The sequence below is a fragment of the Solirubrum puertoriconensis genome (genome assembly GCF_001483135.1).
GTDB classification, from domain to species: domain Bacteria; phylum Bacteroidota; class Bacteroidia; order Cytophagales; family Hymenobacteraceae; genus Solirubrum; species Solirubrum puertoriconensis.
Genome location: NZ_LNAL01000003.1, coordinates 509,466 through 622,543 on the forward strand (window position 1 = coordinate 509,466; position 113,078 = coordinate 622,543).

A 113,078-nucleotide genomic window follows, 5' to 3' on the forward strand; every position below is an offset into this window, starting at 1 on the left:
GGTGTGCAGCGGCACAAAGGCGTCGGCCACGTAGTGGTTCAGGTCGGCCGAGAGGGCAATGATGGCTGTGGTATCGCGCTGCTTAAAAGCTTCGGTTAGCTTCTCCTTGGTTTCGAGCACCACCCACGGCACCACGCCGTACTTCTTCAGCGTGTCGGCGGTGTACTTGGCTACGGCCTTGTCGTAGTCTTTCGGCATCATCCCGAAGGGGTTGTCGCCGAAGTGGTCCATGTCGATGAAGTGCTTGGTGGCCTCGGTGGGGTCGTCGTTGCGGCGCTCGTCGGGGGCGGTGCTCAGCTTTACCAGCTGCGGCATGTGGCGGTAGTAGAAGGCCTGCATGCTCGAGGGCAGCGCGTACACGGCTATCTGCGTGATGGTGCGGTGACCAAAAAAGCCCCAACCGGGCGACAACACCGGCACCAGCATGGCCAGCGCTAAGGAGAATAAAGCTTTTTTCATGGAAGAATGCCAAAAGGCGGGAAAAGGCCGATAAAGTTCGGGAAATTTTGGCGTAGATGCTTCGCAAACAGCGGCTAGGATGGTTGGTTTTGGCGCCTGCCGTAGCAGAGCATTGTCGGCAATGCTGGCGCAGCTCAGCTACTGGCTAGCAATTGGTTGCCCTAGGTGGCTACGTTTGGCCAGCGCAACAACAAGTACAAGGAATACTAGGTGCACCAAAAAGCGCGTAAGCCGTTGCTTCGCCAGAAGCTCAGCTGCAGCCCCGAAAATTTCGTTCTTGTACCATTACATCTGCCCCGCCACCCGCCTTGAACGAAATATCCAAAAAGAAGCCTTCGTACCGCATTAGCCAGCCGTTGCGCGAGTACTTGCACCTTTACGACCGCGAAACGCGCCTGCCCGTCACCTACGGCGATTTGCTGCGCTCCACGGGTTCGTTTCCGCTGCTCGACCGCCAAGGCACCGACACCCTCTGGGAAACCGTGCATTACGAGCCGCACACGTTGTTGGAGCTGAGCCAGGGCCTGACGCAGGTGTATGCGCTGTTGAAAACCGACGGCGACTTGTCATTTACGGAGCACCTAATTGCCGACCGCGTGGATTACTGCCGGTTTGGTAACTCCAATCCGTTTCGGGTGCGCATCGTCAACCAGTTCAACGATAACTACGACTACTTCTACGTGAAGCGGGCCGACGCCTCGCGCGTGTACGGGCTGGAGCTGGAGCACCTGTTGTCGCCCAACAGCATCAACTTTCTGGTGGCCGGTGACACGCTCATCGAGGAGCACATTGCCGGCATTCCGGGCGACGACTTTATTCGCACGCGCCTCGATCGGCCGCACCTCAACCAGGTGCGCATTGCCAAGGAGTTTGTGAAGTTCAACGAGCGGTGCTTTGCGCGCCTGCTCGGCGACATGCGCTCCTACAACTACGTTATCGACGTGACGCCCGACTTCGAGGACGAGCAATACCGCGTGCGGGCCATCGACTTCGACCAGCAGAGTTACGAGGGGCACAAGGCCATGTACCTGCCGCAGTACTTCCGCGACAACCGCCCCGTGGTGGAGCTGGTGCGGCAGCTACTTTCGCCCGAAACCATTCGGCAATACCAAACCGAGGAGCGCACTCTGATGGCCCGCCGCGCCCGCGCCGAGCGTTACCGCCTGAAAGACCTGGTTGATTGCATGCGGCAGGAGGAGCTTTCGCCGCCCGATAAAATTGCGCAGCTGAAAAAGGAGCTGAACTTACACCACCAAACCAGCGAATTTGACCGCTGCGACTCCGTGGGCGACGTGGTGCGCATGAACTTGCGCTTGGTGCTCGGCCGACCCAGGTCCGCCTAGGCGCCGGCATCAACTTCGGAGCACGGCACCGATCCGCACCTCAGATGAGCTTCAGCAAGCCGAGCTTAGTACCCCAAACCAATCAGAAACCCCAGCGACACCTCCGGCCCGCCCGGTCCGAAGAAGCGCACGAGGCTGCGCATTTCCTTGCTGGGGCGGCCGTAGGTGGCATAGTGGTAAGTGGCCGGGTCGCCGGTGAAGACCAAGCCGTATCCAAAGGTGCCCAGCATACCAAAGCGGCCGGGCTGCCAGCGCAAGCCCGTGCGCAAGTGCAGTACGCCGCTTGGCCGTAGCGAGTACTGAACTTCCTCGTCGTCGATGGCAAGCGTAACGTTGGCAAAGCGACCCGAACGCGCCAGATTGGCGCCAAAAAAGGGCGACACCCGTTTGGTAGGCTCGATGTAGTACCGCACACCCACGCCAATCTTACCACCAAGGCCAACGCCCAAACCCCCGTTTACCTCGAGGTTGGGCGACACCAGTTGGCTGTATTCGAAGCCCCAGCCGTAGGGCGCGCCCCAGCCCAGGCTCATACCTAGGGAGCTTGGCCGGTACAGCGGAGGGCGGCCCGCCGCCGCCGAAGCCGCAGGTGGCGGTAGCGGCCGCGCGGTCAGCCTGCTGGTGTCGGGCTTGGCGGCTAATTCCGATTGGGCCTGCAGCGGCAAAGTAGTGAATACGGCCAAGCTAAAAGCGGCCCCGATAGCACGAATAGTAGGTGTAATCATGGCCACAAAAATGCGCGAAAGCAGCCGAGGTTGGCTGCTTTCGCGGGCATTTTGGTAGCAAAAAGTTTAGCTGCCCTTTACGCTTTCGCTGGGGCTGTTTTGGCGTCGATCGAGCAGCTCGCCGAGCTTGGCGTAAATGAAGTCGGCGGCTAAGTCGCGCAGTTTGTCGGTAGGGCCTTTGAGCACCTCGCGGTACTCGTGGGCGCGGCCTTCGAGCAAAATGGTAACGAAGACGGTGCCCGAAGGCTTATCGGGAGTTTCGGAGGCGCCGGGGCCAAACAGGCCGGTAATGGCCACGCACACATCGGCGGGTAGTTGCTTATGTAAGCCCTCCACCATTTCGTTGGTGGTTTGCTGGCTTTCGGCCGAGTACTCCTCCAGGGTTTTTTTCTTGACACCCAGCAGGCGTTGCTTGGCCTCGCCGTGGTAGGTAACCACCGAGCCCAGCAGCACATTGCTTACGCCCTGGGCCGGTGCCAGCTGGGCAGCTACCCAGCCGCAGGTGCAGCTCTCGGCCAGCGCCAGCGTGAGCTTGTGTTGCAGGAATTTCTTAACGAGCGAGTCGACGTCGGGACTTTTCATAGCAGTAGGGGCGCGGCATGCTGCCTTACGCGTACAAACACGGCTGAGTTAATTTCAAGCCTGAGTTTTGAGCTCAAACCAGCCGTCGGGCCGCGCCCTACTTCAAGTTTACTCCTGCCGGTACACCACGCCTTGTTTCATTACAAAGCGTATGCGTTGCATGGTTTTGATGTCCTGCAACGGGTTGCCATCCACAGCTACCACATCGGCCAGCTTGCCGGGCTCGAGGCTGCCTAGGTTGGGCGTTTGGCCCAGGAGCTCGGCAGCATTGAGGGTGGCGGCACGCAAGGCCTCCAGCGTCGGCATGCCCGCCTCCACCATGTACTGAAACTCCATGGCGTTTACGCCGTGCCGGAACACCGAGGCATCGGTGCCAAAGGCAATTTTAACACCTGCTTTGTAAGCTTTGCCGAAGGTGCCCTGCAGCTTCGGCCCAATGGCCAGGGCTTTGGGCGTAACCAGCGGCGGGTAGTAGTTGGGGTACTTGGCGGCCGAGTCGGCTACGGATTTGCCGGCCGTAATAGTGGGCACGTACCACGTGCCGTACTTCTTCATCAGCTTAATGGTCTCGTCGTCCATCAGGGTGCCGTGCTCGATGCTCGTAACCCCGGCCCGGATGGCGCGCTTCATGCCCTCGGCGCCGTGGGCGTGGCAAGCCACGTTCAGGCCTAGGTCGCGGGCGGTTTCTACCACGGCCTTAATCTCCTCTTCGGTAAACTGCGGGGCCGAGCCATCTTTGGCTACCGACAGTACGCCGCCCGTGGAGGCAATTTTGATGAGGTCGGCGCCGCGTTTGTACTGCTCGCGCACGGCTTGGCGGCATTGATCGGGGCCGTTGGCCACGCCGTCGGCCGGGCCGGGTACGCCCATCAAATCGAGGCGGTAGCCGTTGGTGGGGTCCATGTGGCCGCCCGTGCCGCTGATGGCCTTGCCTACCGTAAAGATGCGCGGGCCAGCCACCTGCCCGCGGTTGATGGCGTTGCGCAACGAAATGTTGATGCCCGAGCCGCCTAGGTCGCGCACGGTGGTAAAGCCGGCCAGCAGGGTGGTGCGGGCGTGGGCCTCGGCCGAGTAGGCCACGTCGCCGGGGTTCTCGGTGAACTCCTTCAGAAAATTGTCCTTGCTGGTTTCGCCCTCCACGTGCACGTGGCAATCGATGAGGCCGGGCAGCACCGTGCGATTTTTCAGGTCGACGACCTTATCGGCCGCACCGCCGGGCGCAGCGTAGCCCGCTTGCACCGCCTGCACGCGGCCGTTTTCAATAACCAGCGTTTGCTCCGTAAGTAGCTTGCCGGCGCGTACATCGAGCAGGCGGCCGCAGTGCAGGTAAGTTTTTTGCGCGAAGGCGGCCGTGCTCAGGCCGAGCAGCAACGCCGTACTAAACAAGTGTTTGGCAGGAGTAGAAAGGGACATGGCGGAGGAAATTCGGTGAGTAGCCGCCCAAGGTAAGCTATCCACGGCATCGGATGAATGCGTATGTTAGGCGTGCCGAATATTCGGCAGCGTATCTAACCCGCAATCAGCCCCATGGCCACCTTAGAAGAATTTGAACAAGCTGCCCAACGTGCTCAGCAACTGCCCAAAAAGCCCGACAACATGACGCTGCTGAAGCTCTACGCTTTGTACAAGCAAGCTTCGGAAGGCGATGTAAGCGGCGACCGTCCGGGCGGGTTCGACTTCAAAGCCATTGCCAAGTACGACGCCTGGTCAAACCTCAACGGCAAAAGCCAGGACGAAGCCCGGCAGGAGTACGTTGACCTCGTAAACCACCTTTTTCAGCAAGCCTAAGCCGCCGCTTATAACTGCAAAGCCCGCCTTGGTGCAAACCAGGGCGGGCTTTGTTGCGGTTGCCAACAACGGCGGCACTACACTTTTTTGGGCGGCAAATCGAAGGCTACGGCGTTGTGCTCGAAATGACCCTTGTGCGAACCGTCGCAAAAGGGCTTGTTGCTCGAGAGGCCGCAGCGGCAGATGCTGACGAGGGTGCGGCCCTGCAGGCCGTACTCGTTGCCCTGGGCATCGACGATGATAAAGTCTTCGCCTTCGACGCGCAAAGAGCCGTTGTTGTTGACGGTGAGTTTCGTGGGCATGGTAAAGGGTGAGTGAGTTGAGGCGTTGAATGCCTAGGTAGTTGCTGATGAAGTGCCTAGGAGATAGGCAGAATTTTGGCCTGCAGCGGCTTACGCATTACGTAATCGTTCATCCAGTAGGGGCCAATCGGTATGTCCTCTTCGCGGTGCTGCTGAAAGCCCAAGTGTTCGTAGAAACCCAGAGCAGGGTTGTGGCGGTTTACGTTCAGTTCGAGCCACTCGCCGCCGGCCTCGCGGGCCGCGTCCTCCACGGCCGCCACGAGTTGCTGACCTAGGCGCCGACCTTGGTGCGAGGGCAGCACGTATAGCTTGTGTAGCTTAAACGTGCCCGGTTCGGTAGCCCGTTCGCTAAACGAAGCATAACCAGCTGGATGCCCCTCGCAGTGCAGCACCAGAAAGCGGTGGCCCTCGTCGGTCATCTGCCGCTCCAGCGAGGCCGGCGTGTAAATGACGCGGTACATGTACTCGATTTGCTCCCGCGAGATGATGAAGCGGTAAGTGGGTTCCCAAGTGGCTTCGGCCAGCTCAATTATGGTCGGAATATCGGCCAGCGTGGCGGGTTGTATAGCTACGGTAGCGGCTGCTGAATCGGGCATAAGGCGCAAAAAGGGCATAATTTCGCTAAAAAACGAACGTTTTACGGCTGCGGGCGCATGTTTGGCCCGAATTTTAGATAGTACGTACCTATGCCCAGGCTTTGGCCCAGGCCTTCATTAGCAACCTCACTCCTTCAATATGAAATCCACCGTTCTTTCAAGCCTGTTTGCTGCCTCGGTGCTTGCCTGCCTGGCGCCCGGTGCGTCGGCGCAAACGCGCCCGGCCGCTACGCCGCCCGCGTCGCAGTCGCAACAGAAGCCGCAGCCGCAGCAGGCCCCGACGCAAAAGCCCGCTACTCGGCCAGCTACCAGCTCCACGAGCTCCGAGGTGCGGCAGGCAGCTACGTCGGTTGAGCGCGACCTAGGCATTTTCCGCGACTGGGTAAACGACAAGATCGACCGCGCCGAAACCGGTGCCCGCCGCGACTTGCCGCGTGTGATGGACGAATTCGACTACCAGAGCAAGCGCATCGACAAGGCCGTGGATAGCCTCTCGGCACAAGGCAAGCGCGAGTACGGCAACCTCAAGAGCCGTTACCACAACTGGGAGTCCGAGCAGCGCCGCCTGCAAGAAGGCGCCAGCCAGCCCCGAACGGCGCAGCAAGCCCAAACAGAAATGCTGGGCGAAAACGTGAACCTGGCCGCGGCCCGCGCCACGGAAATGCACGACCTGTACGGCCGCTTTATCGACTACGTGCGCGTAAACCGCCGCGAGTGGGACGAGGAGGACTGGGCTGTGGCCAGCAACGTGCTCACCAAGCTCAACACCCGCTACGAGAAAGTGCGCGAGCAAATTCCGATGGAGGAGCGCCTGCGCATCCGCTCGTGGCAAGCCGAGTTCCGCACGCTCGAAAAGGCCAAGCAAACCAAGAAAGCCCTCGACGAATAATCCGGCTTTACGCCTAACCGCCAACGGGCGGCCCGAACCAACTGCTGGTTTGGGCCGCCCGTTGGCGGTTATGGCACCTAGGTGCTTGGGCTTAATGCAGCGGTTAGGCAGCCGATGTTTTCTCCATTCGCTGTGTCCGCTGCCGCAACCACCTCCAAGCAGTGGGCAGGCTGTAAAACATGCGCAACTCTATTTCTTCGCCAATGGCATTGGCTACGCCCGCGTTTTCAAACGACATAGTGGTAGCCGGGTCTATCACGTAGGCAAAGGCAAACATCCCGTTTTGCTTGGCCCGCGGCAGCCACTCAAACTGTATCCAGTCGACGGAATCGCCCCACTCGCCGGTGGAGCCGCGCTTGTCGTTTACGAGGCCCAACGGGTGCAGCTGCTCAATCCAAGGTAGGCTGGCTTCGGCCACCCGTATTACCAACTCGCCCGTAAGGTGGCCGTGCCAGCACACGTACAGCACGCGCTCAGCCGCGAAGTAGTTAAAGTCGGCCACAATAGCGCCGGAAGAATCTGTTACGCGGTGCACCAGCTCGGCGGTCGAGTGTGCTCTCGGGCCGCGCTGCTGAGGACTTAAGGGTTGCAGCATGTGACTTAAGTTACAATAATTTGCAACAGCCGCCAATGCGCAGCAACAACGCTAATCAGCTGATGGGTTTGCCTTACTTTTGTGCGCTCATTTCTGATTTCGCCCTCGCTCATGCACATCGCCATCGTTGGCAATATAGGTGCCGGTAAAACCACGCTCGCTCACAAGCTGGCCCACCACTTCAATTGGGAAGTGTTTCTGGAAGACGTCGACCACAATCCTTACCTCAAGGATTTTTACGACGACATGCCCCGCTGGGCCTTCCACCTGCAGGTGTATTTCCTCAACAGCCGCTTCCGCCAAACGCAGCGCATCAAAGAGATGAAGCAGCTTGGCAAAGGCGTAATCCAGGACCGCACCATTTACGAGGACGCCCACATCTTCGCGGCCAACCTGCACGAGTCGGGCATGATGATCGAGCGCGACTACCAGAACTACCTAGGGTTGTTCGAGTCGATGATCAGCATGGTCGACCCGCCCGATTTGCTGCTATATCTCAAGGCCGATTTGCCCAAGCTCATCCATCAGATTGAGAAGCGCGGCCGCGACTACGAGAACAACATGCGCATCGAATACCTACGCAACCTCAACGAGCATTACGAGCGTTGGATCAGCAACTACAAGGACGGCAAACTGCTGATTGTAGATGTAAGCCAGCTCGATTACGTAAGCCGCCCCGAAGACCTAGGCACCATCATCGAGCGAATCCAGGCCGACCTGTTCGGCTTGTTCTAAGAAGGTGCTGGTTGTCAGCTCACAATATTCGGGAGTAAAAACCGCGGGCCCGCATCCAAAGCTTTGGATGCGGGCCCGCGGTTTTCGATGGTATCCGAAGCCGAGCAACCGTTTCGCCGACTACTAAATTGGATTATCCTTCTTGCATAGCTTCGTTGAGGAAGTGCACTAGCGGTTGGGCGGCTTTCCAGGCGCTTAACACACGCTCGGGAAAATCAGGGCGAAGTACTTCTTTGTCGGGGAAGCTGCGCCACACGAAATAGCTTTTGAGCCGCAGCCACTCAATGTCAGGGTCGTTGCGGTCGTAGCCCTTTGGGGCGGTGCGTAGCGACTGGCTCATGTCGAGCCCCTTCGGAAACTCGCGCAGCAAACCTGGGTCTTGGCGGAGGGCATGAAAGGCATCGGCGTTGTAGTGAATTTCTTGCCGGATGCGGGCCAGCTGCTGCGGCTCGGGTTGCCAGCGGCCCGCGCCCACGTAGGTCTCGCCGCCGGGCTCGATGGCTACGAAAAAGCCCGCCCACGGCGACTGGCGTCCGTCGCGCTTCAGGCCTGCGCCCATGTGGCGTTTGTAGGGCTCGTCGCTTTGCTGAAACCGGTCGTTTTTGTTGATGCGGTACATCACATCGGAGGGCGAGAGCGGCAGCAGGGTCGGCTCCAACTGCTGGGCACGTGCCAGCAAATCGGTTACCAACGCCGTGAACACTTTACGGGCTTGCTGGTAATCGGCGCGATGCGCATCCATCCAAGGCTTGTTGTTGTTCTGGGCTAGCTGGCCCAAAAACTCAAGCAAAAAGGCTAGGTCCTTCAAGGCGTGGGAACAAAGGAGTAATGGAAAACGAAACAGCAAAGGTGCAGCCCCAAAACAAAACAGCCGCTTCGGCGGAAGCGGCTGTTGGTTGAGGAGGCTTAGCGCTTGCGTTGGGCTACTACGCCGGGGCCGTGCGAATCGTTGAGCGTCCAGTCATAAGGCACGTAGGCCACGGTAGCGGTGGGCTCGATTTGCGTTTTGGCGTAGCGGTTGATAAACTCAATCAGCTGTGCTTTGTCGCCGAAATCGACTGCAAACCAATCGAACAAGCTGGAGATTTGCACGCTGCCTGCTGCCAGTACGTTGCGCGCCGAGTCGTTGATGAAGCGGGCGGTTTGTTGCGTAAGCTGCGTATCAAGGCGGCCACCTTCGTAGGGCTCGGGCAGCAGCGTGGGCGACGAGGTTGCCGCGCAGTGCAGGGCAAAGTGGCGGCGCGGTTCGTTGGGCAACAGCTCGGGCAGGATTTCGCGCTCAATCTGCTTTAGGGTATACTGCTTCCCGCCTACGGTTACTTCGGGTGCATCCCACACCGAGCGGTAGCCGCCCACGCTCTTGATCTTGATGTCGCTGAGGCGCTCGACGGGGTAGTACTGAACGGCCAGGTACAGTGTGTAGGCATTGTAGGCGTTCAGCCAAAACGCGGCCTGATCGTAGCGGCTCCAGCTGGGCAGGGGCGGATGGCTGCTCAGGGTTTTGAGGTAAGCGAGCAGTTGCTCTTCCTCCTCGGCCAAGCCCTCGTAATCCACGCGGCCATCGGGCAGCACATGGCGCTTCAGCAACTCCTCGTAGGAATTTTGCGCGGCTTGTGGCGCCGGCTGGTTGGCTCGAGCCACAGTGCTCGTGAGCAGCACCAGCCAAAGCAGGAGCTGCCGAAAGAAATAGTTGTGCTGCATTAGGTGATGGTGGGGCGGGGCGGGCCCAACCGCTGCTGAAAACCTAAGCCTTGGGCTATTGGCTTTTCGGCAGACGAGTTGGATATCCAAAAGTACTCGGCGTGCAGTGCTTTATCAATATGAATTAACTTTTTCTGGGAAATATTTAATGGGTTAAAAGCCTAGAGGCGCGCAGCTTAGTTTGCTGCGGCCCTTGGCTTGCCGATGTTTATTTTCCGACCTAGCTAAGCAGGCGCTGCAGAGCCGTTCTGGTACAAAATACTGTCGCCGTTCGGCAGCGCCTAGGTGCTACCGAACGGCGACTGATGCAAGAGCAAGCGCAGCGCTGGGGTAGTGCTTAGTTGCGGTAACTGAGCACCTCAATGGCGTCGCCTACCCGCAGCAGGCCTTGTTCGGGGCCTACCGTGTTCAACCCAAACATTACGCTATTGTCTACCGTGCGGTATTGCGCCAGTGTGCGGAGCGGCTCGGGCGTGCGTTCGGCGGTTTGCTGGTCGGTGGTCGTGAGTACGCAGCGGCCGCAGGGGCGCACGCCCTCAAAATGGTTGCCGCCAATGCTGAAGTTGTGCCAAGTGTCTTCGGCGTAGGCCGCGGCGCCGCGCACTACTATGTTGGGCCGGAAGCGGTTCATGGGCACGGGTTGCGCCAAGCGTTGATTTAGGTCGTCGAGCGACGCCTGGCCGATAACCAGAAACGGGTACGCATCGGCGAAGCTTACCAGGCCGCGGGCATCTCCGCCATCGGGGGCACGCAGGGCCGCTTCGGGCATGTGCACCATGCGGCAGTTTAGGCCGAGGGCTTCCGAAAACCATTCGTCGTGTTCGCGCAGGCCCCGAAAGGCAAATACCATATCATCCCACACGGTTACGAACTGCGTGCCTTTGTGCTCGGCCTCGAAGGGTACCAGCAGCGGCTTCAGCTCGGGGCGCTCGATGTGCCGCACGATAAAGCCATTGTGGGCGTACTCGAGGTGCAGCAAGGCCATTTTGGGCAGGGTGCGCTGCGTCAGGAACTTGCCGCGTTCATCAACGAGCAGCCAGCGCCGGTCATGGCGCAGGCCCCGCGGCTCGATGGCCGCCTCGGACACGCGAAAACCACCTAGGGACTTGACGGGGTAGAGGTAAAGATCGGAAAGCGTAAGCAGGGCGCTAGTATCAGCCATAAGGCGAAGGTAAGGCTTGCGTGGCAGTCGGAAAGCAGGTAAACTGCATAGCCGGTGCCTAATAAACTGATATAGCCTATGTTGCCGCTCAGTACCCCCGCCATGGTTGCCGAGGCCGCCCCAACCGCGGTGGCCGCTTCGCCTTTAGTTGCCGAGCAGTGCCTAAACTGCGAGCAGCCTTTGGCCACCGGGCCGTTTTGCCCCAGCTGCGGCCAGCAGCGGCCGCATCGGCTAAGCACCGCCCACGTGCTGCACGAGCTGGTACACGTGTTTACGCATGCCGACAAAAGTATTTTTGGGTACGCCGGGCAGGTGCTACTGCACCCCGGCCGCGTGGTGGCCGATTACCTCCGCGGCCGGCGCAAGCACTACTTCAACCCGTTTCAGTTTCTGCTGATTATGGTGGGCCTGGTAACCACTGCAGGGTTGCTGCTGCACTTTTATGAGGGAACGGGAGCGGGCGTGGTGCAGTCTATGGCCAAGCACGGGGTATCGGCCGAGCGGTTGGCGCGCGTGAGCAAGTACTTTGCCTATATCAGCAAGTACCACAACGTGTGGTGGCTGTTGCTGCTGCTGCCGCTTTACTCGCTGGTTACGTGGGGTATGTACCGGCGGCGGCTCAACTTTGCCGAGGCCTTTTTTGTGCACGTGGTAATTGGCTCGGCCTTCCATGTGCTGCTGCTACTGGCCATGTTGCCTATTTTGTGGCTTACCAAGGGGCAGCCCGGCAACCAAGCCAGCTTGTTTCAGTCGGTGGTGGTGTGTGGCTACCTGGTTGCCATTGGCCGGCAGGCGCTTGGCCTGAGTTGGGGCGGGGCCTTTTGGCGGGCCGTGGCCGTGGTGGTATTGGGCATAGCCCTCAGTTGGCAGCTGAACGGCTTGGTATTCCGGTGGTATGTGTTTGGCTAATGTGCAGTCTGCCTAGGTGGCGCACCTGCTTAGTGCGGCAGCTTAGTGTAGGGGCTTCTTCTTAATTACGCCGCCGTGCGTGTCCTTGATGCTGTGCATCAGAATAAACGCTTGGTGGTCAATAGCCTCTACTTCGGCTTTGAGGCGCGTGAGCTCAAGGCGGGTAACGGCCGTGAACACGATATCGAGCGACTGACGCTGCACGCCGTTGGCGCTGTAGCCGGTGCGGCCGCTGTAAATGGTAACGCCGTGGCCTAGGTCTTCGGTGAGTACGCGCCGAATGGCTTCGCTGCGCTTTGAAATGATGGTGACGCCGGTGTATTCCTCCAAACCGTCGATCATGAAATCGACGGTTTTGGCGGCCGACAGATAGGCCAGAATGGAGTACATGGCGGCTTCGACGGACAGCAGCAGAGCCGCCACGCCGAAGATGAAAATGTTGATAACCAAAATAACGTCGCCGACGCTCATGGGGCTTTTGCGGCTGATGAACACCGACAAAATCTCGGTGCCATCGAGCACGCCGCCTCCTCGGATGGTCAGGCCGATACCAGCACCTAGGAAAAAACCCCCGAACACCGAAATAAGCAGCTTATCGTGGGTGAGTACTGGAAAGGAAACCAGCCACAGCACTACGGCCAGCCCGGTAATGGCCAGCATGGTTTTTACGGCCACTACGCGGTCGAGGTGAAAATACGCCAGGGCCACAAACGGCGCATTGATAATCAAAATCAGTACCGATAGTGGCACGCCCGTAACCTGCGCCGTTAGCAGCGAAATCCCCGTTACGCCGCCATCGATAAAGCCATTGGGCAGCAGAAAGCCTTTCAGACCTAGGGCCGCTGAGAAAATGCCTGTTACCACCAATGCGGTGTTGGTGAGCTGCCGCCGCAGCAGGCGCAACGCAAACTGCAGAATGGGGCCACCACCCTTGTAGCCGGGTGGCAAGCCTTGCGGGTATTTTTTGCGCAGAATACTCTGAACGATAAGTTGCTGGAACAACATGCAGGTATGGTTGTGGGGTTACACGGCGGTGCTCCGCAAAAGCGGAGCAACCAAGGCGGCTAATAAACAAAAACGGGCAACGGCGTTTGCCGTTGCCCGTAACTCGTAAGCAGCGTGCCTAGGTGCGCAGGAGCCTAGCGGCCCGAAGCACTGGGAGTGGCCGCCGCTTTGGTGCCCTGCTGGCCGGCCAGCTGTACGGCGCGGTACAGGTTGATAACCCCACCCGTGCTCGAAAGCTGCGCGAAATCGATGGTTTTCTTGTCGCCGGGCTTTTGCACCTTGGTGTGCACTGGCTCAGCCGATTGCATGATGATGCGCTTAAGGTCGGTGGCTGTAAGCTGCGGGTAATAGGCTTTCAGAACAGCCGCTACGCCCGAGGCCGTCGGCGCTGCCATGCTGGTGCCGCTTTCGTTGCCGTATTTGCTGCCGGGTAGCGTGGAGTAGATGTTTACGCCGGGTGCAAATACATCCACGCGCTTACCGTAATTACTGAATTCGGCCACCAGCTTGTCGTTGTTTTTGTTGGCCGAAGCGCCCACCGTCAGCAGGTTAGGATGAGCGGTTTTTCCGTCCTTCGCTACCGGCGAGGGAAAGTGCGTTACCACGTCGATGTTGTTCGACTCGTTGCCGGCGGCGTGCACCAGCAGCACGCCTTTCTGGCCGGCGTACTTGATGGCGTCGTCAACGGCTGGGCGCTGCGGCGAGTAGTACTTGCCAAAGCTCATGTTGATGATCTGCGCTCCGTTATCCACAGCGTAGCGAATGGCGTTGGCAATGTCCTTGTCGTGCTCGTCGCCGTTGGGCACCGCACGCAAGGTCATGATGCGTACCGGGGCATCGGCCACGCCCAAAATGCCCAGGTTGTTTTGGCGGTCGGCGGCGATGATGCCCGATACGTGCGTGCCGTGCGTGGGGTCGGGGCCCATCACATCGGGGTTGCCGTAGCCGCGCTCTTGCACATTGTCCTCGTTGTCCTGTACAATCTCAGCCCGTGGGTTAAACTTCAGGTTCAGCGAGTACTCCACGCGCTTTTTGGCTTCCGCCGAAGCATCGCGCATCTGTATTACCACCGATTCCATATCGGGCGCGCCCGATTGGATGAGGCTGCCGTAGAGCTGCTCGGTAATCTGCAAAATGGCCGGCTCTTTCGTGGGTGGGCGGCGCAGCACGGCCGTATCGAGGCGCTCTACGCCCAGCACTTGCTTTAGCTGGCCCGTAATGCCATCGAGCTGCTCGGCCAGGGGGCCTAGCTGCTGGTATTGCTCGGTGTCGTCTTTTACCTTCTTTTCGTAATCCTTCTTCACGCGCAGGTACAGGTCGTACTCGGCTTGTTTGGCTTTGGGTACGCTGGTGCGCGATTTGCCCTCGTACAGCGGCTGTAGCTTGGCCAGCAGGCGGGTTTCCTCGTAGGTGTCCACGTCCACGTTGCGGCCGTCCTTGCCGCCCAGGAAGTTCCAGCCGTGCACATCGTCGACGTAACCGTTCTGGTCGTCGTCCTTGCCGTTGCCGGCAATTTCCTTGCTGTTGCGCCACAGCACGCGCTTCAGGTCCTCGTGCGTGGTATCGATGCCCGCGTCAATCACGGCCACAATCACCGGCGAAGGCTGCCAGTTTTTCAGCAGCTCGGCGTAGGTGCGCTCCGTGCTGATGCCCATTACGCGGTCGGCTTTGGGGTCGAGGTGCGTCCATTGCTGCACCGGGGCGGCGGGCTTAGCTGCAGCGGGCGGGGTGCTTTGGGCAAAAGAGGCTGCGGGCTGCAACAGCAGCGTCAGACCTAGGGCCGATAACCAAGGACGGGAAGATAAGCTCATGCGAAAATTCGGTTGAATAGGGTGGGGCGCACCCGAATGCGCGGTAAGTTATGCCACCGACGGCAGCCGGGCCGCAACCGTTGCGGCAAAGTCGGGTTTTTATCCCGCCTACTTAAACCAATACCTTTACGCCCCTCGTTCCATTCGCTTTCCCGAATGCTCCTGACTCGCCTCCGCGCAGTTGCCGTAGCGCTGCTTTTGCCCCTAGGTGCTTTTGCCCAAGCACCCAAAACATATTCGTCGTCGGAAATCCTGCTGGGCCTGAAAAAGCTCAACGTGCTGGGCTCGGTGCTGTACATCGCCGCGCACCCCGACGACGAGAACACCCGCATGATTGCCTACCTCGCCAACGGTCGGCTCATGGAAACCGGCTACTTCAGCTGCACCCGCGGCGACGGCGGCCAGAACCTCATCGGCCCGGAGCTGCGCGAGGCCCTAGGTGTAATCCGGACGCAGGAGCTGCTGGCAGCCCGGCGCATCGATGGCGGGAAGCAATTCTTCTCGCGCGCCAACGATTTTGGCTTCAGCAAAACCGCCGAAGAAACCTTCACCATCTGGGATAAGGAGCAGGTGCTGGCCGATATGGTGTGGGTAATCCGGCAGCGCCGCCCCGATGTGCTCATCACCCGCTTTCCGCCCGATAGCCGCGCTGGCCACGGCCACCACACCGCCTCGGCCATGCTCGCCCTCGAAGCCTTTGATGCCGCCGGCGACCCAAAGCGCTTTCCGGAGCAGCTGCAATACGTGCAGCCCTGGCAGCCCAAGCGTTTGTTCTGGAACACCGGCTCGTTTTTCGTGAAGCCCGGTGAGGACATGAGCGGCTACCTGAAGGTGGATGCCGGTGGGTACAATGCGCTCCTAGGCCAGAGCTACGGCGAAATTGCCGCCCGCAGCCGCTCGCAGCACCAAAGCCAGGGCATGGGCGCCAGCGCCACCCGCGGTGAGGCTATTGAGTACCTGCAGCAGATGAAGGGGGAGAAAGTCAGCAAAGATCCATTTGAGGGCATTGATGTGACTTGGCGGCGCTTGCAAGGCAAACAATCGTTGGGCGGTTATAACATGGATAAGCTCACTAGCGAGGTTATTCGCAAATACGACCCGAACAATCCTGCCGCCTCAGTCGCCGGGTTGATAGAGATACGCGAGCTTCTTATGAAGCTAACTGGCGATGGAAGTGATGCGAAGGATAATCATTTGTTATGGGCCAAGTTGCAATCCGTCAATGATTTGATACGTGCCTGCTTGGGGTTGCATTTGGAGGTAACGGCTGCCGAGGCATCGGTCGTTCCAGGTCAGGTATTGCGCTTCAATGTTGAAGCAGTTAACCGCTCCGCAACTCCTATTGAAGTTCAATCTGTGCATATCGGACGTCTAAATGAGGCGAAATCAGACACTGTGTTGCGCAAATTACTGAGGGCCGAAGAAGCAATGCGCCTTCAGTTGAAGTATACAGTGCCAGTTACTTACACCGTCTCGCAGCCTTACTGGTTACGCCAACCTGGTACTACTGGCATGTACGTTGTTGCCGATCAGGTACAACGCGGTGACGCTGAAAACGGAGAAGCAGTAAATGTGGCGGTTAGTGTGAAAATGGGTAAGAACACTATTCCATTCTTGCTTTCCGCTCAATACAAGCGCACCGACCCCGTTTACGGTGAGCTGTACCGCCCGCTCACGGTGGTGCCGCCCGTAGCCGTAAACCTCATCGGCCACGCCTACGTGTTTGCCGAGAACCAGCCCAAAACGGTGCCGGTAACGCTAAAAGCCGGCCGCGCCAACGCCAAAGGCACGGTTGCCCTGCAGGTGCCGGCCGGTTGGAAAGTGGAGCCTGCCAGCATTCCGTTCGAGCTGAAAAACAAGGACGAGGAGCGCACGGTGGAGTTTCAGGTGCAGCCTACTGGCAATCAGGAAAGCGCCGGCCAACTGCGCGCCGTAGCTACCGTTGACGGGCAGCAATATTCGCGCGGCATCCAGAATATCAACTACACCCACATTCCGGCCCAAACGCTGTTCCCCGAAGCCGTTGCGCCGCTGGTAAAGCTTGAGCTGAAGCGCAAAGCCAACAACATCGGCTACCTCATGGGCGCCGGCGACGAAGTGCCCGATGCCCTGCGCCAGATTGGCTACTCGGTAACGCTGCTCAAGCCCGAGGATATATCGGCCCAAAGCCTGCGCCGCTTCGATGCGGTGGTGCTGGGGGTGCGCGCCTACAACACCGTGGAGCGCCTGCGTTACCTGCAGCCCGTGCTGCTCGACTACGTGGAGAAAGGCGGCAACTTGGTGGTGCAGTACGTGGTGAACCGCGGCACCGTGCTGCCCGAAATTGGCCCGTACCCGCTAAAGCTCTCCTCGGAGCGCGTAACCGTAGAAAACGCCCCGGTCAAGTTCCTGAAGCCCCAGCACCCACTGCTCAACGCCCCGAACAAGATTACCGAACGCGACTTTCAGGGCTGGGTGCAGGAGCAAGGCTTGTACTACCCCAGTTCCTGGGATGCCAAGTACCAAACCATCATCAGCAGCAACGACCCCGGCGAATCGGCCAAGGAAAGCGCCATCTTGGTGGCCGAGTACGGCAAAGGGCACTACATCTACACGGGGCTGTCGTTCTTCCGCGAGTTACCTGCGGGCGTGCCCGGCGCTTACCGCCTGTTCACCAATATGATTGAGCTAGGCAAGAAGTAGCCAAGCCGAATGCTGAGGCTATCCGAGCAGCTTTTGGCCATTCTTCCCGTTCTTCGTAGAGTTCCTAGTTCCTGCCATGCCGCATTCCACCCACTCGCACTCCGACAACAAACCTCCGCTGCTGCCCACGTGGCGCGCGTGGTACTTGTTGGTGCTGGGAGCATTGGCCGCCGAAATTGGGGTGTTTGTGTGGCTTAGCCGCTGGTTTGCAACGTGAGTGCGCTTGATTGGCTGGTGCTCACGGGCACCTTGGCATTTATTATCGGCTACGGTACGTGGCGCACGCGCACGGCCGGCTCCTCGCTCGATGGCTACCTGTTGGGCGGGCGGCAAACGCGGTGGTGGGGCGTGGGCCTCAGCATTATTGCCACGCAGGCATCGGCCATTACCTTTTTGAGCACGCCAGGGCAGGCCTTTGCCGATGGCATGCGCTTTATCCAGTTCTACTTCGGTCTGCCGGTGGCCATGGTGCTCATTGCCATTGTGGCGGTGCCTATTTACCATAGGCTGCGCGTATACACGGCCTACGAGTACCTGCAGCGGCGCTTCGATAAACGCACGCGTACGTTGGCGGCGGGGCTGTTTTTGCTGCAACGGGGGCTTAGCAACGGTCTTTCGCTGTATGCGCCGGCCTTGGTGCTGTCGGCCATTTTGGGCTGGAACACCACTGTTACGGTCTGTCTCCTAGGTGCTGCTATTATCGGCTACACCGTGAGCGGGGGCACCCGTGCCGTTACGGTAACGCAGCAGGGGCAAGTGGCGGTAATCTTCAGCGGAATGGCCATTGCGGGTTATTTGCTAGTGCATTACCTGCCGCCGCAAGTAGGCTTTGCCGATGCCATGCACGTGGCCGGGCGCATGGGCAAGCTCAACCTCGTCGACTTCAATTTTGATTGGCAGAACCGTTACAACTTCTGGACGGGCATGACGGGCGGCTTGTTCCTCGCCTTATCGTACTTCGGTACCGACCAAAGCCAAGTGCAGCGTTACCTGTCGGGCCAAAGCATCACGCAAAGTCGCCTTGGTTTGCTGATGAACGGGCTCATTAAGGTGCCCATGCAGTTCGGCATTCTGCTGATTGGCGTGCTGCTGTTCGTGTTTTACTTGTTTCAGCCAGCGCCGCTCACCTTCAACCGGCCGGTGTACGAGAAGGTGATGAGCAACCCGGCCCTCTCGGCCGAGGCACGCCAGCTCGAAAGCCAGCACACCGAGGTGCAAGCTGCTCAGCAAGAGGCCGCCACGGCTTTAGTAGCTGCTCGACAAGGCCAGGATGCGCAGCTGCAAGCCACCGCCCAGCAACGGCTCCAAACCACTCAAGCTGCGGCTAGCGGCCTACGGAAATCATGGGAAGCGCTGGTGAAACGAGCCGATCCGGCGGCCGATAGCAAGGATACCGATTACGTGTTCATCTCGTTTGTGCTGCGCTACTTGCCGCGCGGGTTGGTGGGGTTGTTGGTGGCTGTAGTGCTAAGCGCTGCCATGAGCAGTGCCGCCGGGGGACTGAATTCCCTAGGTTCAACCACCCTCATCGACTTGTACCGGCCTTTCACGCGCCGACAGCACTGCACCGAGGCGCACTTGGTGCGGGTTTCGCGCTGGGCCACGGTAGGGTGGGGCACACTGGGCGTAGGCTTCGCGCTGTTTGCCAGCCGCATGGAAAACCTCATTCAAGCCGTCAACATATTAGGGTCGTTGTTCTACGGTACCATCCTGGGCATTTTCGCGGTGGCGTTTTTTCAGAAGCACGTGCACGGCCGGGCCGTGTTTTGGGCAGCTGTTGTTACCCAAGTGGCTACGGTGTTGGCCTTTTGGCTGACGGACATTGCCTACCTGTGGTACAATATCCTGGGGTGCTTTGCTGTGATGCTGCTTGCCGAGCTACTGCAGAAGCTAATGCCCGAGCCCGTGGAGGCCATGCAGGAAAGCCTGGCCACCTAGGGCGTCCGCAACGACCTCGTCCTGACGAATATGGGCAACGATTGCGGCGACTGCGGCTCACGCCTTCGCCACCACGAACCGGGTATCGAAAATCCGTTCCGCAAAGCACCACGGGCGCGTATGTGGCATTGCACAACTCTAAACGCTTGCTCGTTACCGAATACTAACCAATAGCGCACCGCGGAACGGATTTTCACGCTACACTGCTTCCTAAACACACAACGGCCCGGCTGCTATTTGCAACCGGGCCGTTGTGTGTTTAGGAAGCAGTGTAGCTCCCGATTACAGCTTGCCAACTTTCTTGGCTTCCACAATCAGGTCTTCGTTCATCTTCACGTAGTCGGCGTTCTTGGCGTCGAGGGCCAGTTTGCGCGACTGCTCAGCGGAGGTTACGGCACCTTTGTAATCCTTCATTTTCATGCGGATTTTGGCCTCCGTGTGCACGTTCCAGAACTTCGGATCGTTGGCGTTGGCCTTCTGAATCCACTCCAGGGCCTGCTTCTGATCCTTGTTGTTGTCGAAGTAGTACACCGCGGCAGCGGCCAGGTCGTTGGCGCTGGGGTTGGCATTCTTCACTACCTTCTCGTCGATCTGGGCCATTACTTTGGGCTCCACGTCGGAGGTAACCTTGAACTTAGCACCCGTCAGCTCCCACTGCATATCCACGTTGGCGGTGGCAGGGGTAATGTCGGTGAAGTTGATGGTAAAGGTTTCAACCTTCGAGGGCACTTTGTAGGGCTTGATGGAGAAGCGCGCCACATCCTGGTCGTCCTTGAAGTTCTCCACATCGGCGCCGCGCTTGGTGTCCTTGTTCAGCACAACCAGCCACTCCGTTTTGTTCGGAATGGTGTAGATGCCGTACTCGCCGGCCGGCACCTTTTTGCCCTCCACCGTTACCTCGTCGGAAAACTTGATGGTGGTAGTTTGGTTGGCACCCGTGCGCCAGCGGCGGCCAAAGGGCACCAGCGTACCAAACACCGTCCGGCCTTTCGCGCTGGGGCGCGAGTAAGTAATGGTTACGTCGGTGAGGCCCACGCGCTGCTGCACGGTGCTTTTGGGGCTGGCAGCAGGGGTGCTGAGCTGAGCTTGAGCGGCCGGAGCCGAGAAAAGGATTGCGCCTGCCAGTGCGGTGCCCGCCAGTAGCGTAGTCCGGTTCTTTAGCAACATAGGAATGGGTAGAGAGGGTTGATTAGCTGCGGTAAAAGTACAGTTTTCGCGCAATGCGGCGCGTGCTTTTTGCTAATGCTGTTGGCCTAGGTGGTTTCAGGCCGAGTACACCCGGCCATCCACCAGCAAGCGGGCGAACGGGTCGTGGCGGTGCAAGAGGCGGTAAAACCTGAACAACGACTGCTCGGTGCGGTAGCCATATACCACAAACGACACCATGTTGCGCCCTAGGTTGCGGCCGCGGCTTACGCGGGCATCGGCATCGAGGCACTCGTAAAACAGGCGGCGCACGGTTTCAACGTCGAGGTAGTTTTCGTTGAAAGTGGCCGTGACGCGGGTTTGCATGGGCTTGGGTGCCAACCGAACTTACTTCAAGCCGATGCCTTTATCGGACAGCAACTGCAGCAGTGCGGCCTCGGTAGCTGGGGCTTGCAGGCGGCCTAGGTCGATGAGGTGCGTGGCTGGCGCGGTGGTGGTGAGCAGCAGCCAATTGTTGCGGCGTTGGGCTTCGCTGATGGTGTCCCAGCGCACTTCAAGCGGGTCGCTGTGCTGGCCGGTTACGGTTATGCGCTTCGGCTCGAACGTGTAATCAAGCGCCTCGTCGGCCAAGCCCGAGGCCTCGTAGCTTTTTCTGATTTGCCCTAGGTAGTACACCAGCCCCGCCGTAACTAGAGCCAGCACCAGCACCAAAGGCGGACCGTAGAACCAAGGTGTGGCGAGGTATTTCACGTTGCCCAGGGCAATAATGATACCCACCACTATAACTAACGGTACCGCGAAATACATCATCGACCGGTACGTGAGCGAGAAATAGAGCCGGCGGTACTCGGCAAATGGTACCCGTACTCCGGAAACAACAATCGGCTGCATGCGGCCAAGTTAGCCACAGGCAGCCGATTTGGGCTGATAATACACAGATGCTAATCTTAGGTCAGCTCAAACTGCAGCTTCAGCAGGTTGGCGTACAGGCCGTTCTCGTTTTCGCTTAGCTCTTCGTGCGAGCCTTGCTCAACGATGCGGCCGCCGTCGATAACCAGAATCTTATCGACCTTGCGGATGGTGCTGAGGCGGTGCGCGATGATGATGCTGGTGCGGTTCTGCATCAGCTCGTCCATGGCGGCTTGCACCAATTTTTCGCTTTCCGAGTCGAGGGCCGAGGTGGCTTCGTCGAGCAGCAGAATGGCCGGGTTTTTCAGAATAGCGCGGGCAATGGCAATGCGCTGGCGCTGCCCGCCCGAAAGCTTAATGCCACGTTCGCCCACTACGGTTTCGAGCCCCTCGGGGAACGACTGAATGAACTGCCAGGCGTTGGCGCGGCGGGCCGCGTCGATTACCTCCGCTTCGGCGGCATCGGGGCGGCCGTAGAGGATGTTTTCGCGAATGGTGCCGCCAAACAGCATCGTCTCTTGTGGCACGATGCCGATGTTGCGCCGCAGGTCGGTTAAGTCGATCTGATCCAGATCGTAGCCATCAATGCGGATTTGTCCGCCGCTGAGCTTGTAGAAGTGCATCAGCAATTGCACGATGGTGCTTTTGCCTGCTCCCGACGGGCCTACCAATGCCACCTTTTCACCGGCCTCGATGCTGAAGCTGATGTCCTTGAGCACGGCTAAATCGGGGCGCGTGGGGTAGCGGAACTGCACGTTAGCGTACTCAATGTCGCCGCGCAGCTGCACCGGCGCTACACCCGTCGGCTTGACGGTGTGTACCGGCTCCGACTGCTCATCCAGGATTTCCAGAATGCGCTCCGAGGCACCTAGGCTGCTCTGAATTTTGCCGTACATCTCACCTAAGCCTCCTACAGAAGCGCCGACAAACATGGTGTAGACGATGAACGATACCAAGTCTCCCATGGGTAGGTAGCGAGGATCGTTATGAGGCAGAGCCACATAGGTAGCCCCTCGCCAGAGCACCAGAAAGATGCCGCCGAAGATGGCTACGATGATAAACGACACGAAGCCCCCGCGGAACACGCTGGCTTTCAGGGCAGCCTGCACGGTGCGGTTGAGGCCGGCGCCGTAGCGGCTCACCTCGTGCTGCTCGCTCGTAAAGGCTTTCACCGAGTTGATGCCCTGCATCGTTTCCTCCACGATGATGTGGGTTTTGGCCAATTCATCCTGGGTTTGCTTCGAGAGCTTTCGGATGCTGCGCCCAAATAGAAAAGCCAGCAATACCAAGGGCGGGAACGTAGCCAGCATAAACAGCGATAGGCGCCACGATTCCCACATTATAAAGGCCACTGCGGCTAAAAGCGTCAGAATCTGCCGTACAAACTCTGCCAAAGTCAGCGTAAACGTGTCCTGAATGTTGGCTACGTCGGAAGTCAGGCGGGAGGTGATTTCGCCCACCCGGCGCTGCTCGAAAAACGGGATCGGCAGCGTAACGAGCTTCTGGTAGAGCGTGCGGCGAATGTCGCGCACCGAAAACTCGCTAACCCGCGAGAAAAAGTAGATGCGAAAAAAGGAAAAGACCCCTTGCAGCAGCACCACGCCAAACAGCACCAAGGCAATGCCGGTAATGGTTTTGGGCAGAAAGGCCGGCAGTGTATCGGTCTGGTGATTGGCGATGTTGACGAGGTAACCCAGCATTTTGGGCATTACCATCGTGGATACGCTACTGAACAGCAGCAACATTAGCCCCGCAATAAACGGGGCCTTGTAAGGCAGCACAAAACGGAAAATCCGCATGCCGCGCTTGAAGTTCTCTTTGGTAAGCTTGACTTTGGGTACTTCGGCATCTGCTGTACCGCTCGTGTTCAATCCGCTTCTGGCTGCCATATGGGTTCGGTCGGGGCGAGGCTACCGCGCTTCGGCAGTCTCTGCTTTCCAGACGTCTCTATTCAAACTTTACTTTACTCTTCTCTACCTGCAGCGTTGCGGAGTTGCCGAACGGAATGGGCACCTGCACCTGCACGGCCACGGGCTGGCCTTTGCGAGTGGCGGGTTTCCAGGCCGGCATCAGGCTTAGCACCCGCAGGGCTTCGGCGTCGCACTCGGGCGAGAGGCCTTGCACTACCTTAGGCTGGGTTAATTTGCCATCGGTGGCTACCACAAAGGTGGTGAGCACGTGGCCGCTGAGCTGCTTGCTGCGTGCTGCCTCGGGGTACTGCACTTGCTCTTGCACAAACTGACCTAGGGCCTTCTGGCCACCCGGAAACTGCGGCGCTACATCGGGGCGGTTGGCCGCTGGGCGCGCTTGCGCCTGCATGTGGCGCGGGCGCAACACCGTGGGCTGCTTAGCCGACGCCGCTGGGGTAGTTTGCGCCGAGGCGGTACAAGCTAGCAGCGAAAGGATGACAAGTAGGTGATATCTCACGGGCAAGGCAGAATGTAGCGCGAACCGCAGGGTTGGCAAAGGCAAGCTCCCGCATCGCGTATGGCTGAACGATAACGCTTTAACGATACCGATGCAGCAATACGCGAAGCGGGAGCCTCGCGCTGCGGGCGCAAAGGTACGCCCTAGCTAACCAATTCGCGGGCTATGGGGTTCACTGCCTCTTCAACCTCTGCTTTGCGCGAAATCAGCCACAGACCCACAAACGTGAGCAGGCCGTTGTAGATCAGTTTTTCGAAGCCGATTTCGTAGCCGCCAAACCACGCTGCCGAGTTCTTTACCAGCGCCCAGGTAATAATGGGCGACAGCACGCAGATGATGGGTACCCAGGTATCCTGCGGACGGCGGCGGGTATAGAGACCAAAGGCGTAAAGGCCCAGTAGGGGCCCGTAGGTGTAGCCCGCCGCATCGAACACGGCCGATACCACGTTCTGGTCGTTGAGGGCGCGGAAGATGAGAATAATCACGATCAGCACCACCGTAAAGGCTAAGTGCGCGGCCTGGCGCATGGTTTTCTGCTGCGCCTCGGGGTAACGGCTGATGTTGAGGAAATCGACGCAGAACGAGGTGGTAAGCGCCGTAAGGGCCGAGTCGGCCGAGGCGTAGGTTACGGCAATGATGCCGAGCACAAACACGACGCCCGCGAACAGCGAGAAGTGCGTGGTGGCCAAATACGGAAACACCTTGTCGGTGTCGAGGTTGCCTTTGACGTTGAGCAGGCTAGGAATCTGATCAAGGGCTATGCCCTTCACCTCGGCAAACTTAAACAGTAGCACCCCTAGGGAGAGGAACAGCAGGTTTACGAACACCAGCGTAAGCGTAAACCAGAACATGTTCTTCTGAGCATCGCGCAAGTTGCGGCAGCTCAGGTTCTTCTGCATCAGGTCCTGGTCGAGGCCCGTCATGGTGATGGTGATGAACATGCCGGCCGCGAACAGCTTCCAGAAGTACTTCTTGTCGTTAGCATCGGCGAAGAAGAACGTTTCGGATAGGGGCGATTCGCGCACGGTTTGCACCAGGCCCGCCCACCCTAGGTTCAGCTCGTGGCCAATGAGCCCGATACTGACAATTACGCACAGCAGCATGGCCAGCGTCTGGAAGGTGTCCGTCCAGAGAATGGTTTTGAGGCCACCGCGGAAGGTGTAGAGGTAGATCAGCAGAATGCTGACGGTAACGGTAACGGCGAAGGGCACGCCCATTTGCTCGAATACAATTACCTGCAGCACGCCCGCCACCAGAAACAAGCGGAAAGCTGCGCCAATTGCCCTGGAAAGCAAAAAGAAAAACGCCCCGGTTTTGTAGCTCCAAAACCCAAAGCGCTGCTCCAGATAGGTGTAAATACTGATGAGGTTGAGGCGGTAGTACAGCGGCAGCAGCACGGTGGCAATTACCGCGTAGCCGGCCACGTAGCCCAGCACCATGCCCATGTAGCTCCACTGGCCCGTAAGCACTTGCCCCGGCACCGAAACGAACGTAACGCCCGAAAGCGAGGTGCCAATCATGGCGAAGGCCACCATGTACCACGGTGCATTGCGGTTGGCTACGAAGAAGGAGGCGCTGGTGGCCTTGCGCGAGGTGAGCAAGGCAATGATGATGAGCACGACAAAGTAGCCGGCTATCAGACTCAGGACTAGGGAGGGCGACATAGGCGGGGAAATAGGATGTAAAGATAACGCTCCGGCGCATGTGTACTCGGTGCCGCTCGCAGGTGCCCAAACAAAAGCCCCAACCGCAAAACGGCCGGGGCTTTTGTTGGCAGCTTTACCAAGGCGTTGCGTCCTAGGTGGCTTACATCGCTTTTTGGTTGAGGTAGTTCTTCGCTAAGTCGTTCAGGCGAGTATCGGTGTCCTGCTCTTCTTCCAGCGACTTGCGCAGCAGCTGCGCCACCTGCGTGTGGCCCAGGCGGTCGGCGTAGTGGTGGGCGGTGCCGTAGCTGGCAATTTCGTAATGCTCAATCTTTTGCGAAGCGGCAATCAAGGCGGCATCCATTACCTCGTCGGTAGCCCGCTCCGACATGGTGGCCTGGCCTTCCTTGATTAGGCCTTTCATCGCCACGCAGGTGTGCCCGTCGAGGTCCACGTCGAGGTCTTTGGCAATGCGCTCGAGGCGCTCTACTTGGCGTTCGGTTTCGTGCAAATGCCGCTCGAAGCCCCGACGCAGGCGGCCGTCTTTTGCGGCTTCGGCCATTTGGGGCAGGGCTTCCACCAACTGCTTTTCGGCGCTGTAGAGGTCTTTTAACTGCATGACGAGCAAGTCGTCGAGCGTTTCTAGTTTATCGAACAACATAGGCGTAGGGGTTGGTAGCACTGTGCCTACGCACCACCTAGGAGCAGGTTGCCCTAGGGTATGGCTACTCCATTTCGGCGACGTTAAGCGGCTCGCCCGCAGCCGGCACGTGCAGCTCGGCACTCAGCCAACCTTCCGATACAATTTGCTCCAGTAAGCGCAGCGGTTCCGAAGCTGGTTCGTCGGAGAGGTCATAAGTACCATAGTGCATGGGTATCAGGTGCCCGGCTCGCAGCTGGTTGCTCACTTTGGCGGCCTCGTGAGGGTTCATGTGCGAGCGGTTCATCATAAAGGCCGGTTTGTAGGCCCCGATGGGCAGCAGCACAATGTCCAAGGGGCCAAATTGCTCCTCGATTTGGTAGAAATGCGGGCCCTCGGCCGAGTCGCCGCCGAAGTACAGCGTACGGCCCGTGGCAACTTCGCGCAGCAAAAACGAGCCCCAAAGCACGGTGTTCAGGTCGCCAATGCCGCGGCGGTGCCAGTGCGCAGCCGGTAGGTAAAACACCTCGATGGGCGCATCGGGCCCTAGGTCGAACTGCTGCCACCAGCCGGCCTCTTGCGTAGGGGGCAGCATGCCGGCCGTACGCTTCAGCAGCTTAGCCGCGCCGAGCGGGCCTAATACTTGCATTTTGGGGTTCTGCCGCGCCAGTAGCCGAATGGAGTCATCGTCGAGGTGGTCGCGGTGGCCGTGCGAGAGCAGCAGGTAGTTGATGCCAGTGAGGTCGGTAGGGGCGCAGGGCAGGGCGTGGCGGCGCTTTATCAGGGGCAAATCGAACAGTACCGGGTCGAACAGAAACGTGAGGCCGTTCCAGCACAGCCAGAACGATGCGTGGCCTAGCCAGATCAGCGTATCGGGTAGTCGCTGGCGAATCACTTCGGTGCAAGGCTGCACAGCGGGTGCCCAGGTGTCCTGTTTTTTCTCCTGGGCCTGCGGGTTTTTAGTCAGAAATTTCCAACGCAGCACATTCGAAAACGTGGGTTCGTAAAGTTCCTCGCCAACGTTGGTGAACTCGCGCCCGATCATCAGATTGCCTTCGTAGCGAGAGCGAATGATGCGCAGCTTCTCATTGCGGACGCGGTGGCTTGTAGGCATGGAGTAATTGTGGTTTAAGCAAGAAAATAATGCAATGCGCAGAACTGCTAATTGTATGTGAGGTGCAATCAACTACTTTAGGATCAGTATTACTTGTCAACCGCCTTAACTGTCGCTATACCGCCACTGCGTATGCAAGAAATTGTACCCCAAGAAGGTCAGGAGCCACAATCTGCACTAGCAACTTTAAGCGCCGAGCAAGTAGCCGACATACAGGCTTATTTCATGACGCAGGTACTCGGCTGGCTTACCGGCGCACTTACACTTTCGGGCGGTTTGGCTATGCTAGTAGCTGCCTCGCCCGAGCTGCAAGCGCTGTTGTTTGGTACGGCATGGGTGTTTGTAGGCGTGGTGGCAATATTGCTCATGGCAGGGTTGGTGGTAGCGCGCCGGGCGGCTGCAAGAAATACCATTACAACGATAACTGCTTTTGTGGCCTGCGTGTTGGCCGGCGGTTTGGCCCTCGGGGTGGTATTTCGGGAATACTCGGCGTATTCATTGGGCATAACCTTCTTTATCGCGTCGGGCGTAGCGGGCGCCATGATGCTGTACGGGTACTTTGCACGCATCAAAATGAGCACCTGGACGGGTACGCTGCTGGTGCTGCTGATTACGCTGGCGTTGGTCGCAGCTTCTAACCTAGTATGGCCGAACTTACTGGCTGCAGGCCTCAGCAGCTTTGCCGGCGTGCTGTTGTTTGTGCCGCTCATCGCCTACGATGCTCACAAGCTGAAAGGCAAAGCTTTTCTGGGGCTAGGCAACGAGGATACCGACCGCAAGGTGGCGGTTCGGAGTGCCTTTGGGTTGTATTTCAACTTGCTATGCTTGTTCCTGAGCTTGCTCAGCTTCACGGGAGTACACATCTGATCGGTATTCAGGCTTGCTAGGCAAGTATGTTGGCAAGCCCGGTCGGTGCGCTACACCGGCCGGGCTTGTCGTTTGGTTTAGCATCAGCTGAGGGCGCTGGCGGGTTCTGGCTCAGGTGCGTTGATATGTCGGCTCATTAGCCAGGCTACTCCGGCCAGGCACAGGGTAAACCACAGCCAAGGCAAGCGTAAATCAAGCGCCGAAAGGGCCGCAAATACCAACGTGGAGGCAAAGCTGGCCAGGCCCTGCACCGCTTGGTTCAGCCCAAAAATCTCGCCGCGGTCGGTGGAGGTGGTGCGCCGGGCAATCAGGCCTTCGAGTAATCCTTGGATCAGGGAAAGCGTGAAGCAGTCGAACACCACGATAAAGTACAAACCCACGCGCGAGCTGCCCACCAGCCCGTAGGCCAGCAGCACCGGTACACCTAGGGTAGCAAACCACTGAACGGCCCGGCGCTGGTTGATACGGTCGGCAATACGCCCGAAGAAAATGTAGTTGATGGCGATGCTGAGCGCCCCGAAAAACATAAAGAAGTACGAGATGGCGCGGGCATCCATGCGCAACTCGCCCAGGCTGATGTAGGGCACAAAGTAGTAGTAGCACCCTAGGCTGAGCGTGAGCAGGGCCTGGGTGGCTACCAATTGCAGCAGCCCCGGATGGGCTTGGTTTTTGATTTTGAGACGGTGCCACAACGACGGCAGGTGCAAGGCCTCGGCCACCGCGGCACCTAGGGCGCTGCGGCTTACGCCGGTGTGCTGCGCGTGCGGCTCGCGGATAATCAGGCTCAGGCCCACGTTCAGCAAAGCCAACGCCACGCCCAAGCCCACCACCACCTGCACTTGCCGGGCGGCTTCTACGTCGAACACCGTCAGCATCAGCCCCGAAGCCATGGGGCCGAGCACAAAACCCAGTGAGATGATAGCGCCCTCGAACCCCAGGTTGCGGAACAGGCGCTCGGGCGGGGAGAGGTCGGTAATGGCCGCGCGAACGGTGGCGTACATGCCATTGGTAAGCCCATCGGACACGCGGTTGGCGAAATACAAACCGGCCCGCACCGGCCACAGCAGGCAGTTGGCCGCCAGCGTACCTATGGCCGACAAAATGAGCACAGGCCGCCGGCCGTAGCCATCGGAGAGCTTGCCCAGCAGCGGCGCCGAAAACAACTGAATGCCCAGGAACAGTCCAATGCCCAACGACAGCCACAACTGCGGCCGCGGCAGCCCTCGCACAAATGCAGGCATAACCGGACCTAGGGCCGCACCCGCCACCACATCGATCAGGATAATGGCGTAGATGAGCAGTAAGCGGCGGTCGGGGCGGGGCATGGAATAGTTATAACGTGTCGAAAGTAAAGGCGTTGTGGGCAACCGCCGAGCCGCAAGTGGAGTAGGGTACAGTACCGGCGCTGCGTAAAACCATGCAGCCCAGGTGCTTCGTTCTTTTTCAGCCCAACCAAACCACTGTTCTATGTTGCATAGCTTTACGCCGCGGCTGCTAGCCGCACTTCTCGTGATTATGGCCGCTTGCGGCCGGCAGTCAGAAACTGTAGCACCCAGCCGATCGGCTACTTTGGTGCAGAATGCCACCGGCACGCTGGGCCTCGTAGGCGACGCCGCCGACGTAACGACCACCACCAGCGGCGGCACCGTGCTCATGGGCGGTGGCACCGATGTAGATGCGGCCATGCGCTGGATGGTAAGCAAATCATGGGGTGGCGACTTTTTGGTGCTGCGCGCTACCGGCACCAATGCTTACAACAGCTACATCTACGGGCTGGGCGGGGCTAATTCGGTGGAGACACTGCTGATCAACTCCCGCACTCTCGCCAACGACCCCGAAGTAGAGGCTAAAATCCGGGGCGCCGAAGCCGTGTTCATTGCCGGCGGCGACCAAGCCAACTACGTCAATTTCTGGAAGGATACCCGTGTCGAATCGGCCCTTAACTACCTGCGCAACACCAAGCAGGTGCCCATCGGCGGTACCTCGGCGGGCTGTGCCATACAGGGTAATTACTACTTCTCGGCCGTGGTGGGCACCATTACTAGCAGCGAGGCCCTGGCCAACCCCTATAACAGCAAGCTAACGCTCGGCCGCAACGATTTTCTGTCGAATCCTTACCTAGCCGCTACCATCACCGATACGCACTTCAACAACCCCGACCGGCGGGGCCGATTGCTGACGTTTATGGCGCGCATGAGCCAGGATGATGGTGTGCTGCCGCAGGGCATTGGGGTTGATGAGCAAACGGCCGTGTGCACCGAGCCCAACGGTACGGGCAAAGTGTTCGGGAGCGGTTATGCGTTCTTCTGCCGGCAAAACGGCAGCAGCTACACCCCCGAGCGTTGCCTCAGCGGCTCCTCGCTGGATTGGTACCGCTCGCGCCAAGCCGTGCGGGTGTATAAAGTGCCGGGCAACAGCACGGGCAGCAATACCTTCAGCCTGAGCAGTTGGGGCAGCGGTAGCGGTGGCAGTTGGCAGTATTACTACGCCGACCGCGGCGCGTTCGGGTTGTCGTACTGAAACGCGCCGTAACCGTTAGCTACAACCACCAAGCCGCCTAGGTGCATAACAACAGCGCCCGACCAGAGTAGTCGGGCGCTGTTGGTGCTACTGGGCTTTGCTGCCCAGCCAAGCCTTGCGGAACGCAAGTTGCTCGGGCGTGGGCTGCTGGCCGGCTTGCTCGGCCGGCACCACCTCCAGCGTGGGGTCGGCAGCCAGGGCAATTTGGGCGGTGCGCACCTGCCCCCGCGAGCGGTATTCCAGCGGCACAGTGTCGGTGGGTTCGTGCTTCTTCAGAATGGCAGCCAAGGCTTTTTCGTCTTTCAGCAGCTTGCCATCGAGCTTCAGCAGTTCATCGTCGCGGTCGAGGCCAGCTTGGTACAGCGGCGTACCCACCAGCGTGTTGTAGGTAATAAGGCAGCGGCCGTTCACAAAATCTATTTGGCCTGGCATGCCTAGGGCAGCCACATTGGGCTTGGCCTGCCGCACCACAACGCCAGCCGGGGCCAGCAGCGCGGCATAGTCGTGGGGCGTAGCGTTGTAGATGTGCTGGCGGAAAAACTGCCCGGCAAAAGCGGTATCCTTGCTCACCTCGCCCAAAATGCGCTGCAGATCGGGTACGGTATAGGGGCGTTCGGGTGCGTGGTTTTTTTGCGGTTTGCCGTGCTGCTGCCATACGGCGCGCATGTAAGTATCAAGGTCGGTGCGGTACTTCTGGCGCAGCAGCAAATCGAGGGCAAGGGCATTGGCTCCGCCCACGTAGTAGTACGACTGATACGTGTTGGCGCGGTTGCTGGGGTCGATGGATTTGGCGGCGTCGACAAACGGCGCCTGCTGGCTCATGTAAATGGCGCCGTAGCGCTTAGCGCCTGGTACTTCCATCGAGTTTATTAAACCCGTTAGGGCCTCCTGGGCATACTGCGCATCGGTGGTGTAGGCGCCCGAGCGGCGCAGCAGCAGCTCGCCGTAGTACTGCGTAAAGCCCTCGGCAAACCAGAGCATGTCGCTCATGTTGGCGCGGTCGAAGTCGAACGGCTCCAGGTCGCTGGGGCGAATGCGCTCCACGTTCCAGCTGTGCACAAACTCGTGCGACACGGTGCCTAGGTTATCGAGCATACCGGGGCCACCAAGGGGGCGCGAACTGGTAACCGAGGTGGAGTTGCGGTGCTCCATACCGTCGCCGCTGACCTGGGGCAAGTAGTTGGCTACAAAAGTGTAGCGACCAAAATCGAAGGTCGGCAGCTCGCCAAATACAGCTTGCGCCTCGCGCACCACGTTCTTGGTCAGGTCGGCGTAACGGTCGAGGTCGGCGTCGGAGCCGGCGTGCAGCACCTGCATTTCAATTTGCTGCCCGTTTACCTGCCAGGCGCGCGTTTTTTGGGCGCCCAGCGAAGTAGGCGAATCCATGAAGTACTGCAGGTGGGGCGCAAAGTAGCGGCCCGGTACTTTCTGGCCGTTTTCGTTTACCTCCTGCAGCTGCGTGGCCACTTTCCAATCGGCGGGCAGCTGCTCGAAGTTTACGTACACCGGGCGTTGCTCCAGTCCGCGGGCGTAGGCAAACGTGGCCGGAATGTTCAGGTGGGCGTGTTGGGCATCGATGCCCGCGTAGGTACCGTCGGTACGGTCGCCGTAGAGCGTGTAGCTAAAGCGCACGGTGCCATCGGGGCCCGGCGTTACTTCCCAGCCGTAGGGGTCGGAGTGCCGGGTGGGCAGCGGCTTGCCCTGGCCGTCGGTGGCCCGCACGTTGTACACGTTCTTAGCAAACTCGTGCAGGGCATAGCGGCCCGGCGAAGAGCGGGCCATGCGCACCTGCAGCGGCCGCCCAGCGGGTACTTTCTGAAAGGTAGCCACTACTTGCGCCTCGTGGTGCACGGCATTCGGAAACTGAATACTGTACTGCACCGGCGCTTCGGGGGCGGCGGTGCGGGGTGCGGTGTTTTGAGAAATCCCAACCAGCGGGGCCGAAAGCAAACCTAAGCCCAGTACAAACCGGGCAGCTGATGATAGAAGCATAGGTGGAAATAGGAGTGGCCCGAATGTACACCACCGCCGCCACAAGCCGCATATAGCATGCCGCTCAGGTACGCCCAGCGTATACGCTGGCCTCTACCAGGCCGCCCCGCCATTGCTGTTGCCACCTAGCGGCCAGGCCCAGCGTAGCCATAGCGGCGGTAATGTTGGGCAGGCGCCGCCCGCGCACTCCGGCCGTCAGCCCAAAAAAGAAATACATAAGCCAATGCAGCCAGCGTTGCCACCAGCGGCGGGGCGGGGCAAAATCGGCTACCAGCCACTGGGTACCGGCGTGCGTATGGCGGCGCAGGTGGTTCAGCAAGGCAGCTAGTTCAGCCTCCGGAAACAAATCGAACAAGAAAAAGGCCACTACTACATCGAACTGCTCGTTGGCGCGCAGGCTGGTTTCGGTGCCGTGCCGAAAGCTGATGCGCCGCCCTGCACTGTTGAGCTGCTCGCGCACCAGGGTTTGCGCCTGCTCCAGCATGTTGGCCGAAGCCTCGAGGTACAGCACCTCGGCCATGGGGCGCAGCGTAACTAAATCGGCCAGCACCTGGCCGGTGCCACCGCCAATAAACAGCACCCTAGGTGCGCCAGCGGGCAGGCCCTCGGCCAGGGCCTGTCGTTGGGCTTGCAGCAGTGTGTTGCCAAACGCCAGCTGCGCCAGCGGGTCGTAAAAGCGGGCTACACGGTCGAAGTTGGGCGTGGACACAGGCGGCAAGGCTGTTGATGCTGCAACTTACGTAAGCCAATTGGGGGCGGGCACATCCTAAGCCCAACGGTTTGCGTTTTTGCAGCATCCACCAACACTCATTCTGCATGACTGGCTTTCTCCGACGGCTGCTGGCCGGTGCTGCGCTGTTTGTGACCGAGTTTGCCCTCATCCTGATTATCGGCACGGTAGGGGTGGTGCTGTTCCTGTTGCTGGGCCGGCAGGTGCTGGGCGATGGGCAGCTCGATTTCGACGAGGGCGCGTTTGCGTGGTCGCACAGCTTTTTGGGCGAAAACAACCGCCGTTGGGTTAATTTCTTCACGTTTCTGGCGTCGCGCAACTTCATCATTGTAGCCGCGCTAGCCATAATCGGCTACTTTCTGCTTATTCGGCAACACCGCTGGTACTCGCTCAAGGTGCCTGTAGTAGCCCTAGGTAGTATCACCCTCAACTTGCTACTGAAGGAGTTTTACAACCGGCCCCGGCCCATGCTACCGCTTACGTCGGCATCGGGCCTGAGCTTCCCGAGCGGCCACGCCATGATTTCGGCTTCGTTTTACGGGTTGCTGATTTACCTTACCTGGCGCCACGTCCAGAACCGCTCGTTGCGTTGGTTGCTGGTGCTGCTGCTCACGGTGCTTATCCTGCTCATTGGCCTTACCAGGGTATACCTGCGCGTGCACTACGCCTCCGATGTGCTGGCTGGTTTTGCCGCCGGTGGGCTGTGGCTGCTGCTCGCCATACCGCTGCTCAACCGGCTTGAGCAGGTAATTAAGCGGCGCGTACGCACCGCCATGCCCGCCGATAGCGCCCTCAACGAGTAAAATTTGTGCCTGACAATCAGCCCCTAGGTAACATTGGGGTAAAAAAGTTTAAGCTGGTGCTTGACAACAACAGCAAGCTTGCTCTACTTTTGTATCACAATTCGCCGCTGCCTTACCAACAGCGGCTAGTTTTTGAAAGCTGCGGTTGTGGCGAAATTGGTAGACGCGCTGTCTTCAGGCGGCAGTTCCGAAAGGTGTGAGAGTTCGAGTCTCTCCGACCGCACAACAGAAAGCCGGTTCCGAAAGGGCCGGCTTTCTTGTTTTTAGTCCTTTGGGGTTGATGGTACCTAGGCAGCCACAAAACGCTAGGATTGTGCATCCGCTTGTGTCATGAACCGCCTCACGCAATTTCTGCTACGCCTTACCGGCCAGCTCACGGCCGAGTTGCTCGTGGTGGGCGGCGCTTTCATCGGCAGCTTTTTCGCGTTTGTGCTGCTTACACGGCTCGTGTTTGTGGCCGGCCCCGAGCAGTTCGACCAAGCCGCTTTCAATGTCTTCGATGAGTTGCGGGCCGGACTGCCCGGGCTTACGCCTTGGGTGCTGCGCATCACGTTTTTCGGCTCGGCGCTTTGGTTTGTGGTGGTAGCCTTGCTGCTGCCCGCTTGGTTGTGGTGGCGCAAGCACCGCCGCGAAGCCGTAGAGCTATTTGCCGCTATTGCCGGCGCCGCCTTGCTCAATCAGCTGCTCAAAACCACATTCGGGCGCGTGCGGCCGCTCACGGCTCTTATCTACCAGCCCGGCCTGAGCTTTCCGAGCGGCCACGCCATGATTGGCTTGGCCATGTACGGAATGCTGGCCTGGCAGCTGTGGCGCTACCGCCGCCACCCCGTATGGGCCGCCTTGCTGCTTTTGTGGGCGTTGGTAATTGGTCTTACGCGGGTGTACTTGCATGTGCACTACGCCACCGATGTACTGGCCGGTTTTGCCGCCGCCGTAGTGTGGGTGGTGCTAGTGCGTACGGCCGTGCGGCAGCGCCTGCGCCGCATGGGGCAGATAGACCAGACGTAAGCAAAGGCGACGACAGTTGCCCTGCTAATGATTGGCCAGGCCACAAATCACCTAGAGCTTCACCTTCACGCGCAGGGCCATTAGGCCTTTTACGCCTTGCAACTCTTCCAACTCAAATTCCTCTACCTCGGGCTCGAGCATGCTGCGGTCTTGCAGGTAATCGATGTATTCCTGGTATTCAGCGGCTTCGCGGGCTTGGGCGTACACCAGTGCTATGTAGCCCGGCTGCGTTAGCCGCTCGCCCGTACCCGCCACCGTAGCCTTATCGATGCGTTTTTTAATGATTTCGTAACGGATGTTGTAAGCACCATCCACGTCGAACTGGCGCTCATCGGTGCGGAAGCGGATGCTTAGCGCTTGGCTGTGGATAAGGATAAGCTGGGTGGTGTCGAGCGGAACGGGGAGGGTGGGCTTCAGGCGGTGCGTGAGGCGCGTAATCTCGCAGCTCACCAGCAACTGCCACAAGCGCAGGTTTTTAAGGAAAATCAGGTCGAAGGTTTTGTCGTGCACCAAGGAGGCGCCGATGTAGATATTGTACTCCACGCCATCGGTTTTGAAGCGCTGGAAGTAGTGCGGAAACATCTGCTGCGCCCGGCGATTCTCCTCGTCTAGGTAGTCGCTTACGGCATCGTTCAGCTGCGTAATGCTCTGCTCGAAGGCTTTGCGGCGCTTGTACAAAATGCCTAATTCAGGGTCGATATTCGACCAATAGTCGCTGATGACGGGCCGCAGCTCGGGGGTGTGCTGGGCCAGGTACTCGAACAGCGGCTCCACCTCGGTTTTCACCGATTCCAGAATGTTTACTTCGTCGCCCGAAAGGATGCCCTGGCGCAGGCGACGCAGGTTTTTGGTGACGTAAAATTTCAGCTCATCGAGGATGGGCAGCGCCTGGTACTCCGTGGCCTTTTTGAGCACGCGGTTGGCCAGCGTGAGGTGCTCCACTAGGTCGCCTTGAATGGCCTCGTTGCGGGCTGTGCTGGAGCCGCGCACATCGGAAGAGCCGTAGAGCGGGTACACATCGTGGAACACGATGGGCTCCATTTCGGCGTTTTTGTTGCCTTCGTCGAGCTTTTCGAGCAAGTTGATGGCCGCATCCGTAAAGCGCCACTCCAGGCTCGGGTGTATAGCGGTAAACTTCTCCTTGATGATGGACTGCACCCGCGTCTGGATTTCCTCGGCGTTGCGCTTTACAGCCACCGCAAACAGCGGCAAAAAGGCATTCACGTTGTCGAGGGCAAACTCATCCAGGTCGCCGGCTTTGGGCGAGCCTAGCTCCAGCAAGCCTACGGCATCGTCGCCGTAGGGCAGGAGCGCCAAAATGGCCGAGCGAATGCCGATGCTCAGGAGCTGCTCGCGCAAATCCTCCGGAATATCGGCGGTTTGCACATCCTCCAGCACCAGAGGCCGCCGCTGCTGCGTTACCTGGGCATAGATGCGCCGAAAGCCGGAGTTGGCATCCTGCCGCTGCAGCTGCTTCATCAGGAAGCTGTGGTTGATTTTGCGGCCGAAGTCGACAAAAGCTTTCTTTTTCTCGTCGTAGGCGGCAATGCCGAGCTGCAAAAACGGCCGCCCAAACAGTACCCGCAGCTTTTCTTGGATTTGCTCAAGGCGGTCGGAGGCTTGCAGCACGTCGCGCTCCAGCAAGTCGTACTTCAGCTCCGACAGGATTTCCTGATTTGTAACGTCGCTGAGGTGCAGCACGTTGAAACCTTCCAGGGCGAAGTTCTCGGGCGGTAGCAACTCGCGCCACAAGTCGATGTTGAAGGGGTTGCGTCGTAGCTGCTCCATCTGCTCCACCGACAGTTCGGGCCGCTGGCCCACCACCCGGATATCGAGGAAAGCCGAGTTGAACGACACGCTGTAGTGGCGGTAGAGGCCAATGTGGTAATCGGGTACCGTGAAGATGACGGCGCCGTTGATGTCGGGCAGATCGAAACCGTAGAGCTTTTCCAGAATTTGGGCGTACACCATGTGCACCATGTGGCGCTCCATGGTGGCCGTATCGATGTTGAGCGGCTGCTTTACGCGCTTATCGGGGGCGAGTAGCACCTCCGCAAACCTAGGGGTGTGGTAAAAGCTGTAGCGCTGGAAAGGCGGAATTGCTCCGCTGATTTCGATATCGAACGAAGCAGGCGGAAACACGGCCACCATGAGGGCCTGCACCAGCGTTTGGTGCGTATCGAGCACGCTTGGGTTGGTAATGGTGCCGCGCAGCTCGGGCACCCGCTCTACCTCGCGCACAATGCCGCGGGCCAGCAGCGCAATGCCGGGGTTGGCATCTTCGGTGCGGGCCTGCCACCACGCAATTATGGGTTCGAGGCTTAGGGTAGTCTGAAAAAAGAATATCGGCGCGGGGGCCGTAGTTACGTCGGAAGACTGAGGCATAGGGGAGGGCAACTGCCGGGTGGCAAACCGGGGCGGTTTGCGGTAGTACTAAGTACTATACGCAGTTGACGAGGCCCTGGACGTAGCCCCGCCCTCCTAGCGAGTCAGGGTTGTTTCGATGGGCGGGTTGCCGGGGCCACTTGTTGCCTCCACAAAGGTATTGTTGAGGTAAAAAGACTTCTGGGTGTTCTCGTAGCAGGTGCAGCAGCCATCGGCCTCAACCTTGCCGGTGAGGGTGATGCCGCCAATGAAGTAGCGCTTGCGCACCGGCGAGTTGCGCGCGGCCCCCGTAAGCAAAATGGCGTAGCGGTGCGAGTTGCGCGGCTCCGACGTACCTAGCTTACGCCCGAAGCGTTGCGTGAAGGGCTCGGTGTTGTCGATGACAACGGGCGTGAAAGCCGTGGCGCGCGTACGCGTTAAGCGTACGGTATCGGTTTTCTGCAGATTAAGCGAGTCACCGGGGCGGATGCTGTTGTAGCGCACCAACACAACGTTGGTCAGCTCGGCGGCTCTGAAACCGGTGCCGCCGGTCGAGTCGGCGCTAAACCGGAAGATGAGCGCATCGGTGCGGTAGTTTTGGCAGTCGCAGGCTACCGAACCGCAGCAGCCGGCAAAAAGGGCCGCACTCAGCAGCGGCAGCACAAACAGCAAAAGCAAACGACGAAGCATAGTGCGAAGGTAACGCACCCAAGCTACGGCTAGTACCTAGGGCCTGCGGAACATTGCCAGAAAGCAACAGGCCGCCCCTGGGTGGGGCGGCCTGGGCCAGAATATGGGAAGTGCGTTGCGGTGTTTACTCCTTCACGAACCGTCGGGTTTCGGTGTTGCCCTTGGTGCTGATTTTGTAGAGGTAGGTACCGCGGCCTAGGTCGGCGAGGTTTACATCAAGCGAGTGGGTGCCTTTGTCCTGCTTGCCATCAAAAAGGGTGCGCAGGGTTTTGCCGCGCTCATCGAGCAACTCCACCTTCACGTTGCCATCTTTCTTTACCTCGTATTCGAGGCGTTGCGAGCTGCTGGCCGGGTTGGGGTACAGGGCGGCGCGGCCGTTGCCAGTGTTGCGCTCGGCTTTGACTTGGGCGTTGGGGTTCATCAGCAAGAAGCGCGACGGACCAAAGAAATTTTGGCGGGTGCCGGGGCCGGTACCCCGCTTCTGCTGCCACTGCGCACGCTTTTGCTGCTGCTCGGGCGTGAGGTTTTTCTGCGACAGAGCTTTCAGGTCGGCGGCCCATTTCTCGCGCTGCGGCTTCACTTCTTCGGCCAAGCGGTTGATTTGCGCGTCGTACTTCTGCGCCAGGCGAGCTACGTTTTCCATCACGGCCTTGCGCTCGGTGCGCAGCTGCTGCAATTGCTGCTTTTGCGCATCGGTCAGCGGCACGCGCTGGCCTTTAGGCGTGCCCTCGGGGCGGAAGCTCTTGCGCAACGCCACTTGCCGCTCACCTAGGCTTTTCAGCTGGCCGCGGTAGGTTTCGAGCTGGGTTTTATCGGCGCCGCTCATTTGTGCATCCAGCTTTTGGCGCTGCTGACGCACCACGGGCATTACGTTTTCGCGCAGGTAGGCGCGCACTTCGGGGTTGCCTTTGCGCTGGCCGCCGCGGTGGCCGTGTTTGCCAAAGCCTTGAGTGTTTTGCTGAGTGCCGGGGGCCTGTGCCCAAGCCGTGCTAACAGCGGCAGTAGCGGGCAATAATGCGAACGAAAGAGCCAGCGCCTTCAGCCAAGAATTGGTTTTCATGCTTATGTGAGTAGGAGGGGTTGTTGCCTGTTTTCTGCTCTTATAGATGTTGGCGCAGGCCCGAAGTTTAAAGCTCAACCAAAAATTTCCTTTGCCAGCCGGGTTGGTCGGCAGTACCCTAGGTGTTTGCAGTGGCCACGGGCTTCGGGATAGGTGCCACAAAAGCTGCGGGTCCGCCGAGCCTAGGCTCGGCGGACCCGCTTTCAAATAGGCGGCAGTAGTGGCTTACTTAAAGGTGTCTTTCGTGTCCACAATCTTCACGGTGGTCACATTCAGCTTGTAATTGGCCACTTGCTCGTCTTCGGCTACTACCTCTTTGGGCAAGCCTTCGCGCACTACCTTGGCGTAGCTCATGGGCGAGGGCGTGTTGTTCTTGAGCACCTCGGCCAGGGGCTGGGCTTCGCTGTCGTCGGTTACGATGGTAACGTACATGTTCTGCGTTTGCCAGTGCTTCCGGATGGCCTTGTTTACGTCGTCGAGCGTGAGCTTGGCCAGTTGGCCGTCGAGCTCCTGCAGCCAGTTTTTGCGGCCGTAAAATTTGGAGTCGAGCAGGAAGCCGAGCTGCTTGGCCGGCGTCATGCCGTAGAGCTTGGTGTAGGAGCGCAGGAAGGTGCGCGTTAGCTCAAAATCTTCCTTGCTCATGCCGTTCTTCACCAGCCCATCCATTTCGCGCATGGCCAGCCGGAAGGCGAAGGGCGCGTGGCCCACTTTCAGGTCGCCGAGCTCGGTGGGGTACTGCTTGCGCAGGCCCTCGGCAATTTGCACCGGCCGAATCCAGATGCTGGCGTAGTTGGTGCGGCGGGCAGTGCCCGGTACGGGCAGCATGTTGTTGCCGCCGGCCTCGTACCACTCGATGTAACTGTAGTCGCCGTAGTTCATCGAGCGCGTGGTGCGGATCTTGTCGTAGAGCTTGCCGTAGCTTTTGCGGTGCTCCCCTAGGTAGGAGTTGGCTACCATCAGGGCGGCAAAGTCGTCTTTGGCGCGGGTAGTCTCGATGGGGAAGCCGGCGTACACCGCCGAACCTAGGGCGTCGGGCTTGGTCACGATTTCAACCTGCACGCCTTTGGGCTTGCTCACCTTGGGCACTGCGGGCTTGAGGCTAGCCGTGGGCAACGTTTCCATGTCCTTCTGCAACTGCTTGGCAAACGCCTCGGGGTAGTTGCCGGCCAGGCCGATGGTGAGGTTGTTTTTGCCGTAGGCTTTGGCGTAAAACTGCTTTACGTCATCGAGCGTGATGCTTTTTACGCCCGCCGAGTTGCCGCGCGTCATGTGCTGGTAGCGCGTGCCGCGGAACAACTGATCCTCCAGCGCAAACTTGCTGTAGTCTTCGTCGGAAGAGGCCCGGATTACCTGCTCCACGTAGTTCAGCTGGTTCGACTTCAGGCGGTTGAAATCGGCCTCGGTGAATGTGGGCGTCTGCATCAGGCCCTTCAGCACCGGGTAAAACTTATCGAGGTGGTCGCGGTGCACCTCGAAGGTGAAGGTGGTTACCTCCTTATCGGTGAAGGCGCCGTAGCGGGCCGCCATCGGGTACAGCAGGTCTTTGATATGCGTGGAGGTCAGCTCCTTGGTGCCGCCTTCGGTGAGCAGTTGAGCCGTGAGGTAAGCCAAGCCTTCTTTGCCTTTGGGGTCGGAGGCCGAGCCGTTGTTGAAGCGCAGCATCACGACCACTTTGGCCGAGTTGGGCTGGCGCAGTTCTACCACGTCGGCGGCCACGGCAGCGGGCTGAGCCAACGGAGCCGCCGCCAACAGCAGGAAGGCGGCCCGGATCAATATCTTTTTCATGTAGGAAGTCGAGGGAGGTGGTACGCGCCGTTGCCTAGTGTAGCGCGGGCTCTGTAGTCCGCGTCCGCCGGACGAATGCCGCTGGGCAACCTAGGTGCGCACAGTTGGTAATTTCTATTTGTGGGCTGCGGACTACAGAGTCCGCGCTACATTATTGCACGCCGCCCGAGGCGTTGGGGCCGATAGTGCCCACGGTGAGGTGCTCGGGCACGAAATACTTCTTGGCCACGGCCTGAATGTCGGCCGCGGTAACCTGGTCGTACAGCGCGCTAAAGCGGTTTATGGCTTGCGCATCGCCCGTCAGCCAGATAAACTGCGACATGGCATTGGCAATGTTATCGGGCGAGTCGAGGCTCATCAGGTTGCCGTATTTCAGCGCCGATTTGGTGTCGGCTAGCTTTTTGGCATCTACGGGCTTGGTTTTCATTTCCTCCAAAGCCTGCGTAATGCGCTGCTTCACGTACGGAATGTCGTCGGCCTTCACCACCGAGGTGCGCACGCTGATGAGCTGCGGGTCGCGAGTGAAGTTGGGCGAACCGCCCACAAAGCGCACTTTCTGCTCCTTTACCACCAGCTGTTGGTACAGCTCGGAGTTCTCGGCAAACAGCATGGTCATCAGCACATCCAAGGCGGGCAGCTCCTTGCTTTCGGCCGAGAAAGCAGGGCCTTTGTAGCTCAGGCTCAGGAAGGGCGGGAAATTGGGGTTTTGGATGTGCACGTAGCGCGTGCTCGTCTGCTCGGGCTCCTGGGCCATGTTGGGCACGTAGGAGCCGCGCTTCCAGTTGGCGAAATACTTTTGGGCCAGCTGGTTCACTTCGGCGGCCTTTACATCGCCCACCACCAGCAAGGTGGTGTACTCGGGGCGGTAAAACCGATCGAAAAACACCTTGGAGTACTCGTACTGGTTGGGCATGTCCACCACGTCTTTGAAGAAACCCATGGTGGTGTGCTCGTAGGTGTGCTTATCGAAAGCGGCGTCGGCTACCTTCTCGTTGAGCTGGGTGTAGAGCGAGGCCGAGTTCTTGGTGTATTCGCCCTTTACGGCCCCGGCTTCGGTTTTGAAGTCGTGCTCGGAGTACTTCAGGTTCTGGAAGCGGTCGGCCTCAACTTCGAACATCTTTTCCAGCATGCGGGCGTTGCCGGTCATGTGGTAAATGGTGCGGTCGAGCGAGGTATTGGCGTTGGCCGCGGCACCTAGGCTTTTCAGCACCTGGTCGTACTGCTCTTTGGTGTACTTCTCGGTGCCCCGGAACATTACGTGCTCGAAGAAGTGCGCAAAGCCCGTTTTGCCAGCCTCAACTTCGTCGCGCGAGCCGGCGCGCACTACCAGGAAGAACGAGGCCAGCCCCGGCGAGTCGTAAGGTACGGTAACCACCTTCAGGCCATTGGGCAGCTGTTGCTGATCGATGGGGTAGGGGAAGGCCGCCGTGGTGGCAGCCGCTGCCTGCTGCGCCTGCGCCGCGGGTGCGTTGGCCGCCAGAAGCGCCGCAGCCAAGCCGAGCGCCCAAAACGTATGTTTCATGCTAAAAAACGGGAATGTAAAAGGCAAAAACGCGCCGCCTCGTTGCCGGGGCGGCGCTCCAAAGAAACAGGTGGAGCAAAAACGTTGCAGCCCTAGGTGTAGCCGCACCTGGTGGAGTGAGGCAGCTGCGCCTTGGGGCTAGTGCCGGGCGCGGCGGCTTAGGGTGCTGTTATTTGATCGGCTACCTCATCGGCAGTAATGAATAGCCAGCGTTGGGGCGGCTTGCCCGGCAAGTGGTGCCGCACTTGCTCGCTGCGCCAGCTATAAGCTCGAAACACACCGAATACCTCGCGCGCTACCGGCGAGCCGCTGCCGGCATAGATTACCGCCCCGGCGGGTGCCGTTTGGCGGAAGGAATCGTCGGTGCGTGCTATTTGCGCCGGCAGTGTCAGGGTTTGTTTTGCTTTTGGCGCCACCAGAAAAAACACGCCCTCATTTGGGGTAGCGGTGCGCAGTAAGCCCGTGGCAAGCGGCTTGGGCCTGGCCAGCATGGGCACATCTTGCTTTAGCGAGTACTGATACACCTGCTGCCGCTCGTCGTTGTAGAGCGACTGATCGACTTCGGGCGCCTGAAACTCGTACGGGTGCGGGTAGGGGTATACCGTTCGCAGCGGTTCGGTTTGGTATTTGGCTACGGCATTGTTGCCTTCCGTCGACCACAAGGGGCCATCGGGGGAGCTAGTGGCAGCGGCTTGGGCCCACGCGGTGGTTTGGGTGCGCCAATACTGGCCCGCGCCGTAGCGGGGGTGGGGCTCGGTGCGCAACGGCACCCCATGAAACAGGATTTTCAGGTTGGCAGTGCTGTTGTTCCGGCACACGGCCTCGGCGTAGTACACCTCGCGCTGTGCGGGCGGGCCGCCATCTTTGGTCGAAAACGGCATGCGGCTGCGCACGGCCAGCAGCACCACATCGTAGCTGCCGCCGGCTTGGGTAATTACCTTATCGAACTCCAGCGGAAAGGCCGAGGGCACCACCATCAGCTTAGCCGGCTCCGTTTGCCGCGCCGACCTAGGTGCCGAGCCCGGCAACAGCAGTAAGGCAGCCAACGCACCTAGGGCAACGATTTTTTGCATGACGCCGGGCAAGTAGTGCTTGGGATACGATCTGATAATTAGATAATGGCGACCCGTGCCGTGCGAGGCTAAGCTAATAGCGCACTTGCCTAAAAGTACCCCGCAGGTGCACCGACACCGCCGGCGAGCCATCGGCCGGGAAGGTGGCATCTACCTGCCCATCCACAACCCGACCGGCGCGGTCGAGGGCCTCAATAGTGGCGGAGCCTTGCGGCTGGCCAAACGAGCGCGCCTCAAAACCGGTCGCGTTGCCGGTTTTCAGGTCGCCGCTGTCCCAGAGTTGCGCCTTGCTGCCGGTGCCGCGCACGCTTCCGCTCAGCTCGCCACGCAAGCCCGAGGCGAGTGGAATGCGCACCGGCATGTTGGCCACGTTTTCGGGCGTGAGCGGGAGGCGAAGTACCAGCCGCGAGCCTACCTGGCCGGGGAGCCCCACCCGAAAGCGCAGTGTTAGCTCCTCGTGCTGGCCCAGCAAATCGGGACCCGAAAAGGCCTCTACGCTATCGGGCACCCACGTTAGGCCGTTGGCCGTGGCCGTGAACGTAGCGCCGGAGTTGAGCACCAATGGGCTGGTGGTAGTAGGCACATCCACCGAAGGTGCATCGTCGTGCGGGTCGCCGGAGGGCGCGGGCAGGTTTTCGGCATCGGCTACGGGGCGGCCCACTTCGGTATCGGGCACAGCTGCTGGCGTAGCGGCCTGGGCAGCTGTTTGCTGGCTAGGCGCCGACTGGCAAGCAGCCAATGCCGCTACTAAAGTGCTCAGCAGGATTGTAGCGTAGGTTTTCACTGGATGGGCTTGTCGTGGGCTTCTCGAAAATTATTGTAGCCGATAGCCAGGGTGCATATTCAAGAGCTAAGCACCTAGGACTCTACCTTTTCGTAAAGGCCACGTCGAAGCGGCCATCGGTGAGCTGGAGATTATCCGACGGTACCTCGCCCATGCCTTTTACGCGCACCAATTTGCCGCTGAAACTGCCCGCAATGGTGCGTGTGGCCGCATCGTAGCGCGTAACGGTAAGGGTGCCGCCCTTAACCGAGGTATAGTAGTTCAGGGCGTCTTTGGTGCCCTTGGGGTAGTAAAACACCTTAACGAACTTCTCCACGCTCTGCACGCCCATCGGCAGGGTGGTGGGCAGCGTTGGAAACGATGCAGGCATAATCTCCACCATCACGTGGCTGCCGTCGGCCATGTCGCCGCCAAGGGTTAAGGCATTCATCATCAGAATGCATGTGTTGAAACCTGGCTTGCCCGTAAGTGCTTTGCCATTCACCTTAACGCTAAAGGTGTTGGTGGCGGCTGGCGGCTCTGCCCGAAAGCCGAATACCGTTAGCAGCAAGACCGGCGCTGCCACCCGGGCGAGTACAGATGCTTTCATAGTCGGAAGGGTTTTGGGAGTAAGAAGATGAGCCTAACGCGGGTAACGTGTATTGGCTGATCTGGCTTGCTGCCCACGGCGCCCGCACAGAGTCGGAATATTGTCAACAGCGAAATAGAATAGTTAATAACTGGTATATAATTCAGGTTGTATTGTAAAAATCGGACACAGTACTGCCGCTCCACACCCAGCGGCAACAGTGCGGTGCTTTTGAGTAGTGTATGTTGACGTTTATAGTCTGATGATAGGTACAGCTGTAATGTTTATTGCACCTAGGCAGCACAGTAGGCCATAGCATGACAAGAAAGCCTTGAAAGTGCCTCAACCACGTACTAGTTGAGCTTATCAAGCTGCTAATCATGCAAAAGCAACAGCCCGGGCCCCGCACGTTGCGGAACCCGGGCTGTTGTCTTATTTGCCGTGTGGCTACTACCTAACGCGTAGCACCTAGGGCTGGCTTAGTGATTGTGCGAGGCAGCTACCGGCGTGCTCGTTTCTTCTTCGAATAAGTCGTCGACCGGCTCACCTTGGTAGTTATCCACAAACTCGCCTTCCCAGCGGGCAATTACGGCCGTAGCCAAGCAGTTGCCCATCACGTTTACGGCGGTGCGGGCCATATCCATCAGGGCGTCGATGCCGAGGATGATGAACACCGGCCACGAGGGCAGGTTAAACGAAGCCACCGTAGCCAGCAGGATTACCAGCGAAGCGCGCGGCACACCGGCTACACCTTTAGAGGTGAGCATCAGCGTGAACACCATTACCAATTGCTGGCCTAGGGTTAGCTCGATGCCTGCGGCCTGGGCCACAAATACTGCGGCCAACGAGAGGTATAGCGTGGTGCCATCGAGGTTGAAGGAGTAACCCGTGGGCATAACGAAAGCCACGACGCGGCGCGGTACGCCGATGCTTTCCATGGCCTCCATGGCGCGGGGCAGCGCGGCCTCCGATGAGGTGGTAGCAAAAGCAATGCTTACCGGCTCGGCAATTGCCTGCACGAAGCGCTTGATCGGAATGCGTGCAATCAGGGCCATCGGCAGCAGAATCAGCACCACGAAAGCAATAAGCGCGACGTAGAGCGTCAGGAGGAGTTGCAGCGCGTTGAGCAGCGGCGCGAAGCCCATTTTGCCCACCGTGTAAGCAATGGCACCGCCCACACCTAGGGGAGCGAAGAACATTACTACGTTGGTGAACTTAAACATCACCTCCGACAGGCTCTCCGACCACTCCAGTATGGGTTTGCGGTGCTGCTCCTTCACCATAGCCAAGCCAATGGCGAAGATGATGGCAAACACCACCACTTGCAGCACTTGCCCTTCGGCTACCGATTTGGCAATGTTCTCTGGGAAGATGTGCAGAATAATGTCGGCCGTGGTTTGCTTCACGGTCTGTAGGGTCTCGGTTTCGGCGTTGCCAGCCTGGCTAATACCCACGCCAGCGCGCGAAAGGTTGATGGCCGCCAGGCCGATGAACAGCGCGAAGGTGGTGACTACCTCGAAGTAGATCAGGGCTTTGAGGCCCATGCGGCCAACCTTCTTGAGGTCGGAGTGGCCGGCAATACCTACCACCAGCGTGGCAAATACCAACGGAGCAATGATGGTTTTAACCAGGCGCAGGAATACATCGGACAGAACCTTGAGGCTTTGAGCCACATCTGGTCTGTCGGCACCTATTTCGGCGCCAACCAGCATGCTCACCACAATCCAAAAGGTGAGGGAGCGACGGGCCGAAGCCCAAACGATGATGGCCAGCAGGGCTACCCAGCGGGCGGCCATGGGTACGGCGGGTGGCAGGGCAACCACGCCGTAATGAGACAAGGCGGTGAGGAGGGCAGCCAGCAGCAGCAAGGCTACCGCCGGCACAGCAACGCGCGTAAGCTTCATAAACAGCAATAAGTCCAGTCTTCGGCTCGGATGGGGGTACCGAAGGTGGACAAAGATAGACGTTTGGGCGGCAGTCCGCTGATGTGCGTAGCAGGCTTAATTTGCACCCCCGCCCGAGTAGGGTCGTATTGCTCCGTTATGCTGCACTGGTCCATTAGCTCGCTCGAGCTGCCGCTTCGCTTCACCTGGAAGATTTCGCGCAACGCTTCCGACGCCAAAACCAACTTGCTGGTGCGAGTAGGCGAGGGCGCGCACACGGGCTGGGGCGAGGCTGCGCCCAACGTGCGCTACGCCGAAACCCCCGAGCTGCTGCTGGCGCAGTTTGCTGCCCTGCAGCAAGCCGGCCTAGGTAACGTGCAGCACCTCGACGACCTCACGGCCCTGCTCGATGCCGCTAATCCGGCCCACGCGCTGCGCTTCGCGGTGGAGTCGGCGTACGTGCACTACCAAGCCCGCAAGCAAGGGCTAAGCGTGCCCGCCCTGCTACAAGTGCCCACGCCCGCCGCGGCTGTGCCCACGGCGTTTACCTTGCCCATTATGGAGCCCGGCGCGGTGGCCGGCTTTGTGCAGGCGCAAGGCATGGCGCGCTTTCCGCTGCTGAAGGTGAAAGTAAATCAAGAGAGCGGCGCCGATTTACTCCGTGAGCTAACGCGGCTGCTTCCCGGCCACGCGCTATTGGTTGATGGCAACGAAGCCTGGCACGACGCCGACGGCCTGTTGCGCTTCGTGGAAGCCGTACGCGACTTACCAGGCCTGAATGTGCGCTTGCTCGAACAACCACTGCCCGCTACCTGCGCCGACGATTACCGCTACCTGCACAGCCGCAGCCCCTGGCCGCTCATTGCCGACGAATCGGTAACCGACGCGGCCGATTTTGCGGCCATTGCGCAGCAATTTCATGTTCTAAACATGAAATTGATGAAAGCCGGCGGCTACCACAACGGCGTGCGGTTACTACGGCAAGCCCAGGCGCACGGCCTGCGTACCATGATTGGCTGCATGGTTGAGACGAGCCTAGGTATTTGGTCGGCGCTGCAAGTAAGCGGCCTGGCCGAAGTGTGCGACCTAGACGGCTTCCTGATAGTGCGCAACGAGCCTTACGGCTTGGTGCACGAAACAAACGGGCACCTGGCTGCCCAGGCGCAGGTGCCCGAGTTGCCAGGTGCCCCGTTTGTGCCAAGCACCTAGGCAGCCGCCAATGCGGCTTACTTCACGTTGCGCAGTTGTTCGTCCAAGGCCTTTATCTGGCCATCAAGCTGGCTGGTATCGGGCAGTTTGGGGTGGCCTTGGCTCAGCAGCGTAATTTTCTGGTTGAGCAGCTGCAGCTTCTGGGCCATCAGATCTACGCGGCGGCCTAGGTCGGCAATACGTTGGTCGGCCTCGGCTGTGCTGGGCACTGCGCCTTGGTCAATGCTGCCGAACTTGGCATCGGCCGGGGCGGTTTCGCCCCGCGCGGCGGCAGCACTCTGCGGCGTGGCATACACAATGCTGCCATCGGAGCGCACGTAGTCGCCCTCTTTCAGGGTCGTGATTTTGCCGCCGGGCAGCTCAACAATGCCGCTTTTCACGTTTACCTTGGTGCCGTTGGGCAGGCGCACGTTCTGGCTCAGGCCGGTGGTTTGATTGCCGCTGCGCTTTACTACCGAGCCGTTTTGCATCACAAACTGGTCGGTATTTTGCAGCTCGCGCTGATTATCTTGCTGTGCAGCTTTGGTTTGTCCTGGCGCGTCTTGGGCCTGAGCGGCTGCGGCCGTGGTTAGCAGGGCGCCAAAAACGAGCAGGAAAGAAGTCAGCTGTTTCATAAAAAGGAGGAGTGTGGTCTGATTTGTGCTACTTCCGCACGCCCTCCATACGGGAACTGCCAAACAAAAGGTAGGTCAAGCAGCTTATGAAAAAATAATGGAACAATGTTGCTACATATAATGTATGTACATATATTTGCAACGCATTCCAAATAACGCATGAAGCTCGAAGACGAAATACAGCAGCGGGTGTTCAAGAGCCCCTACCAAAAAGCCTACTTAAACGTGGTTTTTACGGCAGGCTGGCTGCAACAACGCTTGGCTGCAGCCTTCAAGCCATATGGCATTACGCTGCCGCAGTACAACGTGCTGCGCATTTTGCGGGGCCAGCACCCCAAGCCCGCTACCGTGAACCTGCTCATCGAGCGCATGCTCGATAAAACCAGCAACGCCTCGCGCATTGTGGATAAGCTAGAGGCCAAAGGACTGGTAACGCGCCAGGTGTGCCCCAGTAACCGCCGCGCCGTGGATATCCGCATCACCGAGGCCGGGCTTGATTTGCTGCTGCGCACCGAGGAGCTGGCCAACGCCCAACACAGCGGGCTGGAGAACCTTAGCGGCGATGAGGCCGCGCAACTCAGCGACTTACTTGATAAAATTCGCAGCTAATACTGGGCTGCTCGCATTACAACCGTTCTCTCACTCTCTCTAAATCATGAAAAAAGTAATTCTGCCCCTGCTGCTCGTAGGCGCTCTGTTTACGGCTCCGGCCCACGCTCAGGAGAAATTCGGCGTTAAGAAAACCACTCCGGGCACCGCTAAGGCCAATAACAATGCCTACGCTGTGCAGCCGCAGCTGAGCACCCTAGGTTGGTTGGGCAAGAAAGTAGGCGGTCAGCACAACGGTACCGTAGCGCTGAAAGATGGCCAGGTGCTGGTGCGTGGCAACCAGGTAACGGGCGGCACTTTCACCTTCGATATGAACTCGATTAAGGTGGAAGACATTAAGGACGCCGACTACAACGGCAAACTGGTGGGCCACCTGAAGAACGACGACTTCTTCAGCTCGGAGAAGTACCCCACCGCCACTTTCGTAATCACGAACCTGAAGCCCCTGAAAGGCGATGCCAACGGCAACAACGCCCTGGTAACCGGCAACCTCACCATCAAAGGCAAAACCGGCGTGGTAAGCTTCCCGGCTAAAGTAGGCGTGAAGGACGGCGTGGCTTCGGCCTCGGGCGTGGCTACCGTCGACCGCACCAAGTACGACGTGAAGTACGGCTCGACCTTGTTCGGCGCTGCTGCCGACAAAGCCATCGACGACAATTTCACGCTGAGCTTCAATGTAATTGCTAAGCAACAAGCTCAATAATTGACCTCTTACTTAGGTAAGACCAAAAGCGAGAACGGCCCCACCTGCAGTGCAGGTGGGGCCGTTCTCGCTTTTGGCACCTAGAGTTTGTACCCTAGGTTAATTCTGGCCGCCACTGTTGCTAGGAGCAGGGCTAGTGGCAGGGGCAGCAGCGGGTGCGGCTTGGGGCTCGGCAGCAGGAGCCGCTGGCGTGGCAGCAGTGCTGTTGCGTAGTACTACGCGCAGCGGGGCCACGTTAGTTTCGCGCAACGGCAGGATGCCATGCACCGTTTCGCCCGGCTTAATTACTTTGTTGGTAAGGTCGTATGTGGCAAACTCGTTGCGCAGGTTCTTGTTGGCGCCGCTGGCACCCAGCATGTTGCCCACCGCTACCACAGGACCCCACGGAAACAGTGTACCACCAGTGGTTTGACCGGTCATGGGGTCAGTGGAACCGCCTACGCGACCAATTCCGAGCACGTAGAGCAGGTAAATGGCCACGCCCTGTTTCAGGTCGTTAGCGGCCTGCACCGACGGCACGGCCTGCACCGGACGGTCGCCGAAGTACAATTCCAAATCGCGCGAAAAGTTGATGTCGGCGCTGGTGTTGTTTTTCACGCTCACGGCCACCACTTGGTAGCCTTGCTTGCGCTCCTTCTTAACGTATTTTTTGTTGGGGCCGTTGGTAATCAGGGCGCTGTACTTGTAGCCGAACTCAACGGGGGCGTTGGCTGCGGCTACCGATTGGTACGTGGCAATGCGCGCCGGGCGAATGGGAGAATAGCTGCCCGCGCAGCTCGTTAGGCCCAGGAATGCACAACCGGTAAGGATACGGGTAATGTTTTTCTGCATAAAGGCTGCAAAAAGAAAGTGAAGATGGTAAGTGGGTTTAACTCAGCCTTCAAAGCTAAACTTCATTCCTCATCCGATCTTCATATAATCATACAATACTTAATTTATTATAACGAATATGGCTTAAGCGCAAGAGTGGGTTGACAGGCATGCTTTACAGCTGCGGCAGCTCTAGCTCTTTGGGCAGGGCGTAGCGCAACTGGCGGTGCTTCTCGTGCACCCGCAACGTCGTCAGTATTTCGTCGATTTCGGGCTTGTATTCCAGCCACAAATCTTCGTGGAGTTTGGGCACCAGCTTGGCCGTGCGCAGCAGCATGCGCACCGTGGCCACGTAAAACGATTGAAAATAACCGTCGAAAAATTGGCTGTACTCTTCCTGCACCAGTCGCAGGGTGTAAAGGCTCAGTTCCACCTCCAAGCGCTTGTCTTTGGTGATGCGCTTGGCCCGGGCAATTTCCTTTGCGGCCTTACCTAGGGCCCGCGAAAGGGCGCGGTTCATTACGCGGCCGTTGGCTTTTTGTAGCAGCTCGGCGATGCGCTCGGCGTGTTCGTCCTGCACGGTGCGCAGGTCTACCTCGGGCAATATTTCGTAGCGTAGCAAGTCGTACAGCTCGGCGTCGCGGCGCACGGCTTTCAGCAGCAGGTCTTCTTTTTCTTTATCGGAAAGCTGGCGCAGGGCACGCTTGAAGTCGGTGGAAGGAGCGGGCATTCTGAAAAGCAGTGAGCAGGTAAGTTAAAGCAGATTTATCAGGGGCTTCCTCAATAAAGGAAGGACCTTGTCACCGTGAACGGCTAAACGCCCTCCACGGTGACAAGGTCCTTCATCAGCCACAGGTAGCAGGCAGCAAAACTACTGCCCGCTGGTGCTGGTACCCGCAGCCGGGGCTTCCGGCTTCAGGTACATATCGAGGTAGTTCGTGATTTTGGTGTAGAGGTGCACGCGGTCTTTGCCGCCTACGTTGTGCGGGTGGCCGGGGTACACGAAATAGTCGAGCTGCACGCCTTTATCGACAGCCGTTTTGAGGTAAGCCTGGCTGTGCTGCCACACCACTACATCGTCGATGGTGCCGTGAATCATCAGCAGCGGCGCCTTCAGGTTCTCTACGTAATTCAGCAGGTTGGCTTTCTGATAGCCTTCGGGGTTTTCCTGCGGAGTGTCCATGTAGCGCTCGGTATACATCACCTCGTACAGGCGCCAATCGATAACGGGGCCGCCGGCCACGCCTACCTTAAAGGTGCCCTGCGGCGCGAGCGTGAGCATGGTCGTCGTCATAAAACCGCCGTAGCTCCAGCCGTGTACGCCAATGCGCTGGGCATCCACGTAGGGCAAGGACTTCAGGTAATCAACGCCCTTGAGCTGATCGGCCAGCTCTTGCGTGCCCAACTGCCGGTGCGTGGTCTGCTCGAAGGGTAAGCCGCGGTTGCCCGAGCCACGCGAATCGACGGTGAACACCACGTAGCCTTTCTCGGCCATCATCTGCATCCAGAGGTTGCCGCCGCCCAGCCACGAATCGGTTACGAGCTGCACGTGCGGGCCGCCGTACACGTAAATTACGGCCGGGTACTTCTTGTTCAGGTCGAAGTTGGGCGGCGTGATGATGCGGGCGTACAGATCGGTTTGCCCATCGGCGGCCTTAATCGAGAATACCTTGGTGGCACCTAGGCGGTAGTTGGCCAAGGGGTTGGGCGCATTCAGCAGCTGCAATTGGCTTTTGCCATCCTTGGTGCCCAGCACGGCAATGGTGCGCGGCGTAATTTGACTGCTGTACGAATCAAGTAAAAGCTCGCCCGAGGGGCTGAGCGTGCCGGTGTGAGTGCCCGCTCCGCTGCTGATGCGGCGCGGCTTGCCGCCACCTAGGGGCAGCGCGTAAAGCTGGCGCTGAATGGTACCCTCTTGGTTGCTGGCGAAGTAGATGGTTTTGCCTTTGCCATCGAAGCCGAGCACATCGGTAACCAGCCAGGGGCCTTTGGTGAGCTGGCGCAACTGCTTGCCCGCGGTGTTGTAGAGGTACAGGTGGTTGTAGCCGTCGCGCTGGCTTTGCCACACAAATTGGTCGGGCTGGCCCGGCACAAACTGCAGAGGGTGCTGCGGCTCCACGTACTCCTTGTCAGTTTCCTCGAACAAGGTTTTTACCAGCGCACCGGTAGCGGCATCGTACTGGCGCAGCCACATGTGGTTTTGCTCGCGGTTGAGCACAGCCACGTACACCGATTTCTCGTCGGGGCTCCAGCTGATGTTGGTGAGGTATTGCTCCTTCGGCTCGCCGGTTTGCAGAAATACGGTTTTGCCCGAAGCTACATCGTACACGCCCACGGTTACCTGGTGGCTTTTGTCGCCGGCCATTGGGTACTTAATGGGCTCGGCCTTGGCCGGCACTTCCGCGGTGTTAATCAGCGGGTAGTCCGTTACCATGGTCTGATCCATGCGGTAGTAGGCCAGCTTGTTGCCCTTGGGGCTCCAGAACGTGCCTTTGGTAATACCGAACTCGGAGCGGTGAGCGGCCTGGCCGTTCACAATGGCCGGGCTGCTTTCGGTGGTAACGGCTACGTTCTCCTTGCCGGCCTGGCTGATGAACAGGTTTTGCTCTTTGGTGTAGGCCACCCGCGTTTTCGTCGGGTCAAAGTCCACGTTGTCGGCGCCGGCCTGGTAGCCGAACAGCTTAGTGGCCTTGCCATCGGCGGTGGAGTAGCGGAACACCTCGCGGCTGGGCATCGCAACCAGGAAGGCGTCGGGGCTGGTCCACTGCACTTGCGGGAAGCCCATGGCTTTTACGGCCGGGGCACCTGCCGCCTGCAACGCCTGCCCTAGGTTGCCAAGCGTTACTACGGCCTGCAGGGTGCCGCCTACGCGGCCGCGCACCAGCTCGTCTTGCCCGTTTTCGGTTCGCACAAAGCTGTACTCGTCTTTCGAGCCGGGTATCCAGCCGAGTTGCCGCAGGTTGGCGGGGTTGAGGGTAGGGTTGCGGAAGGCGTCTTCGACGGTAAGGAGCTGTTGCTGCGCCAACGCGGGCGAGCCGGCCAGGGCCAGCAGTACAAGAGGCAGCGAAAGCTGCCGCAACGTGAAGTGCATAAGGGGCGAAAAGTGGGTGAGGGCCGAACGATTGTGCCGGGAAATTACGGCAGAATCAACAGATCTGACGCCCCACAAATTCCGGCTCAGCGGCAACTATACCACTCCGCAGGGTGTTATGCTGTACCGCCCGCCCAACCACAACCAACCACCTGAAGCTGTACCTTTACACCATGAACACTAAACCGCTGATTGCCCCGGAAGTGGATGTTTTGGTGCTGGAAGAAAGCACCGACTTGCGCGACCTTGTGGTATACAACGACGACGTAAATACCTTCGACCACGTCATTCAGACGCTTATCGATGTATGCGGCCACGAGCCTATGCAGGCTGAGCAATGCACACTACTGATTCATTATAAAGGCCAGTGCACGGTTAAGGTAGGCTCGTACGAAGAGCTGGAGCCCATGTGCACGGCCATTCACGACCGCGGCATTTCGGCCGACGTAGTATAAGCGTTGCCAGTTATCCGTTGTTGGTTGCCAAGGCCCTTGGTGGGTGGCTGGTACCGGACAACTGACAGCTGACAACCGACAACCAACCCGAATGGAATTTCCATCCAAACTGATCGAAAACGCGGTAGCGGAACTCTCGAAGCTGCCCGGCATCGGCCGCAAAACGGCTTTGCGCTTGGCGCTGCACCTGCTGAAAGCTGAAACGGAAACGACCAGCTCGTTGGCAGAGGCCTTGGCCAAAATGCGCTTCGATATTCGCTACTGCAACACCTGCTTTAACATCTCCGACACGGAGCAGTGCTCGATTTGCGCCAACCCGCTGCGCGATCATAGCACGGTGTGCGTTGTGTCGGACATTCGCGACGTAATTGCCATCGAAAACACCGGCCAGTACCAGGGCGTGTACCACGTGCTGGGGGGTGTCATCTCGCCCATCGAAGGCATCGGCCCGAGCGACTTGCACATTGAGCCGCTGATGAACCGCATGCAAGGGGAGGAGAGCGAGGTGAAGGAAGTCATCCTGGCCATCAGCCCCACCATGGAAGGCGACACCACGGCGTTTTACCTCACGCGCCGCCTGCGCGAGTTCCCTGAGGTGCACATCAGCTCTATTGCCCGCGGTATTCCGGTGGGCGGCGAGCTGGAGTACGCCGACGAGATTACCCTAGGTCGCTCGATTGTGGAGCGCCAACGGCAGGCGCGGTAAAGGCCGTACTGCCCCGATTCAACCGCCTTCGCTACGCAGCGAAGGCGGTTTTTATTTTGGGCGTTGGCAATTGCAGGGGCGGGTTGTGGCAAGCAGGATATTAAAGAATCAAAACCTAGCAGTTAAGAAATCTATAAGATGCGGCTCGTCCGTAGGTAGGGCATTAGCAAAGTCGCTAACTTTCGGTGTATTGCTTTCCCACCTGTGCCCGCTTACCCCAAGCTTTCCGTCGTCATCGTCAATTACAATGTCTGCTACTTTCTGGAGCAGACGCTGTTATCGGTGCGCCGTGCAGTCGAAAAGCTTGGTGAGCCGGTGGAGGTGTTTGTGGTCGATAACAATTCCGTCGACCGCTCGGTGGCCATGGTGCGGCAGCGCTTTCCGGAGGTCATCCTCATCGAAAACCAGGACAACCCCGGCTTCAGCAAGGCCAACAACCAAGCCCTGCGCCAAGCCAAGGGAGAGTACCTGCTGCTGCTGAACCCCGACACCGTGGTGGAGGAGGATACCTTCCGGGCCTGCTGCGAGTTCATGGACGCGCACCCCAAAGCCGGCGGCCTGGGGGTGAAAATGCTCGACGGGCAGGGCAAGTTTCTGCCCGAAAGCAAGCGCAGCCTGCCCACGCCTTGGATTGCCTTCTATAAAGTGTTCGGCCTGGCAGCGCTGTTTCCGAAGTCGCGCAAATTTGGCCGCTACCACCTAGGGTTTCTCGACAAAGACCAGACGCACGAGATAGAGGTGCTGAGCGGCGCTTTTATGCTAATGCGCAAAGCGGCGCTGGAGCAAGTAGGCCTGCTCGACGAAGACTACTTCATGTACGGCGAGGACATCGACCTCTCGTACCGGCTCACGCAGGGCGGCTGGAAGAATTACTACTACCCCGGCACCCGCATCATCCATTACAAGGGCGAAAGCACCAAGCGCACCTCCGTAAACTACGTGTTCGTGTTTTACCGGGCCATGGTCATTTTCGCCCAAAAGCACTTCGCGCCCAAGCAAGCCGGCGCGTTTTCGCTGCTGATCAACTTTGCCATTTGGCTGCGCGCCGGGGTGGCCCTATGTCGGCGCTTCTGGGATAAGGCCTGGCCCGTGCTGCTCGATGCGCTCATTATCCTGGGGGGCATGTACTTCCTGAAGGATTACTGGGAGCAGAACCACAAGTTTGTGCCCACACCGTACCCGCCGCAGTACATGCTGGTGGCCGTGCCGGCCTACATTGTGGTGTGGCTCAGCTCGGCCTACCTCAGCGGCTCTTACGACGAACCCGCTAAAACCTCGCGCATCGTCCGCGGCATCTTCATCGGTACGGTTCTGATTTCGGCCATATCTAACTTTCTGGATGCCTGGCGTTTTTCGAAAGCGTTGATCATCCTGGGTGGTGTGTGGGCGGTGGGCGCCATGGTGGCGCGGCGGGTAGTGCAGCACTTTATCCGCTACCGCGACCTGCGCCTCTCGGAACAGCCGCCCAAAACCATTGCCATTGTGGGCTCCGAGGTCGAAAGCCAACGTGTGCGCAGGCTCCTAGGTGCGGCAGCCGTACAAGCGCGCATCCTGGGCTTCATCAGCCCCACCGACGAGGGCTCGGCCGCCGATACGCCCACCGACCAACTGGGCTCGTTGCGCCAGCTGGGTGAGGTGCTGCAAATTTACGACGTGACGGAGCTGGTGTTTTGCGGTAAGGATCTCACGGCCAGTCAGATCATGGGCAACATGGTGCAGCTGCAGGATACGCACCCCGAAGTGGCCTTCAAGATCCTGCCCGAAGACAGCGACTACATCATCGGCAGCTCCTCCAAGGATTCGCCGGGCGACTATTACGCCCTCGAAATTGAGCTAAACCTCTACAAGCCACAGCAACGCCGGGCCAAGCGGCTGCTTGATATCGTTATCAGCCTAGCCGTGCTGGTTGGTACGCCCTTGGTGCTGTTGCGCCAGCGCAACGCCCTAGGTGGTTTTCTGCGTAACGTGCTGCGGGTGCTGCTGGGCCGGCGCACGTGGGTTGGGCTGCGCTACATGGCCCCGCGCACGGGCACGCCACGGGCCGTGTTTTCGCCCGCCGATGAAGCCGTGCACGCCAACTTCGCCATGAACGATGCTACGCGCCGCCGCCTGGAGCTGATTTACGCCCGCGACTATTCGCCCGCCGACGACTTGCGGCTGGTGTTGCGCAATTTTCAGGTGCTGGGGCAAGAGTAGGAGCGGCTAACCTAGGGGCTGCGCATTTGGTTAGTGGGTCAGGGTTTGTGCAAAGCAGGCCAAAGGGCTATACTGCGTACCTTTGCGCTTTCCCCATTTCCCACTCCCAAGTCTGCATTCTCCCCATGTCGAACGCTGCCGAAACGCTAGCACCCTCGTTCTTATCCGACCGCATTAATGCGTTGGAAGAGTCGCAAACCATTGGCATGGCCAAAAAGGCCCGCGAGCTAGCGGCCCAAGGCGTCGACGTAATCAGCCTCAGCTTCGGCGAGCCTGATTTTCAGACCCCCCAATACATCAAAGACGCGGCCAAGAAGGCCATCGACGACGGCTACACCTTTTACACGCCCGTGCCCGGCTACCCCGAGCTGCGCGCTGCCATTGCCGAAAAGTTTAAGCGCGACAACAACCTCGACTACAAGCCCGAAAACATTGTGGTGAGCACCGGTGCTAAGCAAAGCATTGCCAATGCGGTGATGAGCTTGGTAAATCCCGGCGACGAAGTGCTGATTTTTTCGCCCTACTGGGTTAGCTACGAGGAGATTGTGAAGTTGGCCGAAGGCACGCCCATTAAGCTGGTGGGCACCCTCGAAAACGACTACAAAGTAACCGCCGAGCAGCTCGAAGAGGCCATTACGCCCCGTACCAAGTTGGTAATGTACTCGTCGCCGTGCAATCCTACGGGTTCGGTATTCTCGCGCGAAGAGTTGGCCGCCATTGCCGAGGTTGTGGCCCGCAACCCCCACGTGTACGTAATTGCCGACGAGATTTACGAGTACATCAACTTTGTGGGTGAGCACGTGAGCCTGGCGCAGTTCGCGGAGGTGAAAGATCAAGTAATCACCATCAACGGCTTCTCGAAGGGCTATGCCATGACGGGCTGGCGCATTGGCTACTTGGCTGCCCGCAAGGAAATTGCCGCCGCCTGCGAGAAGATGCAAAGCCAGATTACCTCGGGTACCTGCTCCATTGCGCAACGCGCGGCTATTGCTGCCCTGCAAGGTGGCCGCACCTCGGCAGACGAGATGGTAGAAGCCTACCGCCGCCGCCGCGACCTGGTGCTGGAGATAGTGCGCGACATTCCGGGCCTAAAAACGCCCACGCCGAGCGGGGCTTTCTATGTGTTCCCCGAAGTGTCGTCGTTCTTCGGCAAAACCACACCCGGCGGCCAAGTAATCGAAAACGCCTGCGACCTGGCCATTTACCTGCTCAACGACGGCCACGTAGCCACCGTTGACGGTGGTGCTTTTGGTGCCCCGCAGTGCTTGCGCATGAGCACCGCCGCCGCCGATGAGAAGCTGCGCGAAGCCTTCCGCCGCATCAAGGTTAGTCTGGCGAAGCTGGTTTAATCAGCGCCTGAAGCGCCCTAGGTAAAAAGCCGCACCCAAACAGGGTGCGGCTTTCTTATTAGCGTCGCGCTGTTTTGCTGTGCATTGCCGTGGGTTAAATACCTAGGCCGCACACTACCCGACAGTGGATTATCTTTGCGGCTTCATTCGCTTTTCTGCTTTCCGATGCCTGCAGCCGCTTTGTCGTCGTCCGCCACGCTTACCGATCTTTTCGCCGCTTTCAACGACCTGACCGTGCTCATCGTGGGCGACGTGATGGTGGATGCCTACGTGTGGGGCAAAGCCGGGCGCTTGTCGCCGGAGGCACCGGTGCCCATTGTGAATGTAACGCGCACCGAGCAGCGCTTAGGTGGTGCGGCCAACGTGGCCCTGAATGTACAAGCCCTAGGTGCTACGCCGCTGCTGTGCGCCGTGATTGGCGACGATGCCGGCGGCGACCAGCTGCTGCACCTGCTGCACGAGCGGCACCTGCCCGCCGATGGGTTGGTGCGCAGTGCGGAGCGGCCCACTACGGTAAAGCAGCGCATCCTGGCCCACGGCCAGCACCTGCTGCGCATCGACTCGGAAGTTGAAACCGACCTAACGACTACGGAAGACGCCGCCCTGACGGAAGCCTATGAACAGTTGCTCGACCGCGTCGATGTGGTCATCTTCGAAGACTACGACAAAGGGGTGTTAAATGCTGAGCGCATCGCTCACTTCATCGACTTGGCGCGCCGCAAAGGCGTACCAACAGTGGTCGATCCGAAGAAGCGCAACTTTCTGGCGTATCGCGGCTGTACGCTCTTCAAACCCAACCTGAAGGAACTGCGCGAAGGCTTAAAGCTGGAGTTTGCCGATGGCGACAAAGCCGGCCTAGAAAACGCCGTGGCCGTGCTGCGCCAACACTTGGCACCCGAAATGGTGCTCGTTACGCTCTCGGAGCGCGGCGTCTTCTGCGATGCAGCTACGGGCCCGGTGTACCTGCCAGCCCACGTGCGCGCCATTTCCGATGTTTCCGGCGCTGGTGACACAGTAATCAGCATTGCCGCGCTGTGCGTAGCCCTTGGTACCAGCCCCGAAGCTATGGCCGCCTTGGCCAACCTAGGCGGTGGCTTGGTGTGCGAGCAAGTAGGAGTGGTGCCGATTGAGAAAACCCGCTTGCTGCAGGAAGCCGAAACAGCGGAAGTGCTGTAACGATCAGCCATACCGTGTTTCTAAAGGTGTCATCGAGCAACAATCCTAAGGCACTGCCAACGTTAGGGGTGGAGTAGTTTAGGAGCTTCTGCCAAAGCCGCTTGTGTACTTGCTGACAGGGTAAAGCAGATGCCGACAAACAGCAGGTAAGCAACCGCTAGGCTCGGCAAGCGGCCTTGTAGCTTCGGCCAAACGCTATGCCAACCAAAGCACGCTAATGTCAGGAGTAATAAGTGCATGGTTAGCAAATACCGGCACTCCACTGGCATCGGTATCGAAACACCAGCGGGTGCTAAAACGGCCGCAATTATCACGCAATGCAGAAGGGTAAGTTGGCGCAACTGTAATAGAATGAACAAAATAGCGCCAAACAGCAAAGTGTAGTTTATGCAAGCCAATACCGTAGTCGAGGTGTATACGCGGTATAGATAAGGGGTAGGATAAAGCACATCTATACCGTTGAACGCATGCCTGAAATACAGTGCCACCGCATCGAGTGGATGAGCAAGCATGAACTTGACGTACTCTCCGTACGAATCTATCTTCTGGTTGGGGTCCTGTCGAAGTAAGTGAAGGCCTGCAGGATCCAAATATTGTACTGCTGCATTGGTGTAATCGACGGCAATGCTAGTCTCATACTTCTGAACGGAGAAACCATCGTTAATCTTCTGCAGATATAAGTCGCCGTTCTTCACCATCACCGGATCGTCCAAATCGATACCAATTACCAGTGGGGTATCTTTTTGGAACTTGTGGTGATTGATATACCACTGCGGAGCACATGGCAAGGCAAAGCCAAGCCCGAATGCCAGTCCGAATTGCATCACCGCTACAGGCCAAATATTTGTCTGGCGTACAGCAGTGATGGTGCCTAGTAATGCTACAAATGGCAGCACCACTAAGTATACCGGTCTGAAATTAATGCTAGCTGCTACTAAAACACCGGCGAGGAAAGCCCATGCAGGAGTTCGTGGGAGAAGCAGCAGATACAGGCCGCTAACCAAGCAAGCCACCGCCGGGAAATCAGTAAGGGTGTAATTGAAGTAGTCTCGCCAGAGTAGAAAGCCGGCCAAGACAAATACGAGCTTGGGCAACGGCATTACGCGTCGGCCAGTTGCCAATTGCCACAATGCTGGAATTGCCACTCCGAACAGAAATCCCGCCAACAGGGCCCCCAGTACCTTGATAATTGCTTCTTCCGTTATAAATGCGGAATCAGTGCTTGCGGCAACAACAGGCACGTAAAGCAACGGGAACAAATACCCGCGCAAGGCGCTATCGAACCTTAGCAGTAAGGGTACTTCGTTGGAATGGTACAAGGTGTGAGCCAGCTTCATGTAGCCCCCGGCATCGTACACTTGCATGTGGAAACGCGAAGTGAGTACATGAATGCCGAACAGCAGGCTGGTGCCAATAAACCAGATCCAAGAGCGACTAGTAAACTTCGAGAATCGCGTAAGCACTAAGAACAGGTAAAATCAACCCAATGCTACTAGCTATTAACTGGTAGCATTGGGCCGGTGCGAATATTAAGCAAAAGTTTATGTGCCTTAAGCCAAATCCTGACGCATGCGGGTGCTGTGCTCCTTCACCGTTTCCACAAACACCTTTACGCGGTCGGGGTTGGTATCGGGGTACACGCCGTGGCCTAGGTTGGCAATGTGGCGTTGCGGGCCGAAGCGCTCCAACATTTCGATGGTAGCGGCACGTACTTGCTCCGGCGAGCCGTAAAGGGCGCAGGGGTCGAGGTTGCCTTGCAGGGTTTTGTCGCCTACCAGTTGGCGTACGGCCTTGGGGTCTTCGTTCCAGTCGAGGCCGATGGTGCGGCAGGGCATCTGGGCGAAGTCGTGGTGGGCGAAGAAAGCGCCTTTGGCAAACACTGTTACGGGCACGTCGGCCGGCATAGCGGCGCAAATTTCACCGATGTAGCGGGCCGAAAACTCGTGGTAGTGCTGGGGGTTTAGGATACCCGCCCACGAGTCGAACACCTGCACCATGTTGGCACCAGCCTCAATTTGGGCGCGTAGGTAGGCAATGGTGGTACCGGTAATCTTTTGCAGCAGCTGGTGCGATAACGCCGGATCCTGAAACAGCATGCGGCGCGCCTTGCTGAAGGTTTTGGAGCCGTGGCCTTCTACCATGTAGGCCAGGATAGTCCAGGGGGCGCCAGCAAAACCGATCAGCGGCACGCGGCCACCTAGGGCTTTTTTGGTGACGCGAATTGCCTCGAGTACGTAGCCTAGGTGCTCCTCGGGGTCGGCTACGCGCAGGCGCGCCACATCGGCCGCCGATTTCACGGTTTCCGGAAACAGCGGGCCGCGGGCTTCCACCATTTCGTAGGTGAGGCCCATGGCTTCGGGCACTACCAGAATGTCGGAGAAGATGATTGCCGCGTCGACATCGAGCGCGTCGATGGGCTGAATGGTTACCTCGGCCGCGAGGTCGGGCGTTTCAACCAGTTCCTTGAAACCGCTCAGCTTGGCGCGCAACGCGCGGTACTCGGGCAAAATGCGGCCAGCTTGGCGCATCAGCCATACAGGAGTACGTTCGGTTTGTTCGCCGCGGGCGGCACGCAGGATCAGGTCGTTCTTAAGCATCAGATATGCGGTTTCGGGCCGCAAAGATAGCCTACGGATGGTTGTGCTGTTTGGATGATAATTATCAGCTGCCGTAACGGGGCGAAAGTTTAATCATCTGCTTTCGTGAAGCGCTAATTATCAGCTCTCGAACAGCGCCTTAATGGCCGAGGCCAAGAAGTTTACTCCGATAGCCAGCGTAATAAAACCCATGATGCGCGCCAGCGCCGCCATGCCCGGCCGACCTAGGAAGCGCGTAAGCCGCAACGACGACAACAAAATCATGTAGCTGGCCAATGCTACCAGCACAAAACCGAACACGATCATACCCATATCGACGTAACTAAGCCGCTCAGTAAACAAGCTGATACACACCGCAATGGAGCCTGGGCCCGAGAGCATGGGCATGGCCAGCGGCGTAAAGCTGATGTCGTCTTTGTGCAAGCTTTCTTCGAGGGCGGCGGGGCCTACCCGGTCGCGGTTGGCACCGGGCGTTAGTAAATCGAACGCCGAGCGCATCAGTAAGATGCCGCCCGCAATGCGCAGGTGGTGAATATTGATGCCGAAGAAATTGAGCACATACTGCCCAGCAAAAAACGACACCCCCAATACCGCCACCATGTAGATGCACGCACGCAAGGCGGTTGCGGCGCGCTGGTGTCCGGTATCAGCTTCCGTAAGCGTCAGAAATACGGGCATTGCGCCGAACGGATTAACAACCGAGAACAGCGTAGTGAAGGTGGCGAGCAGTATCTCCATGCAGCGGGCAATATATTCCGGCTAAAGGTAGGCGAGAAGCGCATACGGTACCGATTTTGTTGGCTTGGGGAAGGAGCATTTGCGTATGCATACTGCCGGGCTTACGGCTCGGTACTCCTTCTCCTTCCCCCGTACTGCCATGACTACCCTTCCTCCCGACCACAACGCTCCCGATGCCTCCACGCCGGTGGTAGGCATTATCATGGGTAGCCAATCCGACCTGCGCGTGATGAACGTGGCGGCCGAGGTGCTGCGCCAGTTTCAGGTGCCCTTTGAGATTACGCTGGTGTCGCCGCACCGCACGCCGCACCGCTTGGTAGAATACGCCGAGTCGGCGCGCAAGCGCGGGCTGCGCGTGGTAATTGCCGGTGGAGGCGGGGCGGCCCACCTGCCCGGTATGGTGGCGGCCTTCACCACGCTGCCGGTTATTGGCGTGCCCATCAATGCAGCTACCAGCATTGCCGGGCTCGACTCAGTACTCTCGATGCTGCAAATGCCCGCGGGCGTGCCCGTAGCAACCGTAGCCCTCGACAACGCTGCCAACGCCGCCATCCTGGCCGTGCAGATGCTGGCCATTGGCAATGCCCGCTTAGCTGATGCGCTCGAAAAGTACCGGGCCGCCCTGCGCGACAAGGTAATGCGCACCGTAGACGAGCTGCGCAAGGGTGGCCTCGACGACTTCTAATACTGCTGAGCTTCTGACCTCAGTGCAATTGCCCGCGCGTGGGCCACTCATTTTATAATAGGCGCTGCAACTTACTTCCCCGGGCGTAGTACAATAGCTCAACTGCCTCTCTCAACCCACCTGTGCTAACCTTTCTGCTAACCTTGTTTACGCGCGTGCTCGATGGCTTAGTGGCCATTGTGGGCACCGCAGCCCTGGTAGCCACGCTGCTTCCGCTGGTACGCCGCGAGGCGTGGTGGATCAGGGTATTCGATTTTCCACGCCTGCAAGTAGTGGGCGCCCTCGTGGTGGCGCTGGTAGGTGGCGTGCTGCTCAGCTTCTGGCAATTCGATTGGCTGGGGCCGCTGTTCGTGCTTACCATGGCCGGGGCTATTGTGTACCAGCTGGCGCGCATCCTGCCCTACACCAATTTACTGCCTAAAAAAGTGCTCGACAGCAGCCGGGCAACTACCGACAACGATAACCACCTGAGCCTGCTGGTTACCAACGTGCTCATGACCAACCGCGACGCCTCGCGCTGCCTAGGTGTCATTCAGCGTTGCAACCCCGACATCATCTTGGCCGTGGAAACCGACCAGTGGTGGCTCGAGCAACTTCGCTCCCTCGAAGAAACCCACCCGTACACGGCCTACGCCCCGCTGCCCAATACCTATGGCATGCTGGTGTTTTCGCGGCTGCCGCTGCACAACCCCGAAATCCGGTTTCTGCTCGACGACGACATTCCGTCGTTTCATGCGCAGGTTGAGATGCCCAACGGCCAATTGGTGCGCATGTACGGCTTGCACCCCAAGCCGCCGACACCGCAAGAGTCGAAAACCAGCACCAAGCGCGATGCCGAGCTGCTGCTAGTAGGGCACCAGATTGAAGACCACGACGGCCCCACCATCGTGGCCGGCGACATGAACGATGTGGCCTGGTCGCACACTTCCGAGTTGTTCCGGCGCATCAGCCGCCTGCTCGATCCGCGCATGGGCCGGGGGCTGCTGCCTACTTTTCATGCCGACTACCGCCTGCTGCGCTGGCCCCTCGACCACGTCTTCCATTCGGGCCATTTCAAGGTGGCTAGCATCGAGCGGCTGCCGCACATTGGCTCCGATCATTTTCCGATTTACATCCGGTTGAGCTACGAGCCGCACGCCAAGATGCAGCACCTAGCCAACATGGAGCGCCCCGACGAAAGCGACTTTCAGGAAGCCGCCGAGAAGATTCAGAAAGGCTTTGAAGAGGAAACCGAACAAGAGGCCGCCGAGGTAAAAGGCCAGCCTCAGCCCGTACCCATTGAGCTGCAGCAACCTGCCCGGCCGAGCGCGCCGTAGCGCACCTAGGGCCGCGGCATCAGCGTTCGTACAAAAACTGCATTTGCTGGGTGTTCACGGAGTTGGGCACACGCCGCATCACAGCGTTGCGTAGCGTTACAAGCCACGGCTGCGAGAACTGTGCTACCTGCCCAAGCTGCCACGACTGCCGCACAATGCGCGTGGTGCGGGGCAGGCGTCGTTGCTCGAACAATCGGAAGGCAGCATGCAAATTGGTTTGCTCGCGCAGGCATTGGGCCAGCATAGCCGCGTCCTCAACGGCTTGCCCGGCACCCTGGCCCATGTTGGGCGTGGTAGCGTGGGCTGCATCGCCGAGCAGTAGCACGCGACCGTAGGCAAAATGCTTTAGCGGCTTCAGGTCGATGATGTCGCCCCAAATAACCTGCTCGTCGGTGGTAAGGGCCAGCAGTTCCGGAATAGGAGCATGAAAGTTGGCGAAGTGCTGCTGCACATCGGCCAGCCGGAAGCCTTTGTACACCGGGTTCTGAGGCGTTTTGCTGTTGATGCAGGCAAACCAATACACCTGCCCATTGCCGAGCGGTACCATACCAAACCGCCCCGCCGCTCCCCACGACTCGGTGCTTCGCCCAGCCAAAGTTTGCAGTGCTGCACCATCGGTAACACCGCGCCAGCACGTGTAGCCCGCGTAGCGCGGCTGCGTGTGGGGTAGCAATTGCAGGCGTACGCGCGAGCGGATGCCATCGGCCGCCAGCAGCGCATCGGCTGCGGCCGAGCTGCCATCGGCGAAGTACGCAGTTACTTGATTGTCGTGCTGCTCAAAGCGCTCCAGCGGTTTGCCTAGGTGCAGCACGCCCGGAGGCAGGTGCTCGAGCAGTACGCGCTGCAAATCGGCCCGGTGGATGGCGAGGTTGTCGTAGCCGAGGCGCTCGGTAAATGGGCGCGTGTCGATGTCGTTGAGCACTTGGCCGTGTTCATCGAGCAGGCTGATTCGCTTAACGGCGAAACCAGCGGCGTGTACGGCATCGTGCAGGCCTAGGTGGCCCAGGGCCTGCATGGCATTGGCTCCGAGCACAACGCCGGCGCCTATCTCGCGCAGGCTAGGCGCTGCCTCGTACACGTCAACTTGATGACCCTGCCGGTGCAACGCCAAGGCTGTAGTGAGGCCCGCAATACCGGCACCAATGATCAGGAAATGCATGGCGCAAGGTAGGGAAGAAGGCCGCAGCAGTGGTTCGGCTAGGCTACCAACTACTTGCTGCTTTGCTGTAACGCTTGTGGGCGCAGGATTTGGAATTTGGTGGGTATTTATAAATAGTTAAATTAAACATATGATTAGTTCAAAATAATAGTTGCAAGGTGCTGGGTCGGTGCTGGCTGTAATGAACTTACGGCCACCGGGCAGCGGTTGGAGCCATGCAGCTTACTCAACTCCATCTGCGCATGACTGCCTTTGCTACTTTTTTAATTGCAGCCGCTTTACTCGGCCCCCTGCAAGTCACGCTTGCGCAAGCAGCTACCCCGTTCGACCCTGCCGCATTACCCGCCAAAGCAGCGCGCACCGCAGCATTTGTGCCTACTGGCTGGTTGCTGGAGCGCCAGATTTCCGGAGATTTGAACGGTGATAAGCGCGCCGACCCTGTGTTGGTGTTGGTGGAGCGGCCTTCGCCTACTGCCCCCGAAGCACGCCGCGAACGGGCTGTGGTGGTACTATTGGCCGATGCCACCGGGCAGATGCAGCGGGTAGCGGCCTCGGGCAAAGTGCTCTACGGCATCGGTGGACCTGATTTGCTCGTCAGCTCCGATAAAATTCCCGAAATCAAAATCGACAAAGGAGTACTGACGGTGCGACACATTTCGGGCACTGAGCAAAACCTCGAGTTTACGCACCGCTTCAGCTACGAGCCCAGCACCAGCAAAATGCGCTTGGTAGGCGAGGAGCAGATCAAGAGCAACCGCCAGACACTCGATACCACTATCAAAACCACCGACTACGTTACGGGCAAGCAGCGCTCCGAACGCGTGTTCCGCGACCCCGCCGACCCAGCCGGGCAGCGCCAGCTTACCTCGCGCAAGGATGTAACCGTACCCACCGCCACCAAGCGCTACCTCGAGGACGTGGACGTTCGCAAAACCACCGCCGAATCCAGTATTAAGTGAGCCTGCTAACGCAGCGAAATCGACGATAAGGGGGCGCAACCTCAGCTTAGCCGTTGCGCCCCCTTATTTTTAGCTTATGCTCTACACAGCCCTGCAACTGCTGATTGCAACTTCCCTAGGTCAGCCAACTACCGTGAGCCCCATGCAGGCAGAACACCGCGTGCTTGATGCCAACCGGCTACCCGCTACGGCTGCACAAGTAGCAGCCTTTGTGCCGAAGGGGTGGAAGCTAGAACGGCAACTCTCGGGCGACCTGAACACCGACAAGCGCCCCGATAAGGTGCTCATGCTAATTGAGCAACAATCGCCTGACCCGCAAGATGACACCCGCTACCGGGCACTAATGGTGTTGCTGACCCAGCCCGACGGCAACTTGCGCCGCGTGGGGGTAGGGTCAAAGCTGCTCTACTGCACCAGCTGCTTTGGTGCCCTAGGTGGCGAAGGCATCCAGCCCGAACTGAGTATTGAGCGGGGCGTGCTGCTGGTGTCGCACTACGCGGGTTCGCGTTGGGCCTACAATGTGCTGCAGCGCTTTCGGTTCGAACCGAACAGTAGCCGCGTACGACTCATTGGCGAGGATTATACCAGTGTCGACCGGGCCAACGGCTCCAGCAAAAGCCTCAGCACCAACATGCTCACTGGCCAACAGGTGCTACAAGTGCAACCCGCCGAGGGACAGCCGCAGCCGGCGCCGCAGCGCCGCACGGTGCGCGTACCCAAGCTGTACCTCGAGGACGTGGACCCCGAGTCGGAGCAGTCGATGAGCTGGACGCCTAAAGGCTTCTTGGGCTAAGCAGTTACCGGCAGGCTGCCGCACCTAGGAGGGTAAAAAAACAAAAAGGCCGGGGAGCAGATCCCCGGCCTTTTCGCCACAGTTCGCGGTTGGCAGCAATTACTTGTTGCCGTCCACTTCTTCGTAATCTACGTCCGTCACGTTGTCGTGCGGGGCGCCTTGGGCCTGCTGGCCGTTGCCGCCGGGCTGGCCGCCCTGGAAGCCGCTGGCGTCGCCGCCGGGGTAGCCCTGCGGGCCACCTTGCGCGCCGCTCTGAGCGTACATCTCCTGCGAAGCCGCCTGCCAAGCAGCGTTGATGGCCTCCATGGCCGAGTCAACGCGGGCTACGTCTTTGCTTTCGTGGGCCGAGCGCAGATCAGCCAGTGCCGATTCGATAGCCGATTTGTTGCCGGCGCTCAGTTTGTCGCCGTACTCTTTCAACTGCTTCTCGGTCTGGAAGATCATCGAGTCGGCCTGATTCAGCTTATCGATACGCTCGCGCTCGGCTTTGTCGGCGTCGGCGTTGGCCTGGGCCTCCTGGCGCATGCGCTCGATATCGGCGTCGGACAGACCCGACGAAGCTTCGATGCGGATCTTCTGCTCCTTGCCGGTGCCTTTGTCCTTAGCCGTTACGTGCAGGATACCGTTGGCGTCGATGTCGAAGATTACTTCGATTTGCGGAACGCCACGGGGTGCCGGCGGAATGTCGGTGAGGTGGAAGCGGCCGATGGTGCGGTTCTGCGAAGCCATCGGACGTTCGCCCTGCAGTACGTGAATTTCTACCGAAGGCTGGTTGTCCGAAGCCGTCGAGAAGGTTTCCGATTTCTTCGTCGGGATGGTGGTGTTGGCTTCGATGAGCTTGGTCATCACGCCGCCCATCGTCTCGATGCCGAGGCTCAGCGGGGTTACGTCGAGCAGCAGCACGTCCTTCACCTCGCCCGTCAGTACACCGCCTTGGATGGCAGCGCCCACGGCTACTACTTCGTCGGGGTTAACGCCCTTCGAAGGCTTCTTGCCGAAGAACTTCTCTACCTCTTCCTGGATGCGCGGAATGCGGGTGGAGCCACCTACCAGAATCACGTCGTTAATGTCCGAAGCCGACAGACCAGCGTCTTGCAGAGCCTTGCGTACGGGCTCCATCGAGCGGCGAATCAGCGAATCGGCCAGTTGCTCGAACTTGGCGCGGCTCAGCTTCACCACCAAGTGCTTGGGGCCGGTAGCCGTAGCGGTGATGTAGGGCAGGTTGATTTCCGTTTCCGTCGACGACGATAGCTCAATCTTGGCTTTCTCGGCGGCTTCCTTCAAACGCTGCAGGGCCATGGCGTCTTTGCGCAGGTCCATGCCTTCGTTTTCCGAAGCAAACTGATCGGCCAAGAAGTTGATGATAACCTGGTCGAAGTCGTCGCCACCTAGGTGGGTGTCGCCGTTGGTGCTCAGCACCTCAAACACGCCGTTGTCGAGCTCGAGGATGGAAATATCAAACGTACCACCGCCGAGGTCGTACACGGCCACTTTGTGGTTCGAGTGGTCTTTGTCGAGGCCGTAGGCCAGGGCAGCAGCCGTGGGCTCGTTGATGATGCGCTTTACATCGAGGCCCGCAATGGCACCGGCTTCTTTGGTAGCCTGGCGCTGGGCGTCGTTGAAGTAAGCCGGCACGGTAATAACCGCTTCGGTTACGGGCTGGCCGAGGTAGTCTTCGGCGGTTTGCTTCATCTTCTGAAGCACCATGGCCGAAATTTCCTGCGGGGTGTACTGACGGTCGCCAATTTGCACGCCCACGGTGTTGTTCGAGCCGCTGGCCAATTGGTACGCCACGTGCTTGGTTTCCTCGGTTACTTCCGAGAAACGGCGGCCCATGAAGCGCTTAATCGACTGAATGGTGTTATGCGGGTTGGTAATAGCCTGGCGCTTGGCAGGGTCGCCTACCTTACGTTCGCCTTTGCCATTATCGAGAAAGGCCACAATCGACGGCGTCGTACGGCGGCCTTCGCTATTCGGAATTACAACCGGTTCGTTGCCTTCCATTACGGCCACGCACGAGTTGGTCGTGCCGAGGTCAATACCGATAATCTTTCCCATTGGTATGGATGAGTAGGAGTGAAGGTGTCTTAGTTTAGCAAGCTGCCCTAGGTGCGGGCGGCTGCGGGGCTAGTTACAAGCAGCGTACCAAGGCCAAAACCTGCCGTTTTGGCTGTCAGATTGTCACCGGTGCTGTGTTTGAGTTAGCCAGTTGCTGACGAAAATTGTCTTACGGGAAAGCGGAGCCGACAGATGTTCAGAGTTGTACGCAGCGTTTGGCGCAATTACTCAAGCTACCTCTGTGATTAAAGTCGATTCTATAACTGGAGCCTATGCTACGGCCGCTCCCCGATGCGCTGTAGCGCCCGTGCCAATCGGGCGAGTAATTTGGCGGCATGCATTCATTACTCACCTACCTGCACCGGTTTGTGCCGCAGCTTACCGATGCCGAGTGGGCGCCGCTTGCTGCCGTTTTGAAAACTGAGCGACTGATGCGCGGCAGCTATTTCGTACAGGCCGGGCAATACCGCCCCCAAGTGGCGCTGGTGGTTAGCGGAGCCTTACGCTTGTTTTACCCGCGGCCCGACGGCGAGGAGCGCACCACCTATTTCTTCTTCGAAAACCACTTGCTGGCCGATTACCCCAGCTGCCTAACCGGCCAGCCCAGCCAACTCAGCATACAAGCCCTGACGGACACCGAGCTGGTGGTGTTCGACTACGCGGTGCTGCGCGGGTTGTACGAGCAGTTTCCGGTGTACGAAAGGTTTGGTCGTCTCGTGGCCGAGTACCACTTGCTGGGCACCGATGCGCGCTTGGTGGAGCAACTGCTGCTTTCGCCCGAAGAACGGTACCGGGCGTTGCTGACCTCCGGCAAGACCAAGATCCTGGAGCGTATTCCGCAGCACTTGGTGGCCAACTACCTAGGCATTACGCCCGTGTCGTTGAGCCGAATAAGAGCCCGCGTGGCGCGCGGCGAGTAGGTTTTCTTAGCTTTTGTTATCGTCGGCCATAGGTGGGTGGCCAGACCTTTGGAGTGTTCACTTTACAATTCCGACGTGGTCATGAAAACCCTGCTGAAAACCGAAGAACTAGCCGAACTGCTGCTGGCTGTAGCTGTGTTTGCCCACCTGCCCTACGCCTGGTGGGTGCTGCCCGCTGCTTTTCTGCTGCCCGATTTAAGTGCCCTAGGCTACCTGGCTGGCCCGCGGGTAGGCGCCATCAGCTACAATGTTTTCCACCACAAAGCCTTGGCTATAGCCTGCGGCGTTGCGGGCTGGGTTTTGGGTGTTCCTGGGTTGCTATTAGCTAGCACGGTATTGCTCACGCATGCTTCCTTCGACCGCCTGCTTGGCTACGGGCTTAAGTACGCAACTGGCTTTCAGGATACGCACCTAGGGCGCATTGGGCGCGCGATGCTTCCGCAGCAACAAACTGCCTAATTGCCCTACCCATGCTGCTGGCGTACCTAGGGCATTACGCTACCTAGGCGCGAGCTGCGAAGAACATGAAACTGCGATAGGAGGGAGCAAAAATGCACTAATGGTTTGCTGCCACGCCTCGCGGTGCTTGCGCCAATACGGTTCGTGTCCGCTGCCGGCAAAGTCGTGGCGCTGCTTGGGGCCACTTAGGGCCGCGAAGATGGCATCGGTTTCCTGGCGCGTCACGCGCGGGTCGGCGGTGCCCCACATAAGCAACGTTGGCATCGTGATGTTGGTCGCGTAGGCTTCGGCAGAAAGGTCAAACGCCCAAAAGCCGTTTTGTACACCACCCCAAAACACCAGCAAGTTGGCCATTGGGAAAGCCGGCACACCCATCGAGGCAAAGCGGTTCTGGGCAGTTTGCAGCATGCTGCCGTAAGGGCATTCGATAATGTTAGCCGCGGCTTGCACACCTAGCTCGCTTTCGGCCCGCAGAATAGCTACGGCGCCCATGCTCACACCGTAAAGCACCACGCGCTGCCTAGGTTGTTGCTGCTGTAACCAGCGCACCACCGCGGCCACATCGTACGATTCGCGGTACCCCACAGTGATGCGGTAGCCCTCGGAGCCGCCGGCACCGGCAAAATCGGTGAGCAGCACCGAATATCCTAGGTGGCGGAAGTAGGCAGCTTCGCGGAGCAGGTGCGATTTGTCGCTGGTGTAGCCGTGGAACAGCGCCACGGTGCCACGCGCTTGCGGTACCGGGCTGTACCAGCACTCGAGCTTACCGTTGGGGCTGCTGATGTAAAACGTGCGGTAAGCAAAGGCTGGCGGCTGCGCATGAATAGGCTTGGGGTTGCGAATGCCCGTGGCTAGTACCCACAGCTTATCGGCCAACGATAATTGTTCCGGACTGATCGTGTGCCGGCCCGGTTGGGCCGAAAAGTGCGTAAAGCGCCACGCATGATTGAACGCAACCACGTTGATCAGCACGAAAAGCAACAGCGCCGCTCGTACCAGCCAGTACAAACGGCGCCGCTGCTTTGATGTGGAATGGCTAACGCGAGCCACGCGTACCCCGGCCTGCTGATGAGGAGCCATTGCCCGAGCGGGTTGGGCCCGCAGGCCTACCACCTGAGCGCGGTGCAGTGCTGCCTCCGGTGGGTTTGCTGCCCCGCGGAGCAGCACCAGCCGAGCGGCCACCACGCGCGCTACCCGGCCCATCGGTGGAGCGGCCACTGCCGGCGCTCTTGGGGCCTCGCGATGCACCAAACTTGCCACCTGTGCGGGCGGCCTGCGCGGCTTTGCGGGCAGCCACCTTCTGTTCAAAATTGGGGTCGTAGCGCTCGGTGGGCTTTTTGCGAGCCGGAGCGGTTTCGCCGGGCAAGTTGGCCGCTGTAAGCTGCTTTAGGGTTTGAATTTCGGTTGCCGTAAGCTCGCGCCATTGCCCGGGAGCCAGCTTGTTTAGCGTAAGCGAAGCAATGCCGGCCCGAATTAGGCGAAGCGTTGGGAAGCCGACGGCGGCAGTCATTTTGCGCACCTGTCGGTTCATACCCTCCGAAATGGTCAGCTCAATCCAACTTGTGGGAATGTTGGCGCGGAAGCGTACAGGCTTGCTGCGCTCCCACAGGCCAGCTGGCCCTTCCGGCAGCAGGCGCACTTGGGCCGGCGCCGTAAAGCCATCTTTGATTTGAACGCCGCGGCGCAGCTGCTCCAAAGCTTCCTCGGTAGGTTCGCCTTCTACCTGCACCCAATAGGTTTTGGGTACTTTGTAGCGCGGCTCGGCCAACCGGAACTGCATCTGTTTGTCGTCGGTGAGCAGCATTAGGCCCTCCGAATCATAGTCGAGGCGGCCGACGGGGTATACGTCGGGCACCGCCACGAACTGCTTAAGGGTGGCACGGCCGGCCTCGTCGGTAAACTGGGGCAGGACTTCGTAAGGTTTGTTGACGAGGATGTAGCGCATATTGCCTCAAAGGTACGGCGTTCCGGATGGCACTCCGCCATGGCTGCTTGTATAGGTGCAGTACCGATGGGGCGCGGAGTGCTATTCGGCGCTAGTTTACCGGTGCTTACTCCAGCCAGTTGGCTACTTCGCGCCTAATCGAATCGAACTCACCAGCCAACACGAAGTTCCAGCCTAATTCAATGGCTTTTACTGCACGGCTCATTTCCTGCACATCGGCCACCTCAAACCCCGATTCCCGCTCAACCCACTCCGCGTATTTGCGGCCGGTGGTCAGCAGGTTATTTACGGCGTAAACCAGCGCACGATCGAGGGTCTGTGCTTTGGTCTCGGCTGCGGCTTCGGAGGGCTGCTCGCCATTGAGGTGCACATTCACGACCTCGAAGCAGTCCAAAATGTTCTCAGCCAAAGGCTGCACCGGCCGGAATCCTTTCTTGTCGCTGATCAGGAACAGCGTTTGCAAAAAATCGTCGGCCGAAGGCTTGTTCTTGGAAGTGCCAGCGTGGCGCTGAATGCGTTCGAGGGCGGTAGGGTAGTCCATGTTAAAGAGCAAAGTATAGAAACGGAGTAGCAGCAAAGATGCTCAGTACGACAATGTCCCCGCCTCTGCGCTGCCAAGTAGTGTAACTGTCAAAGCTATGTTCGTAATGACGCCACTTACGCGATTTGATAGAATGAAAGGGTAGCCAAGCGCCTACAGTACCACAGATGGCAACCAACATCAACGTTGCGGCTGAACTAAGTTGAAACCGGAGGTAGTCAAACAGAAGCAGGCTGGCTGCACACAACCATGCAATGGTTGGTATCAACATGAGCTTCGCTGCCCTATACAGTGAATCCTTGCGGTTGTATCGGCCTTGGTCATGGCCACCGGTGTACAACCATCGGTATAGGCGTCAAATCAGGTAAGAGTAGCCCCTCATCAAATGTGACAGTCTTAAATACTCCCCGAGTACCGCCGAATGGCCCACTCGGCCGTAGCCAACGCCAGCAGCAGGAAGAACAGCCACTTTTCGTCGATAATATCCTTAAGCTCTTCTTGCGTGTAAAGCACCGGCTTGAATTTGGCCTGTATTAATTGCTGCTCAAGCTGCTGCAGCTGCGCGGGGTAGTAAAGGCGGCCGCCGCTACGTTGCGCCAGTTGGTAGAGCATGTTGTGGTCGGCGCGCGAGGCTGCGGCTTCCAGTTGCTGCTCCTGCACCAGCAGCTCGCCGCGGTCTTCCTGGGCTTGGCCGGCTACGGTAGCGCGGGCGGTGTAGCGGTAGAGGCCACCGGGCAAGGTGCCGAGGTTCAGGGGGCCGCCGTTTTCACGGTTGGTGAAGTTGAACGTGCGCGGACGGTTTTGCTCGTCGGTGAGCGTAAGGGTAATGCGCTGCCCGTACACGCGCTCAAACACGGCATTGTACGTCTCGACACCTAGGGTTACCTCATCGGTGGTGTTGAATGCGTCCTGCGTGGGGTACACATCGAGGCGCTTGCGGCGGCTATCCTGCGTGAGCAGCTGCAGCAGGCGCGTCATCAGGCCATCGTAGGCGCTGGGCTTGTCGTCGTGGGTGGCGGCTTCTTCGAGGCGCCACTGCCAGCTGCCGTCGGTTAGCAAGGTGGCCTGCCGCTGGCCCGCCTGGCCGGCTACTACCAGCAGCGGGCGGGTGGTGCGCGTGCCATTTACCTGCTGACGCAAGATTACTTCTGCCCCCCCGCCTAGTTGCGGTGTGCCCACTACGGGCACTTGCGGATAATCCGTCAGGCGCGAGGCTACACCGGCATCTAGGGCAAAACGCGTGAAATTGGGGTTGAGCACGGGCGAAGCATCGGGGCCGGTGCCGCCGTTCACGCGCACGCCGGTACCTAGGTTGTTGTAGGCGCCTAGGTCGGATTGGGCGCCTAGGATGTAGAAGGCCGGCAAGCGGCGTGTGCGTACGTACTGCACAATGTCGCGGCCCTCGGCGGTGCGGCTGGGCAGTTGGTGTAGCACGGCCACGTCGTAATCTTGGTTAGCGCGCAGTGGCGAAATGCCGGGCAGCACCAGCGTCACGTCGAAATTGTCGTTCTGGATAAGCGCAGCACGCAGGGCTTTCAGGTCGGGGTGGGGCACGGCGCCGGCCAGCAGCACGCGCAGGCGGCCTTTCACTACTTCCACGTAGGCGTTGCGGGCGTTGTTGAGCAGCGTAAACTCGCCGGGCTGCTGCTCCACCAACACTTCGTAGCGGTGCTTGCCGGGGGCAGCGGCTGTCAGCAAAAATTGGGTGCGCTGCAGGCGGCGGTTGGGGTTGAGCTGCACCGTTTGGCGAGCCAGCACGCGGCCGTTCTCACGGATGAGCACATTAGCCGACCCGCTGCTAAAACCATCGTAGCCAATTTCGGCCTCGATGGGGAAACGGTTGCCCGAAAAAGCCACGCGGTTGTAGCGCAGGTCTGTTACGCGCAAGTCGCGGCGGGGCACGGTGTCACCTAGGGCCAGCGGGTAAATGGGGTAGGTGAAGTCGGCATACACAGGCGGGCGGCCCTGGTTGGCCAGGCCATCGGAGGCCAGCACCACGGCGGCCAGGTTACGGCCTTGGTAGCCCTCCTGCAAGCCCGTGAGCAGTTGGTCGAGGTTGGTGGCCGATTGGCGAAAGCGCAGTTGTGCCGCCTGCGCGGGCGAGGCTGTATCGAGGGTACGCAGCTGAACTTCGTAGCCAGCATCGCGAAGGCGCGCCGCCATGGCATCGAGGCCCGTGAGCGTACGGCGCAAGCTAGTCGTATCAGCGGTATAAAGCGGTACCGAACGCGAATCATCGACGGCGAATACCACGGTGGGTGCCTCCTCGGTGGTGCTGTTGCGCCGGATAATCGGACCTAGGAGCAGCCAGCAGAGGAGGCTCACCAAGGTAAAGCGCAGGAAGGCAAGGCCGTAGTTAACGGCTTTGCTCCAGGGTGCGCGTTTGGAGTACAGCAACGCCGCATAGCCAGCGCCTACGGCCAAGCACAGCAGGAGAAACCAAGGGGAGTAGGCGGTCGTCAGCAACGGGCGAAATCAGCAAGTGGAATACCAAGAACTCCACTGCAAGCTAAACGGTTGCGCGGCACGGAGTCGGAAGAGGCGTAAATAACGCCCGGTGCGCTAAGTTAGGCCGGATGAATCACGTCGGACCAATGCACCTGAGGTTATGCCTGGCCATCGATAAGCTTTACAAGGGATTTGCGCGGTATCCGTTAAACCCCGCGATGGAGGGCAGCCAATGTATGGTGCTGTGTTACATCAATGGAATCAGCAGCTTGCCGCTACTGCCTTGCGAGAGTTATCCGAAGAAGATCTGCGGATTTTCCACTTCAAAGTCATGACGACGTGGGGCGATGTAAATGACTTCAAGCACTTTTTGCCGCGCATCTTTGAGCTGCTTGCTCAATTTTCATTGGGGTTTGAAGAGTGGATAGCCTTAGATAAGCTCAACTACGGCAAGTGGCATACTTGGCCCCAGCAGGAGCAGGCTGCCGTGGCAGAGTATCTACTGGCCCTTTAGGATGAAATATTGACTACGTCCGACGAACGAGCGGATGCTTTCTGCGGTGACTACTTCGGAGCTATAGCAAACGTGTATCCCGATCTGAAGGAGTTACTGTGCCGCTGGGAGCAGGCACCCTCATCGGGGCTAATTAGGTTAGGACTTTTTGTCTACTATAACCTTGACTACCTGAAGAAAAACGGTCGGCTTTCGGCGCATGATAAACGGACTGATCTTGCGCCACAGGTGCTACAATGGTTAGTGGCCGACCAAATTGCAAGCAAAATAGAAACAGCCTTTTTTGCGGCGGCGGACCCATTCCTGGCAGAACAAATGTCAACAGCGGTACAAATGCTGGGGCGCTACAGCCCTGAGCGGTACATGGGTTGCTAACGCCTTGCCACCGTCACTAGCTCCTCCCTGTTGAACCTTTGCACCGGCTAAATCACGCGCCCCAGCAGTGCCACTTGCCTACCGTCTCGTTCGCGCATTTGCTGCTGTACTAAATGCGTCAAGGTGAACCTTTATTAGCTGCAATATACAGGATGTAATATTATGAAATTATTTGTTTAGTATAATTTTTTATAAAAATAGTTTAAAATGTTAAACTTGTTAACCTTAACTTATTGCAAGTGAATCTTTAACACCTTTTACGCAACGATTATGAAACACTCTCAACACCTCGGGTATGCTGCTTTACTACCTATGATTTTGCTGTTCGGAAGCTGTCAGAAGGCCGCAGACGAAGTAACACCTAATGTTCCTAGTGCCGATCCTATGGGGCAGTTAGCAGTTGGTGCCCAATGGGAACAAGGGGGGGCAGTAACAGGCTTGGATTGCCCCGTTCTGATGACTGTAGTCTCGATGGCGGTTACAGATCAGGGCGCTGGGACAGTTGCTCGCTGGGTTGGAAAAGCCACATGTCCGCCCGATAAGAAGCTGTCGTTTAGAGCAAGCTACACGAACGAAGCGGGTAATTACTTTGAATACCAAACGATTACCGAAACGGACGGGGATGTGAAGATGGTAACCTTCTACTTGCCATCTAAGCAATAGCTATAACTGAATATCGACACAGGCTTAGCAGTCCGTTACCCGCAAAATTGCTGGCATGGCGAGCATATGAGTGTTCACTGGTTGAAGCTCTACTTGGGTATGCACAGTAAAAAAGCAGCCGCTCCCTAGGGGGCGGCTGCTTTTTTACTGTGCGCTAGTTTTGCAAGAAAGAGTAAGATTATTATCCGCTTCGATTGCAGGATTAACGAAACCCTTTGATAAATACAGCTAGCTGCAAACCCTAGGTCAGCATGCCGCCGTCAACCTGCAGCACTTGGCCGGTGATATAGGCCGAGTCGTCCGAGGCCAAGAAGGCGGTGGCTTTGGCTACATCTTCGGGGGTGCCGCCGCGCTTCAGCGGAATGGCCTTGCGCCACTCGTCAACCACTTTTTGGTCTAGCTCGCCGGTCATTTCGGTTTCGATGAAGCCTGGGGCAATGGCGTTGCAACGGATGTTGCGCGAGCCTAGCTCCAAAGCTACCGACTTGGTGAAGCCGATGATGCCTGACTTAGAAGCCGCGTAGTTGGCCTGGCCAGCGTTGCCTTTGATGCCCACCACCGAGGTCATGTTGATGATGGAACCCGATTTGGCGCGCATCATGGGCTTGGTGGCGGCTTTCGTCAGGTTGAACACCGATTTCAGGTTCACATTCAGCACCTGGTCCCACTGCTCCTCGCTCATGCGCATCAGCAGGCCATCTTTGGTGATGCCGGCGTTGTTCACGAGCACATCCAGCTTGCCGAACTCGGCAATTACATCGTCAACGAGCTTTTCGGCTTGCTGATAGTCGGAAGCGTCGGAGCGGTACCCTTTTACTTTGGTGCCGAAGGCGGCCAGCTCCTGTTCGAGCTGCTGGCCCTTCTCAACGCTGGAGAGGTACGTAAAGGCAACCTGAGCGCCCAGTTGGGCAAAATGCTGGGCAATGGCCCGGCCAATTCCTTTCGAAGCGCCCGTAATCAGGGCTACTTTTCCGTCGAGCAGTTTGGTCATAAAGGCAAAGCTAAACCACTGGCGAAGCTTGCGCCGCTGATTTATCGGATTTTTTGTGCGAGCTAAAGTCCTGATCCGAATTATATAAGCCCGTTTGGGCAATACTAAAAGCAGGCTTAGAGCGCAGTTACCACCTTTGCAGCCGCAAGCTGCGTAGTGCTTGCAAGCAACCATTTCGCCCGGCCAGTAATCAAACTATTCTACTGATGAGTGGGTTAGCCTCAGGCCGCCGAAGTACTTCGCGTGCTTTACCTGTATTCATGGTTCGTTTACGCTCGTTCCGATTTGTTTTTTCGTTGCTGCTCCTGCTGGCGGCACCGCTTAGTTTGTTGGCCCAGGTGGTGCTGCGCGGCACGGTGCGTGGCTCCGATGGCAGCGCCTTGCCAGGAGCCAACGTGGCCGTGCCGCGCCTAGGTTTGGGTACCGCTACCAACCCCGATGGCAGCTACGAACTGAGTTTGCCCACCGGCCGGCACAGCGTGCAAGCCTCGTTTATCGGCTACCAAAACCAAAGCCTCGACGTAAACCTTCGCAACACGCAGCGCCTCGATTTTACGCTTGCGCCGGGTGGTACCGAGCTGCAAGAAGTTGTAATCGAGGGCTCGGGCACGCTGGAGCAGAAGCTGCAAACCACTCAAATGGGGGCCGAGCGCATTACCGCGCGCGAGGCCAAGTTGCTGCCGGCGTTGTTTGGCGAGGTGGATATTCTGAAAACCCTGCAGCTAAAGCCCGGCGTGCAAAACGGCGGCGAGGGCACCAGCGGCTTGTTCGTGCGCGGCGGCTCGGCCGACCAAAACCTATTTCTGGTTGATGACGCCGTGGTGTACAATCCCAACCACTTGTTCGGGTTGTTCAGCACTTTCAACTCCGATGTGGTGCAGTCCGTCGACCTGTACAAATCGGGCTACCCGGCGCAGTACGGTGGCCGTTTGTCGTCGGTGGTGGATGTGAAGCTGCGCGAAGGCAGCCGCGACTCCCTAGGGGTAAGTGGCGGCATCGGCCTAATTTCGTCGCGCCTGGCGGTGGAAGCGCCCATCAAGAAGGGCAAGGGTTCGTTTATCGTAGCAGGCCGGCGCACCTACTTCGATGTGTTTACACGGCAAATCAACAAGCTAAACGCCGACGACCCCGATTACAACCCCATTCCGGATTACTATTTCTACGACCTCAATGCCAAGGCCAATTACCAACTCACCGACAAGGACCAGGTGTTCCTGAGCGGGTACTTCGGCAACGACGTTTTCGGATTCAACTCCACGCAGGGCTTCAACTTCGATTTTCGGTGGGGCAACCGCGCCGCCACGGCCCGCTGGAGCCACGTGTTCAGCCCTAGGTTCTTTACCAATACCTCGGCCACGGCATCTTATTACACCTACAACATCGCCAACAAGCTCGATCAGTTCAGCTTTGGCCTGAGCAGCAGTATCCGCGACTACAACCTGCGCTCCGATTGGGAGTGGCGCCCCGAGGGCGGCAAGCACGTGGTGCGGTTTGGCGGTAGCGGCACTTTGCACCACTTCGGGGTGGGCCGCCTGCAAGCCGGCTCGCAGGATCAGGAGCTGAACATCGGCCAGGATGTGCAGTACGACGGGCAGGAGGGAGGCCTGTACGCGGCCGACAACTTTACGGTAACCGATAAGCTGGCCCTCGACTACGGTTTGCGCCTCTCGGGCTTCCGCTCGGGCCGCAACGATTACGGCGGGTTGGAGCCCCGCCTGGCCGCGCGTTACACTTTGTCGCCGAAAACCACGCTGAAGGCCAGCTACGCCCTCATGTACCAGTACGTACACTTGGTTACGAACTCGGGTGCTTCGCTGCCCACGGATATTTGGTACCCCTCGCGCCTGTCGGTAAAGCCGCAACGCTCGCAGCAGGTATCGGCAGGGGTGAGCTGGCTGTTTGCGGGTGGTAAGCTGTTGCTCACCAACGAGGTGTACTACAAGTGGGCCCAGCGCCAGATCGACTTCCGCGACGGCGCGCAGCTGTTCGTGAACCCCGAATTGGATCAGGAATTTCTGTTCGGGCGCGGCTGGGCCTACGGCAACGAGGTGTACCTCGAGAAGAAGGACGGCCGCACCACCGGCTGGCTGGGCTACACCTTGGCCTGGACGAAGCGCGAGTTTGAACCCCAGCGCGGTACCGATGGCATCAACGGCGGCCGACCGTTTTATCCCACCTACGACCGCCGCCACAACCTCACGCTGGTGCTGCTGCACCAACTCAGCAAGCGCATCAACCTCACGGGCTCGTTTGTGTACACCTCGGGCAACCCCACCACGCTGCCCACGGGCCGCATTGCCGTGCAAGATGTGTTTGGCGGCGAGCTGGAGGCCGTGCCCTTGTACCCCGACCGCAACAGCTTCCGGCTGCCCAGCTACAACCGCCTCGACCTAGGCGTGGTGTACAAACTGCGGCCCATGCGCTGGGGCGGCGAGTCGGACCTGACGCTGAGCATTTACAACGCCTACAACCGGCGCAATCCCTACTTCATCTACATCGATGAGGTGCGCGACCAAGAAACCGAGGAGGTACTGCGTTACCGCGCCCGCCAGGTGTCGTTGTTCCCCGTGATTCCGTCGCTGACTTACAACTTCAAATTCTAAGCTGAACGATGCCATTGCCTTCAACAGCTTCTGCTTTTCGCCTGTTTAGGCCTGTACTGGCCATCGTTTCGGTGGGCTGGCTAAGCAGCTGCGGCTTGCAGAAAGACGTGGACGTGGAGCTGCCCGCGCCGCCCGCCCAGCTGGTAGCCGAGTGCTACCTCGAGTCGGGCCAGATTCCGCAGATTACCGTTACCGAAACGGTGCCGTACCTCAGCGAGCCAAGCAACGAGCTGCTCACCGACGTAACCGTTACGCTTACCGGGCCCACTGGCCGTATTGATACCCTGCGCTTTGGCCCCGGCCAGAACGCCGGCACCAAAAAGTTCTTCACGCACCGGGGGCGCCGCCGCCTCACCATCCGTCCCGGTGACACGTACCGCCTCGATGTGAAGGACACCAAAGGACGCCACCTGTTTGGCTCCTCCACCATGCCGGCTATCGTGCCTATTGATACGGTGGAGTGGAAGTTTAACGACCGCACCGGCGAACAGCGCAAAGCCTACGTGCTAACCAAGTTCGACGACCCCGCCGCCACCGTCGATTTTTACCGCTTGCAGGTGCACCGCCGCCATGTAAACGACGACCCCGAGGTGGACTACACGCCCGACGACCGCCTGCTCAACGGCCAGCGGTTTGTGCTTGGTACCAGCTACGAGTTCTCGCCCAACGATACGCTCTTCGTGGCGTTGTACCACCTCGAGCGGCCCTATTACGATTTCCTGCGCTCCATTGACGATGCGCAATCGGCCAACGGCAACCCCTTTGGGCAGCCCGCTAAAGTGCGCAGCACGGTAGAGGGCGGCATTGGCGTGTTCACCATCCTGAGTTACGAGCGTCGTCGGGTTATTTTGAAGGAGTAGAGCTAAGCTGAGTTACCAATAAATCGGGGCCACGAACCTAGGTTCGGTGGCCCCGATTTGTTGAGTTGCCAGTAGTCCTTACTGCTGTTCCACCACGCGCTTCAGCAACGCAGTCAGGCGTGGCTCGGCATCGGCGGCGGCGGCGAGGATGTGCTGAATATCAACTGGCTTGAGGTGCTCGGGGCTGGCCAGGTCGGTGATGACGGAAACGGCCAAAACCGGCAGGCCCATGTGGCGCGCGGCAATTACCTCGGGCACGGTGCTCATGCCCACGGCATCGGAGCCGATAATGCGCAGGTAGCGGTACTCGGCCGGCGTTTCGAGCATGGGGCCGGGCAAGGAGGCATACACCCCCCGGCGCACGCGCGGGCCAAACCCTAGGTCGGCGGCGGCGGCTTGGGCTTGGGCAAGCAGGTCGGCGTCGTAGGGCGCAAACATATCGGGGAAGCGCGGCCCTAGCTCATCGAGGTTGGGACCCACGAGCGGATTGGTGGGCTGCAGGTTGATGTGGTCATCGATGAGCATCAGGTCGCTGATGCGGAACTCGGGGTGCAGGCCACCGGCAGCGTTGCTCACGAACAGCTTGCTGATGCCCAGCAACTTCAGCACCCGCACCGGAAACACCACCTGCTGCATGGTGTAGCCCTCGTAGTAATGGAAGCGCCCTTGCAGCACTGCCACCCGCCGGCCACCTAGGGTGCCCAGCAGCAACCGGCCCGCGTGGCTTTCCACCGTTGATACCGGAAAGTGCGGAATATCGGCGTAGCTGAGCGCGTGCTCTACTTGCACCTCCTTGGCTAAGGCACCTAGGCCCGTGCCCAGGATGATGCCAAATTCGGGCTGGAAAGCAGCGGCTTGTTGCTGAATGTATGCGGCGGCAGCGCGCAGTTGGGAAAGTTGTTCGGCGGCAGTTTGGGGCATAAAAAAGCGCCGCCGACAAGTGCCGGCGGCGCGTAAAAGTAGCTCTAAGTTGAGCTTCGCAACATTTGGGTCCGGGCTGATTTTCATCAAGCCCCCGGCCTCAGGCAATGTGCTTACTGAATCTGCAGCTCGTAGGGCAGGCGGGCCTGCACGCCCTGCATTTGTGTAACGGTGCGGTACTGCTCGTAGATGGGGAACAGCGGGCCGAGCTTGGCTTTCAGGGCACGGGCTTCGGCTTCTTCCGAGTCGCCGAGTAAAGCCATAAAGCTTTCGAAAGCCGATTTGCGGCGGGGCAGGCTTTGCAGGCGGTAGTCGCCTTCGTCGAGCTTGGCGCGCTTAGCGGCCATGGCCACGGCATCGTCGAAGTCGCCGAGTACGTCAACCAAGCCACGCTCTTTGGCCTCAGTGCCCGACCACACGCGGCCCGATGCTAGGCGGCGCAGGCGCTCCACCGGCATTTTCCGACCTAGGGCCGCTTTGCTCGTGAAATCGGCGTAGGTGCGCTCTACTTCGTGCTGCAGCTGCTGCTGCTCGAAGGGCGTGAGGCGGCGCGTTACCGTTGGGATGTCGGAGAACTTGCCGGTGGTTACGCGGTCGACGGTGATGCCGAGCTTATCGGAGAGCAGTGGCCCTAGGTTGGGCAGCACGCCAAACACGCCAATCGAGCCGGTAATGGTGTTGGGGTGGGCCACAATGGCGTCGCAACCCATGGCCAGGTAGTACCCGCCCGAGGCCGCCACGTCCGACATCGAGGCAATTACCGGCTTCTCTTTTTTGGCCAGCAGCACCTCGCGGTACATCACATCCGAGGCCAAAGCCGAGCCGCCTGGCGAGTTGATGCGCAGCACAATGGCTTTCACCTTTTTATCGAGGCGGGCTTTGCGGATGGCCTCGGCGAATTTGGTGCCGCCAATGCTTTCCTCGCCGCCTTTGCCGCTCACGATGTCGCCCTCGGCGTAAATGACGGCAATGCGGTTGCTGCTCGTTACTTCGTCGTCATCCTTATCAGCCTTGCTGTAGGTGCTCAGGCTAATGAGGCTGGGCTTTTTGTCTTTGCCTAGGTTCAGCTTGGTGCGCATGTAGTCGAGCACTTCGTCGTAGTAGCCCAGCTTGGTTACGAGGCCGAAGCGCTTGGCATCCTCGGCGTTGTGCACCAGCATGGAGTCTTGCACGGCCTTGAGGCGGGCAACCGGCAGCTTGCGCGCGGCGGCAATCTGCTGCACGGTGTGGTTGTTGATGGAGTTCAGGAACGATACCGTTTGATAACGGGCCGAGTCGGAGAAATTCTCGCGCATGTAGGGCTCCACGGCGCTTTTGAACGAGCCCACCCGGAAGATAAACGGCTCCACGCCCAGCTTATCGAACAAGCGCTTGTAGAAGAACACCTCCGACGACAAGCCGTTGAACTCGAGCAGGCCTTGCGGGTGCAGGTACACCTCATCGGCCACCGACGACAGGTAGTAGCCTTTCTCGGAGCCGGTTTCGTGGTAGGCCACCACGAACTTGCCCGACTTCTTAAAGTCGATCAGCGCGTCGCGTACTTCCTCCAGCGAGGCCATACCGCCCGATACCACATCCAGGTTCAGCAAAATGCCGCGGATGTCGTCGTCGGTTTTGGCCCGGCCGATGGCTTCTTTCAGGTTGACGAGGCCAATGGAGGCGTTGCCCGCACCAAAGGGCGTGAACTCGGCCTCCTGCTTGCGCTCGGTAATCGGCTTGTCGAGCTTCAGCTCCAGCACCGAGTTGCTGGCCACGGTTACTTCGTCGGCTGAGCTACCTAGGGCAGCCACCATTGCGACGAACAAGAACAGGCCCACCACCGAAAACAGGATCAGCCCGACGATGGTAGCCAGTACGTATTTAAGAAATTGACGCATTGTTGAGGAAGAAGGATATAAGCGGCTAATAAACAAAAGTAGAAGGGTTTTAGTAGCGGGTTGCACAAAGTAGCGCCGAACGGTGCTCGGCGCAGTATGCCAAAACGACCATTTGGCACAATGCGGCTGCCAGACGAAATACTACACCAAAGCACCTAGGTGCCCACTGGCGCGAGTCTTAGCGCTTCCAGCGCGCGACCCGTGCCGGCCACATGGGTAGGAGTCTCCAGACTCCCGTGTCGCGAACGACACCTAGGGCATCGTGCAACGCCCGGGAGTCTGGAGACTCCCCTCCATGCCGCCGGTACGAGTCGCGCCCTACGGGCTAAGACTCGCGCCAGTAAGCCATAGGCACCTGGGGCCTCTGCAGTTGGCGCAGTTCCGGACTGGCGCCTGTGGCGCCGGCGCCGAACATCGCACAGCATTACATCAATACCCATACTTCTCGCCCCACCAGTAGCGCAGGCGCTCCAGCATTTTGGCTTCGGTGGGGTTGTCGCCGGGGGTGTAGAAGCGCTTCTTGCCGAGGCCATCGGGCATAAACTCCTGAAACACAAAGTTGCCTTCGCCATTGTGCGAGTAGTGGTACTCGGCACCGTAGTTCAGCTGCTTCATGAGCTTGGTGGGGGCGTTGCGCAATTGCAGCGGCACCGCGGCCACGCCGTTTTGCCGCACAAAAGCCCGCGCCTCCCGAATGGCCGTGTACGAGGCGTTACTCTTGGGCGAAGTGGCCAAATACACCACGCACTGACCTAGGATAATGTCCGACTCGGGCATGCCGATAACCGTAACGGCCTGAAACGTGCTCTGGGCCAGCAGCAGGGCGTTGGGGTTGGCGTTGCCCACATCTTCCGAAGCCAGAATGAGCAGCCGCCGGGCAATAAACTTGGGGTCTTCGCCGCCTTCGAGCATCACGGCCAGGTAGTACAGCGCCGCGTTGGGATCGGAGCCCCGAATGCTCTTGATAAAGGCCGAAATGACGTCGTAGTGCATTTCGCCGCCTTTGTCGTAGCGGGAAAGGTTTTGCTGGGCCAGCTGTTGCACTACTTCGTCGTTCACCATCACCTCGCCGGTTTCGGGGTTGGCTTTGGCGGCCTGCACCACAATTTCGAGCAGATTGAGCAGCTTGCGCGCATCGCCGCCCGAAATGCGCAGCAGCGCGTCGTAGCTTTCGAGGCGCACGGGCCGGCGGCGCAGGGCTTCGTCTTCGCGCAGGGCCCGGTCCACGAGGCCGGTTAGCTCCTCTTTACCTAGGGGCTCGAGCACGTATACCTGGGCCCGGCTGAGAATAGCCGGAATTACCTCGAATGAGGGGTTTTCAGTAGTAGCGCCTACAAGCGTAACAATGCCCTGCTCCACGGCCCCGAGCAGCGCATCTTGCTGCGACTTGCTGAAACGGTGAATCTCATCAATAAACAGCACCGTATTGCGCCGCGACTTGGCCTGCTGAATTACGTCGCGCACATCTTTCACGCCGGCATTAATGGCGCTTAGGGCCACAAACGGTAGTTTCAGCTGCGAGGCCAGTAAGTGCGCCAGGGTGGTTTTGCCTACCCCGGGCGGGCCCCACAGAATCAGCGAAGGCAACCGACCGGCTTCGAGGTAGCGGCGCAGCACGCCGCCCTCACCAATAAGATGTTGCTGCCCCACGTACTCGGCCAAAGTGCGGGGGCGGAGCCGTTCGGCCAGCGGGGCGCCGGGCCGTGGTTGGTCGGCGGGTGGGTCGAAAAGAGAGTTCATACAAGAGGAGCAAGGCTGGCAAGCGCGGATGCCATGGCACAACGAAGATGTAGCACCTAGGCCGTACTTCGCGTATCAGTACACGATTGTAGCTCCGCACATACGCGAAGTGCCGCCCCTGCGCTACATCTTCGCACCCTCGTCCACTTAGTATTTGTTGCGTGAATCAGCTCTCAAACCCACTGCGCGTGCATACCGCGCTGTTTATCGTGTCGCTGATTTACGCCGCCAACTACAGCCTCTCCAAGGAGGTGATGCCGCATTACGTAGGGCCCTACGGCATTGTGGTGCTGCGCGTGGTTACGGCCGCGGTGGTATTCGAGGTGCTGGCGCGGCTGTTTGCCAAGGAGCGCATTACCGGTCGTGCCGATAACATACGCTCCATTTTGTGTGGCATTTCGGGCATTGGCCTGAACCAACTGCTGTTTTTTGGCGGGCTCAACCTTACCACGCCCATCAGCGCCTCGCTGGTGCAAACCATTTCGCCTATTGTGGTGGTGCTGGCCTCGGTGGTGCTGCTCGGCGAGCGTATCACCCTGAAGCGTGCCCTAGGTATTGGCATTGCCGGGGCGGGGGCGGCCATGGTAATTCTGAGCCGCGGCCCAGCCGGTGCCGCGGGCCAATCAGTAGCCCTAGGTAATCTGTTGATTCTGCTTAATGCCACCTTCTTTGGGCTGTACCTAGTGCTGGTAGCCCCCCTGATGCGCAAGTACCACGCCTTTACGGTGCTGGCGCGCAGCTTTCTGGTGGGGGCATTTATTGTGGTGCCCTTCGGCTTCAAGCAGGCTTTGGCGCCCGATTACGCAGAGCTTCCCCTGCGCATTTGGGTTATTATTCTCTATATGGTGTTCATGCTCACGGTGGTAGCCTACCTGCTCAACAATTGGGCCCTGAAGCATGCTTCGCCGGCGTTGCTGGGTGTGTATATCTACCTGCAGCCCATTCTGGCCGTGCTTATTGCCGTGGCCCTAGGTAAAGACCACCTTACGTGGGGCCGGGCCCTGCAAGGCACTCTGATTTTTGCCGGGGTGTGGCTGGTAAGTCAGAAACCGAAGCACAAAACCATAATTGGCAAGGAGGTGCCGCTGGAGCCGGTGCAGGACTGACCTAGGCGTCGAGCAACTGGCGGTTTACGCGCCAGCCCCAACGTACAAACAATACTATCAACAGCACCTTGGCCAGCAAGGCGCAGCTCAGGCCCAGCAGCAGGCCACCATCGGCCAGCAGCGGCGAGAGGTTTGAAAGCTTGAAGAACACGCCCAAGCCAGCTAATACTAAGCCACCCAGCAGCAGGTACAGCAATTTCCAGAAGGTGAGGAGCGTCTTCATGCGGAGCGGTGCTTGGGTATTAGAGTTTACATCAAGGCAGTGCGTTAGCCAACGATAGCAAAATCTCGGCAATACGCGAAACATTAGTGCTGACTTGTGTGCTCTCGGCGGCAGCTGCATTTCTGCTGGTACCGGCCTTGAACCCATAAAGCCAAAATCAAGTCAGTTCAACAACCATGCGGATCGAAGAATTGATACCCCAAAGCGGCGATTCTGTTCTCAACAGCTACCGATACCTACAAGGGCAGTTGTGCATCGAACTCGACGTGCCTGAGCTGGAGCAGGCTATACTGATTCAGGTTGAAACCGACCAGATATCAGTGAATAACCTAGCTCTGACCCACAACGAGGTGTCCGGCACTTGCTACGTTGCGCTTATCGACCTGAGTATCGTGCTGGCGATAGAAAACGGCATATACCGGCCGAACCCGCACTTTGGTAATATGATGCAGGAAGTACGCCGTCACTACCACTTAGCTTATGGGCAGCGGCAAAGCGAGGCCAAGATGCTATTGACTTTACGCGGAAGCAGCACCTTGCTCTCCTGTTTAATTGCCGATGCTGCGGCGGTAACAGTGCGAATGATGGGGAGTAAACCAGGACCGGATGAGCACTAGCCAAGCACCTCAACTCGGGTTCGTGCGTAACTTCGTATCAGTTGGGAGGTAACCTTGCCCGCACCGCCGTTGCATGAAATTACTACTCGTTGAGGACGAGCCCAAGCTGGCCTCGTTTATCCGAAAAGGATTCGAAAACGAAGCCTACGAGATAGAAGTAGCCTACGACGGCCGCGTCGGCAAGTCGTTGCTCGACCGCAACCGCTACGACGTGGTTATTCTCGACGTCAACTTGCCCTACATCAACGGGTTTGAGCTGTGCCGCCAGTTGCGCGAGCACGACGCTCACGTGCCCGTGCTCATGCTCACGGCCCTCGATAGCCTCGATGATAAAGTGGCTGGCTTCGAGGCCGGTGCCGACGATTACCTCGTAAAGCCTTTCGAGTTTAAAGAGCTGCTGCTGCGTACCCGGGCCCTAGGCAAGCGCAACCACGAGGCCGCTACCGCCAAACGCATTTTGCGCATGGCCGACCTCGAGATGAACCTCGACGGCCGTTACGTAACCCGCGCCGGACAGCGCATCGACCTGACCACCCGCGAGTATTCTTTGCTGGAATACCTGCTGCTAAACCGTGGCAAAACCGTAACGCGCGTGGATATTGCCGAGCGGGTGTGGGAGCTGAACTTCGACACCAACACCAACATCATTGATGTGTACGTGAGCTACTTGCGCAAGAAGATCGACAAGGATTTCTCGCCAAAGCTCATTCATACGGTGGTGGGCATGGGCTACACCATGCGCGAAGGCTAAGCAACCTAAGAACGGGAGGAGAGAAAGAGGCCAAGATGCTGATCCGCAACAAACTGATTCTGCGCTTTACGCTGCTGGTACTGGCTATACAGCTGTGCTTTTCGCTGTTTATCTACTACTTCAACGCTGCCACGCGCGAAAAGAAGTTTCAGAACCGCATGGCCGGCAAGGTGGAGCTTACGGGCCGCATTCTGCTGAAGCGCGACAACCTGCGGCGCGGCATCCTGAGCGCGTTCCGGCGGCGCGACTTGCTTACGCAGGCGGGCGAGCAAATCAGTATTTTCAGCCCGCACGGCCGCCTCATCTACGCCTCCGACGACCACATCGACCAGCGCGGCAACCTCGCGCATTTCAACCAAATACAGCCTAACCACTCAGTAGCGTTTAAGTACGGTGGCCGCGAGTGCCTGGGCGTGTACTACGAGCACCGCGGGCAGGGCTACCGTATTTTTGCCGCCGGCTACGATGAGGTGGGCCACCAGCAATTGGGCAAGCTGCTGCTGATTCTGCTGGTGGGCAACATTGGGGCGCTGGCCCTCACGGTAGTAGCCGGCTGGTACTTCGCCGAAGAATCACTAAAACCCATTGCGCGCATTGTGCGCGAAGTGCGCCGTATTACGGCCTCCAACCTAGGACAGCGCGTGCACGAGGGCAACCAGAAAGATGAAATTGCCCAGCTGGCCATCACGTTCAACCGCATGCTCGAGGGGCTGGAGCAGGCCTTTGAGGCGCACAAAAGCTTTGTGGCCCACGCCTCGCACGAGCTGCGCACGCCACTTGCCAACGCCCTAGGTACCCTCGAAACCTCGCTGAGCTACGACACCGACCTGACCGAAGCCAAGCGCAGCATGCAATCTTCCATCGAGGAGCTGCGTCGCATTATCGAACTGACCAACGGCCTATTGGCCCTGGCAAAAGCCGACGAAACCAGCTTCAAGCGCAACCCCGTGCGCCTCGATGAATGCCTCACGCAGGCCATTGATTACTGCACAGCCAAGCACACCAACTGCGCGGTGCAGCTGCAGTTCGGCTACCTGCCCGACGACGTGGAAGACCCGTTTATGGTGCTCGGCAACGAGCACCTGCTTACCACGGCCCTATTTAACCTTCTCGACAACGCCTGCAAGTACTCCGGCAAGCCCGTAACGGTGGAGCTGGGCTACCACAACCGCAAGACCCTGGTTGTAACCGTTGCCGACGCAGGCATTGGCATTGAGCCGCAGGCTTTGCAGCGCGTGTTCGAGCCGCTGTTTCGGGCCGAAAACGGCCGCTCCAAACCGGGCTACGGCATTGGCCTGCCCATGACGCAAAAGGTGGTACGCCTGCACAAAGGCGAGCTTACCCTGAGCTCCGAGCCGGGGCAGGGCACTACCGCCACCGTGCGGCTGCCGGCCTACGTAGCGGCTGCCGAGCCCAAAACGGCCCATTAGCACCTAGGGGGCAGCCTTAATCTTTTCTAATCCGGTTTTCACGTGGCTTTAATGCCCTGCGGCCTCCTTTGTGGCCGATCAGTGCATTTATGCCCATGAAGAAGCACCGTCGGCCGACGCAGCTACCAGCCTTTTTGCTGCTGGCAGCATTGCTGTTGTCGGCTAGTCTGAACTGCTATTTGCTGTACCCCGACGCCGACCACCGCCTTGATAAAGAGGCGGTGGCCGATACGCGCGCCGACGAGTCGGAGGTGGAGCTGCGCCTGATGCGAGGCCAATTGGCCGACTGCCAGGCCGAGCAGCTACGCAAAGACAGCCTGTTGGTTAGCCTGCTCAGCGAGGAGCAGCCCACGGCCCAAACCCGACTTTAATCTTTTCTAATGTTAGCCTAATGCGGCTCTAATGCTGTAGCTACAGCTTTGGGGGCGCCAATTACACCTATTGTCTTTTTTGGCCAGCTCGCCATGTCACCATTGCCCCGAATACTACACTTGCCCATACTTGCCGCCGTTCTGGGTGGCTTGGCCCTTGCGGGCTGCACCGCCAAAGGCGAAACCGAACAATCGGCCACTGCCACGGCCGAGGAAGCCCCCGTGCTGCCCGTAACGCAGCTGGTAGCCAAGGATACCGTGCTGTTTCGCAAGTACGTGGCCGACATTCAGGCCCTGCGCAACGTAGAGGTGCGCGGCCGCGTGCAAGGCTTCCTCGATAAAATTCACGTCGACGAAGGCCAGGAGGTAAAACAAGGCCAGCTGCTGTTCAGCATCAACGACGCGCCCTACCGTACCCAAATCAGCAAAGCCAAAGCGGCCCTGGCCAGTGCCCAAGCCGCTACCCGCGTAGCCGAGCTGGAGGTAAAGCAGGTGACGCTGCTGGTTGAAAAAAACATCGTGTCGAAAACGGAGCTGGAGGTAGCGCAGGCTAAGCTAAAGGCGGCGCAATCCGAAGCAGCCCAAGCCCGTTCGGCCTTAACCGAAGCGCAGCTGAGCCTTTCCTACACGCAAGTGCGCGCCCCCTTCGACGGCATCATCGACCGCATTCCGCTGAAGGTGGGCAGCCTGGTTGATGACGGCACGCTGCTTACCACCGTATCCGACATTCGGGCCGTGTTTGCCTATTTCACCGTGTCGGAAGGCGAGTACCTCGACTACATGAAGCGCCGCCGCAAAGGGGCCGGCAGCCACACCGACGAGGTGCAGCTGGTGCTGGCCGATGGCTCGCAGTACCCGCACCTAGGCAAAATTGAAACCGTGGAAAGTGAATTCGACGCCAACACCGGTTCCATTGCTTTTCGGGCGCGTTTTCAGAACCCCGATAAGCTGCTGAAGCACGGCGCTACCGGCCGCATTAAGCTGGCCAGCGAGGTAGAAGACGCCGTGCTTCTGCCGCAAAAAGCCGTATTCGAGCTGCAGGACAAGAACTACGTGTTCCTCGTCGATCAGAACAACCGCCTGCGCCAAACGCACTTTGTACCCAAAACCCGTCTCTCGCACTTCTACGTGGTGGAGACCGGCCTAAAGCCCGGCGACCGGGTGGTGTACGAGGGCGTGCAGGATGCCCGCGACGGTATGCGCATCAAGCCCCGGCCCGTGGGCATCGATAGCCTGCTGGCGCCAGCACCTAGGCCCAGCAATGGCGGCGGCAGCGGCTCGGTAGCTACCGTGCACGCTTACTAACCCCGCCCCGATGTCGCTGCTCTCCACCTGTTCAGCACGCGACATCCGCCCGCCGAAGCTGCGTTGCCTCATCCCCGGCCAGTACCATTAATTTTCTTAGGAGAAAAAGGTGAATGGTGTGGTTCAGGTCGGCTGGCAACGCGGCTTCTGGCGGGCGTTAGGGCAGGCGGCCCTAGGTGGGCCGGTTGCAACTACCCACTACCACCCATTGCTCCGATGCTCGCACTGTTTATAAAACGACCGGTACTCTCGCTGGTCATTTCGCTGATTTTCGTGCTGTTGGGCGGGCTGGCATTTCTTACCCTGCCCATCACGCAGTTCCCCGAAATTGTGCCGCCCTCCGTAACGGTAACGGCCAAGTACACCGGGGCCAACGCCGAGGTGTGCGCCAAGGCCGTGGCCACGCCGTTGGAGCGCGCCATCAACGGCGTACCGGGCATGACGTACATGTCGACGGTTACCTCCAACAACGGCATTACGGCCATTCAGGTGTTTTTTGAGGTGGGCACCGACCCCAACCTAGCGGCCGTGAACGTGCAAAACCGCGTCACGACCATTATCGACGAACTGCCCGAAGAGGTAATTAAGGCCGGCGTAACTACCGAGAAGGAGGTAAACAGCATGCTGCTGTACCTCAACGTGATGAGCGACGACCCCTCGGCCGACGAGGAGTTTATCTACAACTTCGCCGACATCAACATTCTGCAGGAACTCAAGCGCATTGAGGGCGTGGGCCGGGCCGAAATCATGGGCTCGCGCGAGTACTCCATGCGCGTGTGGCTGAAGCCCGACCGCCTGCTGGCCTACGACGTATCGGCCGATGAAGTGGTAGAAGCTATTCGGGCCCAGAACGTGGAGGCCGCGCCCGGCCAAACCGGCGAAAGCTCGGGCCGCACCGCCCAAATGCTGCAGTACGTGCTGCGCTACACGGGCAAGTTGTTCGAGCCCGATCAGTACAAGAACATCGTCATCCGGGCCAACTCCGATGGCTCGGTGCTGAAGCTGCGCGACGTAGCCGACGTGGAGTTTGGCACGCTGAGCTACGGAATGGCCTCCAAAACCGATGGCCGGCCCTCGGCGGCTATCATGATGAAGCAGCGCCCCGGCTCCAACGCCCGCGAGGTTATCGAGAACGTGAAAACCCGCATGGCCGAGCTGAAGCAAACGAGCTTCCCGCCGGGCATGACGTACAACATCAGCTACGACGTGTCGCGCTTCCTCGATGCTTCTATCCACGAAGTGGTGCGCACCTTGTTCGAGGCCTTTTTGCTGGTATTTGTGGTGGTGTACCTGTTTCTGCAGGATTGGCGCTCCACGCTTATTCCGGCGCTGGCAGTGCCGGTGGCGCTGGTGGGCACGCTGGCCTTTATGCAGATGTTCGGCTTCAGCATCAACCTGCTCACGCTCTTCGCGCTGGTGCTGGCCATTGGTATTGTGGTCGATAATGCCATTGTGGTAGTAGAAGCCGTGCACGTGAAAATGCACGAGGAGCACCTTTCGGCGCGCAAAGCCACCTTGGCTGCCATGGGCGAGATTGGCGGCGCTATTGTGGCCATCACGCTGGTAATGTCGGCGGTGTTTGTGCCGGTGGCGTTTATGTCGGGCCCGGTGGGGGTGTTCTACCGGCAGTTCTCGCTTACGCTGGCAATTTCCATTGTCATTTCGGGCATCAACGCCCTTACGCTCACGCCGGCGCTGTGCGCGCTGATGCTGAAGCCCACGCATGCTATTGAAGGCGATACGCCCGATGCTGACGGCAAGCGGCCCGGGTTGCTGGCGCGGTTCTTCGCCGGTTTCAACCGCCGCTACGATGCCGTGGCCCGCGGCTACGAACGCCTGCTGCGCCGCTGGGCGCCCAAGCGGGCGGTTACCCTAGGTCTGTTTGCCTTGTTCTGCGCGGCCACCTTCGGCCTGAGCATGATTCTACCCACAGGCTTTATCCCGACCGAGGACCAGGGCATGATTTACGTGAACGTAACGGCGCCCGCCGGTGCCACGGTGGAGCGTACCGAAAAGGTGCTCGACCAGATTCAGCAACAAGCCGCCAAGCTCGATGCCGTGGAGTCGGTTTCGACGCTGGCCGGCTACAGCCTCCTGAACGAAGTGGCCGGTGCTTCTTACGGCATGGGCATGATCAACCTGAAGCCCTGGGACCAGCGCGAGCTGTCGGTGCAGGAGCTGATTGAGGAGCTGAACAAGCGCACGGCCGGCATCAGCGATGCGCGCATCGAGTTCTTCTCGCCGCCTACGGTGCCAGGCTTCGGCAACAGCAGCGGTTTCGAGCTGCGCGTGCTCGATAAAACCGGCCGCGGCGACCTGCAGCAGACGGCCGCCGTGTCGAACAAGTTTATCACGGCCTTGGCCAAAACGCCCGAAATCGGCTCGGCCTTCACCACCTTCGATGCCAGCTTCCCGCAGTACCTCATCCACGTCGATCAGGAAATGGCTGCCAAGAAGGGCGTAACCGTCGACCGCGCCATGAGCACGCTGCAAACGCTGCTGGGCTCGTTCTACGCCTCCAACTTCATCCGCTTCGGGCAGATGTACAAGGTAATGGTGCAGGCCGCGCCCAACTACCGCGCCGCGCCCGAAGACGTGCTGAAGCTGTACGTGAAAAACGACCGCGGCGAGATGGTGCCCTACGCCACCTTCCTGACGATGGAGCGCGTGTACGGCCCCGAGCAACTCACGCGCTACAACATGTACACCTCGGCCATGCTCAACGGCGACGCCGCTCCCGGCTTCAGCTCCGGCGACGCCATTGCCGCCGTGGAGCGCGTGGCCAGCAAAGAGCTGCCGCGCGGCTTCAGCTTCGAGTGGTCGGGCATGACGCGCGAACAGATTCTGTCGGGCAACCAGGCCGTGTACATCTTCCTGGTGGTAATCGTGTTCGTGTACCTGCTGCTGGCCGCCCAGTACGAGAGCTTCCTGCTGCCCATGCCGGTGCTGCTGTCGTTGCCCACCGGGGTGTTCGGCGCCTTCCTGTCGCTGAAAGTCCTAGGTCTCGAAAACAACATCTATGCGCAGGTGGCGCTGGTAATGCTCATCGGCTTGCTAGGTAAAAACGCCATCCTCATCATCGAGGTGGCCAACCAGCGGCGGCAGCAAGGGGCCTCGGTGCTCGATGCCGCTGTGGAAGGAGCTGTGTCGCGCCTGCGGCCTATCCTGATGACGTCGTTCGCCTTCATCGCGGGCCTGATTCCGCTGTGCATTGCTACCGGCGCTGGCGCTATGGGCAACCGCTCTATTGGTACGGCTTCGGCAGGCGGTATGCTCATCGGTACCCTGTTTGGGGTGGTGCTGATTCCGGGCTTGTACGTGCTGTTTGCGGGCCTGAGCAAACCGGCCGCGCCCGATGAGGATGACGAAGAAGACGCTGTAGAAAACCAACGCGCGGTGCGGCGCCTCGAGCCCGAACACGCCTAAACGATATGACTGCTTAAACGCCTAGGTGGCAGGCCCACTTACCGTTGTGCCGGGCACAGCCAGGCTTCGCGCCAAATAGCAAGCAAATGGTTGCGGTTGGGGAACCGCCATTCGGCGACGAGGTGCCGAAGCTTCGGCTTGTGCCCAGCACAACGCGCTACACTACCTAGGCCGGGCTCTGCACCTGCGGCGGCCTGCTTTTATGCTCTAACTCATGCTTTCTCAACGCCTATATTTTCTGCTAAGCTTGCTGCTGATGGCGGGCTGCAAAGTGGCCGAGCCCACACCACCTAGGGCCGCGGCCACCTTGCCGGCGCAGTACGGCCCCGCCGCCGTTACCGACTCGGCCAGCATTGCCGAGCGGCCCTGGCGCGAGTTCTTTGCCGATGGTAAGCTGGTGGGTCTCATCGATACGGCCTTGCAAAACAACCTTGATGTGCGCATGGCCGTGCAGCGCATCGAGCAGGCACGTGCGGCCGTAGTGGCTGCCCGTGGCGCTCTGCTGCCCACCGTAAATGGTGTAGCCGCCGCTGGTTTCGATCGGTGGGGCAAGTACACGCTCAACGGCGTCGGCAACTACGATACCAACCTCTCGCCCAACATCCGCGGCGACCAGCGCATCCCCAATCCTGCCACGCCCGATTACTTCCTGGGGCTGCGCAGTACCTGGGAAATCGACCTGTGGGGCAAGCTGCGGCAGCGCCGGCAAGCAGCCTATGCCCGGTTGCTGGCTACCGAGCAAGGGCGCTACCTGGTTACTACCTCACTGGTGGCACAGGTAGCCAGCCTGTACTACGAGCTGCTAGCCCTCGACTCGGAGCTGGATGTGCTGGTGCGCAACGCCCGCTTGCAGGAGCGCGCCCTGGAGATTGTGAAGGTGCAGAAAACCGGCGGCCGCGCTACCGAACTGGCCGTGCAGCAGTTTACAGCACAAATGCTGCGCACCCAAAGCCTCGAGCAGCAAGTGCGGCAGCGCATTGTGCGGGCCGAAAACGAGCTCAACCAACTCCTAGGGCGCTACCCGCAGCGCATCGTGCGGGGCGCACCCATCCGGCAGCAAGTACTGCCCGATAGCGTAGCCGCCGGCGTGCCCACCCGCTTGCTGCTGCGCCGCCCCGATATTCGGCAGGCCGAGCTGGAGCTAACCGCAACCCGCGCCGACGTAGCCGCGGCCCGTGCGGCGTTTCTGCCTTCGCTTACCATTACGCCTTACGTAGGCCTGAATGCTTACCGCACGTCGCTGTTGTTTCAGCCGCAATCGGTAGCCTTTGGGCTGCTGGCTGGGTTGGCCGCTCCGGTGTTCAACCGTAGCCAGATCAGGGCCGATTACCAGCGCGCTACCGCTACCGAGCGTGAAGCCGTGTTTGCTTACCAAAAAGCCCTGCAAACGGGTATCCGGGAGGTGCACACCAATTTGAGTGGCTTGGCCTACTTCCGGCGTGCCTACACGCTTAAGGAGCAGGAGGTGGCCTCGCTCAACCGAGCCGTAGGTGCCTCCAACGATTTGTACGTGGCCAACCGGGCTACCTACCTCGAGGTAATTACCGCCCAGCGCAACGTCCTCGATGCCGAGCTCGAAGCCACGCAGCTGCGCAAAGAGCAGTTCTTGCTCCTCATCGATTTGTACCGCGCCCTAGGTGGCGGCTGGGAGGCTGCCCCCGCAACCCCGTAACCTACCAACCAAACCCGAATACGCGGTGCCGCTGCCAGCTTCGCCGCGCAGATTGAATGAATAAGAATGAGTTAACCCAAGCAGGGTTTATCCCTGCCGACTGGATTCCGAGCGACACACGCTACCTCGAGGGGCAGCTGCTGGTGCGCATGAGCGAGCGAGGCATTTTACGGCTGTTTATTCCTACCCGCAACGCCGAGGTAGAGCTGTCGTCGGGTACCCTGTACGAGCCGGTTGTGCATTACGTGGGAGCTTTGGATGGCTTGGCCGCAGTGCTCGAGAAGCTGCTTTAGCCAGAACCACGCCGAGGCCTAGGTGCAAACATTAGCTACAAGGCAGGTAAGGCAGCACCCCCAAGCCTAATTCTGGAAACATATCGATAAGTGTATATTGGAGATAGTTGCAGCCCGGCAACTCATCGGCGTTCCACTATGCATTTATCCAACCGTACGGCCTTTCGAGTTGCCTGCATAAGCATCGGCCTAGGATTGTTGAGCGGCTGCAGCTCCAGCAAACAAGCCTCAGAGGCTGTGACAGCGGCGCGGCCGCCTGCCGATGTTGCGCTGTTTCGCACCATTGCGCACCAAGACAGCCTCCTGTTCGACGCCTTCAACCGGCACGATGCCGACAAGATGCAGGCGTTCTTCGCCGACGACTTAGAGTTTTACCACGACAAGGATGGCCTGAGCAACTACGAGCAGGTAATGGCCAGTTTCCGGCGCTTGTTCGAGAACAACCAAACCTCCGGGCTCAACCGCCGACTAGTGCCGGGCACCATGGAGGTGTATCCGCTCAAAGGCTATGGTGCCGTCGAAACGTATCAGCACCGCTTTTGCCACCAGGAAAACGGCAAGGACGATTGCGGCACTTTCAAGAACGTGATGGTGTGGCGGCTGAAGGACGGCCAGTGGAAGATTACGCGCGTGGTGAGCTACGACCACTAAGCGGCTCCCGAACGTATCTATGCTCGTCAATAACTAATTGGCTTACAAACGGGTAGTCTGTTGTGTGTCTCAATCGACTACTCATGAAAACATTTCAACCATTACTATTGGCGAGCGTGGTAGTGCTACTCGCAACCGGCTGCTCCGTGTTCAATTCCGACTCCAGCACCATGGGCTCGTCTACCTCCGGCTCCATGATTACCAGCGACGCTGCTCAGGTAGAAGCACTGCGCAGCGAGATCCGCGAGCAGGAGCGCGTTACCGAAGAAGCTCAGCTACGAGCCAAAAGCGAGGAAGAACGGCTGAAAGCCAAAAAGCACCAGCTAAAAGCCGCCGAACGCGAGATGAAAGCCAACCAAGTGGGCTCGGGCGGTTAGCGGGTTTGGCAAGCAGTGCCGCTACGCAGGAGCTTGACTGATACATTGCTATTTGCAATATTGTGAATCAACAATGCTACGGCTATGGGCTTGCCTATGCGAGTATTTGGGGGTACCGGCGAGTACGCAAACATGCACAATCATATCCCTTTACCGGATTTGGCCTCATCACTGGCTTTGTTCGACCCGGCTAGTATTTGGTCTGGTCTTCAGCAGCTTTCCTCTCTGCAGCAGCGGCAGAAAGCCAGAGCGATAGTTGTTGGCAGAATTCTCAAACGACAGCTCTCGAAGGTTCGGACTCTGATGCACAGGAATAAGGTGAAGTAACAACACCGTTAAGCACAACGGCCCGCCGGAACACTGTTCCGGCGGGCCGTTAGCGTGTAAAGTAACCTAGAGCTTACAGGTGAATTACCTCACCGTAAGCAGCAGCAGCAGCTTCCATCACCGCCTCCGACATGGTGGGGTGGGGGTGAATGGCCTTAATGATTTCCAGGCCGGTGGTTTCGAGCTTGCGCGCTACCACGGCTTCGGCAATCATGTCGGTTACGCCGGCGCCAATCATGTGGGCGCCCAGCCATTCCCCGTACTTCTTGTCGAAAATTACTTTCACGAAGCCATCCTTAGCACCCGAAGCCGAAGCTTTGCCCGAGGCCGAGAAGGGAAATTTGCCCACCAGCACGTCGTAGCCCTGCTTGCGGGCTTCTTCTTCGGTGAGGCCCACAGAGGCAATTTCGGGGTAGCAGTAGGTGCAGCCGGGAATGTTGCCGTAGTTGATGGGCTCGGGGTGGTGGCCCGCAATAGCCTCCACGCAGGTAATGCCTTCGGCCGAAGCCACGTGCGCCAGCGCCGGGCCGGGCACGATGTCGCCGATGGCGTAGATGCCGGGCACATTGGTGCGGTAGTACTCATCTACCTTAATGCGGCCTTTCTCCACGGTGATGCCTAGCTCCTCGAGGCCTAGGTTCTCGAGGTTCGGCTGAATGCCCACAGCGCTCAGCACGATGTCAGCCTCCATTTGCTGCTCGCCTTTGGCGGTTTTGATGGTCACCTTGCAGCCGGCGCCGCTGGTGTCCACCTTCTCCACCGAGGCGTTGGTCATGATGTCGATGCCCGACTTCTTAAACGAACGCTCCAGCTGCTTTGACACTTCTTCGTCCTCCACCGGCACAATGCGCGGCATGAACTCCACGATGGTAACCTTGGTACCCATGGTGGCATAGAAGTAAGCAAACTCTACGCCGATGGCGCCTGAGCCTACTACTACCATGCTCTTGGGCTGCTCGGGCAGCACCATAGCCTGGCGGTAGCCAACGATTTTCTTGCCGTCGATGGGCAGGTTGGGCAGCTCGCGGGCGCGGGCACCGGTAGCCAGAATGATGTGCTTGGCCTGTACGGTTTCGCTGCCACCATCGGCTTTGGTTACGGCCACTTCGCCGGGCTTGCTGATTTTAGCCGTGCCCGAGATTACATCGACCTTGTTTTTCTTCAGCAGGAACGTAACGCCCTTGCTCATGCCCTCGGCCACGCCGCGGCTGCGCTTTACTACGGCGCCAAAGTCGTAGCCCACGTTGTCGGCCGAAAGTCCGTAGTCCTGTGGGTGCTTCAGGTAATCGAATACCTGCGCCGATTTCAGTAGGGCTTTGGTGGGGATACAGCCCCAGTTGAGGCAGATACCACCGAGCGATTCGCGCTCTACCACGCCTACTTTCAGGCCAAGCTGCGAGGCGCGAATGGCCGCTACGTAGCCGCCAGGGCCCGAGCCAATCACGACTACGTCGTACTGCAATGCCATATAAGGTTGTCTGATGGGAAAGATGGGCAATTGAAAGCCGGGCCCAGCTTGGGCCCGGGTGGGCAAAGATAGCCGCCCCGGCAATACCGCCCCAATGCGCGGTACTTCTGCGGCTCGCTGCCGTATACTAAACCGCGGAGCCTGGGTTTGGGCTTTCCCGCGTTTGCTTTCATTTTCTCCGATCAGCTTCCCATGAAACTAGCTATACAATCCTTGCCGGCCCTAGGTGGCCTGTTTTTGTTCCTGCTTACCGCCCAGTGCTCGGCCACTCGCGAAAACGAAACGCCCACCATGGCTGCCCGGGCCCGCCTCAACGAGGCCGAAGCCGCGGCAGCCGCCGACTCGAGCAGGCCGCTAACCACCACAGCCGCCACGCCAGTGGCTAGTAACGAGCCCACGCCCGGGCCAAGTGCTCCCGAAGCACCTGCGGTACCAGCTGAGCGGCGCACCCCGGCCGAGTTTCGGGCCGAGATAAAAGTGGCCGACGCGCAGCTGAAAACCAATCCGCGCAATGCCGAAGCTCTAATTGCCCGCGGCCGAGCCAAAGCCCAGCTGAAAGATTATCGCAATGCCTTAACCGACTTCAACGCGGCCTTGCGCATCAAAGCCACCAACTCCGTGGCGTTCTACAATCGCGGCCTTACGCGCTTGCGGCTAAAAGAGTACAACGCCGCCATCAGCGACTTTGGAAAGGCCATCCGCTACAACCCCACCGACAAGGAAGCTTACTTTGGCCGCGGCATTGCCAAAATGCAGCTGAGCAACTACAAAGGCGCCATGCCCGATTTCAATAAGGCCATCGACCTCGATCCGCAGTACGCCGATGCCTACGAGTACCGCGGCATTTGCTACGCCTCGCTCAACAAGCCCGAAGACGCCCGCCGCGACCTGGAGCGCGCCGCCGAGCTTAACCCCGACGCTACCAAGAGCCTGCGCCGCTACGCCGGCAAGTAGCACCTAGGGCCCAAACAAACTGCCGTAGTGTAGCGCGGAAATCCGTTCCGCGACGCGCTTAAGGCGCGTATCCGGTGCCGTGAACACTACAGATCCTAGGTACCCGTTACTTACCCGCCAACAGGCGCAGGTAAAACGACGGTTGCCGCAGTCGCTCGCGCAAATCCAAGTCGAGAAACATAGCCGACAGTGTTTCGGCCAAGGTAGGGTTGCGGGCGGCGCGGTTGGCCACAAAGTTGAACAGGCTGGGCCAGCGCAGCAGCCGCTGCATGCCGTGGCTCAGGCGCAGCTCCTTACCCAGGCGGCGGTACACAGCGGCATCGTAGCCCTGCAGGAAGCTAGCCGAGGTATCGTTGGCGACTAAGGCCCGAGCGGCCCAGTCGGCGGCGTGCCTACCCGAAATCATGGCGTGGCCGATACCCTCACCCGTAAATGGGTCGATAAGGGAGCCGGCGTCGCCGAGGAGCAGGTAGCCGTTGCCGGAAAGGGAGCGGCGCTTAGAACCTAGGGGCAAGCCAAAACCGCGCACCGGGCCTTCGGGCGTGGCATCGGCAAACCGGTCGCGCAGCTTCGGGTGGGTAGTGAGCAGCTCGTGCAGCCGTTCGCGCAGGTTCACGCGCTTGCGCGACACCTCCTTGGTAAGCATGCCCACGCCCACGTTGGCAGCGCCATCGGGCAGCGGAAAAATCCAGAGGTAGCCGGGCAGAAAATCGGGCAGAAAGTGGAGCTCGATAAAGTTGTGCGGGTGCAGCTGGCGCACGCCGCGGTAGTACACTCGTAGCCCGGCGCAGTGGTGCGCCGGTTCGAGCGCGTGGCCGCCAATTTGCCGCGCAAACGCCGATTGGGCTCCATTAGCCACCAGCAGCAACCGCGCCGTGATGATGGGCTGATCGGCGGCATCGAGCAGCTGCCAACGGCCATCGGCACCTAGGCGGTGGTCGGCTACGGTGGTGCCTTCGATCAGCTCTACCTCGGGGCGCAGGCGCAACTCATCAACCAACAGCTGATCGAAATCGAGGCGGCGCGCTACGTGGCCAGCGGGGGCTTCGGTATCGGGGATGTAGCGCGGCCGAAAGGGTACGCTGAGGCGCTGCCCGTTGGGCGCAAAAAAGTCGATGCCCCAGCTCGGTATCTGGCCGGGCCAAGCGGCTAGCTTGGCAGGCAAGGCTTCATCAATGCGCCGCAGCTCCATCAGTACCTTGCCGCTAAGGGCATCGCCGCACACTTTGTCGCGCGGGAAAGTGGCCCGGTCGAGTACCGTTACGCGGTGGCCGGCATTGGCTAGGTGCAAAGCAGCGGTGGCGCCGGCCGGGCCAGCACCAAGAATGCAGATATCAGCGTGACGCATAAAAAACGGCCAGCGCATCAGCACCGGCCGCACAAGATAAGGCGCGCAAGTTGCTTAGGCACGCTGCCCCACGTAGCTCGAGAGTACCTGGTTGAGTTGCGGCTCGGGCACTACGCCCGATTGCCGCCACACCGGCTGGCCTTTGTGGAACAAGATGAGCGTAGGAATACCCTGCACCCGGAACTGCTGCGCTGCTGCCGGGTTGCGGTCCACGTCTACCTTGATCACCTTGATTTTACCTTGGTGCTGCGCCGCTACTTGCTCCAGAATGGGCGCCATAGCCTTGCACGGGCCGCACCAATCGGCGTAAAAATCGACCAGTACAGGCATGCCTGGGCTGTTGATAAGCTCGTTGAAGGATTTTTTGGCCATGGGAACATTGCGCTGGGTGCTGCGAAGTTATACGTAGCAGCCAAGCAACTGGGTAGTATACAAAAAAGCCACCCGATACGTGGGTGCGTACCGGGCGGCCAAAGTGGTCGGAGTCAAGGCGCTGCTATTTTTTTGCGCGCTCTACAACGGTTACGTCGTTGGAAACCGCGGGCAGCGAAAAGCGGCCACCACCGGCGCGTTTCCCGCTTACTTCGCAAATCCAAGTGTAGTCGCCGGGGGCGCTGTTGGCAGCAATGCCGTTCTCGGTTTGGAAGAAATCGGCCTCCGTGGCTGGGCTCGGAAATACGACATCGACGCCGTTCTGGCCGTTTTGTACCTCCTTAACAAGGGTGTACGTTTTGCCCGTCGATTGGCTTGTTACGGTAAACTTAGCCTTATAGGCACCAAGCTGCCCGAACTTGTCGGCAACGCCAATCTTCACAAACGGGTCGGTCGAAACCATCCAGGTTTGTGCCTGTGCGTTAGGTGAGCCGAGTAGCAGCACGAACAGCAGGCCGGCAAGACTGCTAACGCGCTTCCACATAGCAAGAGTAGTTGTGTTCATAGGGCGGAGTGTGTGAAATAGTTGAAGAGACGAACCAGGGGAGGGAGATGGGGCGGGCAGAAGAGCGGTACGTCAGCAAAAAAGCAAAGCACCCAAGCACGAAATCTGGCTGATGCGCTTACGTTACACTAACGCTACCAAATATATAAATCTGACAACCACCCTGAAAAAGCACAAGGATTTTTTTTTCGGAGGCCGCGCTGCTTGGTGCAACCTAAGGTATCCTCTACCTCGACCTTCGCGTAAGCCATTGCTGTGGCCCGACGTCGGAAAATAGACTTGCAAGCGGCGGCTTCCTCGCCCGAGCCTATCTGTCAGCTTTGCGAGCGGCAGGTGCAGCAAGTGTCGCGTCATCATTTGGTGCCCCGCGAGGAAGGCGGCCGCTACGGGCCCACCATTGATTTGTGCCAGCCGTGCCACAGCACTGTGCACCTCATGCTCACCAACAAAGCGCTGGCCCGGCAATACCACTCCGTGGAGGCCCTGCGCAGCGCCGATGAGCTGCAGAAGTACTTGCACTGGATCAAGCGCAGCCGCGTGGAGCGCATCAGCAACCGCCGACGGCGCCGCTAATTGGCTTGCCCGCTGTTTCTTTGCCGGCGTATGCCCCAGTTTACTTTTCTGCCGTTTGCTCAGGCCCGAGGCCAAGCCGCTGCCACCGTTGTGGTCGACAGTATTTTACCGAGGGCCGCTCTAACGCTGGCTCACTGGCGCCAGGCACCCACGCCCGCGCCTTTTCGCGACGATACCAGCGCCGGCTCGGCGTTGCGTGCGTTGCACAAGCTACCTGCCGAGCTACAGGGCGCCCAGTTTGTTACGGCCAACCACTTCGATGTAGATGGTTTTGTAGGCGTGTGGACACTGCTGAACCCCGAGTTGGCCTTGCAGCACGAAACCTTGCTGCGCATGGTAGCTACCCTAGGTGATTTTCGGGAGCTGGGCTGGCAGCACCCGCTGGCCAATACGGCCCTGAAGCTGGTTTGCTGGCTGAATGCGAAGGAAAAGGAGTTGTTTTACCCGCCGTTTGGGGCGCCGGAACTGCGTCGCCGCGAAGACGAAGCCTCCGCCGAGAAGTTTGCCTGGTTTCTGTCGGCCTTTGCCGAGGTGCTACAAAACCCCGACCTAGGGCGCACAGCCTGGCTACCCGAGTACGAGCGCGTGCGCCGAGGTATTGCCGCAATGCAAAGCTCCGCCACGCAGCTGAACCGCTACCCCGAGCTAGGCTTAGTAGTAGTGCATACGCCCGATCCGCTGCCCTACTACGCCTTGTTTGGACCCACTGAGGGTTATGATATTGTGCTGAGCTGTTACGGCGAACAGCGTTACGAGCTGGAATACAAGTACACCACTTGGGTAGATCTGGAGAGCCGCCCCACACTGCCGCGCCTGCCGCTACAACCCCTGGTCGAATGCCTAAACCAGCTCGAAACAACCCGCCGCCTCTGGACGTGCGATGCCGTAACCGACACAGGCCCGCAACTGCGCCTTTCCGGCCGCGACCTCAGCAAAGTACAGCGCTACGCCGACCCCGATCAGCGGCCCATTTATGCGTCTTCCATTCCTGCTGCTGAGCTTGAAGCGGAGGTGATTCGCTTTTTCAAGACGCAATACGTTGGTATTGAGCCCCGGCGCTATTGGAGTTGGGATGAAATCCGTGCTGGCGGCGCAGCACTACAGCAGTAGCGCGGGCTTCAGCCCGCGTGTGTAAGAACGATTACCGTTGAACAGCAAGCGCATCAACGTGGTCGTTCGTGCACACGCGGGCTGAAGCCCGCGCTACAGTTGCGTTACTCTTCGCTGCCGAAACCAACCACGCGCAGCGTGCTTACGCCGCCGGCACCACGGCGCACGTGTATTTGCGTGCTTACGCGTTCTTTCAGCGCCTCCACGTGCGAGATGACGCCAATCATTTTGCCGGTGCCTTGCAGCGTTTCGAGCGCCGAAAGCGCTACGTCGAGCGTGTCGGGGTCGAGGGTGCCAAAGCCTTCGTCAATGAAGAGCGTGTCGATCTGCGTCTTACGGCCGGCCAACTCCGACAGACCTAGGGCTAGCGCCAGGCTCACCAAAAAACTTTCACCACCCGATAGCGAGTTCATCGAGCGGGTGCTGCCGGCCTGGTACTCGTCTACAATGAGTAGGTCGAGGTGCTCGTGGGGGTTGCGCGTGATGCGGTACTGGTCGTTAAGGCGGGCCAGGTGGCGGTTGGCCAACTCTACGAGGCGGGCCAGCGTGAGGCCCTGCGCAAACTCGCTGAACTTCTTGCCATCGGCCGAGCCGATAAGCTCTGCCAAGCGGCGCCAGCGGCGAGCCTCCTGCAGTTGTTTATCCAGCTCGGCTACAATTTGAGCGTGGCGCTCCTGGCCGCTGCGGTGGTCGGCGAGGCGTTGTTGGCGCTGGCCCAGCTGCTGGTTGAGCGCAGCCAGCTGGTGCTCGGCTTCACGCAGCTGCACCTGCACCACCTCCGACGACTCGGTGGTGAGGGCGCGAGCCTGCTCGGTTTGGTGCTGATGCGTAAGCTCCGTAATGCTGTGTTGCGCAGCCGCTACAGCCCGCTCGTGCGCTTGCAGTTGCTCGGCCAGGCGGTGCACTTCCTGCTCGGGTAACAAGCGGGCGGCCAGCTCGGCGCCATCGGCAGGTAGGCCGGCAGCTTGCAAATCGGCCAGCAAAGCGGCGTGGCGTTGGTCGCGCTGCTGCTGTTGCTGCGCAATCTCCTCGCCGAGCTGCTTGTGGCGTTCGTCGTGGCGAGCCAGTGCGGCTTCCTGCTCACAGAAAGCCTTGTCGTGGCGTTCGAAGGCTTCGGCGGCATGGCGCACGGCTTCGGCTAGCTGCGCTCGCGCTTGGGCCACATCGGTGCCGGCGAAGTGCTCTTGGCGTTGCGTACGCTGCTGCTCGATGCCCTTGAACTGCTGCACCAACACCTCTTTGCGCGCCGATAGCCACTGCTGATTATCGGCGCGGCTCTTGGTGAGCTCCTCCACGCGAGCTTGCGCAGTACTGAGCTGCTTTTCTACGTTGGTGCGCGCCTGCTTTTTCTGCTCGAACTCGGCGCCCAGGCGCTTCAGCTGCTCAACCAGCGTAGCACCGTTTTCGCCCGTAAACTGCAGCCCAAACGAGCTCAGCAAGCTAGTGATGGTAGCGCGCACCACTGGCACCCGCTCCTCGGCATCAGCTAGGCGGGCCTGCAGCACAGCTAACTCCTGCGTAAGCTGTTGCTGCTGGGCGGCTGCTTGCTGCTGCAAGCCTTGGGCTTTGGTAAAAGCAACTTCGAGGTCATGCTGCTGCTGATCCAGCTCACGGAGCTGTTGGCCTATAGCGCGCACTGCCTTGGGAGCGGCTTCTTCGTCGGCTTCGGTAAGGAGCGTGAGCAGGGTAGGTGCCTCAGCCGCGGCGGCGTTGCCACCGGCGTGCTCGAGCAAGCCCGTGAGGCTTTGCATACGGTTGAGGCGTGCATTCAAGGTACGCACCAGCTGGCCTAGCTCTTCCTCGCGTTGCTGGTCGCGCTTCAGCGAATCGTGGCTAATGCCCAGCACGCCCGCGGCGTAGGGGTGCTCGGTAGCGCCGCATAGCGGGCACGGCTCGCCAGCTACCAAGTGTTGGCGGGCTTCTTCGTGCGTCAGGATTAACTGGTGAGCTTGGGTAAGGCGGCGTAGGTCGTCCCAGCGTTGCTCTTGCTCGCGGTGTTCGCGCTGCAGGGCCGATACGTGGTGCAGCAGAAGGCGCAGCCACTCGTCGCGCTCGGTGGCGGCAGCTTGGTGCTGTTGGCGCACGGCGACAAGGCGCTGCTGTGTGGTTTCGGTTTCGCCTTGCCCGCGCTGAGCGGCCGTGGTGGCGGCTGCCAAACGGGTTTTCAGGTCAGCCTCGGCTTTGCGCAGCTCACCCAACTCGGCTTGCAGGCTGGTCCATACCTGCAATTCGCTGGTTAGGTCGGGCAAGGCTTCGGACAGCTCGGCCAGGCGCTGGTTTTGCTGCAGCCACTGATCCAGTTCGTGCAGCTGCTGACCTTGGGCTTGCACTTGCGCGGTGGTTTGCTCAAGCGTTGCGGCGGCCAGCTTGTGCTGCTCCAGGCGCTGATCGTACTCCAGCCGCTCTTTGCGGAGCTGCTCTTCGGCCTGCCCAATCAAGCCATCGAGCTTATCGGCCTCGAGCAGCTTGGGCTCCTGCTCTTGCTGGGCTTGCTGAGCTTGGGCGTGCTGCTGCTTAGCCGTAGCGCGCTGCTGGCGGGCGCTTTCGAGGGTGGTGTGAAGCAGCGGGCGGCGCAACGCCAACTGCTCCTGCTCGTGGCGCAGGCGCTGCAGTTGCGCATCGGTTTGCTGCACCAGGGCCCACGGCGTGCTGAAAGGTGCTGCCTGTTGGTGGGCCATGAGGCGCTGGTGCATGGGCTTGAGGCTAGCTGCCTGCGCCGTGAGCTGCTCCAGCGTGGCGGCCGCGCGTTGGCGGCGTAGCCCTAGGTCTTCGAGCTGCCGCAACCACAAATGAGCTTCGTTGAGGCGCTGGCGCATAGCGGTGGCCGTAGCGGCTTGTGCTTCGAGGGCGGCTACTTCGGCTGTTAGCGCGGTCAGTTCTTCCTCCGACAGCAGCGTTACCCCGGCAAGGCCCGCCCGCAGGGCTTCGCTGCGCTTGTCTTCTTCCTTGGCTTTCTCGAAGGCGAAGCGCGAAATCTCGGAGTACTTCTGTGTGTCGGTAATCTTTTCGAGCAGCTGGGCCCGTTCGCCGGGATTCGATTTCAGAAAGCGCGTAAACTCGCCTTGCGCCAGCAACACCGAACGCAAAAACTGGCGGTACTCCAGGCCGCTCAGCTCGGCTACCCGCGTCGGCACCCGCGACTTGTAGCTTTCCAGAATAACACCTTCGTCGGAGCCTTCTTTCAGCTCGCTGATGCTCATGGAGGCGTCCTGCAACTGCCCTTCGGCCTTTTTGCGGGCGCGGTGCTGGCCCCAGCGCGAGCGGTACAGCTTGCCGTTTACGCTAAACTCCACTTCGGCCCAGCTTTCGCCGGTGCCTTGGCTCATCACTTGGGCTACCTCGCCGTCGTGGCGGGGTACTTGGCCGTAGAGCGCCAGCGTAATGGCATCGAGAATAGTGGTTTTGCCCGCGCCGGTAGGGCCCGTAATGGCAAACAAGCCCGCATCGGAAAGCGGGGCGTTGCTGAAATCAATCTCGTGCTGCCCGCGCAGCGAGTTGAGGTTGAAGAACCGGACGCGGAGAATTCTCATATGGGGCCTCACCCCCCGGCCCCCTCTCCGAGGGGAGAGGGGGAACCTGACGAGGGCACGTATTCAGGGTAAAGAAGATAAGTGTGGCTGTCGTATCGCGCAGCCATTTACTAAGCAAGTTAAGGCAGGTGCTGGCGAATTCGTGCCAGTACAGATGCGGTTTGATGCAAGACTTCTTCGTTGGCAAAACGCAGAACGGTGTAGCCAAGTGTTGCTAGATCGAAAGTGCGGCCTTCATCATAAGCGGTTTGCTCAGGCTCAGAATGATAACATCTATCTACCTCGATAATAAGCTTAGCCGGCAAGCAGATGAAATCGGCAATGTAGCGGTCAATTACATGCTGCCGTCTGAAGCGAAGACCAGTTTGGTTACCTCTCAGGTGCTGCCACAATACCTCCTCTGCCAAAGTAGGTTGCCGGCGCATTTGCCTAGCTGATGCACTGATTAACTCATAAAGTACCTTGTCAGCAGTAGCCCATTTCAACTTCGTTGAAGTCGGGACACCACTCGTATTATTTGAAATATCAGCTATACATCCATTCATCTTACGCTAATCAATTCGTCAGGCTCCCCCTCTCCCTTGGAGAGGGGGCCGGGGGGTGAGGCCCCTAGTTGTGCATCAGCTCCACCAACTCATCGAACGTGCGCATCAACTCCGCGCGGCCGTCTTCCGGCTCGCCTTCTAAGCGGCGCTCAAAAACTTCCCGCTCCGAAAAATCGTGCAGGCTGCGGGTGAGCGGTTCGGCTTCGGTTTCGCCGAGCGGCCGGAGCGTTACGATGCGGAAATGCCGCCGTGCCAGCACCTCAATCTGCTTGCGGTCGAGCTTCTCGATAACCTTGAGCAACTGCTCGGCTACTTCGAGCTGGCCGATTTCAGAGCGGATTTCAACATCGGCCCAGGCCGGGAGGGGTAGCTCGCCGTTTTCGTAGGCGGCAAGCTGGTTTAATACTTCCTCTAGGTCGCCGTGGAAGCGCACGAGGCGGCGGGCGGTAGGCACCTCAATGGTTTCGATGCTGGGGCAGCCTGCGCCCTTAAACTCGAGCAGCAGTACTTGCTTGGGGTCGTGGATTTCGGAAAACGACAGCGGAATGGGAGAACCGCTGTAGCGGATATGCTCGCGGCCGCCTACGCGCTGCGGGCGGTGCAAGTGACCTAGGGCCACGTAGTCGAAACAATCGGGGAAGTGGTCGGCCGAGACTTGCCCTAGGTTGCCCACGTGAATGGTGCGCTCCGAGTCGGAGGCAGCACCGCCGGCGGCGTAGAGGTGGCCGGTTGCCAGCACCGGCAAGCCATTGGCTTTGTGCTGCCACACTTGCTCGCACTCGGCTACGCGGGCGTAGTGGTCGGCAATGCCTTGTTTGATGCGGGCCTCGCGCTCTTCGGCGGTTTCGCCAGGCAGGGAGAGGCGCACGTCACGGTCGCGCAGGAAGGGTACGGCGCACACCACCAGCGCGGGTTGGCCGGTGGCATCGTCGAGTATCAGCACCTGGTCGTCGAAGCAATCGGGCACGCAGCCCACCACGTGCACGCGCAAGTGGCGTAGCAGGCGGGCCGGGGCGTTGAGCGTAGCCGGCGAGTCGTGGTTGCCGCCTACAATTACCACGTCGCGGCAGTTGGTTTGGCGCAGCTGCACCAAAAAGGAGTAGTACAGCTCGAGCGCGGCGCTTGAGGGCGAGCCGGTGTCGAATACGTCGCCGGCTAGTACCAGCACTTCTACCTGCCGCTCCTGCACAGTGCACACCAGCCACTCCAGAAAATGGCGGTGCTCCTCGGTGCGCTCGTGGCCGCTGATAAAGCGTTGGCCCAGGTGCCAATCGGCGGTGTGCAGGACTCTCATGCAGGTGGTGGAAGAAGTAATGAACACCAAAAATAACGCTTCGGGTGCCGAAATTGCTCCGCAAATTGTCGGCGTAAACAACGATTAGCTAGTTGTAAACTTGGTTACAAATAACAACCTGTAAACTAGTTTATTAAATGGTGGGTTGGTCGGCTGAGTGTACTGTGCAGCCGAAATACTGCGTAGTGTGCTCGATTTGTAGCCCGTAAAACAACACAGCCCCGGCAGTAGAGCCGGGGCTGTGTTGGCTTTGAGCATCAGGCAAGCTTAGTGCACTGCTTGCTTCTGAAACTCGGTTATGGCTTCGCCTAGGTCGTACACGGGTACGTTGGGCAGCACAGCCTTGAGAATGCTGCTGCCCGCGGCCGAGCGGTAGCCACCGGCGCAGTGCACCAGCACGGGCTTGTCGGCGGGTACTTCGTGGGCACGCTCGCGCAGCTCGGGCAGCGGAATGAGCAGGGCATTGTCGAACACCGGCTGCTTAGCCTCAGTGCGGTTGCGGATATCGACGATGGTGAACTGCTCGGGGTGCTGGCGCACTCGCTCCACATCAACCTCGGGCGAGGTAGCAGGCAGCTCGCGCGGGGTAAGCAGGGCCCCTGTGATGTTGCTTTCGTAACCAATTTTGGCGGTTTTCCGGATTACCGTATCGAGGGCAATCTGCGAATCGGCCACCAGGTAAAACTGCTCTTTCGGACCTAGGATGGAGCCAAGCCACGTCTCGAACTTGCCACCGTCCATCAGGTTAATTGCGCCGGGCAAGTGGCCTTGGCGGAACTGCGCCGCTGGGCGGGTATCGATGATGGGAATGCCGGCTTCGAGCGGAGCACCGCTTTGCAGGTGCGGCACAGAGCGCACGGAGTCTTCGAAGGCGGGCGCGCCTTGCTTGTTGATTTGCACGTCGCGGCCGAAGTACTTGGGCGCGAAGGGCTGGTCTTCGAGCAGTACACGCACAAATTCGTCGCGCGACATAGGCTGCAGCGCGTAGTTTGTCTTCAACTCTTTGCCGATGGTCGAGTCGAGGTCGGTGGAAGTGGTTTTGCCGCACAAAGAGCCCGGACCGTGCGCCGGATACACCTTGGTGGTGGGCGGCAAGGTCATTAGCTTGTTGCGGGTGCTGTCGTACATCTGCGCGGCTAGCTCCTCTCGCTTGTGGCCGCCTATGGCTTCGTCTTCGCGCAGGTCGGGGCGGCCTACATCGCCCACAAACAGCGTGTCGCCCGTGAATACAGCGCGGGTGCCGCCCAGCTCGTCAATTAGTAAAATGCAGATGGAGTCGGGCGAGTGGCCAGGCGTATTAATGGCGTGCAGCTCAACTTGCCCCACGGTAATCCGGTCGCCCTCGTCGAAGGGCTTGTGCGGGTACGTGGCCTTTACCAGCTTGCTCACGTAAATGGTGGCGCCGGTTTCCTCAGCAATTTCCAGGTGCGACGAGACGAAGTCGGCGTGGGGGTGCGTCTCGATGACGGCCACAATCTTGGCGTCCTGCTCGTCGGCGAAGTCGTAATACGGTTGTGGGTCGCGGGCCGGGTCGATGACGGCCATGCGGCCGCCGCTAAGCACGGCGTAAGAGGCGTGGGCCAACCCTTTGTCGTAGAACTGGTGTATCCTGAAGGGTTGTGAGGAAGGCAGGGGACTCATGGATGTAGAGTAAGTTGACAACTGCCGGGCCTCGCTGGCCCGGCCGCCGACGGAGGGCTTGCCAAATGCAAGCACCGAGCCGTTTGGGCGTAAGCTGACAGCATGGCCGCTCGAAGAGCAAGGGGCTGACATTGTCAAATATAACAATCCGAGAATCCTATCGGCCGGCTGCTGTATCGAAATTTGCACCAGCTAAGCATTAGTACGCACGTAAATAGTTGCTTATCAGTGGGTGCTAAGCATAAATTCCCCTTAAGGCAGATTATTGCACCCATAGTGGCCTCCCCAACAGCCCAGCA

At 59.2% G+C, this 113,078-nt stretch carries 103 protein-coding genes and 1 tRNA gene (1 of these 104 only partly in view); 46 read left to right on the forward strand and 58 right to left on the reverse strand.

Annotated features, from left to right (window positions below; all coding sequences use genetic code 11):
• Positions 1–459: the start of a zinc dependent phospholipase C family protein gene (locus ASU33_RS02630; RefSeq protein WP_059067829.1), read on the reverse strand. 732 nt of this gene lie to the left of the window's left edge; 459 of the gene's 1,191 nt are visible here — the first part of the coding sequence; it begins with the start codon at positions 457–459; its stop codon lies off the left edge, out of view.
• 308 nt (positions 460–767) lie between these two features.
• Between ASU33_RS02630 and ASU33_RS02635 the strand changes: the two genes are divergently transcribed.
• A complete protein-coding gene (locus ASU33_RS02635; protein WP_059067831.1) occupies positions 768–1,802 on the forward strand; it encodes a hypothetical protein in 1,035 nt (344 codons plus the stop codon).
• A 65-nt stretch (positions 1,803–1,867) separates the two neighbouring features.
• On the opposite strand, the gene ASU33_RS02640 is transcribed toward ASU33_RS02635, so the two are convergent.
• The 3 genes from ASU33_RS02640 to ASU33_RS02650 form a co-directional block, all read right to left on the reverse strand.
• On the reverse strand, positions 1,868–2,527 hold the full coding sequence (locus ASU33_RS02640; RefSeq protein WP_059067833.1) for a hypothetical protein: 660 nt from the start codon (positions 2,525–2,527) through the stop codon (positions 1,868–1,870).
• 66 nt (positions 2,528–2,593) lie between these two features.
• Positions 2,594–3,109, reverse strand: a complete 516-nt coding sequence (locus ASU33_RS02645; RefSeq protein ID WP_059067835.1) for a CinA family protein — start codon at positions 3,107–3,109, stop codon at positions 2,594–2,596.
• Between the two features lie 108 nt (positions 3,110–3,217).
• Entirely contained in the window at positions 3,218–4,522 is a 1,305-nt protein-coding gene (locus ASU33_RS02650) for a metal-dependent hydrolase family protein (protein ID WP_059067838.1), read from the reverse strand.
• Positions 4,523–4,636: 114 nt separating this feature from the next.
• On the opposite strand from ASU33_RS02650, the gene ASU33_RS02655 reads away from it, so the two are divergent.
• Entirely contained in the window at positions 4,637–4,897 is a 261-nt protein-coding gene (locus ASU33_RS02655) for an acyl-CoA-binding protein (protein WP_059067840.1), read from the forward strand.
• Between the two features lie 77 nt (positions 4,898–4,974).
• On the opposite strand, the gene ASU33_RS02660 is transcribed toward ASU33_RS02655, so the two are convergent.
• Positions 4,975–5,199: a CDGSH iron-sulfur domain-containing protein gene (locus ASU33_RS02660; RefSeq protein WP_059067842.1), complete on the reverse strand. Its 225-nt coding sequence runs from the start codon at positions 5,197–5,199 to the stop codon at positions 4,975–4,977.
• A 56-nt stretch (positions 5,200–5,255) separates the two neighbouring features.
• Positions 5,256–5,795 (reverse strand): GNAT family N-acetyltransferase, encoded by a 540-nt coding sequence (locus ASU33_RS02665; protein WP_059068344.1) that lies wholly within the window; start codon positions 5,793–5,795, stop codon positions 5,256–5,258.
• A gap of 139 nt (positions 5,796–5,934) precedes the next feature.
• Between ASU33_RS02665 and ASU33_RS02670 the strand changes: the two genes are divergently transcribed.
• Positions 5,935–6,684 (forward strand): DUF6565 domain-containing protein, encoded by a 750-nt coding sequence (locus ASU33_RS02670; protein ID WP_059067845.1) that lies wholly within the window; start codon positions 5,935–5,937, stop codon positions 6,682–6,684.
• 103 nt (positions 6,685–6,787) lie between these two features.
• Here the strand turns inward: ASU33_RS02670 and ASU33_RS02675 are convergent, their stop codons facing one another.
• Positions 6,788–7,279, reverse strand: coding sequence for a hypothetical protein (locus ASU33_RS02675; RefSeq protein ID WP_059067847.1), 492 nt, complete (start codon positions 7,277–7,279; stop codon positions 6,788–6,790).
• Positions 7,280–7,390: 111 nt separating this feature from the next.
• On the opposite strand from ASU33_RS02675, the gene ASU33_RS02680 reads away from it, so the two are divergent.
• Complete coding sequence (locus tag ASU33_RS02680) at positions 7,391–8,014, forward strand: deoxynucleoside kinase (protein ID WP_059068346.1); 624 nt, start codon at positions 7,391–7,393, stop codon at positions 8,012–8,014.
• 133 nt (positions 8,015–8,147) lie between these two features.
• Here ASU33_RS02680 and ASU33_RS02685 read toward each other — a convergent pair whose 3' ends face one another.
• From ASU33_RS02685 to ASU33_RS02695, 3 genes are all read right to left on the reverse strand, one after another.
• Positions 8,148–8,822, reverse strand: coding sequence for a DUF2461 domain-containing protein (locus tag ASU33_RS02685; protein ID WP_059067850.1), 675 nt, complete (start codon positions 8,820–8,822; stop codon positions 8,148–8,150).
• A 98-nt stretch (positions 8,823–8,920) separates the two neighbouring features.
• Positions 8,921–9,715 carry a DUF547 domain-containing protein gene (locus tag ASU33_RS02690; RefSeq protein ID WP_059067852.1) on the reverse strand — a complete coding sequence of 265 codons (795 nt, stop codon included), beginning with the start codon at positions 9,713–9,715 and terminating at the stop codon, positions 8,921–8,923.
• A gap of 337 nt (positions 9,716–10,052) precedes the next feature.
• Positions 10,053–10,877 carry an MOSC domain-containing protein gene (locus ASU33_RS02695; protein ID WP_059067854.1) on the reverse strand — a complete coding sequence of 275 codons (825 nt, stop codon included), beginning with the start codon at positions 10,875–10,877 and terminating at the stop codon, positions 10,053–10,055.
• Between the two features lie 78 nt (positions 10,878–10,955).
• On the opposite strand from ASU33_RS02695, the gene ASU33_RS02700 reads away from it, so the two are divergent.
• Positions 10,956–11,786 carry a DUF3667 domain-containing protein gene (locus tag ASU33_RS02700; protein WP_059067856.1) on the forward strand — a complete coding sequence of 277 codons (831 nt, stop codon included), beginning with the start codon at positions 10,956–10,958 and terminating at the stop codon, positions 11,784–11,786.
• Positions 11,787–11,828: 42 nt separating this feature from the next.
• On the opposite strand, the gene ASU33_RS02705 is transcribed toward ASU33_RS02700, so the two are convergent.
• The gene (locus tag ASU33_RS02705) at positions 11,829–12,791 is read right to left on the reverse strand and encodes a YitT family protein (protein ID WP_059067858.1); all 963 of its coding nucleotides are present in this window, start codon (positions 12,789–12,791) and stop codon (positions 11,829–11,831) included.
• Between the two features lie 134 nt (positions 12,792–12,925).
• Positions 12,926–14,602, reverse strand: a complete 1,677-nt coding sequence (locus ASU33_RS02710; RefSeq protein ID WP_078062816.1) for a S8 family peptidase — start codon at positions 14,600–14,602, stop codon at positions 12,926–12,928.
• Between the two features lie 156 nt (positions 14,603–14,758).
• Here ASU33_RS02710 and ASU33_RS02715 point away from each other — a divergent pair, with 156 nt between their 5' ends.
• From ASU33_RS02715 to ASU33_RS02720, 3 genes are all read left to right on the forward strand, one after another.
• Positions 14,759–17,284 (forward strand): PIG-L family deacetylase, encoded by a 2,526-nt coding sequence (locus ASU33_RS02715; RefSeq protein WP_059067860.1) that lies wholly within the window; start codon positions 14,759–14,761, stop codon positions 17,282–17,284.
• Between the two features lie 76 nt (positions 17,285–17,360).
• A complete protein-coding gene (locus ASU33_RS21405; protein WP_160328120.1) occupies positions 17,361–17,501 on the forward strand; it encodes a hypothetical protein in 141 nt (46 codons plus the stop codon).
• Positions 17,498–19,222 carry a sodium:solute symporter family protein gene (locus ASU33_RS02720; RefSeq protein ID WP_059067863.1) on the forward strand — a complete coding sequence of 575 codons (1,725 nt, stop codon included), beginning with the start codon at positions 17,498–17,500 and terminating at the stop codon, positions 19,220–19,222. The genes ASU33_RS21405 and ASU33_RS02720 overlap by 4 nt, the downstream gene beginning before the upstream one ends.
• A gap of 282 nt (positions 19,223–19,504) precedes the next feature.
• On the opposite strand, the gene ASU33_RS02725 is transcribed toward ASU33_RS02720, so the two are convergent.
• From ASU33_RS02725 to ASU33_RS02760, 8 genes are all read right to left on the reverse strand, one after another.
• Entirely contained in the window at positions 19,505–20,389 is an 885-nt protein-coding gene (locus ASU33_RS02725) for a DUF2911 domain-containing protein (protein WP_059067865.1), read from the reverse strand.
• Between the two features lie 96 nt (positions 20,390–20,485).
• Positions 20,486–20,734, reverse strand: a complete 249-nt coding sequence (locus ASU33_RS02730; protein ID WP_149867002.1) for a hypothetical protein — start codon at positions 20,732–20,734, stop codon at positions 20,486–20,488.
• 21 nt (positions 20,735–20,755) lie between these two features.
• Complete coding sequence (locus ASU33_RS02735) at positions 20,756–21,259, reverse strand: hypothetical protein (RefSeq protein ID WP_059067869.1); 504 nt, start codon at positions 21,257–21,259, stop codon at positions 20,756–20,758.
• Between the two features lie 56 nt (positions 21,260–21,315).
• On the reverse strand, positions 21,316–23,166 hold the full coding sequence (locus tag ASU33_RS02740) for an ABC transporter ATP-binding protein (RefSeq protein WP_059067871.1): 1,851 nt from the start codon (positions 23,164–23,166) through the stop codon (positions 21,316–21,318).
• 58 nt (positions 23,167–23,224) lie between these two features.
• Positions 23,225–23,704: an energy transducer TonB gene (locus tag ASU33_RS02745; protein ID WP_149867003.1), complete on the reverse strand. Its 480-nt coding sequence runs from the start codon at positions 23,702–23,704 to the stop codon at positions 23,225–23,227.
• A 143-nt stretch (positions 23,705–23,847) separates the two neighbouring features.
• Positions 23,848–25,368: a sodium:solute symporter gene (locus tag ASU33_RS02750; protein ID WP_059067875.1), complete on the reverse strand. Its 1,521-nt coding sequence runs from the start codon at positions 25,366–25,368 to the stop codon at positions 23,848–23,850.
• Between the two features lie 142 nt (positions 25,369–25,510).
• Positions 25,511–26,008, reverse strand: a complete 498-nt coding sequence (locus tag ASU33_RS02755; protein WP_059067877.1) for a YciE/YciF ferroxidase family protein — start codon at positions 26,006–26,008, stop codon at positions 25,511–25,513.
• Positions 26,009–26,072: 64 nt separating this feature from the next.
• A complete protein-coding gene (locus ASU33_RS02760; RefSeq protein ID WP_059067879.1) occupies positions 26,073–27,101 on the reverse strand; it encodes an MBL fold metallo-hydrolase in 1,029 nt (342 codons plus the stop codon).
• Between the two features lie 132 nt (positions 27,102–27,233).
• Here ASU33_RS02760 and ASU33_RS02765 point away from each other — a divergent pair, with 132 nt between their 5' ends.
• Positions 27,234–27,968, forward strand: coding sequence for a Bax inhibitor-1/YccA family protein (locus tag ASU33_RS02765; protein ID WP_059067881.1), 735 nt, complete (start codon positions 27,234–27,236; stop codon positions 27,966–27,968).
• A gap of 83 nt (positions 27,969–28,051) precedes the next feature.
• On the opposite strand, the gene ASU33_RS02770 is transcribed toward ASU33_RS02765, so the two are convergent.
• Positions 28,052–29,293 carry an MFS transporter gene (locus tag ASU33_RS02770; RefSeq protein ID WP_059067883.1) on the reverse strand — a complete coding sequence of 414 codons (1,242 nt, stop codon included), beginning with the start codon at positions 29,291–29,293 and terminating at the stop codon, positions 28,052–28,054.
• A 142-nt stretch (positions 29,294–29,435) separates the two neighbouring features.
• Between ASU33_RS02770 and ASU33_RS02775 the strand changes: the two genes are divergently transcribed.
• Entirely contained in the window at positions 29,436–30,488 is a 1,053-nt protein-coding gene (locus tag ASU33_RS02775) for a cyanophycinase (protein ID WP_059067886.1), read from the forward strand.
• An 87-nt stretch (positions 30,489–30,575) separates the two neighbouring features.
• Here ASU33_RS02775 and ASU33_RS02780 read toward each other — a convergent pair whose 3' ends face one another.
• Both ASU33_RS02780 and ASU33_RS02785 read right to left on the reverse strand, forming a co-directional pair.
• Complete coding sequence (locus ASU33_RS02780; RefSeq protein WP_078062817.1) at positions 30,576–32,480, reverse strand: M61 family metallopeptidase; 1,905 nt, start codon at positions 32,478–32,480, stop codon at positions 30,576–30,578.
• A gap of 64 nt (positions 32,481–32,544) precedes the next feature.
• Positions 32,545–33,189 (reverse strand): class I SAM-dependent methyltransferase, encoded by a 645-nt coding sequence (locus ASU33_RS02785; RefSeq protein ID WP_059067888.1) that lies wholly within the window; start codon positions 33,187–33,189, stop codon positions 32,545–32,547.
• 107 nt (positions 33,190–33,296) lie between these two features.
• On the opposite strand from ASU33_RS02785, the gene ASU33_RS02790 reads away from it, so the two are divergent.
• The 3 genes from ASU33_RS02790 to ASU33_RS02800 all read left to right on the forward strand — a co-directional run bounded on the left by ASU33_RS02790 (position 33,297) and on the right by ASU33_RS02800 (position 35,021).
• Positions 33,297–34,013, forward strand: coding sequence for a phosphatase PAP2 family protein (locus ASU33_RS02790; protein ID WP_059067890.1), 717 nt, complete (start codon positions 33,297–33,299; stop codon positions 34,011–34,013).
• 141 nt (positions 34,014–34,154) lie between these two features.
• Positions 34,155–34,236: transfer RNA gene (locus ASU33_RS02795), tRNA-Leu, on the forward strand.
• 107 nt (positions 34,237–34,343) lie between these two features.
• A complete protein-coding gene (locus ASU33_RS02800; protein WP_059067892.1) occupies positions 34,344–35,021 on the forward strand; it encodes a phosphatase PAP2 family protein in 678 nt (225 codons plus the stop codon).
• Positions 35,022–35,072: 51 nt separating this feature from the next.
• On the opposite strand, the gene ASU33_RS02805 is transcribed toward ASU33_RS02800, so the two are convergent.
• From ASU33_RS02805 to ASU33_RS02845, 9 genes are all read right to left on the reverse strand, one after another.
• On the reverse strand, positions 35,073–37,406 hold the full coding sequence (locus ASU33_RS02805; protein WP_059067894.1) for a GAF domain-containing protein: 2,334 nt from the start codon (positions 37,404–37,406) through the stop codon (positions 35,073–35,075).
• Between the two features lie 96 nt (positions 37,407–37,502).
• The gene (locus ASU33_RS02810; protein ID WP_149867004.1) at positions 37,503–38,075 is read right to left on the reverse strand and encodes a hypothetical protein; all 573 of its coding nucleotides are present in this window, start codon (positions 38,073–38,075) and stop codon (positions 37,503–37,505) included.
• A 124-nt stretch (positions 38,076–38,199) separates the two neighbouring features.
• Positions 38,200–39,135: a T9SS type A sorting domain-containing protein gene (locus tag ASU33_RS02815; protein ID WP_059067898.1), complete on the reverse strand. Its 936-nt coding sequence runs from the start codon at positions 39,133–39,135 to the stop codon at positions 38,200–38,202.
• Between the two features lie 225 nt (positions 39,136–39,360).
• Positions 39,361–40,920, reverse strand: a complete 1,560-nt coding sequence (locus ASU33_RS02820; RefSeq protein ID WP_059067900.1) for a M16 family metallopeptidase — start codon at positions 40,918–40,920, stop codon at positions 39,361–39,363.
• A gap of 151 nt (positions 40,921–41,071) precedes the next feature.
• A complete protein-coding gene (locus ASU33_RS02825; protein ID WP_059067902.1) occupies positions 41,072–42,442 on the reverse strand; it encodes a M16 family metallopeptidase in 1,371 nt (456 codons plus the stop codon).
• A 158-nt stretch (positions 42,443–42,600) separates the two neighbouring features.
• Positions 42,601–43,515: a hypothetical protein gene (locus tag ASU33_RS02830; protein ID WP_059067904.1), complete on the reverse strand. Its 915-nt coding sequence runs from the start codon at positions 43,513–43,515 to the stop codon at positions 42,601–42,603.
• 73 nt (positions 43,516–43,588) lie between these two features.
• Positions 43,589–44,299, reverse strand: coding sequence for a hypothetical protein (locus ASU33_RS02835; RefSeq protein WP_059067906.1), 711 nt, complete (start codon positions 44,297–44,299; stop codon positions 43,589–43,591).
• A gap of 82 nt (positions 44,300–44,381) precedes the next feature.
• Complete coding sequence (locus ASU33_RS02840) at positions 44,382–44,888, reverse strand: hypothetical protein (RefSeq protein ID WP_059067908.1); 507 nt, start codon at positions 44,886–44,888, stop codon at positions 44,382–44,384.
• A 458-nt stretch (positions 44,889–45,346) separates the two neighbouring features.
• Positions 45,347–46,771, reverse strand: a complete 1,425-nt coding sequence (locus ASU33_RS02845; RefSeq protein WP_059067911.1) for a dicarboxylate/amino acid:cation symporter — start codon at positions 46,769–46,771, stop codon at positions 45,347–45,349.
• Between the two features lie 138 nt (positions 46,772–46,909).
• On the opposite strand from ASU33_RS02845, the gene ASU33_RS02850 reads away from it, so the two are divergent.
• A complete protein-coding gene (locus ASU33_RS02850; RefSeq protein WP_059067913.1) occupies positions 46,910–47,959 on the forward strand; it encodes a dipeptide epimerase in 1,050 nt (349 codons plus the stop codon).
• 17 nt (positions 47,960–47,976) lie between these two features.
• Here ASU33_RS02850 and ASU33_RS02855 read toward each other — a convergent pair whose 3' ends face one another.
• The gene (locus tag ASU33_RS02855; protein WP_059067915.1) at positions 47,977–48,573 is read right to left on the reverse strand and encodes a DUF6799 domain-containing protein; all 597 of its coding nucleotides are present in this window, start codon (positions 48,571–48,573) and stop codon (positions 47,977–47,979) included.
• 159 nt (positions 48,574–48,732) lie between these two features.
• Here ASU33_RS02855 and ASU33_RS02860 point away from each other — a divergent pair, with 159 nt between their 5' ends.
• Entirely contained in the window at positions 48,733–49,182 is a 450-nt protein-coding gene (locus ASU33_RS02860) for a MarR family winged helix-turn-helix transcriptional regulator (protein WP_059067917.1), read from the forward strand.
• 46 nt (positions 49,183–49,228) lie between these two features.
• The gene (locus ASU33_RS02865) at positions 49,229–49,885 is read left to right on the forward strand and encodes a YceI family protein (protein ID WP_059067920.1); all 657 of its coding nucleotides are present in this window, start codon (positions 49,229–49,231) and stop codon (positions 49,883–49,885) included.
• Between the two features lie 99 nt (positions 49,886–49,984).
• Here the strand turns inward: ASU33_RS02865 and ASU33_RS02870 are convergent, their stop codons facing one another.
• The 3 genes from ASU33_RS02870 to ASU33_RS02880 form a co-directional block, all read right to left on the reverse strand.
• Positions 49,985–50,716 (reverse strand): hypothetical protein, encoded by a 732-nt coding sequence (locus ASU33_RS02870; protein ID WP_059067922.1) that lies wholly within the window; start codon positions 50,714–50,716, stop codon positions 49,985–49,987.
• A 154-nt stretch (positions 50,717–50,870) separates the two neighbouring features.
• Entirely contained in the window at positions 50,871–51,425 is a 555-nt protein-coding gene (locus ASU33_RS02875) for a hypothetical protein (RefSeq protein WP_059067924.1), read from the reverse strand.
• Between the two features lie 141 nt (positions 51,426–51,566).
• Positions 51,567–53,786: a S9 family peptidase gene (locus ASU33_RS02880; protein ID WP_059067927.1), complete on the reverse strand. Its 2,220-nt coding sequence runs from the start codon at positions 53,784–53,786 to the stop codon at positions 51,567–51,569.
• Positions 53,787–53,959: 173 nt separating this feature from the next.
• On the opposite strand from ASU33_RS02880, the gene ASU33_RS02885 reads away from it, so the two are divergent.
• The 5 genes from ASU33_RS02885 (at position 53,960) to ASU33_RS02905 (ending at position 59,668) form a co-directional block, all read left to right on the forward strand.
• Entirely contained in the window at positions 53,960–54,241 is a 282-nt protein-coding gene (locus ASU33_RS02885) for an ATP-dependent Clp protease adaptor ClpS (protein WP_059067929.1), read from the forward strand.
• Between the two features lie 91 nt (positions 54,242–54,332).
• Positions 54,333–54,947 (forward strand): recombination mediator RecR, encoded by a 615-nt coding sequence (gene recR / locus ASU33_RS02890; protein WP_059067931.1) that lies wholly within the window; start codon positions 54,333–54,335, stop codon positions 54,945–54,947.
• A 204-nt stretch (positions 54,948–55,151) separates the two neighbouring features.
• Positions 55,152–57,143 (forward strand): glycosyltransferase family 2 protein, encoded by a 1,992-nt coding sequence (locus ASU33_RS02895; protein ID WP_059067933.1) that lies wholly within the window; start codon positions 55,152–55,154, stop codon positions 57,141–57,143.
• 125 nt (positions 57,144–57,268) lie between these two features.
• The gene (locus ASU33_RS02900; protein WP_059067935.1) at positions 57,269–58,492 is read left to right on the forward strand and encodes a pyridoxal phosphate-dependent aminotransferase; all 1,224 of its coding nucleotides are present in this window, start codon (positions 57,269–57,271) and stop codon (positions 58,490–58,492) included.
• 165 nt (positions 58,493–58,657) lie between these two features.
• Positions 58,658–59,668 carry a bifunctional heptose 7-phosphate kinase/heptose 1-phosphate adenyltransferase gene (locus ASU33_RS02905; protein WP_059067937.1) on the forward strand — a complete coding sequence of 337 codons (1,011 nt, stop codon included), beginning with the start codon at positions 58,658–58,660 and terminating at the stop codon, positions 59,666–59,668.
• A 62-nt stretch (positions 59,669–59,730) separates the two neighbouring features.
• On the opposite strand, the gene ASU33_RS02910 is transcribed toward ASU33_RS02905, so the two are convergent.
• The 3 genes from ASU33_RS02910 to ASU33_RS02920 form a co-directional block, all read right to left on the reverse strand.
• A complete protein-coding gene (locus ASU33_RS02910) occupies positions 59,731–61,032 on the reverse strand; it encodes a hypothetical protein (protein ID WP_149867005.1) in 1,302 nt (433 codons plus the stop codon).
• Between the two features lie 186 nt (positions 61,033–61,218).
• Positions 61,219–62,268, reverse strand: a complete 1,050-nt coding sequence (hemE, locus tag ASU33_RS02915; protein ID WP_059068352.1) for a uroporphyrinogen decarboxylase — start codon at positions 62,266–62,268, stop codon at positions 61,219–61,221.
• 117 nt (positions 62,269–62,385) lie between these two features.
• A complete protein-coding gene (locus ASU33_RS02920; RefSeq protein ID WP_059067940.1) occupies positions 62,386–63,003 on the reverse strand; it encodes a MarC family protein in 618 nt (205 codons plus the stop codon).
• A 139-nt stretch (positions 63,004–63,142) separates the two neighbouring features.
• Here ASU33_RS02920 and purE point away from each other — a divergent pair, with 139 nt between their 5' ends.
• Together purE and ASU33_RS02930 are read left to right on the forward strand one after the other, a co-directional pair.
• On the forward strand, positions 63,143–63,688 hold the full coding sequence (gene purE, locus ASU33_RS02925) for a 5-(carboxyamino)imidazole ribonucleotide mutase (protein WP_059067942.1): 546 nt from the start codon (positions 63,143–63,145) through the stop codon (positions 63,686–63,688).
• A 122-nt stretch (positions 63,689–63,810) separates the two neighbouring features.
• Positions 63,811–65,004 (forward strand): endonuclease/exonuclease/phosphatase family protein, encoded by a 1,194-nt coding sequence (locus ASU33_RS02930; RefSeq protein ID WP_059067943.1) that lies wholly within the window; start codon positions 63,811–63,813, stop codon positions 65,002–65,004.
• Between the two features lie 19 nt (positions 65,005–65,023).
• Here the strand turns inward: ASU33_RS02930 and ASU33_RS02935 are convergent, their stop codons facing one another.
• Positions 65,024–66,163 (reverse strand): FAD-dependent oxidoreductase, encoded by a 1,140-nt coding sequence (locus ASU33_RS02935; protein WP_059067945.1) that lies wholly within the window; start codon positions 66,161–66,163, stop codon positions 65,024–65,026.
• A gap of 242 nt (positions 66,164–66,405) precedes the next feature.
• Between ASU33_RS02935 and ASU33_RS02940 the strand changes: the two genes are divergently transcribed.
• Entirely contained in the window at positions 66,406–67,122 is a 717-nt protein-coding gene (locus ASU33_RS02940) for a hypothetical protein (protein ID WP_059067951.1), read from the forward strand.
• 76 nt (positions 67,123–67,198) lie between these two features.
• Complete coding sequence (locus ASU33_RS02945) at positions 67,199–67,915, forward strand: hypothetical protein (RefSeq protein ID WP_059067953.1); 717 nt, start codon at positions 67,199–67,201, stop codon at positions 67,913–67,915.
• A 99-nt stretch (positions 67,916–68,014) separates the two neighbouring features.
• Here ASU33_RS02945 and dnaK read toward each other — a convergent pair whose 3' ends face one another.
• Positions 68,015–69,973, reverse strand: coding sequence for a molecular chaperone DnaK (dnaK, locus tag ASU33_RS02950; protein WP_059067957.1), 1,959 nt, complete (start codon positions 69,971–69,973; stop codon positions 68,015–68,017).
• Between the two features lie 335 nt (positions 69,974–70,308).
• Here dnaK and ASU33_RS02955 point away from each other — a divergent pair, with 335 nt between their 5' ends.
• Both ASU33_RS02955 and ASU33_RS02960 read left to right on the forward strand, forming a co-directional pair.
• The gene (locus ASU33_RS02955; protein WP_059067959.1) at positions 70,309–70,893 is read left to right on the forward strand and encodes a Crp/Fnr family transcriptional regulator; all 585 of its coding nucleotides are present in this window, start codon (positions 70,309–70,311) and stop codon (positions 70,891–70,893) included.
• An 81-nt stretch (positions 70,894–70,974) separates the two neighbouring features.
• Positions 70,975–71,352, forward strand: coding sequence for a DUF4260 domain-containing protein (locus tag ASU33_RS02960; protein ID WP_059067964.1), 378 nt, complete (start codon positions 70,975–70,977; stop codon positions 71,350–71,352).
• Positions 71,353–71,391: 39 nt separating this feature from the next.
• Here the strand turns inward: ASU33_RS02960 and ASU33_RS02965 are convergent, their stop codons facing one another.
• The 4 genes from ASU33_RS02965 to ASU33_RS02985 form a co-directional block, all read right to left on the reverse strand.
• Positions 71,392–72,432, reverse strand: a complete 1,041-nt coding sequence (locus ASU33_RS02965) for an alpha/beta hydrolase (RefSeq protein WP_160328121.1) — start codon at positions 72,430–72,432, stop codon at positions 71,392–71,394.
• The gene (locus ASU33_RS20930; protein WP_078062821.1) at positions 72,389–73,297 is read right to left on the reverse strand and encodes a pseudouridine synthase; all 909 of its coding nucleotides are present in this window, start codon (positions 73,295–73,297) and stop codon (positions 72,389–72,391) included. The genes ASU33_RS02965 and ASU33_RS20930 overlap by 44 nt, the downstream gene beginning before the upstream one ends.
• Before the next feature lie 106 nt (positions 73,298–73,403).
• Positions 73,404–73,838 (reverse strand): hypothetical protein, encoded by a 435-nt coding sequence (locus ASU33_RS02975; protein ID WP_059067971.1) that lies wholly within the window; start codon positions 73,836–73,838, stop codon positions 73,404–73,406.
• Between the two features lie 396 nt (positions 73,839–74,234).
• Positions 74,235–76,304: a VWA domain-containing protein gene (locus ASU33_RS02985; protein WP_286130393.1), complete on the reverse strand. Its 2,070-nt coding sequence runs from the start codon at positions 76,302–76,304 to the stop codon at positions 74,235–74,237.
• A gap of 214 nt (positions 76,305–76,518) precedes the next feature.
• Between ASU33_RS02985 and ASU33_RS02990 the strand changes: the two genes are divergently transcribed.
• From ASU33_RS02990 to ASU33_RS03000, 3 genes are all read left to right on the forward strand, one after another.
• The gene (locus tag ASU33_RS02990) at positions 76,519–76,800 is read left to right on the forward strand and encodes a hypothetical protein (protein WP_059067975.1); all 282 of its coding nucleotides are present in this window, start codon (positions 76,519–76,521) and stop codon (positions 76,798–76,800) included.
• 9 nt (positions 76,801–76,809) lie between these two features.
• A complete protein-coding gene (locus ASU33_RS02995) occupies positions 76,810–77,175 on the forward strand; it encodes a hypothetical protein (protein WP_059067977.1) in 366 nt (121 codons plus the stop codon).
• Positions 77,176–77,445: 270 nt separating this feature from the next.
• Positions 77,446–77,838: a hypothetical protein gene (locus ASU33_RS03000; protein ID WP_149867006.1), complete on the forward strand. Its 393-nt coding sequence runs from the start codon at positions 77,446–77,448 to the stop codon at positions 77,836–77,838.
• Between the two features lie 241 nt (positions 77,839–78,079).
• Here the strand turns inward: ASU33_RS03000 and fabG are convergent, their stop codons facing one another.
• Positions 78,080–78,829, reverse strand: a complete 750-nt coding sequence (gene fabG / locus ASU33_RS03005; protein WP_059067981.1) for a 3-oxoacyl-[acyl-carrier-protein] reductase — start codon at positions 78,827–78,829, stop codon at positions 78,080–78,082.
• A 260-nt stretch (positions 78,830–79,089) separates the two neighbouring features.
• Between fabG and ASU33_RS03010 the strand changes: the two genes are divergently transcribed.
• Both ASU33_RS03010 and ASU33_RS03015 read left to right on the forward strand, forming a co-directional pair.
• On the forward strand, positions 79,090–81,432 hold the full coding sequence (locus ASU33_RS03010; RefSeq protein WP_078062822.1) for a TonB-dependent receptor: 2,343 nt from the start codon (positions 79,090–79,092) through the stop codon (positions 81,430–81,432).
• Between the two features lie 8 nt (positions 81,433–81,440).
• Positions 81,441–82,292 carry a DUF4249 domain-containing protein gene (locus tag ASU33_RS03015; protein WP_059067982.1) on the forward strand — a complete coding sequence of 284 codons (852 nt, stop codon included), beginning with the start codon at positions 81,441–81,443 and terminating at the stop codon, positions 82,290–82,292.
• 78 nt (positions 82,293–82,370) lie between these two features.
• Here the strand turns inward: ASU33_RS03015 and ASU33_RS03020 are convergent, their stop codons facing one another.
• The 3 genes from ASU33_RS03020 to ASU33_RS03030 form a co-directional block, all read right to left on the reverse strand.
• A complete protein-coding gene (locus ASU33_RS03020) occupies positions 82,371–83,213 on the reverse strand; it encodes a purine-nucleoside phosphorylase (RefSeq protein ID WP_059067984.1) in 843 nt (280 codons plus the stop codon).
• A gap of 113 nt (positions 83,214–83,326) precedes the next feature.
• Positions 83,327–85,090, reverse strand: a complete 1,764-nt coding sequence (sppA, locus tag ASU33_RS03025; protein ID WP_059067985.1) for a signal peptide peptidase SppA — start codon at positions 85,088–85,090, stop codon at positions 83,327–83,329.
• 429 nt (positions 85,091–85,519) lie between these two features.
• Entirely contained in the window at positions 85,520–86,830 is a 1,311-nt protein-coding gene (locus ASU33_RS03030; protein WP_059067986.1) for a replication-associated recombination protein A, read from the reverse strand.
• A gap of 161 nt (positions 86,831–86,991) precedes the next feature.
• Between ASU33_RS03030 and ASU33_RS03035 the strand changes: the two genes are divergently transcribed.
• Positions 86,992–87,936 (forward strand): DMT family transporter, encoded by a 945-nt coding sequence (locus tag ASU33_RS03035; RefSeq protein ID WP_059067987.1) that lies wholly within the window; start codon positions 86,992–86,994, stop codon positions 87,934–87,936.
• A 1-nt stretch (position 87,937) separates the two neighbouring features.
• Here the strand turns inward: ASU33_RS03035 and ASU33_RS03040 are convergent, their stop codons facing one another.
• A complete protein-coding gene (locus ASU33_RS03040; protein ID WP_059067988.1) occupies positions 87,938–88,159 on the reverse strand; it encodes a hypothetical protein in 222 nt (73 codons plus the stop codon).
• 176 nt (positions 88,160–88,335) lie between these two features.
• Between ASU33_RS03040 and ASU33_RS03045 the strand changes: the two genes are divergently transcribed.
• The 10 genes from ASU33_RS03045 to ASU33_RS21135 all read left to right on the forward strand — a co-directional run bounded on the left by ASU33_RS03045 (position 88,336) and on the right by ASU33_RS21135 (position 99,052).
• On the forward strand, positions 88,336–88,776 hold the full coding sequence (locus tag ASU33_RS03045; RefSeq protein WP_059067989.1) for a hypothetical protein: 441 nt from the start codon (positions 88,336–88,338) through the stop codon (positions 88,774–88,776).
• 73 nt (positions 88,777–88,849) lie between these two features.
• A complete protein-coding gene (locus ASU33_RS03050; RefSeq protein ID WP_059067991.1) occupies positions 88,850–89,527 on the forward strand; it encodes a response regulator in 678 nt (225 codons plus the stop codon).
• A 35-nt stretch (positions 89,528–89,562) separates the two neighbouring features.
• Positions 89,563–90,957 carry a sensor histidine kinase gene (locus ASU33_RS03055; protein WP_059067993.1) on the forward strand — a complete coding sequence of 465 codons (1,395 nt, stop codon included), beginning with the start codon at positions 89,563–89,565 and terminating at the stop codon, positions 90,955–90,957.
• A gap of 95 nt (positions 90,958–91,052) precedes the next feature.
• A complete protein-coding gene (locus tag ASU33_RS03060) occupies positions 91,053–91,328 on the forward strand; it encodes a hypothetical protein (RefSeq protein WP_059067995.1) in 276 nt (91 codons plus the stop codon).
• A gap of 93 nt (positions 91,329–91,421) precedes the next feature.
• On the forward strand, positions 91,422–92,633 hold the full coding sequence (locus tag ASU33_RS03065) for an efflux RND transporter periplasmic adaptor subunit (protein WP_059067996.1): 1,212 nt from the start codon (positions 91,422–91,424) through the stop codon (positions 92,631–92,633).
• A gap of 216 nt (positions 92,634–92,849) precedes the next feature.
• Positions 92,850–96,059 (forward strand): efflux RND transporter permease subunit, encoded by a 3,210-nt coding sequence (locus tag ASU33_RS03070; protein ID WP_059067997.1) that lies wholly within the window; start codon positions 92,850–92,852, stop codon positions 96,057–96,059.
• 214 nt (positions 96,060–96,273) lie between these two features.
• On the forward strand, positions 96,274–97,731 hold the full coding sequence (locus ASU33_RS03075; protein ID WP_078062823.1) for an efflux transporter outer membrane subunit: 1,458 nt from the start codon (positions 96,274–96,276) through the stop codon (positions 97,729–97,731).
• A gap of 56 nt (positions 97,732–97,787) precedes the next feature.
• On the forward strand, positions 97,788–98,024 hold the full coding sequence (locus ASU33_RS03080; RefSeq protein WP_059067998.1) for a hypothetical protein: 237 nt from the start codon (positions 97,788–97,790) through the stop codon (positions 98,022–98,024).
• Between the two features lie 138 nt (positions 98,025–98,162).
• A complete protein-coding gene (locus ASU33_RS03085; RefSeq protein WP_059067999.1) occupies positions 98,163–98,675 on the forward strand; it encodes a nuclear transport factor 2 family protein in 513 nt (170 codons plus the stop codon).
• 83 nt (positions 98,676–98,758) lie between these two features.
• Positions 98,759–99,052: a hypothetical protein gene (locus ASU33_RS21135; RefSeq protein ID WP_149867007.1), complete on the forward strand. Its 294-nt coding sequence runs from the start codon at positions 98,759–98,761 to the stop codon at positions 99,050–99,052.
• A gap of 400 nt (positions 99,053–99,452) precedes the next feature.
• Here ASU33_RS21135 and lpdA read toward each other — a convergent pair whose 3' ends face one another.
• Positions 99,453–100,847: a dihydrolipoyl dehydrogenase gene (gene lpdA / locus ASU33_RS03100; RefSeq protein WP_059068003.1), complete on the reverse strand. Its 1,395-nt coding sequence runs from the start codon at positions 100,845–100,847 to the stop codon at positions 99,453–99,455.
• Positions 100,848–101,039: 192 nt separating this feature from the next.
• Between lpdA and ASU33_RS03105 the strand changes: the two genes are divergently transcribed.
• Positions 101,040–101,801: a tetratricopeptide repeat protein gene (locus ASU33_RS03105; RefSeq protein WP_149867008.1), complete on the forward strand. Its 762-nt coding sequence runs from the start codon at positions 101,040–101,042 to the stop codon at positions 101,799–101,801.
• Positions 101,802–101,907: 106 nt separating this feature from the next.
• Here ASU33_RS03105 and ASU33_RS03110 read toward each other — a convergent pair whose 3' ends face one another.
• The 3 genes from ASU33_RS03110 to ASU33_RS03120 all read right to left on the reverse strand — a co-directional run bounded on the left by ASU33_RS03110 (position 101,908) and on the right by ASU33_RS03120 (position 104,065).
• Positions 101,908–103,149 carry an NAD(P)/FAD-dependent oxidoreductase gene (locus ASU33_RS03110; protein WP_059068360.1) on the reverse strand — a complete coding sequence of 414 codons (1,242 nt, stop codon included), beginning with the start codon at positions 103,147–103,149 and terminating at the stop codon, positions 101,908–101,910.
• Between the two features lie 54 nt (positions 103,150–103,203).
• Positions 103,204–103,521 carry a thioredoxin gene (trxA, locus tag ASU33_RS03115; RefSeq protein ID WP_059068009.1) on the reverse strand — a complete coding sequence of 106 codons (318 nt, stop codon included), beginning with the start codon at positions 103,519–103,521 and terminating at the stop codon, positions 103,204–103,206.
• A 124-nt stretch (positions 103,522–103,645) separates the two neighbouring features.
• Positions 103,646–104,065 (reverse strand): hypothetical protein, encoded by a 420-nt coding sequence (locus tag ASU33_RS03120; protein WP_059068011.1) that lies wholly within the window; start codon positions 104,063–104,065, stop codon positions 103,646–103,648.
• A 276-nt stretch (positions 104,066–104,341) separates the two neighbouring features.
• Here ASU33_RS03120 and ASU33_RS03125 point away from each other — a divergent pair, with 276 nt between their 5' ends.
• Together ASU33_RS03125 and ASU33_RS03130 are read left to right on the forward strand one after the other, a co-directional pair.
• A complete protein-coding gene (locus ASU33_RS03125; protein ID WP_286130394.1) occupies positions 104,342–104,659 on the forward strand; it encodes an HNH endonuclease in 318 nt (105 codons plus the stop codon).
• Positions 104,660–104,689: 30 nt separating this feature from the next.
• Positions 104,690–105,769 (forward strand): DUF6687 family protein, encoded by a 1,080-nt coding sequence (locus ASU33_RS03130; protein WP_059068016.1) that lies wholly within the window; start codon positions 104,690–104,692, stop codon positions 105,767–105,769.
• Between the two features lie 104 nt (positions 105,770–105,873).
• Here the strand turns inward: ASU33_RS03130 and ASU33_RS03135 are convergent, their stop codons facing one another.
• The 4 genes from ASU33_RS03135 to ASU33_RS03145 all read right to left on the reverse strand — a co-directional run bounded on the left by ASU33_RS03135 (position 105,874) and on the right by ASU33_RS03145 (position 112,779).
• Positions 105,874–109,299, reverse strand: coding sequence for an AAA family ATPase (locus ASU33_RS03135; protein ID WP_059068018.1), 3,426 nt, complete (start codon positions 109,297–109,299; stop codon positions 105,874–105,876).
• A 119-nt stretch (positions 109,300–109,418) separates the two neighbouring features.
• Positions 109,419–109,784, reverse strand: a complete 366-nt coding sequence (locus tag ASU33_RS20935) for an endonuclease domain-containing protein (protein WP_286130395.1) — start codon at positions 109,782–109,784, stop codon at positions 109,419–109,421.
• Positions 109,785–109,908: 124 nt separating this feature from the next.
• On the reverse strand, positions 109,909–111,138 hold the full coding sequence (locus tag ASU33_RS03140; protein WP_059068019.1) for an exonuclease SbcCD subunit D C-terminal domain-containing protein: 1,230 nt from the start codon (positions 111,136–111,138) through the stop codon (positions 109,909–109,911).
• Positions 111,139–111,405: 267 nt separating this feature from the next.
• Positions 111,406–112,779 carry an MBL fold metallo-hydrolase gene (locus ASU33_RS03145; protein ID WP_059068021.1) on the reverse strand — a complete coding sequence of 458 codons (1,374 nt, stop codon included), beginning with the start codon at positions 112,777–112,779 and terminating at the stop codon, positions 111,406–111,408.
• Positions 112,780–113,078: the final 299 nt, after the last annotated feature.

What these genes read in the sequence shown, in the direction of transcription:
- ASU33_RS02900 (WP_059067935.1), top strand. Translation starts at nt 57,269, where the DNA reads ATGTCGAACGCTGCCGAAACGCTAGCACCCTCGTTCTTATCCGACCGC.
- ASU33_RS02725 (WP_059067865.1), bottom strand. Translation starts at nt 20,389, where the DNA reads ATGTTGCTAAAGAACCGGACTACGCTACTGGCGGGCACCGCACTGGCA.
- ASU33_RS02840 (WP_059067908.1), bottom strand. Translation starts at nt 44,888, where the DNA reads ATGAAAGCATCTGTACTCGCCCGGGTGGCAGCGCCGGTCTTGCTGCTA.
- ASU33_RS03075 (WP_078062823.1), top strand. Translation starts at nt 96,274, where the DNA reads ATGCTTTCTCAACGCCTATATTTTCTGCTAAGCTTGCTGCTGATGGCG.
- ASU33_RS02650 (WP_059067838.1), bottom strand. Translation starts at nt 4,522, where the DNA reads ATGTCCCTTTCTACTCCTGCCAAACACTTGTTTAGTACGGCGTTGCTG.
- ASU33_RS02845 (WP_059067911.1), bottom strand. Translation starts at nt 46,771, where the DNA reads ATGAAGCTTACGCGCGTTGCTGTGCCGGCGGTAGCCTTGCTGCTGCTG.
- ASU33_RS03045 (WP_059067989.1), top strand. Translation starts at nt 88,336, where the DNA reads ATGCGGATCGAAGAATTGATACCCCAAAGCGGCGATTCTGTTCTCAAC.
- ASU33_RS03010 (WP_078062822.1), top strand. Translation starts at nt 79,090, where the DNA reads ATGGTTCGTTTACGCTCGTTCCGATTTGTTTTTTCGTTGCTGCTCCTG.
- ASU33_RS02775 (WP_059067886.1), top strand. Translation starts at nt 29,436, where the DNA reads ATGTTGCATAGCTTTACGCCGCGGCTGCTAGCCGCACTTCTCGTGATT.
- ASU33_RS02860 (WP_059067917.1), top strand. Translation starts at nt 48,733, where the DNA reads ATGAAGCTCGAAGACGAAATACAGCAGCGGGTGTTCAAGAGCCCCTAC.
- ASU33_RS03135 (WP_059068018.1), bottom strand. Translation starts at nt 109,299, where the DNA reads ATGAGAATTCTCCGCGTCCGGTTCTTCAACCTCAACTCGCTGCGCGGG.
- ASU33_RS02905 (WP_059067937.1), top strand. Translation starts at nt 58,658, where the DNA reads ATGCCTGCAGCCGCTTTGTCGTCGTCCGCCACGCTTACCGATCTTTTC.
- ASU33_RS02910 (WP_149867005.1), bottom strand. Translation starts at nt 61,032, where the DNA reads ATGCAAGTGTACGATGCCGGGGGCTACATGAAGCTGGCTCACACCTTG.
- ASU33_RS02935 (WP_059067945.1), bottom strand. Translation starts at nt 66,163, where the DNA reads ATGCATTTCCTGATCATTGGTGCCGGTATTGCGGGCCTCACTACAGCC.
- ASU33_RS02765 (WP_059067881.1), top strand. Translation starts at nt 27,234, where the DNA reads ATGCAAGAAATTGTACCCCAAGAAGGTCAGGAGCCACAATCTGCACTA.
- ASU33_RS03055 (WP_059067993.1), top strand. Translation starts at nt 89,563, where the DNA reads ATGCTGATCCGCAACAAACTGATTCTGCGCTTTACGCTGCTGGTACTG.
- ASU33_RS02975 (WP_059067971.1), bottom strand. Translation starts at nt 73,838, where the DNA reads ATGGACTACCCTACCGCCCTCGAACGCATTCAGCGCCACGCTGGCACT.
- ASU33_RS03015 (WP_059067982.1), top strand. Translation starts at nt 81,441, where the DNA reads ATGCCATTGCCTTCAACAGCTTCTGCTTTTCGCCTGTTTAGGCCTGTA.
- ASU33_RS02960 (WP_059067964.1), top strand. Translation starts at nt 70,975, where the DNA reads ATGAAAACCCTGCTGAAAACCGAAGAACTAGCCGAACTGCTGCTGGCT.
- ASU33_RS02820 (WP_059067900.1), bottom strand. Translation starts at nt 40,920, where the DNA reads ATGAAAAAGATATTGATCCGGGCCGCCTTCCTGCTGTTGGCGGCGGCT.
- ASU33_RS02690 (WP_059067852.1), bottom strand. Translation starts at nt 9,715, where the DNA reads ATGCAGCACAACTATTTCTTTCGGCAGCTCCTGCTTTGGCTGGTGCTG.
- ASU33_RS03110 (WP_059068360.1), bottom strand. Translation starts at nt 103,149, where the DNA reads ATGCGTCACGCTGATATCTGCATTCTTGGTGCTGGCCCGGCCGGCGCC.
- ASU33_RS02740 (WP_059067871.1), bottom strand. Translation starts at nt 23,166, where the DNA reads ATGGCAGCCAGAAGCGGATTGAACACGAGCGGTACAGCAGATGCCGAA.
- sppA (WP_059067985.1), bottom strand. Translation starts at nt 85,090, where the DNA reads ATGCGTCAATTTCTTAAATACGTACTGGCTACCATCGTCGGGCTGATC.
- fabG (WP_059067981.1), bottom strand. Translation starts at nt 78,829, where the DNA reads ATGACCAAACTGCTCGACGGAAAAGTAGCCCTGATTACGGGCGCTTCG.
- ASU33_RS02730 (WP_149867002.1), bottom strand. Translation starts at nt 20,734, where the DNA reads ATGCAAACCCGCGTCACGGCCACTTTCAACGAAAACTACCTCGACGTT.
- ASU33_RS02825 (WP_059067902.1), bottom strand. Translation starts at nt 42,442, where the DNA reads ATGAAACATACGTTTTGGGCGCTCGGCTTGGCTGCGGCGCTTCTGGCG.
- ASU33_RS02990 (WP_059067975.1), top strand. Translation starts at nt 76,519, where the DNA reads ATGTATGGTGCTGTGTTACATCAATGGAATCAGCAGCTTGCCGCTACT.
- ASU33_RS21135 (WP_149867007.1), top strand. Translation starts at nt 98,759, where the DNA reads ATGAAAACATTTCAACCATTACTATTGGCGAGCGTGGTAGTGCTACTC.
- ASU33_RS02850 (WP_059067913.1), top strand. Translation starts at nt 46,910, where the DNA reads ATGCTGCACTGGTCCATTAGCTCGCTCGAGCTGCCGCTTCGCTTCACC.
- ASU33_RS02755 (WP_059067877.1), bottom strand. Translation starts at nt 26,008, where the DNA reads ATGTTGTTCGATAAACTAGAAACGCTCGACGACTTGCTCGTCATGCAG.
- ASU33_RS03060 (WP_059067995.1), top strand. Translation starts at nt 91,053, where the DNA reads ATGAAGAAGCACCGTCGGCCGACGCAGCTACCAGCCTTTTTGCTGCTG.
- ASU33_RS02805 (WP_059067894.1), bottom strand. Translation starts at nt 37,406, where the DNA reads ATGCCTCAGTCTTCCGACGTAACTACGGCCCCCGCGCCGATATTCTTT.
- ASU33_RS02675 (WP_059067847.1), bottom strand. Translation starts at nt 7,279, where the DNA reads ATGCTGCAACCCTTAAGTCCTCAGCAGCGCGGCCCGAGAGCACACTCG.
- ASU33_RS21405 (WP_160328120.1), top strand. Translation starts at nt 17,361, where the DNA reads ATGCCGCATTCCACCCACTCGCACTCCGACAACAAACCTCCGCTGCTG.
- ASU33_RS02955 (WP_059067959.1), top strand. Translation starts at nt 70,309, where the DNA reads ATGCATTCATTACTCACCTACCTGCACCGGTTTGTGCCGCAGCTTACC.
- ASU33_RS02865 (WP_059067920.1), top strand. Translation starts at nt 49,229, where the DNA reads ATGAAAAAAGTAATTCTGCCCCTGCTGCTCGTAGGCGCTCTGTTTACG.
- ASU33_RS02715 (WP_059067860.1), top strand. Translation starts at nt 14,759, where the DNA reads ATGCTCCTGACTCGCCTCCGCGCAGTTGCCGTAGCGCTGCTTTTGCCC.
- ASU33_RS02880 (WP_059067927.1), bottom strand. Translation starts at nt 53,786, where the DNA reads ATGCACTTCACGTTGCGGCAGCTTTCGCTGCCTCTTGTACTGCTGGCC.
- ASU33_RS02945 (WP_059067953.1), top strand. Translation starts at nt 67,199, where the DNA reads ATGCTCTACACAGCCCTGCAACTGCTGATTGCAACTTCCCTAGGTCAG.
- trxA (WP_059068009.1), bottom strand. Translation starts at nt 103,521, where the DNA reads ATGGCCAAAAAATCCTTCAACGAGCTTATCAACAGCCCAGGCATGCCT.
- ASU33_RS02710 (WP_078062816.1), bottom strand. Translation starts at nt 14,602, where the DNA reads ATGAGCTTATCTTCCCGTCCTTGGTTATCGGCCCTAGGTCTGACGCTG.
- ASU33_RS02705 (WP_059067858.1), bottom strand. Translation starts at nt 12,791, where the DNA reads ATGTTGTTCCAGCAACTTATCGTTCAGAGTATTCTGCGCAAAAAATAC.
- ASU33_RS20930 (WP_078062821.1), bottom strand. Translation starts at nt 73,297, where the DNA reads ATGCGCTACATCCTCGTCAACAAACCTTACGAAGTCCTGCCCCAGTTT.
- ASU33_RS02645 (WP_059067835.1), bottom strand. Translation starts at nt 3,109, where the DNA reads ATGAAAAGTCCCGACGTCGACTCGCTCGTTAAGAAATTCCTGCAACAC.
- ASU33_RS02940 (WP_059067951.1), top strand. Translation starts at nt 66,406, where the DNA reads ATGACTGCCTTTGCTACTTTTTTAATTGCAGCCGCTTTACTCGGCCCC.
- ASU33_RS03020 (WP_059067984.1), bottom strand. Translation starts at nt 83,213, where the DNA reads ATGCCCCAAACTGCCGCCGAACAACTTTCCCAACTGCGCGCTGCCGCC.
- ASU33_RS02870 (WP_059067922.1), bottom strand. Translation starts at nt 50,716, where the DNA reads ATGCAGAAAAACATTACCCGTATCCTTACCGGTTGTGCATTCCTGGGC.
- ASU33_RS02665 (WP_059068344.1), bottom strand. Translation starts at nt 5,795, where the DNA reads ATGCCCGATTCAGCAGCCGCTACCGTAGCTATACAACCCGCCACGCTG.
- ASU33_RS02965 (WP_160328121.1), bottom strand. Translation starts at nt 72,432, where the DNA reads ATGGCTCCTCATCAGCAGGCCGGGGTACGCGTGGCTCGCGTTAGCCAT.
- ASU33_RS03050 (WP_059067991.1), top strand. Translation starts at nt 88,850, where the DNA reads ATGAAATTACTACTCGTTGAGGACGAGCCCAAGCTGGCCTCGTTTATC.
- ASU33_RS02735 (WP_059067869.1), bottom strand. Translation starts at nt 21,259, where the DNA reads ATGCAGCCGATTGTTGTTTCCGGAGTACGGGTACCATTTGCCGAGTAC.
- ASU33_RS03000 (WP_149867006.1), top strand. Translation starts at nt 77,446, where the DNA reads ATGAAACACTCTCAACACCTCGGGTATGCTGCTTTACTACCTATGATT.
- ASU33_RS03080 (WP_059067998.1), top strand. Translation starts at nt 97,788, where the DNA reads ATGAATAAGAATGAGTTAACCCAAGCAGGGTTTATCCCTGCCGACTGG.
- ASU33_RS03120 (WP_059068011.1), bottom strand. Translation starts at nt 104,065, where the DNA reads ATGTGGAAGCGCGTTAGCAGTCTTGCCGGCCTGCTGTTCGTGCTGCTA.
- ASU33_RS02750 (WP_059067875.1), bottom strand. Translation starts at nt 25,368, where the DNA reads ATGTCGCCCTCCCTAGTCCTGAGTCTGATAGCCGGCTACTTTGTCGTG.
- ASU33_RS02695 (WP_059067854.1), bottom strand. Translation starts at nt 10,877, where the DNA reads ATGGCTGATACTAGCGCCCTGCTTACGCTTTCCGATCTTTACCTCTAC.
- ASU33_RS02700 (WP_059067856.1), top strand. Translation starts at nt 10,956, where the DNA reads ATGTTGCCGCTCAGTACCCCCGCCATGGTTGCCGAGGCCGCCCCAACC.
- recR (WP_059067931.1), top strand. Translation starts at nt 54,333, where the DNA reads ATGGAATTTCCATCCAAACTGATCGAAAACGCGGTAGCGGAACTCTCG.
- ASU33_RS02920 (WP_059067940.1), bottom strand. Translation starts at nt 63,003, where the DNA reads ATGGAGATACTGCTCGCCACCTTCACTACGCTGTTCTCGGTTGTTAAT.
- dnaK (WP_059067957.1), bottom strand. Translation starts at nt 69,973, where the DNA reads ATGGGAAAGATTATCGGTATTGACCTCGGCACGACCAACTCGTGCGTG.
- purE (WP_059067942.1), top strand. Translation starts at nt 63,143, where the DNA reads ATGACTACCCTTCCTCCCGACCACAACGCTCCCGATGCCTCCACGCCG.
- ASU33_RS02855 (WP_059067915.1), bottom strand. Translation starts at nt 48,573, where the DNA reads ATGAAACAGCTGACTTCTTTCCTGCTCGTTTTTGGCGCCCTGCTAACC.
- ASU33_RS02640 (WP_059067833.1), bottom strand. Translation starts at nt 2,527, where the DNA reads ATGATTACACCTACTATTCGTGCTATCGGGGCCGCTTTTAGCTTGGCC.
- ASU33_RS03105 (WP_149867008.1), top strand. Translation starts at nt 101,040, where the DNA reads ATGAAACTAGCTATACAATCCTTGCCGGCCCTAGGTGGCCTGTTTTTG.
- ASU33_RS03085 (WP_059067999.1), top strand. Translation starts at nt 98,163, where the DNA reads ATGCATTTATCCAACCGTACGGCCTTTCGAGTTGCCTGCATAAGCATC.
- ASU33_RS02680 (WP_059068346.1), top strand. Translation starts at nt 7,391, where the DNA reads ATGCACATCGCCATCGTTGGCAATATAGGTGCCGGTAAAACCACGCTC.
- ASU33_RS03070 (WP_059067997.1), top strand. Translation starts at nt 92,850, where the DNA reads ATGCTCGCACTGTTTATAAAACGACCGGTACTCTCGCTGGTCATTTCG.
- lpdA (WP_059068003.1), bottom strand. Translation starts at nt 100,847, where the DNA reads ATGGCATTGCAGTACGACGTAGTCGTGATTGGCTCGGGCCCTGGCGGC.
- ASU33_RS02670 (WP_059067845.1), top strand. Translation starts at nt 5,935, where the DNA reads ATGAAATCCACCGTTCTTTCAAGCCTGTTTGCTGCCTCGGTGCTTGCC.
- ASU33_RS03130 (WP_059068016.1), top strand. Translation starts at nt 104,690, where the DNA reads ATGCCCCAGTTTACTTTTCTGCCGTTTGCTCAGGCCCGAGGCCAAGCC.
- ASU33_RS03065 (WP_059067996.1), top strand. Translation starts at nt 91,422, where the DNA reads ATGTCACCATTGCCCCGAATACTACACTTGCCCATACTTGCCGCCGTT.
- ASU33_RS03030 (WP_059067986.1), bottom strand. Translation starts at nt 86,830, where the DNA reads ATGAACTCTCTTTTCGACCCACCCGCCGACCAACCACGGCCCGGCGCC.
- ASU33_RS02885 (WP_059067929.1), top strand. Translation starts at nt 53,960, where the DNA reads ATGAACACTAAACCGCTGATTGCCCCGGAAGTGGATGTTTTGGTGCTG.
- ASU33_RS02875 (WP_059067924.1), bottom strand. Translation starts at nt 51,425, where the DNA reads ATGCCCGCTCCTTCCACCGACTTCAAGCGTGCCCTGCGCCAGCTTTCC.
- ASU33_RS02810 (WP_149867004.1), bottom strand. Translation starts at nt 38,075, where the DNA reads ATGCTTCGTCGTTTGCTTTTGCTGTTTGTGCTGCCGCTGCTGAGTGCG.
- ASU33_RS02770 (WP_059067883.1), bottom strand. Translation starts at nt 29,293, where the DNA reads ATGCCCCGCCCCGACCGCCGCTTACTGCTCATCTACGCCATTATCCTG.
- ASU33_RS03140 (WP_059068019.1), bottom strand. Translation starts at nt 111,138, where the DNA reads ATGAGAGTCCTGCACACCGCCGATTGGCACCTGGGCCAACGCTTTATC.
- ASU33_RS02815 (WP_059067898.1), bottom strand. Translation starts at nt 39,135, where the DNA reads ATGAAAACCAATTCTTGGCTGAAGGCGCTGGCTCTTTCGTTCGCATTA.
- ASU33_RS02780 (WP_078062817.1), bottom strand. Translation starts at nt 32,480, where the DNA reads ATGCTTCTATCATCAGCTGCCCGGTTTGTACTGGGCTTAGGTTTGCTT.
- ASU33_RS02760 (WP_059067879.1), bottom strand. Translation starts at nt 27,101, where the DNA reads ATGCCTACAAGCCACCGCGTCCGCAATGAGAAGCTGCGCATCATTCGC.
- ASU33_RS02655 (WP_059067840.1), top strand. Translation starts at nt 4,637, where the DNA reads ATGGCCACCTTAGAAGAATTTGAACAAGCTGCCCAACGTGCTCAGCAA.
- ASU33_RS03040 (WP_059067988.1), bottom strand. Translation starts at nt 88,159, where the DNA reads ATGAAGACGCTCCTCACCTTCTGGAAATTGCTGTACCTGCTGCTGGGT.
- ASU33_RS02660 (WP_059067842.1), bottom strand. Translation starts at nt 5,199, where the DNA reads ATGCCCACGAAACTCACCGTCAACAACAACGGCTCTTTGCGCGTCGAA.
- ASU33_RS02800 (WP_059067892.1), top strand. Translation starts at nt 34,344, where the DNA reads ATGAACCGCCTCACGCAATTTCTGCTACGCCTTACCGGCCAGCTCACG.
- ASU33_RS02830 (WP_059067904.1), bottom strand. Translation starts at nt 43,515, where the DNA reads ATGCAAAAAATCGTTGCCCTAGGTGCGTTGGCTGCCTTACTGCTGTTG.
- ASU33_RS03145 (WP_059068021.1), bottom strand. Translation starts at nt 112,779, where the DNA reads ATGAGTCCCCTGCCTTCCTCACAACCCTTCAGGATACACCAGTTCTAC.
- ASU33_RS02790 (WP_059067890.1), top strand. Translation starts at nt 33,297, where the DNA reads ATGACTGGCTTTCTCCGACGGCTGCTGGCCGGTGCTGCGCTGTTTGTG.